109 protein-coding genes, 1 tRNA gene, 1 other RNA gene and 1 pseudogene (2 of these 112 running past the window's edge) are annotated in these 113,169 nt (G+C 59.3%); 47 read left to right on the top strand and 65 right to left on the bottom strand.

Translation table 11 applies throughout. The features are described from left to right. Positions 1 to 226, top strand: the 3' portion of a protein-coding gene (locus tag FH061_RS17130) for an efflux RND transporter periplasmic adaptor subunit (RefSeq protein WP_151637046.1). 914 nt of this gene lie to the left of the window's left edge; the window shows 226 of its 1,140 coding nt (coding positions 915–1,140); its start codon lies off the left edge, out of view; it ends in the stop codon at positions 224 to 226. 9 nt (positions 227 to 235) lie between these two features. Next, the gene (locus FH061_RS17125) at positions 236 to 3,364 is read left to right on the top strand and encodes an efflux RND transporter permease subunit (RefSeq protein WP_151637045.1); all 3,129 of its coding nucleotides are present in this window, start codon (positions 236 to 238) and stop codon (positions 3,362 to 3,364) included. 45 nt (positions 3,365 to 3,409) lie between these two features. On the opposite strand, the gene FH061_RS30530 is transcribed toward FH061_RS17125, so the two are convergent. Beyond that, positions 3,410 to 3,553 carry a hypothetical protein gene (locus tag FH061_RS30530; protein WP_192805110.1) on the bottom strand — a complete coding sequence of 48 codons (144 nt, stop codon included), beginning with the start codon at positions 3,551 to 3,553 and terminating at the stop codon, positions 3,410 to 3,412. A gap of 393 nt (positions 3,554 to 3,946) precedes the next feature. Between FH061_RS30530 and FH061_RS17120 the strand changes: the two genes are divergently transcribed. Continuing rightward, positions 3,947 to 4,189, top strand: a complete 243-nt coding sequence (locus tag FH061_RS17120) for a DUF3072 domain-containing protein (RefSeq protein ID WP_151637044.1) — start codon at positions 3,947 to 3,949, stop codon at positions 4,187 to 4,189. Between the two features lie 108 nt (positions 4,190 to 4,297). Here FH061_RS17120 and FH061_RS17115 read toward each other — a convergent pair whose 3' ends face one another. Beyond that, the gene (locus FH061_RS17115) at positions 4,298 to 6,253 is read right to left on the bottom strand and encodes an APC family permease (protein WP_151637043.1); all 1,956 of its coding nucleotides are present in this window, start codon (positions 6,251 to 6,253) and stop codon (positions 4,298 to 4,300) included. Positions 6,254 to 6,444: 191 nt separating this feature from the next. On the opposite strand from FH061_RS17115, the gene FH061_RS17110 reads away from it, so the two are divergent. From FH061_RS17110 to FH061_RS17095, 4 genes are all read left to right on the top strand, one after another. Continuing rightward, positions 6,445 to 6,529 (top strand) — tRNA-Leu (locus tag FH061_RS17110). Between the two features lie 144 nt (positions 6,530 to 6,673). Further along, entirely contained in the window at positions 6,674 to 7,603 is a 930-nt protein-coding gene (locus tag FH061_RS17105) for a 5'-nucleotidase (RefSeq protein WP_151637042.1), read from the top strand. A gap of 172 nt (positions 7,604 to 7,775) precedes the next feature. Further along, positions 7,776 to 9,020, top strand: a complete 1,245-nt coding sequence (locus FH061_RS17100) for an adenylate/guanylate cyclase domain-containing protein (RefSeq protein ID WP_192805109.1) — start codon at positions 7,776 to 7,778, stop codon at positions 9,018 to 9,020. A 20-nt stretch (positions 9,021 to 9,040) separates the two neighbouring features. Beyond that, a complete protein-coding gene (locus FH061_RS17095) occupies positions 9,041 to 9,829 on the top strand; it encodes a TssQ family T6SS-associated lipoprotein (protein ID WP_151637040.1) in 789 nt (262 codons plus the stop codon). 132 nt (positions 9,830 to 9,961) lie between these two features. On the opposite strand, the gene FH061_RS17090 is transcribed toward FH061_RS17095, so the two are convergent. Continuing rightward, the gene (locus tag FH061_RS17090) at positions 9,962 to 12,274 is read right to left on the bottom strand and encodes an NADP-dependent malic enzyme (protein WP_151637039.1); all 2,313 of its coding nucleotides are present in this window, start codon (positions 12,272 to 12,274) and stop codon (positions 9,962 to 9,964) included. Between the two features lie 233 nt (positions 12,275 to 12,507). On the opposite strand from FH061_RS17090, the gene FH061_RS17085 reads away from it, so the two are divergent. From FH061_RS17085 to FH061_RS17050, 8 genes and pseudogenes are all read left to right on the top strand, one after another. Beyond that, on the top strand, positions 12,508 to 12,993 hold the full coding sequence (locus FH061_RS17085) for a rubrerythrin family protein (RefSeq protein WP_151637038.1): 486 nt from the start codon (positions 12,508 to 12,510) through the stop codon (positions 12,991 to 12,993). 51 nt (positions 12,994 to 13,044) lie between these two features. After that, positions 13,045 to 13,209: a rubredoxin gene (locus FH061_RS17080; protein WP_151637037.1), complete on the top strand. Its 165-nt coding sequence runs from the start codon at positions 13,045 to 13,047 to the stop codon at positions 13,207 to 13,209. A gap of 27 nt (positions 13,210 to 13,236) precedes the next feature. Continuing rightward, positions 13,237 to 14,409, top strand: coding sequence for an NAD(P)/FAD-dependent oxidoreductase (locus FH061_RS17075; RefSeq protein ID WP_151637036.1), 1,173 nt, complete (start codon positions 13,237 to 13,239; stop codon positions 14,407 to 14,409). 85 nt (positions 14,410 to 14,494) lie between these two features. Then, positions 14,495 to 15,463 (top strand): thiamine-phosphate kinase, encoded by a 969-nt coding sequence (gene thiL / locus FH061_RS17070; protein WP_151637035.1) that lies wholly within the window; start codon positions 14,495 to 14,497, stop codon positions 15,461 to 15,463. Next, the gene (locus FH061_RS17065) at positions 15,460 to 15,984 is read left to right on the top strand and encodes a phosphatidylglycerophosphatase A family protein (protein ID WP_151637034.1); all 525 of its coding nucleotides are present in this window, start codon (positions 15,460 to 15,462) and stop codon (positions 15,982 to 15,984) included. The genes thiL and FH061_RS17065 overlap by 4 nt, the downstream gene beginning before the upstream one ends. Positions 15,985 to 16,214: 230 nt before the next feature. Next, positions 16,215 to 16,787 (top strand): annotated as a pseudogene (locus tag FH061_RS17060) (hydantoinase/oxoprolinase N-terminal domain-containing protein); the annotation flags it as partial. Positions 16,788 to 17,187: 400 nt separating this feature from the next. Further along, positions 17,188 to 17,679, top strand: coding sequence for a CinA family protein (locus FH061_RS17055; RefSeq protein ID WP_151637032.1), 492 nt, complete (start codon positions 17,188 to 17,190; stop codon positions 17,677 to 17,679). Next, positions 17,676 to 18,560 carry an alpha/beta fold hydrolase gene (locus FH061_RS17050; protein ID WP_225984709.1) on the top strand — a complete coding sequence of 295 codons (885 nt, stop codon included), beginning with the start codon at positions 17,676 to 17,678 and terminating at the stop codon, positions 18,558 to 18,560. The genes FH061_RS17055 and FH061_RS17050 overlap by 4 nt, the downstream gene beginning before the upstream one ends. A gap of 32 nt (positions 18,561 to 18,592) precedes the next feature. On the opposite strand, the gene pyrF is transcribed toward FH061_RS17050, so the two are convergent. Next, complete coding sequence (pyrF, locus tag FH061_RS17045; protein ID WP_151637083.1) at positions 18,593 to 19,411, bottom strand: orotidine-5'-phosphate decarboxylase; 819 nt, start codon at positions 19,409 to 19,411, stop codon at positions 18,593 to 18,595. A 59-nt stretch (positions 19,412 to 19,470) separates the two neighbouring features. On the opposite strand from pyrF, the gene FH061_RS17040 reads away from it, so the two are divergent. The 4 genes from FH061_RS17040 to FH061_RS17025 are packed head-to-tail and all read left to right on the top strand — an operon-like array spanning position 19,471 to position 22,341. Further along, positions 19,471 to 20,361: a DMT family transporter gene (locus tag FH061_RS17040; RefSeq protein ID WP_151637031.1), complete on the top strand. Its 891-nt coding sequence runs from the start codon at positions 19,471 to 19,473 to the stop codon at positions 20,359 to 20,361. Positions 20,362 to 20,413: 52 nt separating this feature from the next. Next, positions 20,414 to 21,007 (top strand): LemA family protein, encoded by a 594-nt coding sequence (locus FH061_RS17035; protein WP_151637030.1) that lies wholly within the window; start codon positions 20,414 to 20,416, stop codon positions 21,005 to 21,007. Between the two features lie 8 nt (positions 21,008 to 21,015). Further along, positions 21,016 to 21,840: a TPM domain-containing protein gene (locus FH061_RS17030; protein ID WP_151637029.1), complete on the top strand. Its 825-nt coding sequence runs from the start codon at positions 21,016 to 21,018 to the stop codon at positions 21,838 to 21,840. Beyond that, positions 21,841 to 22,341 carry a TPM domain-containing protein gene (locus FH061_RS17025; protein ID WP_151637028.1) on the top strand — a complete coding sequence of 167 codons (501 nt, stop codon included), beginning with the start codon at positions 21,841 to 21,843 and terminating at the stop codon, positions 22,339 to 22,341. Between the two features lie 206 nt (positions 22,342 to 22,547). On the opposite strand, the gene dacB is transcribed toward FH061_RS17025, so the two are convergent. After that, positions 22,548 to 23,960 (bottom strand): D-alanyl-D-alanine carboxypeptidase/D-alanyl-D-alanine endopeptidase, encoded by a 1,413-nt coding sequence (gene dacB, locus FH061_RS17020; RefSeq protein WP_151637027.1) that lies wholly within the window; start codon positions 23,958 to 23,960, stop codon positions 22,548 to 22,550. Positions 23,961 to 24,018: 58 nt separating this feature from the next. On the opposite strand from dacB, the gene FH061_RS17015 reads away from it, so the two are divergent. From FH061_RS17015 to groL, 4 genes are all read left to right on the top strand, one after another. Continuing rightward, positions 24,019 to 24,495, top strand: a complete 477-nt coding sequence (locus tag FH061_RS17015) for a MarR family winged helix-turn-helix transcriptional regulator (protein ID WP_151637026.1) — start codon at positions 24,019 to 24,021, stop codon at positions 24,493 to 24,495. A gap of 266 nt (positions 24,496 to 24,761) precedes the next feature. Next, positions 24,762 to 25,181, top strand: coding sequence for an organic hydroperoxide resistance protein (locus FH061_RS17010; RefSeq protein ID WP_151637025.1), 420 nt, complete (start codon positions 24,762 to 24,764; stop codon positions 25,179 to 25,181). 536 nt (positions 25,182 to 25,717) lie between these two features. Next, positions 25,718 to 26,008: a co-chaperone GroES gene (gene groES / locus FH061_RS17005; RefSeq protein ID WP_151637024.1), complete on the top strand. Its 291-nt coding sequence runs from the start codon at positions 25,718 to 25,720 to the stop codon at positions 26,006 to 26,008. A 52-nt stretch (positions 26,009 to 26,060) separates the two neighbouring features. Beyond that, positions 26,061 to 27,716 carry a chaperonin GroEL gene (gene groL / locus FH061_RS17000; RefSeq protein WP_151637023.1) on the top strand — a complete coding sequence of 552 codons (1,656 nt, stop codon included), beginning with the start codon at positions 26,061 to 26,063 and terminating at the stop codon, positions 27,714 to 27,716. A 136-nt stretch (positions 27,717 to 27,852) separates the two neighbouring features. Here the strand turns inward: groL and FH061_RS16995 are convergent, their stop codons facing one another. The 3 genes from FH061_RS16995 to FH061_RS16985 all read right to left on the bottom strand — a co-directional run bounded on the left by FH061_RS16995 (position 27,853) and on the right by FH061_RS16985 (position 30,583). After that, entirely contained in the window at positions 27,853 to 28,644 is a 792-nt protein-coding gene (locus FH061_RS16995; RefSeq protein WP_264158745.1) for an enoyl-CoA hydratase, read from the bottom strand. After that, positions 28,637 to 29,554 carry a ribosome biogenesis GTPase YlqF gene (ylqF, locus tag FH061_RS16990; protein WP_151637022.1) on the bottom strand — a complete coding sequence of 306 codons (918 nt, stop codon included), beginning with the start codon at positions 29,552 to 29,554 and terminating at the stop codon, positions 28,637 to 28,639. Before ylqF ends, FH061_RS16995 begins: the two co-directional genes overlap by 8 nt. Positions 29,555 to 29,641: 87 nt before the next feature. Then, on the bottom strand, positions 29,642 to 30,583 hold the full coding sequence (locus tag FH061_RS16985; protein WP_151637021.1) for a histone deacetylase family protein: 942 nt from the start codon (positions 30,581 to 30,583) through the stop codon (positions 29,642 to 29,644). A gap of 252 nt (positions 30,584 to 30,835) precedes the next feature. Between FH061_RS16985 and FH061_RS16980 the strand changes: the two genes are divergently transcribed. From FH061_RS16980 to mltB, 4 genes are read left to right on the top strand one after another with little or no spacing between them, the layout of a single operon-like run. Further along, entirely contained in the window at positions 30,836 to 31,756 is a 921-nt protein-coding gene (locus tag FH061_RS16980) for an AAA family ATPase (RefSeq protein ID WP_151637020.1), read from the top strand. A gap of 4 nt (positions 31,757 to 31,760) precedes the next feature. After that, positions 31,761 to 32,774: a DUF58 domain-containing protein gene (locus FH061_RS16975; protein ID WP_151637019.1), complete on the top strand. Its 1,014-nt coding sequence runs from the start codon at positions 31,761 to 31,763 to the stop codon at positions 32,772 to 32,774. Further along, on the top strand, positions 32,771 to 34,828 hold the full coding sequence (locus tag FH061_RS16970; protein WP_151637018.1) for a transglutaminase TgpA family protein: 2,058 nt from the start codon (positions 32,771 to 32,773) through the stop codon (positions 34,826 to 34,828). Before FH061_RS16975 ends, FH061_RS16970 begins: the two co-directional genes overlap by 4 nt. After that, positions 34,819 to 35,958, top strand: coding sequence for a lytic murein transglycosylase B (gene mltB, locus FH061_RS16965; protein ID WP_151637017.1), 1,140 nt, complete (start codon positions 34,819 to 34,821; stop codon positions 35,956 to 35,958). Before FH061_RS16970 ends, mltB begins: the two co-directional genes overlap by 10 nt. Positions 35,959 to 36,118: 160 nt before the next feature. On the opposite strand, the gene FH061_RS16960 is transcribed toward mltB, so the two are convergent. Continuing rightward, positions 36,119 to 36,655 (bottom strand): YaeQ family protein, encoded by a 537-nt coding sequence (locus tag FH061_RS16960; RefSeq protein WP_151637081.1) that lies wholly within the window; start codon positions 36,653 to 36,655, stop codon positions 36,119 to 36,121. A 110-nt stretch (positions 36,656 to 36,765) separates the two neighbouring features. Here FH061_RS16960 and FH061_RS16955 point away from each other — a divergent pair, with 110 nt between their 5' ends. Both FH061_RS16955 and FH061_RS16950 read left to right on the top strand, forming a co-directional pair. Then, entirely contained in the window at positions 36,766 to 37,368 is a 603-nt protein-coding gene (locus tag FH061_RS16955; protein ID WP_151637016.1) for a DUF1415 domain-containing protein, read from the top strand. Positions 37,369 to 37,978: 610 nt separating this feature from the next. Then, complete coding sequence (locus FH061_RS16950; RefSeq protein WP_151637015.1) at positions 37,979 to 38,311, top strand: hypothetical protein; 333 nt, start codon at positions 37,979 to 37,981, stop codon at positions 38,309 to 38,311. 48 nt (positions 38,312 to 38,359) lie between these two features. Here FH061_RS16950 and cysM read toward each other — a convergent pair whose 3' ends face one another. Next, positions 38,360 to 39,202 carry a cysteine synthase CysM gene (cysM, locus tag FH061_RS16945; protein ID WP_225984711.1) on the bottom strand — a complete coding sequence of 281 codons (843 nt, stop codon included), beginning with the start codon at positions 39,200 to 39,202 and terminating at the stop codon, positions 38,360 to 38,362. On the opposite strand from cysM, the gene FH061_RS31025 reads away from it, so the two are divergent. After that, positions 39,092 to 39,430, top strand: coding sequence for a hypothetical protein (locus FH061_RS31025; protein WP_225984712.1), 339 nt, complete (start codon positions 39,092 to 39,094; stop codon positions 39,428 to 39,430). The genes cysM and FH061_RS31025 overlap by 111 nt on opposite strands. Before the next feature lie 172 nt (positions 39,431 to 39,602). Here the strand turns inward: FH061_RS31025 and FH061_RS16940 are convergent, their stop codons facing one another. The 14 genes from FH061_RS16940 to gyrA all read right to left on the bottom strand — a co-directional run bounded on the left by FH061_RS16940 (position 39,603) and on the right by gyrA (position 55,374). Next, positions 39,603 to 40,082: a ComEA family DNA-binding protein gene (locus FH061_RS16940; protein WP_225984708.1), complete on the bottom strand. Its 480-nt coding sequence runs from the start codon at positions 40,080 to 40,082 to the stop codon at positions 39,603 to 39,605. Positions 40,083 to 40,097: 15 nt separating this feature from the next. Further along, positions 40,098 to 41,030, bottom strand: coding sequence for a D-glycero-beta-D-manno-heptose-7-phosphate kinase (gene rfaE1, locus FH061_RS16935; RefSeq protein ID WP_151637013.1), 933 nt, complete (start codon positions 41,028 to 41,030; stop codon positions 40,098 to 40,100). Beyond that, positions 41,027 to 42,400, bottom strand: a complete 1,374-nt coding sequence (locus FH061_RS16930; protein WP_151637012.1) for a UDP-glucose dehydrogenase family protein — start codon at positions 42,398 to 42,400, stop codon at positions 41,027 to 41,029. The genes rfaE1 and FH061_RS16930 overlap by 4 nt, the downstream gene beginning before the upstream one ends. A 29-nt stretch (positions 42,401 to 42,429) precedes the next feature. Further along, the gene (lapB, locus tag FH061_RS16925) at positions 42,430 to 43,605 is read right to left on the bottom strand and encodes a lipopolysaccharide assembly protein LapB (protein WP_151637011.1); all 1,176 of its coding nucleotides are present in this window, start codon (positions 43,603 to 43,605) and stop codon (positions 42,430 to 42,432) included. 21 nt (positions 43,606 to 43,626) lie between these two features. Beyond that, entirely contained in the window at positions 43,627 to 43,941 is a 315-nt protein-coding gene (locus tag FH061_RS16920) for a LapA family protein (protein ID WP_151637010.1), read from the bottom strand. A 232-nt stretch (positions 43,942 to 44,173) separates the two neighbouring features. After that, a complete protein-coding gene (locus FH061_RS16915; RefSeq protein WP_057289648.1) occupies positions 44,174 to 44,479 on the bottom strand; it encodes an integration host factor subunit beta in 306 nt (101 codons plus the stop codon). 16 nt (positions 44,480 to 44,495) lie between these two features. Beyond that, positions 44,496 to 46,202, bottom strand: coding sequence for a 30S ribosomal protein S1 (rpsA, locus tag FH061_RS16910; protein ID WP_151637009.1), 1,707 nt, complete (start codon positions 46,200 to 46,202; stop codon positions 44,496 to 44,498). A gap of 132 nt (positions 46,203 to 46,334) precedes the next feature. After that, a complete protein-coding gene (gene cmk / locus FH061_RS16905) occupies positions 46,335 to 47,012 on the bottom strand; it encodes a (d)CMP kinase (RefSeq protein WP_151637008.1) in 678 nt (225 codons plus the stop codon). A 13-nt stretch (positions 47,013 to 47,025) separates the two neighbouring features. After that, positions 47,026 to 48,351 carry a 3-phosphoshikimate 1-carboxyvinyltransferase gene (gene aroA, locus FH061_RS16900; protein ID WP_151637007.1) on the bottom strand — a complete coding sequence of 442 codons (1,326 nt, stop codon included), beginning with the start codon at positions 48,349 to 48,351 and terminating at the stop codon, positions 47,026 to 47,028. Then, complete coding sequence (locus tag FH061_RS16895) at positions 48,351 to 49,250, bottom strand: prephenate dehydrogenase (protein WP_151637006.1); 900 nt, start codon at positions 49,248 to 49,250, stop codon at positions 48,351 to 48,353. The genes aroA and FH061_RS16895 overlap by 1 nt, the downstream gene beginning before the upstream one ends. A gap of 21 nt (positions 49,251 to 49,271) precedes the next feature. Continuing rightward, entirely contained in the window at positions 49,272 to 50,378 is a 1,107-nt protein-coding gene (gene hisC, locus FH061_RS16890; protein WP_151637005.1) for a histidinol-phosphate transaminase, read from the bottom strand. A 113-nt stretch (positions 50,379 to 50,491) separates the two neighbouring features. After that, positions 50,492 to 51,568, bottom strand: coding sequence for a prephenate dehydratase (gene pheA / locus FH061_RS16885; protein ID WP_151637079.1), 1,077 nt, complete (start codon positions 51,566 to 51,568; stop codon positions 50,492 to 50,494). An 87-nt stretch (positions 51,569 to 51,655) separates the two neighbouring features. Further along, entirely contained in the window at positions 51,656 to 52,759 is a 1,104-nt protein-coding gene (serC, locus tag FH061_RS16880) for a 3-phosphoserine/phosphohydroxythreonine transaminase (RefSeq protein ID WP_151637004.1), read from the bottom strand. Further along, the gene (gene gyrA, locus FH061_RS16875) at positions 52,756 to 55,374 is read right to left on the bottom strand and encodes a DNA gyrase subunit A (protein WP_151637003.1); all 2,619 of its coding nucleotides are present in this window, start codon (positions 55,372 to 55,374) and stop codon (positions 52,756 to 52,758) included. Before gyrA ends, serC begins: the two co-directional genes overlap by 4 nt. Positions 55,375 to 55,616: 242 nt before the next feature. Here gyrA and FH061_RS16870 point away from each other — a divergent pair, with 242 nt between their 5' ends. The 5 genes from FH061_RS16870 (at position 55,617) to ssrA (ending at position 59,390) form a co-directional block, all read left to right on the top strand. Beyond that, entirely contained in the window at positions 55,617 to 56,315 is a 699-nt protein-coding gene (locus FH061_RS16870) for an OmpA family protein (RefSeq protein ID WP_151637002.1), read from the top strand. A 285-nt stretch (positions 56,316 to 56,600) separates the two neighbouring features. Then, complete coding sequence (gene ompA, locus FH061_RS16865) at positions 56,601 to 57,239, top strand: outer membrane protein OmpA (RefSeq protein ID WP_151637001.1); 639 nt, start codon at positions 56,601 to 56,603, stop codon at positions 57,237 to 57,239. A 134-nt stretch (positions 57,240 to 57,373) separates the two neighbouring features. After that, positions 57,374 to 58,069: a bifunctional 2-polyprenyl-6-hydroxyphenol methylase/3-demethylubiquinol 3-O-methyltransferase UbiG gene (gene ubiG / locus FH061_RS16860; RefSeq protein ID WP_151637000.1), complete on the top strand. Its 696-nt coding sequence runs from the start codon at positions 57,374 to 57,376 to the stop codon at positions 58,067 to 58,069. A gap of 228 nt (positions 58,070 to 58,297) precedes the next feature. Further along, positions 58,298 to 58,963 (top strand): HAD family hydrolase, encoded by a 666-nt coding sequence (locus FH061_RS16855; RefSeq protein WP_151636999.1) that lies wholly within the window; start codon positions 58,298 to 58,300, stop codon positions 58,961 to 58,963. Positions 58,964 to 59,013: 50 nt separating this feature from the next. Continuing rightward, positions 59,014 to 59,390: a transfer-messenger RNA gene (gene ssrA / locus FH061_RS16850) on the top strand. An 835-nt stretch (positions 59,391 to 60,225) separates the two neighbouring features. Here ssrA and FH061_RS16845 read toward each other — a convergent pair. The 8 genes from FH061_RS16845 to FH061_RS16810 form a co-directional block, all read right to left on the bottom strand. Next, on the bottom strand, positions 60,226 to 60,543 hold the full coding sequence (locus tag FH061_RS16845; RefSeq protein WP_192805108.1) for a DUF3135 domain-containing protein: 318 nt from the start codon (positions 60,541 to 60,543) through the stop codon (positions 60,226 to 60,228). 1,082 nt (positions 60,544 to 61,625) lie between these two features. Then, positions 61,626 to 62,321 (bottom strand): fumarylacetoacetate hydrolase family protein, encoded by a 696-nt coding sequence (locus FH061_RS16840; RefSeq protein WP_151636997.1) that lies wholly within the window; start codon positions 62,319 to 62,321, stop codon positions 61,626 to 61,628. Positions 62,322 to 62,587: 266 nt separating this feature from the next. After that, complete coding sequence (locus FH061_RS16835) at positions 62,588 to 63,313, bottom strand: ABC transporter ATP-binding protein (protein ID WP_151636996.1); 726 nt, start codon at positions 63,311 to 63,313, stop codon at positions 62,588 to 62,590. Next, a complete protein-coding gene (locus FH061_RS16830; RefSeq protein ID WP_151636995.1) occupies positions 63,313 to 64,083 on the bottom strand; it encodes an ABC transporter ATP-binding protein in 771 nt (256 codons plus the stop codon). The genes FH061_RS16835 and FH061_RS16830 overlap by 1 nt, the downstream gene beginning before the upstream one ends. Positions 64,084 to 64,092: 9 nt before the next feature. Next, complete coding sequence (locus tag FH061_RS16825) at positions 64,093 to 65,313, bottom strand: branched-chain amino acid ABC transporter permease (protein ID WP_151636994.1); 1,221 nt, start codon at positions 65,311 to 65,313, stop codon at positions 64,093 to 64,095. A gap of 17 nt (positions 65,314 to 65,330) precedes the next feature. After that, entirely contained in the window at positions 65,331 to 66,260 is a 930-nt protein-coding gene (locus FH061_RS16820) for a branched-chain amino acid ABC transporter permease (RefSeq protein WP_151636993.1), read from the bottom strand. 695 nt (positions 66,261 to 66,955) lie between these two features. After that, positions 66,956 to 67,894, bottom strand: coding sequence for a 4-hydroxy-3-methylbut-2-enyl diphosphate reductase (gene ispH, locus FH061_RS16815; protein ID WP_151636992.1), 939 nt, complete (start codon positions 67,892 to 67,894; stop codon positions 66,956 to 66,958). A 65-nt stretch (positions 67,895 to 67,959) separates the two neighbouring features. After that, positions 67,960 to 68,415: an FKBP-type peptidyl-prolyl cis-trans isomerase gene (locus tag FH061_RS16810; RefSeq protein WP_151636991.1), complete on the bottom strand. Its 456-nt coding sequence runs from the start codon at positions 68,413 to 68,415 to the stop codon at positions 67,960 to 67,962. Positions 68,416 to 68,593: 178 nt separating this feature from the next. Between FH061_RS16810 and radC the strand changes: the two genes are divergently transcribed. From radC to rpmG, 3 genes are all read left to right on the top strand, one after another. After that, entirely contained in the window at positions 68,594 to 69,268 is a 675-nt protein-coding gene (radC, locus tag FH061_RS16805) for a RadC family protein (RefSeq protein WP_151636990.1), read from the top strand. A 147-nt stretch (positions 69,269 to 69,415) separates the two neighbouring features. Continuing rightward, entirely contained in the window at positions 69,416 to 69,652 is a 237-nt protein-coding gene (gene rpmB, locus FH061_RS16800; protein WP_151636989.1) for a 50S ribosomal protein L28, read from the top strand. A 23-nt stretch (positions 69,653 to 69,675) separates the two neighbouring features. Next, entirely contained in the window at positions 69,676 to 69,843 is a 168-nt protein-coding gene (gene rpmG / locus FH061_RS16795) for a 50S ribosomal protein L33 (RefSeq protein ID WP_088708878.1), read from the top strand. Between the two features lie 463 nt (positions 69,844 to 70,306). Here the strand turns inward: rpmG and FH061_RS16790 are convergent, their stop codons facing one another. The 7 genes from FH061_RS16790 to FH061_RS16760 all read right to left on the bottom strand — a co-directional run bounded on the left by FH061_RS16790 (position 70,307) and on the right by FH061_RS16760 (position 76,345). After that, entirely contained in the window at positions 70,307 to 71,500 is a 1,194-nt protein-coding gene (locus FH061_RS16790) for a DesA family fatty acid desaturase (RefSeq protein ID WP_151636988.1), read from the bottom strand. 109 nt (positions 71,501 to 71,609) lie between these two features. Further along, the gene (locus tag FH061_RS16785; protein ID WP_151636987.1) at positions 71,610 to 72,947 is read right to left on the bottom strand and encodes a mechanosensitive ion channel family protein; all 1,338 of its coding nucleotides are present in this window, start codon (positions 72,945 to 72,947) and stop codon (positions 71,610 to 71,612) included. A gap of 10 nt (positions 72,948 to 72,957) precedes the next feature. Continuing rightward, positions 72,958 to 73,524 (bottom strand): phospholipase D family nuclease, encoded by a 567-nt coding sequence (locus tag FH061_RS16780; RefSeq protein WP_151636986.1) that lies wholly within the window; start codon positions 73,522 to 73,524, stop codon positions 72,958 to 72,960. Beyond that, positions 73,521 to 74,777 carry an RsmB/NOP family class I SAM-dependent RNA methyltransferase gene (locus FH061_RS16775; protein ID WP_151636985.1) on the bottom strand — a complete coding sequence of 419 codons (1,257 nt, stop codon included), beginning with the start codon at positions 74,775 to 74,777 and terminating at the stop codon, positions 73,521 to 73,523. The genes FH061_RS16780 and FH061_RS16775 overlap by 4 nt, the downstream gene beginning before the upstream one ends. Positions 74,778 to 74,791: 14 nt before the next feature. Then, on the bottom strand, positions 74,792 to 75,412 hold the full coding sequence (gene purN / locus FH061_RS16770) for a phosphoribosylglycinamide formyltransferase (protein ID WP_151636984.1): 621 nt from the start codon (positions 75,410 to 75,412) through the stop codon (positions 74,792 to 74,794). A gap of 95 nt (positions 75,413 to 75,507) precedes the next feature. Beyond that, a complete protein-coding gene (locus FH061_RS16765; protein WP_225984710.1) occupies positions 75,508 to 75,966 on the bottom strand; it encodes a barstar family protein in 459 nt (152 codons plus the stop codon). Positions 75,967 to 75,970: 4 nt separating this feature from the next. Next, a complete protein-coding gene (locus tag FH061_RS16760) occupies positions 75,971 to 76,345 on the bottom strand; it encodes a ribonuclease domain-containing protein (RefSeq protein ID WP_151637078.1) in 375 nt (124 codons plus the stop codon). 247 nt (positions 76,346 to 76,592) lie between these two features. On the opposite strand from FH061_RS16760, the gene FH061_RS16755 reads away from it, so the two are divergent. Beyond that, positions 76,593 to 76,913 (top strand): hypothetical protein, encoded by a 321-nt coding sequence (locus tag FH061_RS16755; protein WP_225984707.1) that lies wholly within the window; start codon positions 76,593 to 76,595, stop codon positions 76,911 to 76,913. Between the two features lie 77 nt (positions 76,914 to 76,990). On the opposite strand, the gene FH061_RS16750 is transcribed toward FH061_RS16755, so the two are convergent. The 10 genes from FH061_RS16750 to FH061_RS16705 form a co-directional block, all read right to left on the bottom strand. Beyond that, on the bottom strand, positions 76,991 to 78,217 hold the full coding sequence (locus tag FH061_RS16750; protein ID WP_151636982.1) for a patatin-like phospholipase family protein: 1,227 nt from the start codon (positions 78,215 to 78,217) through the stop codon (positions 76,991 to 76,993). Positions 78,218 to 78,604: 387 nt separating this feature from the next. Next, positions 78,605 to 80,407 (bottom strand): gamma-glutamyltransferase, encoded by a 1,803-nt coding sequence (ggt, locus tag FH061_RS16745; protein WP_151637076.1) that lies wholly within the window; start codon positions 80,405 to 80,407, stop codon positions 78,605 to 78,607. Between the two features lie 96 nt (positions 80,408 to 80,503). Continuing rightward, positions 80,504 to 81,262 carry a 3-hydroxyacyl-CoA dehydrogenase gene (locus FH061_RS16740; protein ID WP_151636981.1) on the bottom strand — a complete coding sequence of 253 codons (759 nt, stop codon included), beginning with the start codon at positions 81,260 to 81,262 and terminating at the stop codon, positions 80,504 to 80,506. Between the two features lie 169 nt (positions 81,263 to 81,431). Continuing rightward, on the bottom strand, positions 81,432 to 83,597 hold the full coding sequence (locus FH061_RS16735) for a sodium-translocating pyrophosphatase (protein ID WP_151636980.1): 2,166 nt from the start codon (positions 83,595 to 83,597) through the stop codon (positions 81,432 to 81,434). Positions 83,598 to 83,968: 371 nt separating this feature from the next. Beyond that, positions 83,969 to 84,625 (bottom strand): adenylate kinase, encoded by a 657-nt coding sequence (adk, locus tag FH061_RS16730; RefSeq protein WP_151636979.1) that lies wholly within the window; start codon positions 84,623 to 84,625, stop codon positions 83,969 to 83,971. Positions 84,626 to 84,762: 137 nt separating this feature from the next. Next, a complete protein-coding gene (kdsB, locus tag FH061_RS16725) occupies positions 84,763 to 85,521 on the bottom strand; it encodes a 3-deoxy-manno-octulosonate cytidylyltransferase (protein WP_151636978.1) in 759 nt (252 codons plus the stop codon). A gap of 74 nt (positions 85,522 to 85,595) precedes the next feature. Next, positions 85,596 to 85,784, bottom strand: coding sequence for a Trm112 family protein (locus tag FH061_RS16720; protein WP_151636977.1), 189 nt, complete (start codon positions 85,782 to 85,784; stop codon positions 85,596 to 85,598). Further along, on the bottom strand, positions 85,765 to 86,778 hold the full coding sequence (gene lpxK, locus FH061_RS16715; RefSeq protein WP_151636976.1) for a tetraacyldisaccharide 4'-kinase: 1,014 nt from the start codon (positions 86,776 to 86,778) through the stop codon (positions 85,765 to 85,767). Before lpxK ends, FH061_RS16720 begins: the two co-directional genes overlap by 20 nt. After that, entirely contained in the window at positions 86,775 to 87,209 is a 435-nt protein-coding gene (locus FH061_RS16710; RefSeq protein ID WP_151636975.1) for an ExbD/TolR family protein, read from the bottom strand. Before FH061_RS16710 ends, lpxK begins: the two co-directional genes overlap by 4 nt. Positions 87,210 to 87,218: 9 nt before the next feature. After that, positions 87,219 to 87,824: a MotA/TolQ/ExbB proton channel family protein gene (locus FH061_RS16705; RefSeq protein WP_151636974.1), complete on the bottom strand. Its 606-nt coding sequence runs from the start codon at positions 87,822 to 87,824 to the stop codon at positions 87,219 to 87,221. 312 nt (positions 87,825 to 88,136) lie between these two features. Here FH061_RS16705 and xseA point away from each other — a divergent pair, with 312 nt between their 5' ends. From xseA to hpaI, 4 genes are all read left to right on the top strand, one after another. Then, positions 88,137 to 89,510 carry an exodeoxyribonuclease VII large subunit gene (gene xseA / locus FH061_RS16700; RefSeq protein ID WP_151636973.1) on the top strand — a complete coding sequence of 458 codons (1,374 nt, stop codon included), beginning with the start codon at positions 88,137 to 88,139 and terminating at the stop codon, positions 89,508 to 89,510. 174 nt (positions 89,511 to 89,684) lie between these two features. Further along, positions 89,685 to 90,263 carry a superoxide dismutase gene (locus FH061_RS16695; protein WP_151636972.1) on the top strand — a complete coding sequence of 193 codons (579 nt, stop codon included), beginning with the start codon at positions 89,685 to 89,687 and terminating at the stop codon, positions 90,261 to 90,263. Between the two features lie 391 nt (positions 90,264 to 90,654). Then, the gene (locus tag FH061_RS16690; protein WP_151636971.1) at positions 90,655 to 90,873 is read left to right on the top strand and encodes a hypothetical protein; all 219 of its coding nucleotides are present in this window, start codon (positions 90,655 to 90,657) and stop codon (positions 90,871 to 90,873) included. 104 nt (positions 90,874 to 90,977) lie between these two features. Then, positions 90,978 to 91,784 carry a 4-hydroxy-2-oxoheptanedioate aldolase gene (hpaI, locus tag FH061_RS16685; RefSeq protein ID WP_151636970.1) on the top strand — a complete coding sequence of 269 codons (807 nt, stop codon included), beginning with the start codon at positions 90,978 to 90,980 and terminating at the stop codon, positions 91,782 to 91,784. Between the two features lie 7 nt (positions 91,785 to 91,791). Here the strand turns inward: hpaI and FH061_RS16680 are convergent, their stop codons facing one another. Then, positions 91,792 to 92,754, bottom strand: coding sequence for a LysR family transcriptional regulator (locus tag FH061_RS16680; protein WP_151636969.1), 963 nt, complete (start codon positions 92,752 to 92,754; stop codon positions 91,792 to 91,794). A gap of 139 nt (positions 92,755 to 92,893) precedes the next feature. Here FH061_RS16680 and FH061_RS16675 point away from each other — a divergent pair, with 139 nt between their 5' ends. After that, positions 92,894 to 93,673, top strand: coding sequence for an HAD family hydrolase (locus tag FH061_RS16675; protein ID WP_151636968.1), 780 nt, complete (start codon positions 92,894 to 92,896; stop codon positions 93,671 to 93,673). A 71-nt stretch (positions 93,674 to 93,744) separates the two neighbouring features. Then, on the top strand, positions 93,745 to 95,028 hold the full coding sequence (locus tag FH061_RS16670) for an NAD(P)/FAD-dependent oxidoreductase (protein ID WP_151636967.1): 1,284 nt from the start codon (positions 93,745 to 93,747) through the stop codon (positions 95,026 to 95,028). Between the two features lie 124 nt (positions 95,029 to 95,152). Here the strand turns inward: FH061_RS16670 and folE are convergent, their stop codons facing one another. Further along, positions 95,153 to 95,722, bottom strand: coding sequence for a GTP cyclohydrolase I FolE (folE, locus tag FH061_RS16665; protein ID WP_151636966.1), 570 nt, complete (start codon positions 95,720 to 95,722; stop codon positions 95,153 to 95,155). A 75-nt stretch (positions 95,723 to 95,797) separates the two neighbouring features. Next, on the bottom strand, positions 95,798 to 96,730 hold the full coding sequence (locus FH061_RS16660) for a helix-turn-helix domain-containing protein (RefSeq protein WP_151636965.1): 933 nt from the start codon (positions 96,728 to 96,730) through the stop codon (positions 95,798 to 95,800). 159 nt (positions 96,731 to 96,889) lie between these two features. On the opposite strand from FH061_RS16660, the gene pobA reads away from it, so the two are divergent. Together pobA and FH061_RS16650 are read left to right on the top strand one after the other, a co-directional pair. Next, positions 96,890 to 98,071 carry a 4-hydroxybenzoate 3-monooxygenase gene (gene pobA, locus FH061_RS16655; protein WP_151636964.1) on the top strand — a complete coding sequence of 394 codons (1,182 nt, stop codon included), beginning with the start codon at positions 96,890 to 96,892 and terminating at the stop codon, positions 98,069 to 98,071. Positions 98,072 to 98,229: 158 nt separating this feature from the next. Then, the gene (locus FH061_RS16650) at positions 98,230 to 99,405 is read left to right on the top strand and encodes an ABC transporter substrate-binding protein (RefSeq protein ID WP_151636963.1); all 1,176 of its coding nucleotides are present in this window, start codon (positions 98,230 to 98,232) and stop codon (positions 99,403 to 99,405) included. 82 nt (positions 99,406 to 99,487) lie between these two features. Here the strand turns inward: FH061_RS16650 and FH061_RS30525 are convergent, their stop codons facing one another. The 13 genes from FH061_RS30525 to pcaF all read right to left on the bottom strand — a co-directional run. Continuing rightward, positions 99,488 to 99,631 carry a hypothetical protein gene (locus tag FH061_RS30525; RefSeq protein ID WP_192805107.1) on the bottom strand — a complete coding sequence of 48 codons (144 nt, stop codon included), beginning with the start codon at positions 99,629 to 99,631 and terminating at the stop codon, positions 99,488 to 99,490. Between the two features lie 601 nt (positions 99,632 to 100,232). Beyond that, on the bottom strand, positions 100,233 to 100,763 hold the full coding sequence (locus tag FH061_RS16645) for a hypothetical protein (RefSeq protein WP_151636962.1): 531 nt from the start codon (positions 100,761 to 100,763) through the stop codon (positions 100,233 to 100,235). Beyond that, positions 100,735 to 103,701, bottom strand: a complete 2,967-nt coding sequence (locus FH061_RS16640; protein WP_151636961.1) for a type VI secretion system Vgr family protein — start codon at positions 103,699 to 103,701, stop codon at positions 100,735 to 100,737. The genes FH061_RS16645 and FH061_RS16640 overlap by 29 nt, the downstream gene beginning before the upstream one ends. Positions 103,702 to 103,968: 267 nt before the next feature. After that, complete coding sequence (locus FH061_RS31775) at positions 103,969 to 104,646, bottom strand: helix-turn-helix domain-containing protein (protein WP_151636960.1); 678 nt, start codon at positions 104,644 to 104,646, stop codon at positions 103,969 to 103,971. Between the two features lie 64 nt (positions 104,647 to 104,710). Next, positions 104,711 to 105,928, bottom strand: a complete 1,218-nt coding sequence (locus FH061_RS16630) for a CynX/NimT family MFS transporter (RefSeq protein ID WP_151636959.1) — start codon at positions 105,926 to 105,928, stop codon at positions 104,711 to 104,713. A 76-nt stretch (positions 105,929 to 106,004) separates the two neighbouring features. Continuing rightward, the gene (locus FH061_RS16625) at positions 106,005 to 106,706 is read right to left on the bottom strand and encodes an ABC transporter ATP-binding protein (protein ID WP_151636958.1); all 702 of its coding nucleotides are present in this window, start codon (positions 106,704 to 106,706) and stop codon (positions 106,005 to 106,007) included. Further along, positions 106,699 to 107,451: an ABC transporter ATP-binding protein gene (locus tag FH061_RS16620; RefSeq protein ID WP_151636957.1), complete on the bottom strand. Its 753-nt coding sequence runs from the start codon at positions 107,449 to 107,451 to the stop codon at positions 106,699 to 106,701. The genes FH061_RS16625 and FH061_RS16620 overlap by 8 nt, the downstream gene beginning before the upstream one ends. After that, entirely contained in the window at positions 107,448 to 108,482 is a 1,035-nt protein-coding gene (locus tag FH061_RS16615; RefSeq protein WP_151636956.1) for a branched-chain amino acid ABC transporter permease, read from the bottom strand. Before FH061_RS16615 ends, FH061_RS16620 begins: the two co-directional genes overlap by 4 nt. Then, on the bottom strand, positions 108,479 to 109,345 hold the full coding sequence (locus FH061_RS16610; RefSeq protein ID WP_151637075.1) for a branched-chain amino acid ABC transporter permease: 867 nt from the start codon (positions 109,343 to 109,345) through the stop codon (positions 108,479 to 108,481). Before FH061_RS16610 ends, FH061_RS16615 begins: the two co-directional genes overlap by 4 nt. Before the next feature lie 170 nt (positions 109,346 to 109,515). Beyond that, positions 109,516 to 109,914, bottom strand: a complete 399-nt coding sequence (gene pcaC, locus FH061_RS16605; RefSeq protein ID WP_151636955.1) for a 4-carboxymuconolactone decarboxylase — start codon at positions 109,912 to 109,914, stop codon at positions 109,516 to 109,518. 1 nt (position 109,915) lies between these two features. Next, complete coding sequence (gene pcaD / locus FH061_RS16600; RefSeq protein WP_151636954.1) at positions 109,916 to 110,713, bottom strand: 3-oxoadipate enol-lactonase; 798 nt, start codon at positions 110,711 to 110,713, stop codon at positions 109,916 to 109,918. A gap of 64 nt (positions 110,714 to 110,777) precedes the next feature. Then, positions 110,778 to 112,151 (bottom strand): 3-carboxy-cis,cis-muconate cycloisomerase, encoded by a 1,374-nt coding sequence (locus FH061_RS16595; protein ID WP_151636953.1) that lies wholly within the window; start codon positions 112,149 to 112,151, stop codon positions 110,778 to 110,780. A 58-nt stretch (positions 112,152 to 112,209) separates the two neighbouring features. Further along, positions 112,210 to 113,169, bottom strand: the 3' portion of a protein-coding gene (gene pcaF, locus FH061_RS16590; protein WP_151636952.1) for a 3-oxoadipyl-CoA thiolase. The gene runs 243 nt beyond the window's last position; the window shows 960 of its 1,203 coding nt (coding positions 244–1,203); the start codon falls outside the window, past its right edge — the gene reads right to left on this strand; its stop codon occupies positions 112,210 to 112,212.

The raw sequence follows: 113,169 nt of genomic DNA, 5'->3' as shown, positions 1-113,169 counted from the left end.
GACCGTGCCGCAGCAGTCGGTGGTGGTGCGTGACGGCTTCAGCTATGTATTCCGCGTCAACCCCGACAATCGCGTGAGCCAGGTCAAGGTGCAGACCGGACGGCGCCTTTCCGGCCGTATCGAGATCCTGGACGGCATGGCCGATGACGCCGTGCTGGTGGGCAATGGCGCCGGCTTCCTGAATGACGGCGATCTGGTGAAGGTCGTCAGTCCGGCCTCGAAATAAGGATTGCCCGTGAACTTTTCCGCCTTCTCCATCAGGAATCCGATCCCGGCGATCATGCTGTTCACCCTGCTGACGCTGGCCGGCCTGCTGGCCTACCGCGCCAATGCCGTGCAGGATTTCCCCGATATCGAACTGCCCATCGTCATCGTCAACGCGGCGCTGCCCGGCGCGGCTCCCGCCCAGCTCGAGACCGAGGTGGCGCGCAAGATCGAGGATTCGGTGGCGTCGGTTCAAGGCATCAAGAACATCTATACCAAGGTGCTCGACGGCGAAGTGCAGCTGACTGTCGAATTCATCCTGGAAAAGCAGATCTCGGATGCGGTCAATGACGTGCGCGATGCGGTGGCGCGCGTGCGGGCAGACCTGCCGAGCGAACTGCGTGATCCGACCATCGCCAAGAATCCAACCTCCGGCCGGGCGATATCGACCTTTGTCGTCAATGCCACACCCGGCTCCAGCAGCCAGCTCGACATGCAGGAGCTGAGCTGGTTCGTCGACAATGCCGTGACAAAGCGCGTGCTCTCGGTGCCGGGCGTCGGCGCGGTCAAGCGCATCGGCGGCGTCACCCGGGAAATCCGCATCGAACTCGATCCGGGCCGCATGAGCGCGCTCGGCGTTTCGGCGGTGGATGTCTCGCGCCAGATCCGGCTGGTGCAGCAGGAAGCGCCGGGCGGACGCGGCGATGTCGGCGGTGCCGAACAGGCGGTGCGCACCATTGCCACCGTCAAGACCGCGCAGGAACTGGGGGCGATGGAAATTCCGCTGGCCGATGGCCGTCATGTGCGGCTGAGCGAAGTCGGCACGGTCACCGACACCGTCGCCGAACAGCGTTCCGAAGCCACGCAGGACGGGCGCAAGGTGGTGGCCTTCGAGATATTCCGCACCAAGGGCGCCAGCGAACTGACGGTGGCCCGCAATGCGCAGGCCGCCATCGCCGAGCTGCAGCAGGCTCATCCCAACATGTCGATCAAGCAGGTCATCGACAATGCCCGCCCGGTGGAGGAAAACTTCGAAGGCTCGATGCACCTGCTCTATGAAGGCGCGCTGCTGGCGATCCTGGTGGTGTGGTGGTTTCTGCGCGACTGGCGCGCGACGCTGGTGGCCGCTGCCGCCCTGCCCCTCTCCGTCATCCCCACCTTCCTCGGCCTGTCCTACTTCGGCTACACGCTCAATACCGTGACACTGCTGGCGCTGGCGCTGGTGGTCGGCGTGCTGGTCGACGACGCCATCGTGGAAATCGAAAACATCGCCCGCCATCTGCACATGGGCAAGACGCCGATGCAGGCGGCCATGGAAGCCGCCGACGAGATCGGCATGGCGGTGATTGCCACCACCTTCGCGCTGGTCGCGGTGTTCCTGCCGACGGCGTTCATGGGCGGCATCCCGGGATTGTTCTTCAAGCAGTTCGGCTGGACGGCGGTGATCGCCATTCTTGCCTCGCTGGTCGTCGCCCGATTGCTCACGCCCATGATGGCGGCCTACCTGCTCAAGCCGGCCAAACAGGTTGAACAGAAGGACGGCTGGATCATGCGCAAGTATCTCGCCGTCATGCAATGGTGTCTGCGCCACAGGCTGTTCACGTCCATCGCCTCCGGCGTGTTCTTCTTTGCATCGCTGGCGCTGGTGCCGCTGCTGCCGACCGGCTTCGTGCCGCCGGCGGACCGCAGCCAGACGCAGATCAACATCGAACTGCCGCCCGGCAGCGCGCTTGCCGAGACGCGTCTGGTCGCCGAGCAGGCCAGACTGGCGGCAATGCAGGTCGGCGGCATAGAAAGCGTATTCAGTTCGATCGGCGGCGGTTCCAGCGGCGATGCCTTCGCGCCCGGCGCCACCGCCGAAGCGCGCCGCGCGGTGCTGACGCTGACCACCACTCATCGAACCGAGCGCGACGAATCGCTGCAAGAGATCGAAAGACAGCTGCGGCAACGTCTTGCCGACATCCCCGGCGCGCGCTTCAACGTGGGTCCGCCCGACACCGGCGTGAAGATGCAGCTGGTGCTGCGCAGCGAAGATCCGTTGGCGCTCGTGCAGTCGGCGCAGAAGGTGGAACGTGAACTGCGCACCTTGAAGGGCATCGGCAACGTCAGTTCAAGCGCTTCGCTGGTGAGGCCGGAAATCATCGTGCGGCCGGATTTCGCTAGGGCGGCCGACATGGGCGTGACCGCGGCAAGCATCGGTGAAACCGTGCGGGTGGCTACGGCCGGCGACTATGACATCGCGCTGCCCAAGCTCAACCTGTCCGAGCGCCAGGTGCCGATCCGGGTGAAGCTGCCGGACACGGTGCGCGCGGATCTTTCCGCCATCGAACGGCTGACCGTTCCCGGCCGGCAGGGGCCGGTCATGCTCGACAATGTCGCCGATGTCGGCATCGACAGCGGCCCGGCGCAGATCGACCGCCTCAACCGCAGCCGCAACGTGATCCTGGAAGTGGAGCTCGGCGGCCGCGCGCTCGGCGAACTCAATGCGGAAGCGCGCGCCCTGCCGTCGATGAAAAACCTGCCGCCCTCGGTGAAGATCGCCGAACTCGGCGATGCCCAGGAAATGCAAGCCTTGTTCGCCAGCTTCGGCATTGCCATGCTGATCGGCGTGCTGTGCATCTACGGCGTGCTGGTGCTGCTGTTCAAGGATTTCATGCAGCCCGTCACCATCCTGGCGGCCCTGCCGCTGTCGATCGGCGGCGCCTTCTTCGCGCTTCTGCTGACCGGCAAGGCGCTCTCCATGCCGTCGATGATCGGCCTCATCATGCTGATGGGCATCGTCACAAAAAACTCGATCCTGCTGGTGGACTATGCGATTCTGGCGCGCCAGGCCGGCATGAGCCGTTTCGACGCGCTGGTTGATGCCTGCCACAAGCGCAGCCGGCCCATCGTGATGACCACCATCGCCATGGGGGCGGGCATGCTGCCGCTGGCCATGGGATGGGGCGCCGATCCCAGCTTCCGCTCACCGATGGCCACTGCGGTGATCGGAGGCTTGATTACCTCCACTCTGCTGAGCTTGCTGGTGGTGCCGGCGGTTTACACCTACATCGACGATCTTGAGCATCTGCTCAAGCGCCTTTTCGGCAGGGAGAAGAAGCATGCCGACGGTAGCAGTCGTCCCGTGACCGTCCGCCAGGAAGTGACGCAGGAAGAATGAAGCGGGTATGCGGTTGACGGCGTGCGGTTTCCGCCTGCACGCCGTTCAGCGCCGTCCGCTGCAGACGGAGCGCGAGGGGTCCGCTTCGCATCGCTTGTCGATCAGATAGCTGACCGCATAGGCGCCGGCCAAGCCTGCGATCAGCAGGACGATCATTGTCTGGATGATGGTCCAGCCTTGCTGTTTCATGATGCTTTCCTTATTGGTGTTTCAAACGGGCAAACCTGCATTTCGGGCCACATTATAGGGTGTTGAACTCGCATGCGGCCCCGGCGATTGTTTTTTCGCACCGCGCGAGGCGCGTCGGTGTGGCTCGGCGTGAATTGGCGACGTGCCTGATTTCGATGAACGGCTTTTTCCCGGCGCGCCGTGCAGGTTTGTTCTTCACCAGCGTGCGAATATCAAATCGCTTTCGTATTTGCTTTATCTATAGAAATAAACTATTTCGAAATCGCTCCACGCCGTGAACTACTGTATTTTTATACAGTCTTTACAAGACAGATCTTCGTTGGCCGTTTGGCATGTCATCCTGACGCAACGAGGTCGCATCCTTCCGGATGATGTCTTTAACAGGAGAAAGCAATGGACAAGCAGACCCAGGACAACGCTCAAGGCAGCAACATGGTCAAGGATCCCAAGGATTGGACCACGGGAGACGAACCAATGACAGGTGCGCAGAAATCCTATCTGAAGACCCTGGCGGAACAAGCCAAGGAACCCGTCGATGAAGACCTTACCAAGGCCGAAGCGTCTGAGCGCATCGATGAGTTGCAGCACAGGACAGGCCGCGGACTGGAAGACCAGCACGGTAGCCAGCGCAAATAATCGCTGGCTGAAAATGAAAACGCCATGTCTCAAGCATTTTCGGGACATGGCGTTTTGCTTGCATGCTGCATGATCCTTGCAGCTGCAGTGCATGAAAAGAATGTTCGGTCAGACCTTCATCGGCAGAATCACCATCTGCAGACTCTCGAAATGCAGCCTGCGCTGGATGGCCAGTGCCGCCTGATTGTGCAGCAGGCGGGTGAACCAGTTGTCATGCTCGAAGATGAGTTTGCTGGTGAAGAAGATCGAATTGGGATAATCGGTGCTGATGGTTTCGCACAGCTTGGTCACCTCATCGACCACGTCGGTGCCGAAGCCGAGATAAGCGGCGGAAGCCATGCCGTGGCTGTGGCAGAAGTCGACGAAGAATTTCAGCGTCGCATTGGCTTCGGCACGCATCTGCTCCACCGCACCTTCGCCGCCGTAGGCATGCGCATCGACGGTACGGGCATTGACGAAAATGAAGTTTTTGAAATGGCCGGGGAACATGCGCTGCACCCACAGCAAGGCATGCAGGCCGCCGCCGCGCGACGAACCGACGATGAAGACGGCGGTCTGGTTGTCGGGATCGGGGTCGATGACACCGGCATGCGAGCCGAAGGGCTGGTTGGCAAAGACCTGGTCCACCGAATGGATCGCGTTCTTGGTGTCGCGGTAATGATTGCGGATATAAATGCACAGCGCCGCAATGGCGGCGATGATGAGCACGGCGGCCCAGGCGCCTTCGGTGAATCTCTCGATCAGCAGCACGCCCAGGATGCTGGCGCAGATAATGAAGCCGAGCAGCGACAGGAACAGGCGCCGCATCCAGGCCTTCTCGTTGCGGTGGCGCCACCAGTAAAGGCAAAGACCGAACAGCGAGACGGCAAAGGTCAGGAATACCGAGACCGAATACAGGACCACCAGCAGGGTCACGCTGCCGCCGGTCCAGAGCAGGATGGCAAGCGCTGCGATGCCCATCACGAGAATGCCGTTCTGCGTGACCAGGCGCGTGGAAAGATAGCGGAATTTATGCGGCACCCAGGAATCGGCGGCCATGTTGGACAGCACCGACGGACCGCCGAGGAAACCGGTATTGGCGGCAACGAAAAGCAGGCCGGCTTCAAAGGCCAGCACGATCGTCAGCATGATCTGGTTGGCCCATGCGCCCATGCCGAAGCTTTCAATGATGGCGCGGAAGGTGGATGCATTGAGGGTCTGTCCGGCGACCGGTTTTGCATCCCATAGCAGGTACAGCAGGATGATGCCGCTGGCGGTGAACGCCAGGGACAGTGCCATGTAGATCATGGTCATCTTGCCGGTGTGGACGCGGGGCTCGGCAAGAATGTTTACGTTGTTGGACACCGCTTCCAGTCCGGTGTAGGTGCCTCCGCCATGGGAATAGGCAAGCAGCAGCATGCCCGCAACGCCGATCCAGCCGATATCGCTCGCCAGCGAAGTGGTTTCCGAGAGAGTGCTGGGAATGAGATCGGGCAGGTAGGAGGCATGAGCAAAGATGCCGTACACGATCAGCGCAAAATGCGTGACGACGAAACCGAGAAAGATCGGCAGCAAAATGCGGATGGCTTCCTTCATGCCGCGCAGGTTGAGAATGATCAGCAGGCCGATGAAGAAGGCTTCGGCCGGCAGCTTGTAGGCATGAAAACCAAGAGGAAGCAGCGATGCCAAAGCTTCCACGCCCGCCGCCACGGAGATGGCGATCGTCAGGACGTAATCGAGTATCAGCGCACATCCCGCAATCAGGCCCATGTAGGGACCGACGAGAATGGATGCGACACGATATCCGCCACCGCCGGTGGGAAAGAGTTCGATCACCTGGTTATAGGCGAGCGCGATGATGAAGACGGTGATCGCTGTAGCGATGGCCATGTACAGGCCGAGATGGCTGTGCTCGCCCAGCGCCCGGAAAGTTTCCTCCGGGCCATACGCCGACGACGACAAGCCGTCGGCGCCGAGTCCGACCCAAGCCAGAAATGCGACAAGCGCAAGGGAATGCCGCGTCTCGGACTTCATCGGATCAAGCGCTTTGCCGAGAACGATCTCGCGGATTTTGGCGGACTTCATTATTGTTGTAGCGAATTGGATTGCAGGAAGTAGGCGATGATACGCCTTTCAATTCCGGTATGACAATGCAGACGATCCCCGCATGTGTTGCTCGATTGCTGCAAATCGGAGATAATACCCGGCGCGTTGCACTTCGCAAGATGCATCGCTGGATTCATGCGGACAGCAATAGGATTGTCCGTTCAGGTATTGCCCGGGTGGTGAAATTGGTAGACGCGCCGGACTCAAAATCCGGTTCCGCAAGGAGTGTCGGTTCGATTCCGACCCCGGGCACCAAAAACAAAGAGCAGAAGTTAATTGACAACGCACCCTACGAGGTGCGTTTTTCATTTATGCGACGTCTTCCTCCGGTATGCGGAACGCGACACCGGACAGTCTCTGCGGCTCATTGCCTGCCCATTCACACCGACCGGGATCGCCATGCCTTTTTCGCTTGATAACCTGCTCGTCGTCGGCATTTCCTCCCGCGCCCTGTTTGACCTGGAAGCCGAGGAAGCGATCTTTCGCACGCAAGGGCTTGATGCCTACCGCAGGCATCAGATTGAACATGAGAACGAGATCCTGAAGCTTGGTGCGGGCTTTGCGCTGGTACGCGCGCTGCTGCGGTTGAATGTGCTGGTTCATAACCAGCGCTTCGTCGAGGTCGTCATCATGTCGCGCAATTCCTCGGAGACCTCCATGCGGATCTTCAATTCGATCCGCCATTACGATCTCGACATCACGCGCGCGGTCCTGTCCGGCGGCGCCTCGCTCGCGCCATACCTGCGCGCCTTCAATGTCAGCCTGTTCCTGTCCCTGCATGAAGACGATGTGCAGGCCGCGATCAACTCCGGCGTGGCATCCGCCCTGCTCTACCAGAAACCGGAGGGCAGCTTCGAGGAAGTCGACCAGATCCGCATTGCCTTCGACGGCGATGCGGTAATCTTTTCCGACGAATCGGAAAGGATCTATCAGGAGCAAGGCATTGAAGCGTTCGAAAGCCATGAACGGGAAAACGCGCTCAAGCCCTTGCCGGAAGGCCCGTTCGCACGGCTGCTGAAGGCGCTGTCCTACATACAGAACAATTTCAAATCGACCGACGGCCGTTCCGGGCCGATCCGCACGGCGCTCGTCACCGCACGATCCTCGCCTGCGCATGAAAGGGTCATCCGCACATTGCGCGCCTGGGATGTCGCCATTGATGAAACGTTTTTCATGGGTGGCGTTGCCAAGTCGGAAGTGCTTGCCGCGTTCAAGCCGCACATCTTTTTCGACGATCAGCTTGCACACTGCGACCGTGCCGCACCTCTCGTGCAGACCGGGCGTGTTCCGCTGAAATCGCTTCTCGATTCCGGCTTGCCTGTCAAATAACAAAGGGGACGATCCCGCTTGGATGTGGTGGTCTCAGCGCTTGATGCAAAAACGCCGCTTTCATTACAGCGAGTCCATGTTGCCGTTTGTAAACGCCGGTAAAAGGGTAGAATTGCGTCCATATACGTTTCTTTAAGGCAATTCCGAGGCAGGTATGAATGACGCAGGCTCCATGTTGAAGCAACTCAACCGCACCTTTATCGGCAGCGTGTTATTCATCGATATCGTCGGCTATTCGACGCGGACCGTTCCCGACCAGCTGGAGATGAAGGAAATCTTCAACGCGATGCTCGCCGATGCGGTGCAAAATGTTGCGCCGAATGAGCGCATCATGGTCGATACCGGTGATGGCGCAGGCATTGCCTTCCTTGGCGATCCCGAAGATGCACTCTTTGCGGCGCTGTCCTTGCGCGATGCGATCGAGACCATGAACGTGGGTGTCGGCGAACCGGGTTTTGTACGGATGGGCATTAACCTCGGACCGCTGAAAATCGTGCGCGACATCAATGGCCATACCAATATGATCGGCGATGGCGTCAACGATGCGCAGCGGGTGATGAGTTTTTCCGAACCCGGGCAGGTAATGGTGTCGCACTCGTATTACGACATCATTTCACGGTTTTCCCGGGACTATACCCAGCTGTTCGTCTATGAAGGCACGCGCCAGGACAAGCATGTGCGCGAGCACGAGGTGTATCGATTCGGACCGGTCAAGGATAATGAAAACCTTGCGGAAAAGCTGCGCGACCGTTCCCGGGCGCGCAATACCGGCCATCAGGAATTCGTGGCCGATACCGTTGTCATGAAAACTGCGCCCGCGCCCGGGAAGCAGGCCGCTGCCAAGTCCGCATCCGAACAGCAGCCGGCGGCAGGCGGGCAATTGTCGCGCACCGGCCTGATTGCCGCCGGCGTCGGCGCCCTGACCCTGGTTGGCGCTGTGTGGTCGTGGACCAGCGCACCGAAAGAGCCGAAAGAGCTGAAGGAGTCGGACGGCATTGCAGCAATAGCGGCAGCCGCGGCAACAGCCGACGCCGCACCGGTAGCGGCGAGCACGGAGGCGGACAAGGCGCAAGGTAATCGCGCCGCGACGGCGGCAGCCGCATCGATACCGGCGTCGGCATCTTCACCGGCGCCGGCGACCTCCGCAGCCGCCGCAAGCACTCCCGAGCCGGAGAAGGCACCCCGTCCCGCCGAAGCGGCCCCGCCGCCGAAACCGGGCACGATCAATCTCGCGATCCAGCCCTGGGGCGAAATCTATGTCGACGGCGCCAAGCGCGGCATCAGCCCTCCGATCAAATCCATCAGCCTCACGCCGGGCAAGCATCGCATCGAGGTGCGCAACGGCGATTTCGCGCCGTACAAGGAAACCATCGAAGTGAAGTCCGGCGCGGAAACCACCGTACAGTTCGTGTTTTGAAAAGAAATAGGAGCAAGAAGATGTCTCGCATGAAGTTTGCCGTCGCTTTGCTGGCCGCCGCGGTGGCAGGTTGCGCCCAGCTTTCTCAACAGGCCGGCGGCAACAACGCTGTCGTACTGTCTTCGACTGAAGCGCAGTCGCGTTATCAGCAAGGCTTGAGCGACTATCGCGAAAATCGCCATGACGCGGCGCTGATTGAACTGAACGCCGCACTGGCAAGCAACCAGCTGACGGCGCAGGATACGGCCAACGCCTACAAGCACATGGCCTTCATCCATTGCATGAATGGCCGGGAGCTTCAATGCCGCGAACAATTCCAGGCGTTGCTGAAGACCGATCCTAAATTCGACCTGTCCGTAGCCGAAGCCAACCATCCGCAGTGGGGGCCGGTGTGGCGCTCCACCAAGGGCGCCATGGAAGAGCGGCTCGCATTGAGCCGCGGCACCAGCGCCAATGCCACGCCGGGGCAGCAGAAGCTGGCGGAGGGCATCAAGGAATACGACGCCGGACGCTACAGGGAATCGCTCGCCGCACTGCAGGCAGCGTTGAAGGCAGGCCTTCCGGCACGGAATGACGAACTGCGCGCGCACAAGTATTCAGCCTTCATTTATTGCATTACCCAACGCAACAGGCAATGCCAGAATGAATTCAAGCAGATCTTCGCCAAGGATCCCGAATTCGAACTGCTGCCTTCCGAAGCCGGCCATCCGACATGGGCGGGCATCTATCGCAGCGAAAAGGCAGCCGCGGCGAAGAAAGCCGCGCCAGCCCCGGCGCCTGCGAAGAAGGCTTCCAAGAAGGCTTCCTGATCTGCGCATCCCGAGCGACCCGGGCCTTGACCCGGGGCATCGCAAGCCGATCACCACCCGCACCAGCAACAATAAAAAACCGTTCCCCTTGCGGGGGAACGGCTTTTTTCTTATTGAGAGACTTCGGCTGGATCAGCGTTCCGCCACCGCATCCATCACGCACAGCGCCGTCATGTTGACGATGCGGCGTACCGTCGCCGACGGCGTCAGCACATGGACCGGCCTGGAGCAGCCGAGCAGTACCGGGCCGATCGCGATGCCGTTGCCGGCAGCGGTCTTGAGCAGGTTGTAGGCGATATTGGCCGCATCGATATTGGGCAACACCAGCAGGTTCGCATCACGCGTGAGCGGCGAATCCGGCATCATCTTTTTCAGCAGGACCGGATCGAGCGCCACGTCGCCGTGCATTTCCCCATCGACTTCAAGGTCGGGGGCGCGCTCGCGGATGATATCCCTTGCCGCGCGCATCTTCCTGGCCGATTCGCTGTTGGAGGTGCCAAAGTTGGAATGCGACAGCAGCGCCGCGCGCGGCAGCAAACCGAAGCGGCGCATCTCTTCCGCCGCAAGGATGGTGATCTCGGCGATTTGCTCTGCGGTCGGATTTTCATTCACATGCGTATCGACCAGCACGATCTGGCGGTCCGGCAGGACCAGCGCATTCATCGCCGCATAGACGTTGACGCCCTCGCGCTTGCCAAGCACCTGGTCAATGTATTGCAAGTGCATCGCCGTGGTTCCGTAAGTGCCGCAGATCATGCCGTCGGCGGCGCCCTTGTGGATCATCATGGAGCCGATCAGCGTATGGCGGCGGCGCATTTCCAGCTTGGCGTACTGCTCGGTAACACCCTTGCGGCGGGTCATCGACAGGAATTCCTGCCAGAATTCGCGGTAGCGTTCGTCGTATTCGGGATTGATGATTTCAAAGTCGACTTCAGGACGCATGCGCAGGCCGAACTTTTCGATGCGCTGTGCCAGCACCGCGGGGCGGCCGACCAGGATGGGCTTGGCCAGCTTTTCGTCGATGACCACCTGCACCGCGCGCAGGACGCGCTCTTCCTCGCCTTCGGCGAATACGATGCGCTTCTTCGCCGCCGGCGCCTTCTTGGCGATCTGGAAGATCGGCTTCATGAAGGTGCCGCTGCGATAGACGAACTGCTCCAGCTTGCCGATGTAGGCCTGCATGTCCTGGATCGGACGCAGCGCCACGCCGGAGTCTTCTGCTGCCTTCGCAACCGCCGGCGCGATCTTGATCATCAGGCGCGGATCGAAGGGCTTCGGGATCAGGTATTCCGCGCCGAACGACAAGTTGCTGATGCCGTAGGCGGTCGCCACGATATCGGACTGCTCGGCCTGGGCCAGTTCCGCGATCGCGTGCACGACGGCGATTTCCATGTCGCGCGTGATCGTGGTGGCGCCGCAGTCGAGCGCGCCGCGGAAGATGTACGGGAAGCAGAGGACGTTGTTGACCTGGTTCGGATAGTCGGAACGGCCGGTCGCGATGACCGCGTCGTTGCGCACCGCCTTGACTTCCTCGGGCAGGATTTCCGGCGTCGGGTTGGCCAGCGCCAGGATCAGGGGACGGGGCTTCATCTTGGCGACCATGTCGGCCTTGAGTACGCCGCCGGCCGACAGGCCGAGGAAAATGTCGGCATCCGGGATGACTTCAGCCAGTGTGCGCGCGCTGGTTTCCTGCGCGAAGCGCTCCTTGTCCGGGTCCATCAGTTCGACGCGGCCCTTGTAGACCACGCCGGCCAGGTCGGTGACGAAGATATTTTCAATCGGGAAGCCGAGGTCGACGATCAGGTCAAGGCAGGCCAGCGCCGCGGCGCCCGCGCCGGAAACCACCAGCTTGCAATCCTTGATGTTCTTGCCGACCACTTTCAGTCCGTTGAGGATGGCCGCGCCGACGATGATCGCGGTGCCGTGCTGGTCGTCATGGAAGACCGGAATATTCATCCGGTCGCGCAGTTTGCGCTCGATGTAGAAGCATTCCGGCGCCTTGATGTCTTCCAGGTTGACGCCGCCGAATGTCGGCTCCAGCGCGGCGATGATGTCGCACAACTTGTCCGGATCGGTCTCGTTGATCTCGATATCGAAGACATCGATGCCGGCGAATTTCTTGAACAGCACGCCCTTCCCTTCCATCACCGGCTTCGAAGCGAGCGGACCGATATTGCCGAGGCCGAGCACGGCGGTGCCGTTGGTGATGACGGCAACGAGATTGCCGCGGGCGGTATAGCGGAAGGCATTGGCGGGATCAACCACGATTTCTTCGCAAGCCGAGGCGACACCGGGGGAATAGGCCAGCGCAAGATCGCGCTGGTTGGTCAATGTTTTGGTGGGGGTAACGCTGATTTTTCCGGGGGTAGGAAACTCATGGTATTCGAGCGCCGCCTGGCGAAGCTGCTGACGGAGTTCTTCTTTTTGATCGGACGACGATTCCATGATGTGGCCTTCCTTTTTAGCTTACGAAAAGCTCACGATTTTATCAGACGACATTAACGTAAATCATACGTATTTGTCCTAGTTGGATTGACCTTTACTATCGGAATTCCGCACCTCCACATAAAAATCTATCGATTTGATATTCACAATCAATTTTTCTTATTTATCAACATTCTCTATTATCCTCTCCATACCGATTGGTTAAACAAATACATCAACTGTGGGAGCAGATCATGGCCGTGCAAAACGATTCCATCACCATCCAGAACCTTGAAGCCGCCTTCGCCGGCGAAGCCATGGCGCATATCAAGTACCGCTACTTTGCCAAGCTGGCACGCGAAGCCGGCGCCGACGATGTGGCAAAAATCTTCGAAGACACCGCCGACCAGGAAGTCATGCATGCATTCGGCCATCTCGACCTGCTGTATCCGAAAGCCAGGCTGACTCCGGCAAAGGCGCTGGAAATCGCGATCGAAGGCGAAACCTACGAGTACACCGAGATGTATCCGAAATTCCGCCATCTCGCGGTGGAAGAAGGCAATGCCGCCGCAGTCGCCGAGTTCGACGAGCAGATTGCCGAATCAAAGGAACATGCCGAGGCCTTCCGCCGCACGCTGGAAATGGCCGCCAAGCGCTTCGCCGCACTGGCCAAGGTCGAAGAGCGGCATGCCAACAACTACCGCAGGGTTCTGGCCGCCGCGACTGAGCAGCCTGCCTGATCACTACATCGTAAGCCAACCATCAACAATACAAGACAGGGAAGCATCGCCATGAAAACTTATCAATGCATCGTTTGCGGTTTCATCTACGACGAAGCGGCAGGCTTGCCGGAAGACGGCATCGCCCCCGGCACCCGGTGGGAAGACATCCCGGCCGACTGGGAATGCCCCGACTGCGGCGTCGCCAAAGCCGATTTCGAAATGGTCGCCCTCTGACCCGCCGGCTTGCCTGACAAGGAAAACATGAAACCGATCATCATCGTCGGCACCGGGCTTGCCGGTTATACCGTGGCCCGCGAATTCAGAAAGCTGGACAAGACCACCCCGCTATTCATCCTGACCGCCGACGACGGCGGCTTCTATTCGAAGCCCATGCTGTCGAACGCCGTTGCGCAGGGCAAGCAGGCGGCGCAGCTGACATCGTTTACTGCGGCGCAGATGGCCGGCCAGCTTGGCGCGACCATCATCACCGGAACACGCGTCATTGCAATCGATTCCCTGGCCAAGACCGTGGAAGCGGGCGCCGGCAAGTTCGGCTACGACAAGCTGATCCTTGCCGTCGGAGCACGCGCCGTTCGGCCGCCTCTCGAGGGCAATGCCGCCGACGATGTCATCTCGGTCAATCACATCGACGACTATGCAGCGTTCCGCAGGACTATCGGGGAGCCCGGTTCGCGCATTGCCATCATCGGCGCCGGCCTCATCGGCTGCGAATTCGCGGACGACCTGGCCGCCAGCCACAGGATCACCCTGATCGATCCCAATGCCCTGCCGCTCGCATCGCTGGCGCCGCCGGCATTGTCGCGCGGCCTGCAGGCAGCGCTGGCCCATCGCGGCGTCGATCTACGGCTCGGCACCACGGTGCGCCGCGTCGACCGCGACGCAAAAACCTATACCCTCACCTTGGCCGACGGCCGGCGCCTGCAGGCCGAGGCCGTTCTTTCCGCTGTGGGAGTGCGGCCTGACTTGAGGCTGGCGCAAGGCGCCGCCCTGCAAACCGGCCGCGGCATTCTGGTCGATGCGTATGGAATGACGAGCGCGCCGGATGTCTTTGCGCTCGGCGACTGCGCCGAATATACCGGCTCCCCGGACAGCGGTGGAGTGATGCCCTACATCGCGCCATTGATGTCGGCCGCACGGGCCATCGCCAGAACCCTGGCCGACATACCGACGGCGATGGACCTGAAACCTGCACCGGTGATCGTCAAGACGCCTTCCTACCCGATGGCTCTGCTTCCTTTGCGGGCAAACGCAGGACATGGCACATGGCAGGAATCCCGGCTTGAGGAACGCACCATCTGCCGCCACTACGATGCCGATGGCGTCATGACCGCCTTCGGCGTGGCGCCGCAGGAAGCCGGTATCCGGCAGGCCTTGCTGGCGGAGCTCGGCAGCAGGATCGGGCAGGCCGCATAGTTATGCCGGTGTAACGCCGCCGATCCGCACTCGCCGGCCGCAGGCTGCCGGCAGCCTGCGTTGCTTAATTCGGTACAATCCAGGGATGCTGTCCGAATTCGACCTCATTGCCCGCTATTTCACACGCCCGTCCCGGCGCTTCAGTCCTGTCACACTCGGCATAGGCGACGATTGCGCCCTGCTTTCGCCGCCGCATGGCAGCCAGCTCGCGATCTCCTCCGACATGCTGGTTGAAGGACGGCATTTCTTTCCCGGAGCAGATCCATTTCAGCTCGGGCATAAATGCCTGGCCGTCAATCTGTCGGACCTGGCGGCAATGGGTGCGGCGCCGGTCGCCTTCACCCTTGCACTGGCCTTGCCAGAGGCCAACGCGGAATGGCTTGAGCCATTCTCGAAGGGCTTGCTGGCGCTTGCCGACCGGCATGACTGCGAATTGATGGGCGGCGACACGACCAAGGGGCCCTTGAACATCTGCATCACCATCTTCGGCCAGGTGCCGCCGGACCAATCCCTGCGGCGCGATGCCGCGCGGCCGGGCGATGACATCTGGATTTCAGGAACGCTCGGCGACGCCCGGCTGGCCTTGGCGGGATACCGCAATGAATTGCCGCTCGATAAGGACATGCTGAACGCCGCCGCGCCGCGCATGCACGCGCCGACGCCGCGTGTCGGACTTGGCGTCGCCCTGCGCGGCATCGCGCGCGCCGCCATCGACATTTCCGACGGTCTCGTCGGCGATCTCGGCCATATTCTTCATCGCTCCGGCGTCGGCGCCAGCCTCGATGCCGACCTGCTGCCGGCCGGCGCCATGCTGTCCGCGCAGTCCGCCGAGCTGCGGCGGCGCTTTACCCTGGCCGGCGGCGATGATTATGAATTGTGCTTCACCGCGCCCGCAAACCGCCGCGACGATGTGCTGGCCGCGGGCAGCCTCAGCTCGACGCCGGTCACGCGGGTCGGAAGCATCGAAGCCGCGCCGGGACTGCGCCTGCGCGATGCGGACGGCAAACCGCTGGACCTGCAGCTCACTTCCTTTGATCACTTCGCCTCCCCATGACCACCCTTGAATCCGGGCAGAACGCCTACGTCCCCAAGCCGAACGCCCGCTTCATGCTGTCGCATCCCGCGCATCTGGTGGCCCAGGGTTTCGGCAGCGGCCTGTCGCCCATCATGCCGGGTACCGTCGGCACCCTGCTGTCCTGGCTCACCTTTAATGTGCTGACATCCCGCTGGCCGGGCGTGTTCACGCCGATGGCGTGGGGTTTCATCATCATTGCCGGCTTCGTGGCCGGCATCTGGGCATGCCGCAAGACCTCGGTCGATCTCGGCATCGAAGACCATGGCAGCCTGGTGTGGGATGAGATCATTGCCTTCTGGCTGGTGCTGGTGTTTGTCATGCCGGCCGACTTCAAGACACAGCTGTGGGCATTCTTCTGGTTCCGGGCGATCGACATGATCAAGCCGTTACCCATCCGCCAGGTGGAGAAGCGTCTCAAGGGTGGTTTTGGCGTGATGGCCGACGATATTCTCGCGGCCTTCTACACCCTTCTGCTGTTTGCGATCTGGGAAAACCTGTAAGAAGCAGCATGCGCTCCGCCGACACCAGTGCCAACGCCAACGCCACTTTCGGTTTAGGCCGCGCAAAAAAAATCGCGGCCCGAAGGCCGCGAAAGCTCGAATCTGCACACCGCTGCTCAAACACACGCTGCCTTGATCGCTCAATCAACGCAACGCCTGTTCACTGCTATTCTGCGTTAACTGCCCGATCGGACTGTTGAGAAAAATCACATCAAGTTAGGTAAGCGCACATGGAGCAAGGACAAGCTCGGAAAGCTCGGCAAGTCCAGGCCGGCGACGGATGGCAATTCTGGATCGACCGGGGCGGCACCTTCACCGATATCGTGGCGCGCCGTCCCGACGGCGCATTGCTCACCCATAAGCTGTTGTCGGAAAACCCGGATCATTACCAGGACGCCGCGATCGCCGACATCCGCGCATTGCTGGAGTTGGAGCCGGACGCGGAAATTTCCCCGCACTGCGTTGCCGCGGTCAAGATGGGCACCACCGTCGCCACCAATGCGCTGCGTATCGCCTACCAGAACCGCCCCAGGCTGTTCGACCGGCATATCGTGCTGCCTGAACTGCTGTATGCAAGCGCAACCGAGGTAGACGAGCGCGTCGGCGCCCATGGCGAAGTCCTTGTCCCCCTAGACGAGCCGCAGGTGAGGAGCGAGCTGCAAGCCCGGCATGCGCGCGGCCTGCGTTCGCTTGCCGTGGTGCTGATGCATGCCTACCGTTATCCGGCGCATGAAAAGGCGATAGGCCGCATTGCGCGCGACATCGGTTTCGCGCAGGTTTCGCTGTCGCTTGAAGTCAGACCCGATGATGAAACTGGTGTCCGGCACGGGCGGCGCAGCACGTGCGATTCTTCTCCAACAGCGAATGGCATGACAGCGGCCTCTATCGCCGCGAAGACCTGTGGCCCGGCGATGTGTTCGTGATCGAGACGCCGGGAGGCGGCGGTTTCGGCGCGCCGCCGGAGTCCGGGAAGCCGTAGCGGCGCAAGCCTGCTTTCCAGCGGAGTGGTAAAGTAAATTGGCGCATTTTCCACCAGGCTGTGTTTGATATGCGTCGCGAGCGGTTCGGAGTTGCGTTGCGTTCAGGAGTGGGAGCGTGCGCGTACGAATGTACGCCGAGCACCGCAGGCGCGGATTCGGACCCGGACCACACAGCAGCTTATCAAACACAGCCTAGTTAAAACTCGGCAAAAAGGGATAGTACATGAGCGACATCATCGATCTGGCGGCGCGCGTGGGCGACGTGCTGCAGCGGAAGGGCCTGATGCTGGCCACGGCGGAATCCTGTACCGGCGGCGGCGTTGCCCAGGCCGTCACCGAGATAGCCGGTTCATCGGCATGGTTCGAGCGTGGCTTCGTCACTTATTCCAATGCATCGAAAACCGAATTGCTGAAGGTGCCGGCGTCGCGCATCGACCAGTTCGGTGCCGTCAGCGAGGAAGTCGCTGCTGCCATGGCCGAAGGCGCGCTATCCGGCAGCGTTGCCCACGTCGCTCTCTCGACGACCGGCATCGCCGGCCCCGGCGGCGCGGTGCCCGGCAAGCCGGTTGGCACGATCTGCTTTGGCTGGGCGCGCAAGGGCCATACCTTCACCGAGCGCCTGGTCTTCCCAGGCGACAGGCGGGCGGTGCGGGAACAAACCATCGTACATGCGCTGCAAGGCTTGCTGCGCTTTCTGGATCTGGAGGACGCATGATGCTGGACCAATTCCCAAGCGAGCGACGCGACGTCAACGGCGTCAGCATCCATTTCCGCCACGGCGGCAGCGGTCCGCCGCTGCTGCTCTTGCACGGCTTTCCGCAGACGCATGTCATCTGGCACCGCGTGGCCGATGCGCTCGCCGAACGCTTCACGCTCGTGATGCCGGACCTGCGGGGTTACGGCGATTCTTCCAAGCCGCCGGGCGACAAGGACCACGCCAATTATTCGAAACGGACCATGGCCCGGGACATGGTGGAACTGATGACGGCGCTCGGACATGATCGCTTCGATCTGTGCGGACATGACCGCGGCGGAAGGGTGGCCCATCGGCTCGCGCTGGACCATCCGGATGCGGTGAAGAAGCTGATGGTGATCGACATTTCGCCGACCCGCACCATGTATGAAGCGACCGACATGCGCTTCGCGACCCTGTACTACCACTGGTTCATGCTGATCCAGCCTTACCCCTTGCCGGAAACGCTGATCGGCAGCAACGCCTCGTTCTTCCTCAATTACACGCTGGGCGGCTGGGGTTCCGGCGGCGCAAGCTTCATCGATGCGGCGGCGAAGGCGGAGTATGAACGCTGCTTCTGCACGCCCGAGGCCATCCATGCCTCCTGCGAAGACTACCGGGCGGCGGCCACCATCGATCTCGAACACGACCGCGACCACGATGCAGGAAAGCTGGCCTGTCCAACCCATGTGGTGTGGGGCGAGCACGGCGTGGTCGGCAAGCTGTTCAAGCCGATGGAAGACTGGCAGGCGAAATGCGCGCTGCCCGTCACCGGCAAGGCCTTGCCGGCTGGCCACTTCATTCCGGACCAGGTGCCGGACCTGCTGCTGCAGGAAATGAAGTCGTTTTTCGCAGGCGCCTGAATCCGGTTCAACGGCGCCCGACGGCCGGAAATCTACCGGTACCGGTTGATCGCATCCCGGGTTTCAAGCGCAACCCGCCGCGCGGCGCCGGCAAAATCCTCGCCGCCTTGCGGCTTCGCATACAGGATGGCGCGCGAGGAATTGATCATCATGCCGCTGCCGGCGGCGGTGCGGCCGGCCTTGACGGTGGCCTGGATGTCTCCGCCCTGTGCGCCGATGCCCGGCACCAGCAGCGGCATGTCGCCAACGATATTGCGCACCTGGGCCAGCTCTTCCGGGAAAGTGGCCCCGACCACCAGGCCGCACTGTCCGCTGGTATTCCATTTTTCCGCCACCAGGCGCGCCACATGCTGGTAGACGGGCATGCCGTCGGCATTCAGGAACTGCAGGTCGGAGCCGCCGGGATTGGAGGTGCGGCACAGGATGATCACGCCGCGGTCCTTCCATTCCAGGTAGGGCGCCACGGAATCGAAACCCATGTAGGGATTGACGGTGACCGCATCCGCGCCGTAGCGCTCGAAGGCTTCCCTTGCATACTGCTCGGCGGTGGCGCCGATGTCGCCGCGCTTGGCGTCGAGCACGACCGGTATATGCGGGTAGGTCTCGCGGATGTACCGGCAGAGCGCTTCCAGCTGGTCTTCGGCGCGCAGCGCGGCGAAATAGGCAATCTGCGGCTTGAAGGAACAGGCCAGATCGGCGGTCGCATCGACGATCGCCTTGCAGAAGGCATAGATGGCGTCGGGCTGCGGGCGGACGGCATCGGGAAGCTTGCCGGTGTCGGGATCGAGGCCTACGCACAGCAGGGAATTGTTCGCCGTCCATGCGGCGGAGAGTTTTTCAAGGAAAGTCACGGCGATGAAGGATGAATTCAGACAAAACGCATTGTAACTTGCCATGCTATCGTTTCGGCATGACATCGCTTTCGCGCAAGGACTGGATCCTTCTCATTCTGCTGACCCTGTGCTGGGGCATCAACTGGCCGATCATGAAGATCGGCGTGCGCGATTTCCCTCCCTTGAGCTTCCGCGTGCTGAGCATGATCGGGGCATTGCCCATCATCTGGCTGGCCGCCCGCGCCCAGGGAGTGTCGCTGGCGATCCCGCGCGGCCGCGCCGGCGAGATTGTCCGGCTTGCGGTGCCCAACATGCTGATCTGGCATGTGTTCATGATTCTTGGCGTCAAGATGCTGGCTTCCGGCCGCGCCGCGATCCTCGGCTACACGATGCCGGTGTGGGCGGTCCTGTGCGGACTGCTGTTCTTTGGCGAGCATCCGGACCGCCGGGCCTGGATCGGCATCGCCTGCGCATTGACCGGCGCCCTGCTCCTGCTCTCCAGTGAATTTGCCGCTCTCTCGGGCAATCCGCTGGGCAGCGTCTTTGCCCTGATTGCCGCCGCGGGATGGGGCTACGGCACGGTGACGATGAAGCGCTCGCGCATCGACATGCCGACCATCGCACTCACCTTCTGGATGCTGGCGCTGACCACCTCGGCGATGTTGCTAGCCTGCACGGTGCTGGAGAGCAACGCCTGGCATGTACCGGGACCGGCATCCTGGGCAGCGATCGCCTATAACGCCGCGATCATTTTCGGCTTTGCCCATGTGGTCTGGTTCGGGCTGGCGCGCAAGCTGCCGCCGGTGGCATCCAGCCTGTCCGTCATGATGATTCCGGTGCTCGGTGTGTTTTCAGGCGCATGGTGGCTGGATGAGCAGCCGCACTGGCAGGACTATGCGGCCATGGGCTTGATTCTTGCAGCAATGAGCACCGTACTGTTGAAACCACGCCCGGCCGCCCATAATTAAATGGCAACCCGGGTTTGGACGCTTCCCCACACGAACAAGATAAGGAAAAACGATGAAGACTTGGATGAGATTGGCTGTCACGATCTGGCTGGCGTCGCTCCTGAGCGCCTGCGGCTACAACCAGTTCCAGGACAAGGACGAACAGGTCAAGGCCGCCTGGGGCGAGGTGGTCAACCAGTATCAGCGGCGCGCTGACCTGATTCCCAATCTGGTCAACACCGTCAAGGGCTATGCATCCCATGAGCGCGAAACCCTGGAAGCCGTGACCCGCGCCCGCGCGGCGGCGACCAGCTTCCAGATCACGCCCGAGGTGCTGAACAATCCGGAAGCCTTCAGCAAGTTCCAGCAGGTCCAGGGCGAACTCTCCTCTGCCCTGTCGCGCCTCATGGCCGTCTCCGAGAATTATCCGCAGCTCAAGGCCGACACCAGTTTCCGCGACCTGCAGTCGCAGCTGGAAGGCACCGAGAACCGGATCACCGTCGCCCGCCAGCGCTACATACAGGCAGTCCGCGATTACAACGTATTGGCCCGCAGCTTCCCGACCAATCTGACGGCCATGGTCTTCAACTATGAAGTGAAGCCCTCGTTCACGGTTGAAAACGAGAAGGCGATCTCGAACGCGCCGACAGTCAACTTCGGCAAGTAAGCCCCGCCATGACTCTCCTCCGATCGCTTGCCGGCATGCTGCTGATGTTCGCACTGCTGCAGCTCCAGATTCCCGTGCGGGCGCAGGAATTCGTTCCCGTGCCGCCGCTGCAGACCCGGGTCACCGACCAGGCCGGCATGCTGACCGCCGCCCAGCGGGCGACGCTAGAAAACGTGCTGAAGGATTACGAGAGCCGCACCGGCAGCCAGATCGCTGTCCTGCTCGTCAACAAGACCGAGCCGGAAGCGATCGAGCAGTACGGCATCCGCGTATTCGATGCATGGCAGCTCGGCCGCAAGGGGGTCGACGACGGCGTGCTGCTGCTGGTGGCGAAGGACAATCCGCCGGCGCTGCGCCGCCTGCGCATCGAAGCCGGCCGCGGCGTCCAGGGTTCGCTGACCGATGCCCAGTCCAAGCGCATTCTCCAGGATGTGATTGCGCCGCATTTCCGGCAAAACGATTTCTACGGCGGACTGGCCGCAGGCATATCGGCCATTACCAGCCTGCTCGACAAGGAAAGCTTTCCGGGTCCGGCCAGCAGAGACGACATCGAAGAACAGGCCAGCGACGGCATTTCGCTGGGCATGTTCATCTTTTTCGTCGTCCTTTTCCTGCTCCTTTCCCGCATGTCGTCGTCACGTCGTCATGTGCGCTACCGGGATGGATGGGGACGCTCTTCGCCGGGCATCATTCTTGGCGGCGGTTTGGGGGGCTTTGGCGGAGGCTACGGCGGTGGAAGCGGGGGCGGCTTCGGCGGCGGATTCGGAGGCTCCGGCGGGTTTTCCGGCGGGGGCGGCACGGCAGATGGCGGCGGCGCCTCGGGGAACTGGTAAATGAGTACTTTCTCTCGCATTTTTCGTCATTTGTGCACGACTTCGGCAGCCGGCCGGCGGTCATTCCCGCCGGACGCCCTGCAGGCGATCGAGGAAGCCATCGCCGAAGGCGAAAAACGGCACCGCGCCGAAGTGCGCGTCGTGATCGAACCGGCGCTGGACTTGCAGGCAGTGCTCAATGGCGTCGCACCCCGCGAACGCGCACGCGAACTGTTTGCGCGCTACGGCGTCTGGGATACGGAAGAAAACTGCGGTGTCCTCGTCTACATCAATCTTGCCGATCACCAGGTCGAGATCGTGGCCGACCGCGGTGTGGGAAGACTGGTGTCGGCGGAAGACTGGAATGCGGTCTGCAAGACAATCACCCAGGGCTTCGCACGCGGCGAATATCATCGCAGCGTCATTGCCGCCATCGACGAATTGAACCACATGCTGTGCCGGTTGTATCCGGATGACGGGTCCACCCGCAACCAGCTGCCGGATCGTCCGGTCATGCTTTGATGCGGAATCGGCCGGCGCGGCGGAATGACTGGATGACCGAATAACCGCAGGGAGCGGATAGTCCAAATTCAACTGCCCGGGAAGCGGCTTCCCTTGCCCGCGAGCGAAGCGGGGTCGGGGGCAAGCGTGGCGACACCTGCCTTGTTTTCCCGTCAAGAGTGATCGCCAGATCTCCGGTCCACCATTCCGGTCGGACCGGCAATGCGTCAGCCATTCTCGTACACCCATTGCAGCAGCGCGTCCTGCGCCTCGTAGGCACGATCGGCATTGAGATGATTGACAAGGCAGACCACCACATAGCGCCTGCCCGAAGCGGCAAGCACATACCCCGCCACATTGCGCACTTCATTGAGCGTGCCCGTCTTGATATGCGCCTTGCCTGCCACCGTTTGATTGACGAGACGCGAGCGCATGGTGCCGTCGTAGGCCACCAGCGGCAGCGAAGCCATGAACTCCGGCATGGTCGGCGCCGCATAGGCAGCAGCCAGCATCCGTCCCAGACTGGCGGCGGACAGGCGCTCCGTGCGCGACAGGCCCGAACCGTTATCGATGCTCATCTCCGGAGCATCGATGCCCTTGCCCGACAGCCAGGTGCGCACTACCGCTGCTCCATGAACCGTATTGGCCGGCAGCTTGGTGACCGCTCCCGCCAGCGTCAGCAGCAGTTGCCGCGCCATCACGTTGTTGCTGTATTTGTTGATGTCGCGGATGATCTCCGCCAGCGGCGCGGATTCCCATTCCGAGACGGGAGCGGCATTCGCAGGCACCACGCCGTCGCGTACATCCCCCGTGAAAGACCCGCCTGTCTCGGCCCACAGGCGGCGGAATACCAGGCCGAAATATTGCGTATGCGTCATCTGGTAGGGATGCACATACCATGTCCTCTCGCCGCAAGCCACAGGATAACCGCCGCCAAAGCGCGCACCTGCCGCATCGATGACCGGCTGCAGACGAGCACGCCAGTCGGTGCATTCTCCGCCGCTCAGCCGTGGCGGCGTGATGGGGAAGGAAGCCATCGGCGGATCGCTCGCCACCTGCACCGCATGACCCGCCGTATCAGGCGTGAATCGGAATCCCAGCGCCTTGTAGTTGAGCAGCAGTGCGTCGGGTCCGACATTGTAGGTCTTGGAAGGATCGCCATCGAACTGTGCCGGATCGTGGGGCATGTGTTCAAATGCGCTGCGGTCCAGGATCAGATTGCCGCGGATTTCCCGTATGCCCTTCGCACGGATGCGCCGCAGGAACAGCCAGAAATTTTCCAGGATGAGCTTCGGATCCCCGCCGCCCTTGATATACAGGTCGCCATGCAGCACGGCGCCGCGCATCCTGCCGAGGGCATATGCCCTTGTCTTCCAGGTAAATGTCGGACCGAGTATTTCCAGCGCCGCATTGCTGGTCACAAGCTTCATGGTGGAAGCGGGATTGAATGGCTGCATCGCATTTGCCGACAACATGGGCGGATGGTTGCCAACTTCCTGCACATAGATTCCTGCCGCTTCGACCGGAATCCCGGCACGCTGGAGCGCATCGCCGACGGTGAGCGGAAGTTGTTGCGCGCAGGCAGTCGCAGCAAAGCTAAATAACAGCCATGCGGCTTGGAGACTTCGTTGAATTCGCATAGGATGACAAGGAATAGATCATACGCAATCGATTATCCCACGCCGTCCTTCTCAAATCATGTCCAAATCCGCCAACTCGCCGCGTCATTCGCCTCCCGATCCACTGGCGCTGGATAACCAGTTCTGCTTTGCCCTTTACTCCACGTCATTAGCAATGACCAAGACCTACAAGCCGTTTCTCGACAAGCTGGGTCTGACCTATCCTCAATACCTGGTGATGCTGGTTCTCTGGCAACAGGATGATGTCCTGGTGAAAAGCATCGGTGAAAAACTGTTTCTCGATTCCGGCACGCTCACGCCGTTGTTGAAACGTCTAGAGGCATCGGCACTGATCCAGCGCACACGCGACGAAGCCGATGAGCGGCAGGTGCGCATTACCCTTACCAGGGAAGGACGGGCGCTGAAAAAGAAAGCCCAGTCGGTTCCGCACCAGATCCTGTGCGCCAGCGGGCAAACGCTGGATACGCTTGAGGCGCTGCGAAGCCAGCTGTCATCCATCCGCGAGGAACTTGCCAAACCCGACGACGATCAGTAACGAACCTCATGGCAACCCCGGCAGGCATTCATGCTTGAGGACCGCCGCGCCACTGCCTGGAACAGCGCAAAAGACATGTTCCAGCACTCATTCGGCAAATGACAAATGACAAATGAGAAATGAGAAATGAGAAATGAGAAATGAGAAATAATCAGAATCTATCAATTAGATTGCACGCAATTTAATTGGATGCTATATTTATCTCACTAACACCTGAGAACCGAAACCACTTTTCGCTTTTTCCATTTCTTACCGAGGAGAATTTCATGCAGATCCTGTACACCGCACAAGCCACAGCCACCGGCGGCCGCGACGGCCGCGCCGTCACCAATGACAACAAACTCGAAGCCAAGCTGAGCACGCCCAAGGAACTGGGCGGTGCGGGCGGAGACGGCACCAATCCGGAACAACTGTTTGCTGCGGGCTATTCCGCCTGCTTCCTGTCGGCGCTCAAGTTCGTTTCCATGGCGACCAAGACCACATTGCCTGCCGATGCCTCCGTCACCGCCGATGTCGGCATTGGCCCGAACGATCGCGGCGGTTTCGGACTGGATGTCTCCCTGCGCGTTTCCCTGCCCGGCATGGAACAGTCCGCTGCCGAAGCCCTGATCAACAAGGCGCATGAAGTCTGCCCGTATTCCAACGCGACCCGCGGCAATGTCGATGTCAAGGTCGGGCTGGCCTGATCGCCTATCTGAAATCTGAAGTTTTGCTTGCCCCATGCCCCTGTTGAAATCGACAGGGGCTTTTTGTTTCAGCCCTCCGCCACAACATTCTTCACATCTCTATATAGCTGCTTTCAGTGGCGATGGCCTCCTTGCTCGGCAGGCTATAGATCCATATCAAAGGAAGCCGGTTCTTTGCGGCGGCAGATCGGCGTGCGTCTAGAATGTCAGCCCAATCGGTTCGGCAAGCCGCGGACCGGATAAGCGCGGTCTCCAGGCTTTGTGGCAAATCCCAAAAAATCAGACTAGAAGCCTGGAAAATCCATCCCTTTTCCAAGATATCGGGCGTTGCTCCACCCTGCCAATCATGCAATGAGCAAACAAGCACTCTTGAAAAATCAAAATGTCGCCCATATACTTAGCACTCGTTAGGGGAGAGTGCTAACAACTCCCCCTGGCCATCGAATTTTTCCATGTGGCGGCGCTGCACGGTCAAATATGATTTGCAGCATTTCTGCCGCAAAAAACTATAACTTATTGATTTTTAAGGAGTTTGTATGAACCTTCGTCCATTGCACGATCGCGTCATCGTCAAGCGCCTCGACCAGGAAACAAAAACTGCGTCCGGCATCGTTCTCCCGGATGCAGCCGCAGAGAAGCCGGATCAGGGCAAGATCCTGGCAGTCGGCAACGGCAAGATCCTCGAAGATGGCAAAGTTCGCGCGCTGGAAGTGAAAGTCGGCGACATCGTGCTGTTCGGCAAGTACTCCGGCCAGACCGTCAAGGTCGAAGGCGAGGAACTGCTGGTCATGCGCGAAGAAGACATCATGGCAGTTGTTCAGAAGTAATTGCCGAGTCTTTTCAAGTACCTACAAACGAATAAATTAAGGAGTATCGAACATGGCAGCTAAAGACGTAGTTTTCGGCGATGCCGCCCGTGCCAAGATGGTCGAAGGCGTCAACATTCTCGCCAACGCCGTTAAAGTTACCCTCGGCCCGAAAGGCCGCAATGTTGTTCTGGAGCGCTCCTTCGGCGCCCCGACCGTCACCAAGGACGGCGTCTCGGTCGCGAAAGAGATCGAACTCAAAGACAAGCTCATGAACATGGGCGCACAGATGGTCAAGGAAGTCGCTTCCAAGACATCCGACAACGCTGGTGACGGTACTACAACCGCAACCGTTCTGGCCCAGGCCATCGTCCGCGAAGGCATGAAGTATGTCGCCGCCGGCATGAACCCGATGGACCTGAAGCGCGGCATCGACAAGGCAGTGGCTGCCACCGTCGAGCAGCTCAAGACTGTCGCTCGTCCCTGCACCACTTCCAAGGAAATCGCCCAGGTCGGCGCCATCTCCGCCAACTCCGACGCTTCCATCGGCGACCGCATCGCTGAAGCAATGGAAAAAGTCGGCAAGGAAGGCGTGATCACCGTTGAAGACGGCAAATCCCTGAACGACGAACTCGACATCGTCGAAGGCATGCAGTTCGACCGTGGCTACCTGTCCCCGTACTTCATCAACAATCCGGAAAAGCAAGTTGCCGTTCTGGAGAACCCTTTCGTCCTGCTGTTCGACAAGAAGATTTCGAACATCCGCGACCTGCTGCCGGTTCTGGAACAAGTGGCAAAGGCTGGCCGTCCGCTGCTGATCATCGCTGAAGACATCGAAGGCGAAGCACTGGCAACCCTGGTGGTCAACAACATCCGCGGCATCCTGAAGACTTGCGCAGTCAAGGCTCCTGGCTTCGGCGACCGCCGCAAGGCCATGCTGGAAGACATCGCCATCCTGACAGGCGGTCAGGTCATCGCTGAAGAAGTTGGCCTGACCCTGGAAAAGGCGACCCTGAACGATCTCGGCCAGGCAAAGCGTGTCGAAATCGGCAAGGAAAACACCACTCTCATCGACGGCGCCGGCCAGGCAGCTTCGATCGAAGCACGCGTCAAGCAGATCCGCGTCCAGATCGAAGAAGCGACTTCGGACTACGACCGCGAGAAGCTCCAGGAGCGCGTTGCCAAGCTGGCAGGCGGCGTTGCAGTGATCAAGGTTGGTGCTGCAACCGAAGTCGAGATGAAAGAGAAGAAGGCACGTGTCGAAGACGCGCTGCACGCAACCCGTGCCGCCGTTGAAGAAGGCATCGTTCCCGGCGGCGGCGTTGCCCTGCTGCGCGCTCGCGCCAACATCAAGGACCTGAAAGGCGACAACGCTGACCAGGATGCAGGTATCAAGATCGTTCTGCGCGCCATGGAAGAGCCGCTGCGCATGATCGTGACCAATGCCGGCGAAGAAGCATCCGTCGTCGTCAACAAGGTCATGGAAGGCCAGGGCAACTTCGGCTACAACGCAGCCAACGGCACCTACGGCGACATGGTTGAAATGGGCGTGCTGGATCCGGCCAAGGTGACTCGCTCTGCGCTGCAGAACGCGGCATCGATCGCCAGCCTGATGCTGACCACCGATTGCACAGTTTCCGAGCTGGTCGAAGACAAGCCGGCTGCTGGTGGCGGCATGGGCGGTATGGGTGGCATGGGCGGTATGGGCGGCATGGACGGCATGATGTAATTGCCGGTCCGAAGCGCTCTATAGCTTCGCTGCAAAAAAGCCCGCAGGATTTCGGTCCTGCGGGCTTTTTATTTGCTGCCTCGGCTTTGTGAAGCATGGGCCCATGCCATGAGGCCAGGCCATGGAGAGGCTGCCGTTAAGACTGTTGCGGCGTTTTCCAGCTGGGTGCGCGCTTTTCAATGAAGGCCTGCACGCCCTCGAGCGCCGAGTCATCCATCATGTTGCAGGCCATCGTCTGTCCCGCAAGCTGGTAGGCTGCGCCGGTGCCCATCTCGAGCTGCTTGTAGAACAACTGCTTGCCCATCGCGATGGCGATCGCCGGCTTGGCAAGAATGCTTGCCGCCAGCTTTCCGATTTCTCCATCGAGTTGTTCCGGTGCGGCGACCCGATTCACCAGGCCGCGTTCGCGCGCCGTCTCGGCGTCGATGAATTCGCCGGTCAGCAGCATTTCCATCGCCTGTTTTCTAGGGACATTGCGGCTCAGTCCGACGGCCGGTGTGGAACAGAACAGCCCATAGTTCACTCCCGATACCGCGAACATGGCGTCGGTCGATGCCACGGCCAGATCGCACATCGAAACAAGCTGGCAGCCGGCTGCCGTCGCAATGCCCTGAACGCGTGCAATGACCGGCTGCGGCATTTGCTGAATTGACAGCATCAGCCTGGAACATTGATTGAACAGCTTCCGGTAATAATCTTCCGACGGCGATGCGCGCATCTGCTTGAGATCATGTCCCGCGCAGAACGCCCTGCCCGCCGCAGCAAGCACGACGATGCGAACGGCTTCGTCCGCTTTTGCGTCATCCAGTGCCGCCTGCAATGCGGTCAGCATGTCTTCCGACAGGGGATTGAATTTCTCCGGGCGGTTGAGCGTCAGGGTCAGCACCCCGCCGTCGAGCTGCCGCAGCACATGAGGCGCGTCAGTCATCGTCGTCTTCCACATCCGGCGCTTGCCGTTCACCCAGCGAAGGCGGCGGGTCATAGGTTGCCAGCAGGTGTTCGCGGCTTTGCGGTGTCTCCAGGCTGATGCGGCCCAGCGCGCCGCTGCGGTAATCCAGAAGCAGCGTATGCGCCGCCTTTTCAAAGTCGAGGTCGCCGCCTTTCAGGCGGTATGCCCGTCGCTTGGCGATGCCTTCGATGACGCTGACGCCGTCGATGCCTTCCGTGGTGAAACCGTAGCGCGCCGTCAGCAGCTGCGGATAATGGACGAGCAGCTGATCGGCAAGGAAGGTGGCCACTTCTTCTTCAATGACGGCATTGGTACCCACCGCGTGGCTGGCGGCCAGCATGAGACCGTCGGTGGGATGCATGATCTTCGGCCAGAGCATGCCGGGGGTGTCGATCAGCACCATGTTGTTGCCGAGGTAAAGCCTTTGCTGCGCCTTGGTGACCGCCGGCTCATCGCCCACGGCGGCGACGCGTTTCTTCAGCAAGGCATTCATCAGCGTCGACTTGCCGACATTGGGAATCCCCATGATCATCATGCGCAGCGGCTTGAGCGCCGTACCGCGATGCGGGGCGATCTTGAGCGCGATGCCGGGCACCTTGGCAACATCGGCCGGCTTCTTGCAGCTGAGCGCCACGGCGTGCACGTCTTTCTGTGCGCTGTAGAAGTCGATCCAGGCCTTGGTCGCCGCGGGATCGGCGAGGTCGCTTTTATTGAGCAGCTTGAGGCAGGGGCGCTGCCGCTGCTTGCGGAGTTCCTCGATCATCGGATTGGAGCTGGCTTGCGGCAGGCGCGCATCCAGCACCTCGATGACGAGGTCGGTCTTTTCCATGGATTCCGCCGCTTTCTTGCGGGCGGCATTCATGTGACCGGGAAACCATTGTATGGACATGCGGGAATCGGATTTGAAGGGAAGCCGCTATTTTACCCGCTGCATGCGGCATTCCCCCGGAATGCTTCAATCCAATGCTTCAATCCTTCAGTCGATCGATGCCAGCGCCTTGACATGGGCAACAACGCTGCGGCCAAGCGCGGACAAGTTGTACCCTCCCTCAAGACAGCTAACGATCCGTCCCTGGGCGTGCTCGCGGGCGACTTCCATAATGCGCTGGGTCATCCAGGCATAGTCCGCCTCAACCAGTCCCATTTGCCCAAGATCGTCTTCACGGTGAGCATCGAAACCGGCTGAGATGAAGATCATTTCCGGACGATGCGCGTGAAGTGCCGGCAGCCATTTTTCTTCCACCAGCTGGCGTATTTCATTGCCCCTGGTATAGGCCGGCACCGGCAGGTTGATCATGTTGGGCACGTCTTCCAAAACTGCGCTGTAGGGATAGAAGGGATGCTGGAAAAAGCTGACCATCAATACCCTTGGATCATTCATCAAGGCTTCTTCGGTGCCGTTGCCGTGATGCACGTCGAAATCGATGATCGCTACCCGTTGCAAGCCCCGCACTTCAAGCGCGTGTTTGGCCGCGATGGCAACATTGCCGAACAGGCAGAATCCCATCGCTTCGGAAGGACGCGCATGATGGCCGGGAGGGCGGATGGCGCAAAAGGCATTGTCCACCTCGCCGTCGATCACGGCATCGGTCGCGGCAACTGCGGCGCCCGCCGCCCGCAATGCCGCATTCCAGCTATGCCTGTTCAGCATGGTGTCGGCATCGAGCGGGTAATATTCGCCACCGGCGATCAAAAGCGACTGTACATTGTTGCGGATCCGGTCCACCGCAGCCTGGGTATGCACGCGACGGATATCGGCAACGTCGGCTTCGGGTGCTTCCCGGTATTCCAGCAGGCAGTCGATGCGGCTGGCGATCAATTGATCTTCGATGGCCTGCAGGCGGGCCGGCGATTCAGGATGCCAATGCCCCATTTCATGGCGTTTGCAGTCAGGATGGGAAAAGATGGCGGTAGTCATTGTTATCAGCCCACGGATGAAGGCGGTTCGGAAATGACATCCGGAATCTCGTCAAGCATCACGCGCGCATTGCTCCTCATCAACATAGTAGGTAAGGTCATGCTACTTCTGCTAGTGTAGCGAAGAAAACAGTGCGCTACAGTCATTTTGTTGACAAAGATTTCAATGATGTCCTGAGCGTCGGAGGACTTTGTCGACTTGGCAGGTATCTTCAATCCAGAGCATTCTCACGTTATCGACTTATTCGAATTCATGTTTGCAAAAATTCATGCCGTCGCCCGGCAGGTAGGTGAAGTTGTAGTAGGCAAGGATCAACAGATACGCCAGGCCCTGGTCTGCCTGCTGGCCGGCGGTCATTTGCTGATCGAAGATGTGCCGGGTGTCGGCAAGACTACCCTGTCGCATGCACTGGCGATTTCGCTCGGCCTCAAGTTCAACCGCCTGCAGTTCACCAGCGACCTGCTGCCGGCCGATGTCGTCGGCATTTCCATCTTCAATCGCGAAAAGAACGGTTTCGTTTTCCATCCAGGACCGGTATTCACCCAAGTGTTGCTGGCCGATGAAATCAACCGGGCCACACCCAAGACCCAGTCCTCGCTGCTGGAAGCGATGGAGGAACGGCAGGTCACGGCCGACGGTGTTACTCGCGAGCTGCCACAGCCCTATTTCGTCATTGCCACGCAAAATCCGACGCACCAGATCGGCACCTTCCAATTGCCCGAATCGCAGCTGGACCGTTTCCTGATGTGCCTGTCCCTCGGCTATCCCGATGCCGCCGCGGAACGCGCGCTGCTGATGGGCGAGGACCGCCGCGCCATGCTCAAGAGCCTGCCCACGGCCATGCAGCCGGAAGATCTGGTTGCGGCGCAGGCGGCGCTCAGGAACATCCATGTATCGGGAGCGCTGGTCGATTATGTGCAGGCGCTGGCGCAGGCTTCGCGCCAGAACGGCATGTTCGCGGAAGGCCTCAGTCCGCGCGCGTCCATCGCGCTGCTGCAGGCGGCGCGCGGCTGGGCGGCACTGGAGGGACGTAACCATGTCATTCCGGAAGACGTGCAGGCGGTGCTGGTGCCTGTTGCCGCGCACCGCCTGCGCCCGCTCAAGTCGACCGGCAGCTCGGCACTGGGCAGCCGTGATCTGGTGCTGCAACTGATGAAGTCAGTCGCGGTATAAACGCGTGAACAAGCGCCTTTCCCCGTATAGCCGCCTGGAGCACGCAATACGCGGCCAGCTCAGCAAGCTCCTGCTGCGCAGCCGCAATGCGGAGAAAGGCGAAGTCTTCCTGAACCAGCGCCGGGTCTTCATCGTACCCACGCATCCCGGCCTGCTGTTCTGCGTCATGCTGATGGCGTTGTTCATTGGCTCCATCAATTACAACCTCAGCCTGGGCTTCGGCTTCACTTTTCTGCTGGGTGGCTGTGCGCTGATCGACATGCATCTCACCTTCCGCAACCTGGCGCACCTGCACCTCGTCGCCGGCCGCGCCGCACCGGTATTCGCCGGCGAAGAGGCGCAGTTCGAACTCAGCCTGATCAATCGCCGCAAGTACGACCGCTATGCGATCTGGCTGGACTTTGTCGCCGACGACCGCCCGGACCTGGCGCAGGCGGTCGACATCGGCGCCCATTCCACGCGCGGCGTTATCCTGTCGACACCGGCCCCGGAACGCGGCTGGATGCAGGCGCCGCGCGTGCGCCTGCAGACCCGCTTCCCACTCGGCCTGCTGCGCGCATGGAGCTACTGGCAGCCGGATGCCCGGGCGCTCGTCTATCCGCGCCCCGAGGATGACGCACCCGAACTGCCCGCATCGGGCAGCGACAAGGGCGATGGCCAGGGCAGCGACGGCCAGGATGATTTCGCCGGCATCCGCGGCTATCAGGCGGGCGATTCGCTCAAGCGCCTCGCGTGGCGGCAGATGGCAAGACTCGACATGGAACACAGCGGCAACCTCGTCACCAAGCATTTTGAAGGCGGCGCCGCGACCGAGATCATGATCGATTTCCATGCGCTGCCGCTGTCGATGGATACGGAGCTCAAGCTGTCGCGCATGACACGCTGGGTCATGGAAGCCGAAGCCCGCGGCATCGCCTATGGCTTCCGCCTCGGCGATGTCAGCCTGCCGGTTGCGCTGGGCCCGGCGCATCGCGAAGCCTGCCTCACCGCGCTGGCACTGCATCAGAAAACCGCATGAAGATTCTTGTCGACATATTCAAAGCCGTCCCGGGAAGGACTGGCCGCACCGGACGAAGCGCACGCCCGATGTCGCGTGAGAAAGCCGATACCCTGCTGCTGATCGGCACCTGCGTTCTTGTGCTGCTGCCGCACGCCGCCCATCTCCCGGCCTGGATCATGCCAGGCTGCCTGCTGCTGCTGTTCTGGCGCGGCTGGCTCACGTTCCGTGGCAGTCGCATGCCGCCGCGCTGGCTGTTGCTGCCAATCGCCATTGCGGCGATGGCCGGCGTCTATTGGAGTCACGGGACCTTCTTCGGGCGCGATGCCGGCGTGGCGATGCTGTCGCTGCTGCTCACGCTCAAGCTGCTCGAAATGCATGCCAAGCGTGATCTGTTCATCGTGCTGTTCCTGAGCTTCTTTCTTATTCTCGCCAGCTTTTTCTATTCACAGTCAATAGGCACGGCGCTGATGACGATTGCCGCAGTCGTCGCCATTCTTACCACGCAGGTCTCTTTCCAGTACACCGGCATTGTCCCTCCCCTGCGCAAGCGATTGCGGGTGGGCGTCAGCATCCTTGCAATGGCCGCGCCGCTGACGCTGGTGCTGTTCCTGCTCTTTCCTCGGATTCAGGGACCGCTCTGGGGCATGCCCGGCGATGCCCAGGGAAGCGGACGCACCGGTTTATCCGACAGCATGGCACCCGGGAATATTTCCAAGCTCGCGCTTTCCGATGATGTGGCCTTCCGCGTGAAATTCGAAGGCCAGGCGCCGATGAATCCCCTGCTGTACTGGCGCGGGGTCGTGCTCAGCCATTTCGACGGCCGCACCTGGACACCGCTGCAGGCCGGACAGCGAAGCCGGATTCACACGGTTCTCGAAGGCGAACCGCTGCGCTATCAGATCACGCTGGAACCACATGGACGCCGCTGGCTATTCGCGCTCGAGATGCCCCAAGCCCTGCCGCAGCTCGCCGACAACACAGCCGCGCTGACCCAGGAAGTGCAGATGCTCGCATCCCAACCCATCTCCGATCGTCTGCGCTATGACATCGCTTCGCATACCACCTATCGGCTGCAGCCCGATGCCAGGGCCGGCTACCTGCAGCAATGGATCGATCTTCCCGCCGGCTTCAATCCGCGGACACTGGCCTACGCAAGCCAGTTGAGCCAGAGCGCCACGAGTCCGGAGCAGATCATCGACTCGGTGCTCAAGAAATTTCGCGAAGACTCTTATCGATACACGCTTGAACCGCCCGCTCTCGGCAAGCATGTCGTCGATGAATTCCTGTTCGATACCAAGGCCGGATTCTGCGAACATTACTCCGGCGCTTTTGTCGTGCTGATGCGTGCCGTCGGCATTCCCGCGCGGGTGGTTACCGGTTATCAGGGCGGAGAAATCAATCCGGTCGACGGCTACATGACAGTCAGGCAATCCGATGCGCATGCGTGGGCGGAAGTGTGGCTGGCGCAGCGCGGATGGGTGCGTATCGATCCGACCGCTGCGGTAGCGCCGGCGCGGGTGCAGCAGAACCTGCGCAGCATGATGCCGCAGCCGGTGCTTGGCGGCCTGTTCAGCCTGGATGCGTCGCGAAGCACGCTGCTGAGAAACTGGCTGTCGCTGCGTCAGCGGCTTGATGCCGTCAGCAATGGATGGAATCAGTGGGTATTGAATTACACGCCCGGCAAGCAAAAGCGCTTTTTCGAATCGCTTGGTTTCCCGAATGTAGATTGGAAAACCATGACAGCCGTGATGATGATTTGCGGCATCGCCGCCATGGCATTGGTCGTTTTGCCATTGCTAATGCATCAGCGCAAGCGGGACCCTGTCGACATTCTCTACGACGCATTCTGCCGGCGCATGGCGCAGCGCGGCCTGCAGCGCCTGCCGCACGAGGGACCGCGTGCCTTTTCGACACGTCTTGTCGCGCCGGAGTCGCCTTTGCCGCCACAAACCAAGGCAGCGCTTGCGCGCTTCCTCGAAGTCTATGAAACTGTGCGCTACGGCGCGCCCGGTCCGAATGCAAGGGCGCATGAATTGTCCTTACTGAAATCCCTGTTAGCTGAATGTCGATAAAATTTTTCAAGTCTCCCGCCCGCGCCGCCGCGGCGGTTGTTGCTGTTACCAGTCTTGCCCTGCCCTTCATGAGCACTACGGCAGTGGCCTCCAACGCAAAGCCCGCGGCCAAGAAAGTCGCCGGTGAAAACCAGCGCAAGGCAGCCGCCAGCCCTGATGAAGCCGGGGAATTCGCCAACTTCAATCAATGGAAGGAAGTGTCGGACTTCATCGACAAGATGTCCGCAACCCATGGCTTTGACCGTACCGAACTGGAAAACCTGTTCCGGAAGGTCCGGTATGTCGACACGGCGATTCAATTGATCAAGCCGGCCCCCCCAGGCAAGCCGAAAAACTGGCGCGCTTATCGGGCTCGTTTCGTCGAGCCGGTGCGCATCAAGGCAGGCGCCAGCTTCTGGGAAACACATGCCGACGCGCTTGCGCGTGCCGAGGAGCGCTATGGTGTTCCAGCGGAAATCATTGTTGGCATCATCGGGGTTGAAACGGTCTATGGACGCAATACCGGCAACTTCCGGGTCGTCGATGCATTGACGACGCTGGCATTCGATTACCCTCCTACGCCGACGCGTGAAGCGCGCATGAATTTCTTCCGCGGCGAACTGGAAAATACGTTGCTGTTCGCGCGTGAGACGCATATCGATCCGTTCTCGCTGTTCGGTTCCTATGCCGGGGCGGTGGGATGGCCGCAGTTCATGCCGGGCAGCATTCGCAAATTCGCTATCGATTTCGATAACGATGGAAAAATCGATCTTCGCAATTCTCCGGTGGATGCCATTGGCAGCGTGGCCAATTTTCTCGTCGAACATGGATGGAAGCGCGGCGAGCCGACCGTATTTCCCGCCACCGTGTCTGCGGCGGATGTGGGCCGTGGCTGGGACATGTTTATCGGCCAGGGCCTGGAGGCGAAATATAAGCTGGATGAGATAAAGGCAGCAGGAATCATCCCCAGCGTCGAACCACCTGCCGACATGCCGTTCGGCCTGGTGGACCTGCAGAACGGTGGGGAACCGACCGAGTACTGGCTGGGCGCAGGCAACTTTTTCGCTATTACCCAGTACAACCGAAGCTTTTTCTACGCCATGTCGGTCATTGATCTAGGACGGGCCGTACGCAGCGCACGCGGCGGTTGAAGCCGGACCGGAAAGGATGGAAGGCTTGGAGCATGCCGGCCTGTCACAGTGATGACATCCAGGGGGACGAGCCTTGGATGGCACACTGATGACAGGATCGTTCCTGCGATGTAGTTGATCCGCCATTAAACGCCGTCAAGCTGCAGATGCTTCTTCCTGTTCAGGCTTTGAGCATGCCTGGCTCAAGCTGCACGGTTTCATCGCCCGCGCTGAACCATACCTGTCCCTCCTGGATCGTGCATTGAAGCTGCATGTTGCGTTGAGCGAGCTTTGCCAGCGATTGGCTGGCCGATGAGGGGATATTGAACACCCGGAGATTCTTCGCCCGATCCAGCTTCGATCCAATCTGATTCCACCATACGCTGGTGGCGCTGCTATAGCTGTAGACCAATACCTGCTGCGCTCGCCCGCACGCTTTGAGCAGGCGCTTGTCGTCAGGCTGCCCGACTTCGATCCACAGTTCCACCGCGCCGGTCAGATCCTTTTTCCAAAGATCGGGTTCGTCATCCGCACTCAGACCCTTGCCAAAAGCAAGTGCTTCATCGGCGTGCAATGCGAATGCCAGCAGCCTCATCATCATGCGTTCGTCCGTTTCGGACGGATGGCGCGCTATGGTCAATCCATGCGTCGCGTAATGATTGCGGTCCATATCGGAAACTTGGAGATCGGCTTTGAAGATGGTTGCTTTGAGTGCCATGCGCGATGAGGCGAACAATGAGAAGAGGGGCAAATGTACCCCAAAGTCCCCGCCTGCGCCATGGAGATGCGCGATAATCGAGCCCTGAAAAACCAACATCGGCTTACATCATGGCCATACTGTCCCCCGCCGCCCACAGCTCGGTGGCATCCCACCCTCCATTGGCGCAGATTGTCCACGAAACGCAATCATGGCTTGTACGCGCTGTTATCGGCCTGAATCTATGCCCGTTTGCCAAGGCAGTCCATGTCAAGGGACAAATCCGTTACGCCGTCAGCGATGCCATGGATCACGACACCCTGCTCAAGGACCTGGTTGATGAACTGCTTCATGTTCACCATTCCCCGCCGGAAGAATTGGATACCACCTTGCTTATCCACCCCTGGATCTTGTCGGATTTTCTGGACTATAACGACTTCCTTGGTGTTGCAGATGCGGCACTGGAAGAGCTCGGGCTCACTGGTGAAATACAGATTGCCAGTTTTCATCCGGACTATCAGTTCGCGGATGCGAAAAGCACGGCGATCGAAAATTACACCAATCGTTCGCCCTATCCAATCCTGCATCTCTTGCGGGAAACCAGCATAGAACGTGCAGTGGCAGCAGTCCCTGAAGCGAGTGAGATTTATGAACGCAATATGGAAACCATGCAAAAGCTGGGACTGGACGGGTGGCGCAAGTTGTTTGATAAGCATTCTGAAAGTAATACCTAGAGCGGTTTCGCCCTGACCGGTCTGGTCGAGGCCGAGGCAGATTGCCGCTGGAACAAGGCGTGACGACGCGACATGGTCAAGCCATGGCAAGCAGTCACAACGCAGTGCCAATGCCAATACCAATCTGTCCGGGACCGGCAGGCAGGTAAGGCGGAACCGCTCCAAGCTCCCTTGATCATCTTTTTGCGCATATATGGCTGAATACAATTCGCGGAATTGCAAATCCATCTCTTGTATGCAACAAGAACATGCCCATGTACTCTGAGTAACGTTTATTGGAGAAGAATAGATTCCTTGAATCTTTATTTTCTTTTTTGCAATAAAATTAAGGATCGTTACGCGCCAAGTCAGTTGTTACAACACAAATATTTGTTAATACATCAAAAAATTTAAATAAGTACAATCAAATATTGCAAATTTGAAATATCCTTACTATATTGCGGTTATGGAATTGATGTCTTTAGGACATTAACTTTAGCTACACGATTTCGTGGTAAATACAGTTGTGTTTCAAACTTGAAACACTTCAGATCGACATCATGGTTATTGTGTAGAATAAAATTGCAATTTTGGAATTATTGAGATTACGACTATTTAGGTAGGCACTGTTATGGACAACAATGAAAGCGGTAAGCGAGGCACCCGATTGGCCGATCAAGTAGCTTATGATCCCAACAATCTGCTGGATGCATTGATTGAAAAACTGAATTTGAAAAATGATGCAGCGTTGTCCCGCGCTCTGGAAGTGGCTCCGCCGGTGATCAGCAAGATCCGCCATCGCCGCTTGCCGGTTGGTGCCTCCCTGCTCATTCGCATGCATGAAGTCAGCGACCTCAGCATCAAGGATCTGCGCATCCTGATGGGTGATCGCCGCGACAAATTCCGTATCAGCGACAAACAGTTCAAACCCAAGGACGCGCCGTCTTCCGCCGACGCTGAATAAGCCGTCGTCCTTTGCGCGCTGCTTTGCGAGCTGTGTAATATTCCCCGCTCAGGCGGGGAATACTCCGGTTGAAAGATACCTGTCTCCACGATCGCAGACGATGAAGACAATCGTCGCATTCTCTACAGTCCTTGAGAGACGCAGCGCCACTTCGCATGCACCTGCGGCAGAAATCCCGCAGAAAATTCCCTCTTCGACTGCCATGCGGCGAGCCATCTGCTCCGCTGCAGCCTGACTCACGTTCTCCACCTGGTCAACCAGGGACTTGTCAAAAATCTTGGGCAAATACGCTTCCGGCCATTTGCGGATTCCAGGAATCTGGGAACCTTCTTCCGGCTGAGCACCGATGATCCTGATGGCGGGATTTTTCTCCTTCAGATATCGGGAAACGCCCATGATGGTTCCGGTGGTTCCCATGGCGCTCACGAAGTGGGTGATCCGTTCTTCCGTATCCCGCCATATTTCCGGTCCGGTAGTTTCATAGTGGGAGAGCGGATTATCAGGGTTGGCAAACTGGTCAAGGATGATGCCCTTGCCCTCTTTCTGCATTTGCTCTGCCAGATCACGCGCGTATTCCATTCCGCCAGTCTTGGGAGTGAGTACGATCTTTGCGCCATAGGCGGCCATGCTCTGGCGCCTTTCCTCACTGAGATTTTCCGGCATCAGCAATACCATCTTGTATCCGCGCATTGCCGCGGCCATGGCAAGCGCAATGCCGGTATTGCCGCTTGTTGCCTCAATGAGGGTATCGCCTGGCTTGATCTCACCGCGCGCCTCTGCATGCTTGATCATGGACAATGCCGGCCGGTCCTTCACGGAGCCTGCAGGATTGTTTCCCTCCAACTTGCCGAGGATGATGTTATTGCGGCTGGCGGCTTCGTCGCCAGGCAGTCGCTGCAGCTTCACCAGCGGCGTGTTGCCGATAGTGTCTTCAATAGTCAGGTAAGGCATGGCAAGTTTGAATGCTTTGATAAAAGAGCCATTTTAATCGTAGATGCCATGGCGCGTATTGAAGGTCTTGAAGCCAGCAAATTCATCCGGCATGAAATTAAGCCGGCCCGCACAGAGTTGCAGGGCCGAGGCAAAGCAGGAAACGGTTGCTACTTACTAGTGGTGTGAGTTTGCAATTTGTTGAAAGCCAATGTGGCGAAATCATGTCGAGACAAGGAAAAAAGCACAGCAAGGCCGCGCCTTTGTCATGCGTTGCGCGCATTGTTGACGCCGTATCGGCATGATTCTCGTCCACCAGTTGATCAACAGATTTTTAACGCGCACCACTAGGCGCCAGGTCTTATTGCGCCGGCTCCTTCTTCGCTTCGTTCTTGGCGCTGGACGCCTGACCGACAGCCTTGTCTGCCGATGCTTTCTTTTCGCCGGTTTTGCCTTCCTGTCCAGGATTTGCCGCGTGTGCCTGTCCATTTACCGTCAGACCGGCGTTGGAAAGGCGAATCGCGCTCTTGCCGCCGACACCTTTTACACGATGTTCAAGATCATTCCAGTCCTTGAATTCGCCGCCTTTCTTGCGCTCCTCGAGAATGGCGCCGGAAAGTTTCGGCCCGACGCCGCGCACCCCGTTGAGTGCAGCCTGATCCGCCTTGTTGACGTCAATCTGAGCGAAGGCCAGACTGAAGTGAGTGAACAGAAGTGCGGCAAGCGCCAATTTTTTGAACATATCGTTCTCCCTTAAATTTAGGCCGACGGCCTGATTAATCAAGAAAGTTAACGATATATCAACATTTAACGCGCCGTAGAAACAATATGCTTTTTTCAAGAATACTGTTGTCAATTAGCTACCGAATAGCTCTTCGGAGGTTACCGTTGCAGTGCCAAGCTTGCCCACAACAATGCCGCCTGCGCGGTTGGCGATGGAAACAGCGTCCGAAATCGACTTGCCCGCTCCCAGCATGGTAGCGAGCGTTGCAATCACCGTGTCCCCCGCGCCCGAGACGTCGTACACCTCCCGTGCAACGGTGGGAATATGCAAGACCGTGTCATCGGTATACAAGGACATGCCCTCTTCCGAGCGCGTGACCAACAGCGCTTCGAGTTCGAGCGATGCCCGCAGCTGATTTGCCTTGGCCGTCAATTCTTCCTCGCTTTTCCACGAGCCCACAATCTGGCGCAGTTCCGATTTGTTCGGCGTAAGGATTGAGGCCCCCTTGTAGCGGCTGAAATCATCACCCTTGGGATCCACCAATATGCGTTTCCCCAAACGCCGTCCCGCCGCGATCATCTCCCGCACATTGACGAGACTGCCCTTTGCATAATCGGAAAGCACAATGACGTCGTATTCGGGAAGCAAGGCATTGAATTGGGTAAGCTTGTCACGCAATACGCTATCGGTGGGCGGGTGCTCGAAGTCTATCCGCAGCAACTGCTGCTGACGCCCGATCACACGAAGCTTGATGATGGTGGAGATGGCCGGATCGCGGTTCAGATAGCTGCTAACCTTAAGATCCAGGAGAAGCTGCTCGACCACGTCGCCGGCTTCATCCTTTCCCACCACGCCGAGCAAGCCTGCTTTCGCGCCCAGTGCCACGGCGTTCCGGGCGACATTGGCAGCGCCTCCCAATCGCTCATCTCGCCGCTCAACGCGGACGACAGGCACAGGCGCTTCGGGGGAAATACGGCTGACGTCGCCAAACCAGTAGCGGTCGAGCATCACATCGCCGACGACTAGAATTTTTGGAGCTTTCGATGGATTTGTTATTTCATTCATGTGTGGTTGAGTGCGCTTCTCCCGATGCCATGGTACTCGATACCGGCATTCGCCATGGCCCAGGGTTCAAACAAATTGCGCCCGTCGAAAATGACAGGCTGTTTCAGTAAATTCTTGATCTGGTTAAGATCGGGACTGCGAAATGCCTTCCATTCCGTAAGGATGGCCAGCGCATCTGCATCCTGCAGCGCCTGTGCGGCACTGTCACAAAACCGGATTTGATCTAGCAGGCGGGGCATCCCGGCGAAATCTTCCTCAAAGACCCGGCGCGCCTCCGTCATTGCAACCGGATCGTACACCGCCACGCTGGCGCCATGCTTGAGAAGCTGCCGGAGCAGCGCACGTGATGGTGCCTGGCGCATGTCATCCGTATTCGGTTTGAATGCCAATCCCCAGATGGCGAAATGACGTCTTCCGAGATCGTCTCCAAAACGCTGGATGATCTTGCGACCGAGCACATGCTTTTGCCGCTCGTTGACCTCTGCGACCGCTTGCAGGATCTGCATCCTGTGGTCGTACTGTGCGGCGGTATGCCGCAAAGCTTGAACATCCTTCGGAAAACAGGAGCCGCCATATCCGCAGCCGGCATACAGGAAGCTGTATCCGATGCGAGGATCCGAACCGATGCCATGGCGCACGGATTCGATATCGACCCCGACTTTGTCCGCCAGGTTGGCAAGCTCATTCATGAAGGATATTCGGGTCGCCAGCATGGCGTTGGCAGCATACTTGGTGAATTCCGCAGAGCGGGCATCCATCCAGAAGGTACGTTCACGATTGCGGTTGAATGGCAGATACAGCTGCTTCATCATCGACCTGGCTCGCTGCCCCTCAAGCGTCTCGTCGCAGCCGATGACGATCCGGTCGGGCCGCATGAAGTCTTCGATGGCGGCCCCCTCCTTCAAGAACTCAGGGTTCGATACCACTGCGAAATCGGTATCGCCGCCTCGCCCGGCAAGTTCTTCCAGAATCACTTCACGTACGCGGTTGGCGGTGCCCACCGGCACGGTCGACTTGTTGACCACCACCTTGAAACCATCCATGTACTGACCAATGTGGCGGGCGGCAGCAAAGACATATCGCAAATCAGCCGAGCCATCTTCATCAGGCGGGGTGCCGACCGCAATGAACTGGATGTCGCCATGCTCAACACTGGCTGCAATGTCGGACGAGAAAATCAGGCGGCCGGATGCTCGGTTGCGGACTACGAGTTCTTCGAGCCCGACCTCGTGAATTGGGATGACGCCATTGTTAAGTAGGTCAACTTTCTTTTGATCGAGGTCGAGACAGAATACTTCATTGCCGACCTCGGCAAGGCACGCTCCGGTAACAAGACCGACGTAACCCGTGCCGATGATGGTAACTTTCATATTGTCCGATCATTGCGGGTTTATTGGACTCAATTCATGACGTTCAACTCTTCCGTACGACGAGGTGGATAGGATTCCCAGTGGCTGCAGCCGGGGCATTGCCAATAGTACTGGCGCGCCTTGAATCCGCAGTGGCTGCACTGGTAGCGTGCCAGTTTCTGCGTGTAGCTATGTACAAGATTTTTTACCAGCGACAATTCAGGACGCACTTCCGGAGGCGCATCCATCAGGCGAGCCTCAAGGAATTTGTCCAGCCCCAGCAAGGTTGGCGTACGGCGCAATTCATCACTGACAATGTGATTGGCCGCATCAACCCCATCCAACTCGAGTACTGCTTTAAAAACAACCTCAAGCAAATCAATGGATGGTGCTTGTGCAAGATAGTTCTTCAATAAATTGAGCCCCTCTTGCGGTCGACCAACTGTCCTGTAACCATCCATCAGCCTTTGGGCCACCAAGGCGACATGGGGAACGCTTTGCTGCTCGACCTTGCGCCACGCCAGCAAGGCGGCTTCCGTATCGCCCTTGGCAAGGTGAGCGTCGCCGATCAGCATGGCGGCACGCACATTGCTGCGGTCGGTGGAAAGCGCCTTTTCAAGCAATGCGAGCGCGGCATCGGGATGGGTATGCACCAGTTCATCTTGCGCCAGCTCGCAATAAAACTGCGCAATTTCCTTTTGGCGTGCACCGGCGCCGGAATCCTGAAGTGCCTTGGCTGCATCAATGGCTCGCGTCCATTCTTTCTCACGCTGGTAAATTTCCAGCAGCGCGCGACGTGCCTGTGCCCCGTACTGCGTATCTACAAGACTGTTGAAAGTTTCTTCGGCGCGGTCGAGCAAGCCGGCCTTCAGATAATCCTGGCCGAGTTCGTATTGGGAATGCACCTGGTACTCCTGTGGCAGGTCCGGCCTCGCGAGCAGATTTTGATGTACCCGAATGGCGCGTTCGATTTCACCGCGACGGCGAAACAGGTTACCAAGTGCAAAGTGCAGTTCTATCGTTTCCGGGTCAAGTTTCACGATCTCGATGAATGCATCGATAGCCTTGTCCGGTTGCTCGTTAAGAAGAAAATTCAGCCCCTTGAAGTAGCCCTTGGGCAAGCTGCGCGACTCGGAGACCAGATGCTTGATGTCGACGCGTGCGGCGATCCAACCCAAGCCGAAGAATACGGGAATAGCCAGTAGCCACCAGGTTTCAAATTCCATGCTTTTTCTTGTTGTGGGTAATCATCGATTGACGACGCTGTCCGGCTGAGGGGGAAGCGTACGCGCTTTGAGTTGCTGGGCTCTTTCCTGCTCCATCCCCACCAAAGTTTTCTTGTGACGGCCAAGTTCGCGCCGGTAACGAAATAGTGTGGGCAGCATTGCGAAAATTCCCATTACCGCACCGCCAACAAAGAATGCCAGCAGCAACATGACGAGAGGTCCCCGCATCTCATAATCGAAGAAGAAGCGCAACGCGGCTTCTTGGGTATTCTTCAATGCAAAGCCGAAGAACAAAATGAACAGGATGGCAGCAAGGATGCGAAAAAGAATTTTCATGCTGCGGCGACTCCATCATCGAAGTGATCTGGTTGTTTAACCATAGGGAAAATGTCGCGGTATGGTGTGGAAGAAAGTGAAATTGTACGTGAAAACATTAGGGTAAAAAAAACGGCATCCCAGGATGCCGTTTCTAGTATTTCCATACCGCTAATCACGCACGATCACAACATCGAGGCAAGGGAAACAAGCTTGCGCTTCAGCCCTTGCCTCTTTTGCATAAGCCAGGGACTCAGTCTTCCTTGATTGGCTGACCAACCATCGCATCGACACGTTCGCGCAACTCCTTGCCAGGCTTGAAGTGGGGAACCCGCTTTTCCGGGACCATCACTTTGTCTCCCGACTTGGGATTGCGTCCGATGCGCGGCGGCCGGCTATTCAATGCAAAACTGCCGAAGCCACGAATCTCGATGCGCTGACCATTTGACAATGCATCGGCCATCGCATCGAGGATGGTCTTCACCGCGTAATCCGCATCTTTTGCAACCAGCTGCGGATAACGCTCGGCGAGACGGGCAATCAGCTCCGACTTAGTCATCTAATGTTCTCGATGCTTACTGCTTGTTGTCGAGTTTTGCCTTCAGCAGCGCGCCCAGGCTGGTGGTGCCCGAAGCAGCATTGGAGTCAGCAGACATCTTCTGCATGGCTTCCTGTGTCTCGGCATTGTCTTTTGCCTTGATCGACAGCTGAATGCTGCGCGCCTTGCGATCGATGTTGATCACCAGAGCTTCGACCTTGTCGCCGACTTTCAGGTGCGTACCGGCATCTTCCACACGATCGCGGGAGATTTCGGAAGCGCGCAGATAGCCTTCAACTTCTTCGGACAGCTGAATCACGGCGCCCTTCGGCTCAACGGACTTGACGGTACCGGTCACAACTGCACCTTTATCGTTCAGAGCGGCAAAGTTGTTGAACGGATCACCTTCGAGCTGCTTGACACCCAAGGAAACGCGCTCGCGCTCGACGTCGATCGCCAGCACGACTGCTTCCAGCTCATCGCCCTTCTTGAACTTGCGAACGGCTTCTTCGCCAGCTTCGGTCCAGGACAGGTCGGACAGATGGACGAGGCCGTCGATGTTGCCCGGCAGGCCGATGAACACGCCAAAGTCGGTGATCGACTTGATTGCGCCCCGGACCTTGTCGCCCTTCTTGTGCGACATCGCGAAGTCATCCCAAGGATTCGGCTTGCACTGCTTCATGCCGAGGGAGATACGGCGACGCTCTTCGTCGATCTCGAGAACCATGACTTCGACTTCGTCGCCCAGCTGGACAACCTTGTTCGGAGCCACGTTCTTGTTTGTCCAGTCCATTTCCGAGACGTGGACCAAGCCTTCGATGCCCTGCTCGACTTCAACGAACGCACCGTAGTCGGTCAGGTTGGTGACCTTGCCGAACAGGCGTGTGCCTTGCGGATAACGACGGGACAGACCAGTCCACGGATCGTCGCCCAGCTGCTTGACGCCTAGGGAAACGCGGTTCTTTTCCTGATCGTACTTGAGGACCTTGGCAGTGATTTCCTGGCCGACGGAGAGCACTTCGGACGGATGACGCACACGACGCCATGCGAGGTCGGTGATGTGCAGCAGGCCGTCGATGCCGCCGAGGTCAACGAACGCACCGTAGTCGGTGATGTTCTTGACGATACCGGTAACGACAGTACCTTCCTTCAGGGTTTCCATCAGCTTCGCGCGCTCTTCGCCCATCGATGCCTCGATGACGGCACGGCGGGACAGCACGACGTTGTTGCGCTTGCGATCCAGCTTGATGACCTTGAACTCCATGGTCTTGCCTTCGTACGGCGTGGTGTCCTTGACCGGACGGGTATCAACCAGCGAACCCGGGAGGAATGCACGAATGCCGTTGGTCAGGACTGTCAGACCGCCCTTGACCTTGCCGTTGACAGTGCCTGTAACGATCTCGCCAGACTCCATCGCCTTTTCCAGCGAGAGCCACGATGCCAGACGCTTGGCCTTGTCGCGCGACAGAATGGTGTCGCCAAAACCGTTTTCCAGCGATTCGATCGCAACAGTGATGAAGTCGCCAACCTGGACTTCGAGCTCACCGTTGTCGTTCTTGAATTCTTCGATAGGAATGAAAGCTTCAGATTTCAGGCCGGCGTTAACGATCACGAAGTTATGATCGAGACGAACGACTTCAGCCGAAATGACTTCACCGGAACGCATGTCCTGACGGGAAAGGGATTCCTCGAACAGGGCTGCAAAGCTTTCCATACCGGTTGATTCTTGTTGCGCAGTAGACATAAATAGAAATGGGTTAGCCAGCAATCGCCGACATGACGATCATCTGGGTTAAGTTAATCAACACCCGCCAAGGCCTTGCGCCAAGCCGGGCACCAATCGGACAACGACAACTACGATACAAGCGTATGACTTCTACGCGTGTTTCCTTACAGCTGCGTACCACTGGAGCACCTGATCGACCGCCTGGTCGGCTGTCATGTCCGAAGTGTCCAATATATGCGCCCCTTCCGCCGGTTTCAATGGCGCGACTGCGCGGCTTGAATCACGCGCATCCCGCTCCCTCAAATCTTTCAGAAGGTCGTCCATATTAGCAGGAAATCCTTTGTCAATCAATTGCTTATATCGCCTCCCGGCACGCGCCTCAACGCTTGCAGTGAGGAAAACCTTGAGGTTTGCATTCGGGAAAATAACGGTGCCCATGTCCCGGCCGTCCGCCACTAGTCCAGGCGCGGTACGGAAACCATGCTGCAAGCCGACGAGCGCGCGGCGCAGCATTGGCAATACTGCAATTCGGGAGGCGGCATTGCCGACTTCTTCGGCCCGGATTGCGGCAGTGACGTTTTCCTGGGAGAGCCAGATCTGGTCACCCTCGAAACGGCATTGCAGCCTTTCCGCCACCTTGGCCAGAGCATGCTCATCGGTCAGGGGAAGCTTGTGACGCAGCGCAGACAGTGCAGTCAGTCGATACAATGCGCCGGAGTCGAGGTAATGAAACCGCAATTGCAGCGCCACACGATGGGCGACGGTACCTTTGCCGGAGGCGGTCGGACCGTCGATGGTAATGACTGGGATCGTTTGAGAATGCTGCATCGTAGGGTATCGCTCAGATCAGGTCGCCACGCGTCACCGTGGCAAAGGCTTCAAAATAATCGGGGAAAGTCTTGGCGACGCATTTCGGATCCATGATCCGGATCCGGGTGCCGCGCCGCGCCGCCCCGTCCAGGGATGCCAGGGAAAAGCACATCGCCATCCTGTGGTCATCGTAGGTGTCGATAGCAGCAGGAGTGATCTGTCCAGGTGGCGTGATGCGCAAATAGTCGCTTCCTTCCTCGACCGCCGCGCCGAGCTTTCGCAACTCGGTCGCCATGGCACTCAGGCGGTCGGTCTCCTTGACGCGCCAGCTACCGATATTGCGCAGCGTGCTGATGCCGTCCGCATACAAGGCGGCGACGGCAATCGTCATCGCGGCATCCGGAATATGATTGAAGTCGGCATCGATCGCCTTGAGTACCCCGGTCGAGCGGGCTTCGATCCAGTTATCGCCCATCGTGACCGCCGCGCCCATCTGCTCCAGGGCCTGGACGAAACGCACGTCGCCCTGAATGCTGTCGCGGCCAACCCCCTCCACCCGAACCGGCCCGCCTGCAATTGCTCCGGCAGCGAGGAAATAGGAAGCAGATGAGGCATCGCCTTCCACGTGAATGCTGCCCGGGCTGGTGTAGCGCTGCCCGGAGGCAATGGTGAAAGACTGCCAGCCGTTACGCTCGACGATAACGCCAAAGCGCTTCATCAGGTTCAAGGTGATTTCGATGTAAGGCTTTGAAATCAGTTCGCCGACAACTTCAATGACGACCGCTTCCTCGTGTGCCATGAGCGGTGCCGCCATCAATAGCGCGGTCAGAAACTGGCTTGATACGTTGCCTTTGACCGACATGCGACGCGTGTGAATCTGGCCTCGCCGGATATGCAGCGGCGGATAACCGGGCTGACCGGTGTATTCGATGCGCATGCCGGAGGCGTTCAGCGCATCGACCAGATCACCGATCGGTCTTTCATGCATGCGCGACACCCCGTGCAGGGTATAGTCGCCGCCGATTGCCGCGAGTGCCGCAGTCAGTGGACGAATCGCGGTGCCTGCATTACCCATGAACAAGTCGGCCTGATGTACCGGAAGTACGCCATCCACGCCGTGCACGACATATTCCTGTGATTCCCCAATCTGCTCCCAGCGCACGCCCAACTTTTGCAGTGCCATCAGCATGACATGCGTATCATCGGACGCCAGCAGATCATGAATGCGGGTAACGCCGCCGGCCAGCGCCGCCAGCAGCAAGGTACGGTTGGATATGCTCTTGGAACCCGGCAGTCGGACGGTCCCCTGTGCACGCAGCGCGGGATTCAGGTCGAGATGATGAGGATAGTGTTTCATTAGTCGCCGCCTTGTTTATCTTGCTTCTCAGCCGCCTCGATCGTGCTGATCCAGTTATGACGGGCACGTTGCGCATTGGCATACACACTCTCGATGGCGCTGCCGTTTTGCTCGGCAAGTAGAGCCCGCAGTGCCGTCAGTTGTTCCAGGTAAGAGTCCAGCTCGGAAAGCAGCGCCGGCTGGTTGGCCAGCGTAATGTCCCGCCACATCTCCGGAGATGAACCGGCGATGCGGGTGAAATCGCGGAATCCGCTGGCGGCATACTGGAACAGCAGGTCGGCATGCGGCTTGCGCGCGATGTCATCGACCAGCGCATAAGCCAGCAGATGCGGCAGGTGACTGACTGCTGCGAACACCTTATCGTGTTCTTCGGCGGTCAGCCGGTGAATGATCGCGCCGCAATGTTTCCAGGCGCTGGCGACACGCTCGATATCCTCGGCACTGTTTTCTGGCAGCGGCGCCAGAACCGCTTTCTTGCCCACATACAGGTCGACGATCGCCGCCTCCGGCCCGTTCTGCTCGCGGCCGGCAATCGGATGTCCGGGCACGAACTGCGAGACCTTCGCGCCAAGCGCCTTGCGTGCGGCCTCCACCACGTCGCTCTTGGTGCTGCCGGCATCGGTGACCACCGTTCCGGGCTGCAGATGCGGCGCGATGGAAGCAAGAATGGCTTCCGTCTGGGCCACCGGCGCGGCAATCAGAATCAGATCGGCTCCGCTGACGGCATCGCCGACGGAAACACAGGCCTTGTCGATGATGCCGAGCTGTTTCGCGCGCTCCAGGGTTTCCATCCGCCGCCCTACACCCAGCACTTCGCCGACGGCGCCGGCACGTTTGAGCGCCAGCGCAAACGAACCGCCGATCAGGCCAACACCAAAAATAGAAATTTTCTTGAACACGAAAGTCGCTCGAAGATTGGATCAGGACAGGATTTCTTTGAGCGCCGCGATGAATGCGGCATTCTCTTCCGGAAGCCCGATTGACACGCGCAGCCATTGCGGCATGCCATAGTTGCCAACCGGACGAACGATGATGCCTCGCTTGAGGAGCGCGAGATTGACTCTGGCGCCGGCTCCATCATCGCTGCCGGCGCGGAAAAGAACGAAGTTTCCGTATGATGGCACATACTCGATATCCATCTCCGCGAACGCTTGCGTCAGCTGCTTGTAGCCATCCGCATTGAGCAGTGCGCTTTTCCGGAGGAAGGCAGTGTCATTGAGCGCGGCAACAGCCGCTGCCTGCGCCATGGAATTCACATTGAACGGCTGCCGGATGCGGTTGAGCAGATCGGTGATGCCGGGCTGCGCTATGCCGAAGCCGATGCGCAGCCCGGCCAGGCCATATGCCTTGGACAAGGTGCGCGACACCAGCAGGTTCGGATATTGACGGACCCAGGCAATCGAATCGTATTGAAGCTCCGGCGCAAGGTACTCGTTGTACGCTTCGTCGAGCACCACCACCACATTCGTCGGAACCTTGGCCAGAAAGGCTTCGATCTCACCGGCGGCAATGAATGTGCCGGTGGGGTTGTTGGGATTGGCAATGAAAACGAGGCGGGTGTCCGCGGTGATTGCCTGCAGCATCGCAGACAAGTCATGCCCGTAGCTTGCTGCGGGCACCACGACCGCACGGCCGCCGACCGCCTGGGTGGCAAGCGCATAAACAGCGAATGAATACTGAGCATAGATGACCGACTCGCCGGGCTGAACACAAGCATGGGCCGCGAGTTCGAGGATGTCATTGCTGCCATTGCCGAGAGTGATCCATTCGGCCGGCACGCCATACTTCGTGGTGATGGTCTGCTTCAATTCGAAGCCGTTCGAATCCGGGTATCGTCCGAGATCCGCCATGGCGGCGAGCATGGCCTGCTTCGCCGATTCGGGCATGCCGAGCGGATTCTCATTGGAAGCAAGCTTGACGATCTTCGCTTCGTCGAGGCCGAACTCCCTTGCCACCTCCGCAATGGGCTTGCCTCCTTGGTAAGGAGCGATGGCACGGACATAATCGGGACCGAATTGAATGGACATGAACGATTTCCAAAAATTTGCAGGAATGCTATGGCTAGGACGGCAATCGAGGACCAACCGCCAACTTGCTGCACCATCAGGCCGCTGAACCGCCGGACCTGCCGGCGGAAAAATCAGGCGAGAGTAAAAGGATAGGATCCAAGAACCTTGAAAAAGGCGGCATTCTGACGAAGCTCCGCCATCGCGGCGGATACCTTCGAATCCTCGACATGCCCTTCCACATCGACATAGAAGTAGTACTCCCACGTGCCGATGCGTGCCGGCCGGGACTCGAATCGAGTCATCGATACGCCATGCTTTGCCAGCGGCGCAAGCAGGTTATAAACAGCGCCGGCCTTGTTGGGAACGGCAAGCACCAGTGAAGTCTGGTCCTTCCCGCTCGGCGCGGGCTGCAGCCTGCCGACCACTGCAAAACGTGTGCGGTTGTGTGGATCGTCTTGTACGTGCGCCTTGACGATACCGAGGTTGTAGCGCTGTCCGGCAATCTCGCCCGCGATGGCCGCCATTGTCGGATCCTCGCTGGCCAGCCTCGCGGCCTCGCCATTGGATGCGACTGCCTGTCGCTCAATGCCCGGATAATGCTGGTTCAGCCATGCCTGGCACTGCGCAAGCGCCTGCGAATGCGCGCAAATGCGGGTCACGCCGTCCATGGACCCGGTTTTGGTCATCAGGCTGTGATGGATCGGAATGGACAGCTCGCCACTGATGCTCAAGGTGGTTTGCAGCAGCAAGTCGAGGGTGCGGTTGATGGCGCCTTCCGACGAATTTTCGACCGGAACCACGCCGAAATCCGCCGTGCCTGCTTCCGCGGCGCGAAAGACTTCATCGATCGTCGCGCAGGGCAAGCCTTCGACCGCGCGGCCGAACTGCCGGTAAACCGCCTGTTCGCTGAAGGTGCCTGCCGGACCGAGATAAGCGACCGTCACACGCCTTTCCAGCGCGCGGCAGGACGACATGATTTCGCGAAAGATGGTCTGCACATCCTGGCTGTCGAGCGGCCCTGGATTGTTATCGGCCGCCTTGCGCAGCACCTGGGCTTCCCTTTCCGGGCGAAATACCGGTGCATTGGTCTCGGCCTTGACATGGCCGACTTCCTGCGCGACGCGTGCGCGGCGATTCAAGAGGTCGAGCAATTGCGCATCGATCGCATCGATTTGCTCGCGAAGAGGTTTGAGTTTATCGTCCGACATAGTCAATGAGGTCATGCCGGCGACGACCGGATCCGGCAAGGCTGCCACAGGCAGGCACTCCGGAAGATCGGTTTCGCCGGGACGGGGTTAGCCGTGCTTCTTTTCGAATTCTTTCAAGTAATCGACAAGCGCCTGCACTCCCTCGACGGGCATCGCATTGTAGATCGATGCCCGCATGCCGCCGACCGACTTGTGGCCCTTCAGCTGCAGCAGGTTGCGTTCCTTTGCACCAGCAAGGAACGCTTCATTCAACGACTCGTCTTTCAGGAAAAACGGTACGTTCATGCGTGACCGGCAGTCTTTTGCAATGTTGTTGCTGTAGAAGCCGGTCGAATCAAGATAGTCGTACAACAGCGCCGCTTTGGCAATGTTGCGCTGCTCCATCGCCTTGACGCCGCCCTGCCGTTTCAACCATTGAAACACCAGGCCGGCAATATAAATGGCATAGGTCGGCGGCGTGTTGTACATGGAATTGTTGTCCGCGACGAGTTTCCAGTCGAAGGCGGAAGGACAGATCGGCAAGGCATTGCCGATCAGGTCGTCGCGCACGATGACCAGAGTCAGGCCTGCGGGCCCGATGTTTTTCTGCGCGCCACCGAAAATCACGCCATATCCGGACACATCGATTTCACGCGACAGGATATGCGACGACATGTCAGCCACCAGAGGCGCGCCGCCGGTATCCGCGGCGACATCGGGTGTGTACTGGAATTCGACACCGTCGATGGTTTCGTTGGTGCAGATATGGACATAGGCGGCGTTTCTGGATAGCTTCCAGGTCTCCCGCGGCGGGATGGCGGTGAATTTTTGTGCTTCCGACGATGCGGCCACATTCACCTGGCAATATTTTTTCGCTTCCTTGATCGACTTGCTCGACCAGGAACCGGTATTGACGAAATCCACCACGGCGGGCTGGGCCTTCCTGCCCACCAGATTCAGCGGCACGATGGCGTTCTCGCCGATGCCTCCGCCTTGCAGAAAGAGAATCTTGTAATTATCGGGAACGCCGAGAAGTTCACGAAGATCACGCTCGGCGGCTTCATAAATTGAAATGAATTCCTTGCCGCGATGGCTCATTTCCATCACCGACATGCCGCTGCCATGCCAGTCGAGCATTTCCTCGGCAGCCAGCTGCAGCACTTCCTGCGGCAGCACCGCAGGACCGGCGGAGAAATTGAAGACGCGCGTCATGCTTCCTCCGTCTCGCCGCTACCGTTGTCATCTTCGACATCCGATTCCAGGATGCGCTGCAGGCCGGACAGCTTGGTGCCGTCTTCCACGGCGATCAGCGTGACGCCTTGCGTCGCCCGTCCCATTTCCCGGATTTCGGCCACACGGGTGCGAATCAGCACGCCGCCCGTGGTGATCAGCATGATTTCATCATTCGGCTCGACCAGGGTGGCGGCCACGACCTTGCCGTTGCGCTCGCTGGTCTGGATGGCGATCATGCCCTTGGTACCCCGTCCATGCCGGGTGTATTCGGTGATTGGCGTCCGCTTGCCAAAACCATTCTCGGTGGCGGTCAACACCGATTGCTGCTCGTTTTCAGCCACCAGCAAGGCAATCACCTGCTGCCCCTCTTCCAGGCTCATGCCGCGCACACCGCGCGCATTGCGACCCATCGGGCGAACATCGTTCTCATCGAAACGCACCGCCTTGCCGGAATCGGAAAACAGCATCACGTCGTGCTTGCCGTCGGTCAGCGCCGCGCCGATCAGGAAATCGCCCTCGTCCAGGTCGACCGCGATAATGCCTGCCTTGCGAGGATTGCTGAATTCGGTGAGAGGCGTCTTCTTCACGGTGCCGAGGCTGGTGGACATGAATACGTAGCGATCCTCCGGGAAGCTCCTGTTGTCGCCCGACAGCGGCAGCACTACGGTGATCTTCTCGCCATCCTGCAGCGGGAACATGTTCACGATCGGCTTGCCGCGCGAATTGCGGGAGCCCTGCGGCACTTCCCATACCTTCAGCCAGTACAGGCGTCCGCGGTTGGAGAAGCAAAGAATGTAGTCATGCGTATTGGCGATGAAGAGCTGGTCGATCCAGTCGTCTTCCTTGGTCGCCATTGCCTGCTTGCCGCGCCCGCCGCGTTTCTGGGCACGGTATTCGGACACCGGCTGGGATTTCATGTAGCCGGAATGGGACAGGGTCACCACCATGTCCTGCGGCGTGATCAAGTCTTCCGTGCCGAGATCGGTGGCATTCAGCTCGATCTGCGAGCGGCGCACATCCTTGTTTCCTTCACCGTACTCGTTGCGGGCAGAGGCGAGTTCATCGACGATGATCGCAGTTACCCGTTCCGGCTTGGCGAGAATATCGAGCAGATCGGCGATCTGCGCCATCACTTCCTTGTATTCATTGACGATCTTGTCCTGCTCCAGGCCGGTGAGGCGCTGCAAGCGCATCTGCAGGATTTCCTGGGCCTGATCATCGGACAGCTTGTACAGGCCGTCAGACTGGATACCGTAATGCTTGGGCAGATTCTCGGGGCGGAATGCCTCGATGCCGCCTGCATTTTCACCGCCTGCGCGAGCGAGCATTTCGCGCACCAGCGACGAATCCCACGCGCGCGCCATCAATTCCGATTTTGCGATCGGAGGCGTCGGCGCAGCCTTGATGATGGCGATGAAATCATCGATATTCGCCAGGGCGACCGCGAGACCTTCCAGCACGTGTCCGCGTTCGCGCGCCTTGCGCAGTTCGTACACGGTGCGGCGCGTCACCACTTCACGCCGGTGCGAAAGGAAGCATTCCAGCATCTGCTTGAGGTTCAGCAGCTTGGGCTGGCCGTCGACAAGCGCGACCATGTTCATGCCGAAAGTATCCTGCAACTGCGTCTGCTTGTAGAGGTTGTTCAGCACCACCTCCGGCACTTCGCCCCGCTTCAGTTCAATGACCACGCGCATGCCGGATTTGTCCGACTCGTCACGGATGTCGGAAATGCCTTCCAGCTTCTTGTCACGAACCAGCTCGGCGATGCGCTCCAGCAATGATTTCTTGTTGACCTGATACGGCAGCTCATCAACGATGATGGCAGTGCGGCTATCTTTGCCGAATTCCTCGAAATGGGTTTTCGCCCGCATGACCACGCGGCCGCGGCCGGTACGATAGCCATCCCGCACTCCAGAGACGCCATAGATGATGCCGGCGGTCGGGAAGTCAGGCGCGGGAATGACTTCGATCAGTTCGTCGACGCTGCACTCCGGATTGCGCAGCACATGCAACGCGCCGTCGATGACTTCGGTAATGTTATGCGGTGGAATATTTGTTGCCATGCCCACCGCGATACCGGACGAGCCGTTGATCAGCAGATTGGGGATGCGGGTTGGAAGGACGGAGGGCTCCTTCTCCTTGCCATCATAGTTGGGAACGAAATCAACCGTTTCCTTTTCGATGTCTGCCAGCAGCTCGCTCGAAATCTTGTCGAGACGGCACTCGGTATATCGCATCGCCGCGGCATTGTCACCGTCCACCGAGCCGAAATTGCCCTGCCCGTCGACCAGCGTGTAGCGCAGGGAAAAATCCTGCGCCATGCGCACCAGCGTGTCATAGATCGCCTGGTCGCCGTGGGGATGGTATTTACCCATCACCTCGCCCACGACGCGGGCGCACTTAACGTAGGGCCGATTCCAGACATTGTTCGTTTCGTGCATGGCAAATAGCACGCGCCGGTGTACGGGCTTCAGGCCATCACGCACGTCGGGAAGCGCACGACCTACGATAACGCTCATGGCGTAATCGAGATAGCTCTTGCGCATCTCTTCTTCGAGGGAAATCGGGATAGTCTCTTTGGCGAATTGATCCATTGGCGGGCAAGCCTGTCTATGCTGTATTGAGCTGTTTATCGTATCTTGGCACCCACGTATCAAACACGATGCCAAACCCCGAATTTTACCATGCTGACAGCTCTATTCCCGAAGCCCACGGTTTGCCGCCCGTTTTTCGGGAGTGACTTTTCTATTGCCATTTGATTCAGGGCAGGACGCAATACAGGAAATGTGTTTAAATTGAATGTTGCAGCTAGTTAATTTATTGTCTGCAAACAAATTTGCCCGCACTCATTCCGTCTATGGTCAAGCATCTCGCTTTTATTGCCGCCCTCAGCATCGCCGCGCCGTCCGTATCCGCGCAGTCGATGGCTGAAGTGCAGGCTCGGCGCGGCAGCGGCACCTATCTGCAAGATGAACGCGGCGTTGTGGTGCGTAGTCCTTTCGGGCTTTGCTGGCGAAGCGGCACATGGAGTCCAGCAGATGCAGTGATTGGTTGTGACGGACAACTGGCGCCGCCGGTAGCCAATCCGACCGCCCCAGAACCTGCCATGCCCGTGGCGCCACCACTAGCGCAGGCTGCCCCTGTCCCTGCCCGCTGTGATTTCACAGTAACGCTGGCCAATGATGACACCTTTGAATTCAACAAGGCGGCGCTTGGAAAATCCGCTCGGAAAAGCATTGATGAACAGATCGTCAGCCGGCTTTCGACGTGCGCGACGATTGCGCGGCTGATCGTCCGGGGCTACGCCGACCGCTTGGGAGCGGAACAATATAACCAGAGGCTTTCCGAACGACGAGCAGACGCAGTTGCCGGTTATTTGAGAGACCGGGCGAAGTTTGAAAAAATTGAAATTTCCGGGCTTGGCGAGACTCAACCGACAACCTCCTGCGGAAACCAGCTGTCGCGTCGTGCCCTGATTCATTGTCTAACACCCGACCGCCGTGTGGTAGTCGAAATTCAAGGCATCGCAAAATAAGGCCCAATTGGCAAAAAAACGTGAATTTTTCGGTGAATCAATGAGAATACACCACCAAATTTTAATAGTCCGTTGCAAAAACCCAACGAGCCGTTAAAATCGCGAAGGCATTGATTTGGCAACAATCGATGTTTAGCGCGCCTATGGCAAAATGTAGTTAACTAAAGATCATTGCAGTTGAACAACCTTATAAAAAAGATGATCTAATAGCGACCGGAAGTTTTGTTTAAAAAGTGGTACTTGTTGCGCAGTTAATCTGCGGATATCTCAACCAAGAGGAAAAATATGAATAAATTAGCACTCGTCTTTGCTGCGTCCGCAGTTGTTTCGTTCTCTGCATCGGCCCAGCAAGATATTCAGGCCCGCACACCGAACAGCGCCTACCTGCAGGACAGCCGCGGCGTCATCGCTCGTGACCCGTTTGGTCTGTGCTGGCGTACTGGCACCTGGACACCGGCTGACGCCGTTCCGGGTTGCGATGGCGAAATTGCAAAACCTGCTGCTGCTCCGGCTCCGGCCCCCGCTCCGGCACCTGCACCCGCACCCGCACCGGCTCCGGCTCCCACTTCCGAAAAAGTCACATTTGCTGCTGACACCTTCTTCGACTTTGACAAGGCTGTTCTGAAGCCGGACGGCAAAGCCAAACTGGACGACCTCGCATCCAAGCTCCAGGGCATGAACCTCGAAGTCGTGATCGCCGTTGGCCACACCGACTCCGTCGGCAGCGACAGCTACAACCAGAAACTGTCGGTCCGCCGTGCCGAAGCTGTGAAGGCATATCTGGTCTCCAAGGGCGTTGAAGCCAACCGTGTCTACACTGAAGGCAAAGGCGAGAAGCAGCCTGTTGCTGACAACAAGACCGCCGCTGGCCGTGCCAAGAACCGCCGCGTAGAAATCGAAGTTGTCGGTACACGCAACCGCTAATCGATTCATTTGCTGCGCAACCCCGCCATTCGGCGGGGTTTTTTTGTTTTTGCATGACTCTATTGGTATCACGCTCCGCACAACAACTGCTTTTGGCGGCAGCGCGATAGCACTATTCCCGCTATCATCTAGCCATGAACGCCGACCCTTTTGAACTGCAGAAATTCAGCGATCTTGCTCATCGCTGGTGGGACCCCACATCTGAATTCCGTCCGTTGCATGAAATCAATCCGCTACGTCTTGAATGGATCAACGCTCGCGCCCCGCTTGCTGGAAAGGCGGTAGTCGATATTGGCTGTGGCGGTGGCATTCTGGCTGAATCGATGGCCCGCAAGGGGGCCATCGTAACTGGCATTGATTTGTCGGAAAAGGCACTCAAGGTTGCGGATCTTCATAGCCTCGAATCCGGCGTTCAGGTGCGCTACGAAATGATTTCGGCCGAAGATCTTGCTGCACGTGAAGCGGGACGATATGACATCGTCACCTGCATGGAAATGCTGGAGCATGTTCCGGACCCCGCAGCCGTGGTGAAAGCCTGTGCGACATTGGTAAAGCCAGGTGGCCATGTATTCTTCTCGACCATCAATCGCAATCCGAAAAGCTATCTCTTTGCCGTGATAGGGGCCGAATACATACTGCGCTTGCTCCCCAAGGGAACGCATGACTATGCCAAGTTCATCACGCCTGCCGAACTTGCTCAGTTTGCGCGCAATGCAGGATTGACCGTCGGGAGACTCAAAGGCATGGGCTACAATCCCCTGACCAAGATCTACTCACTGAACCAGGATACTGATGTGAATTACCTGGTCGCCTGCACTCGACCTGAATAGCCGCGAGCATAAGCACGAGGAAACCAGGTTGAAAACTGTTGTAAGAGTCCAGATTCCAATTCAGGTGCGCATGCGAACCTGAAACGCTTTGCCTCCGGGACAACAGACTCCGAGTCAGAAGGCTGTCCGCGGCAGATAGTGTAATGCCGTGCAAGACATCGTCCACTTCTCCCGTGTGTAACCAAGCCCGTTACGGAAGCTGTCGATCGAATGGAAGAATCCAAGATAATGTCATTACCTTTTCCCCGTGCAGTTCTTTTTGACCTTGACGGCACTCTTGCCGACACCGCGCCGGATCTTGCTGGATCGATGAATCGCGTAAGAACGGCACGAGGCCTGTCCCCTACTCCTTATGAAATCCTGCGCCCAGTCGCTTCTGCCGGAGCACGCGGATTGATCGGCGCATCATTCGGACTCAAGCCGGAAGACGAGGGTTTTGACGAGCTTCGCACAGCCTTCCTCGATGCCTATGCGGCATCGATCGCGGTGGAGTCGCGCTTATTCGACGGCATGGACGTCCTCCTTGCCTCGTTGTCCGAGAAAAGCATCGCCTGGGGAATCGTCACCAACAAGGCTGGCAGGTTTACCCACCTGCTTGTTCCTGAACTCAATCTGCAGCATGCCGGCTGTGTGATTGCTGGCGATACGACACCTTATTCCAAGCCGCATCCCGAACCATTGCTGGAAGCAGCCCGTCGCCTGGGTCTTCCACCCGAGCAATGCTGGTATGTCGGCGACGACCTTCGCGACATACAAGCCGGACGCGCTGCAGGCATGACGACCATTGCGGCGGCGTGGGGCTATTGCGGCCACCAGGAACCGGTCGAATGGCTGGCGGACGCAATTGCAGCCTCCCCGCTGGAACTGCTTGCGCTGCTTCAGACGAACCCTTGAATTCGTCCATGCATACCCCATCTTGTGGAGTACAATAGCAGTTCTGTTTTGGGGACGACCTGGTTTCGACAGGGGTTGCAAAGCAGCGCAGGGCATACCGAGGGCTGGTCACCTCGTAAATCCAACCGGAAATGCTTAAATGCAAACGATGAAACTTACGCTCTCGCAGCGTAATCCCCTAGAAACTTAATAACTTTCTAGCTCTACACCGTCTTGTCCTTGGGGCGGGCTGGCAACAGCAGTAGAGTCATTTACAAGGAATCGCGTTGCGTCGGGTCACTTGGCGTAACGTTAAAAATAGGTGACTCGCCTTGTTGAAGCGCGTGCGTCCGCGTCGGCAGGGTCAGAACCAATAGGCTGCACTAAGTATGTAGAACTGTCTGTAGAGTGCTTCTGGACGCGGGTTCGATTCCCGCCGTCTCCACCAATATTCAAGATGGCCTGAACTTTTTCAGATCAGTCGTAAACAATCGGTCACAACCATTGCTTACTTCACAACCATTGCTTACTTAATGGTTAGTGCTCCATTCCTTGCCTCGCCAATCTTTGGAGAGCATATTGCGTCATCTGTTGGCTCTTGTCGCATTCTGCTCATCTGAACTGGACCCGCAAGCTCCACTTTACCCCTACATTGCAAGCAGCCTGTCCTAGAGCGGATTATAGGTGGGTGTATGGAAGAATCGGTTTGCCCTGGGATGCAGGGCAAGGCGGGCGGAGCACCGTGTGGCGGGCCATACCAGCGACGCACAACGCGGCCATGGGCCCAGAGCAAGCCGAGGCGACCGACCGACCATTCATCTGCAATCCGCTCTAGTCTTCAAGGTGGATAATCACTGGTTTCTGGCGTTTATCCTGCGTGGCTGGTCAATTGGGCAGGCACTACTATCCTCAAATCGCGCGTCTGCAACTCGTGCAGAAGTTAAGAGATGCGCTGGTCTCGAGAAGACTGATACTTTAAATAAAGCTTCTCAATGGACGGCAGATATCATTCCCAAGTCATGAACTAACAAGTTAGCTCCATGGATTTTTCCGTCCGCAAATCACGGAGGAATCCATAACCGAGACTATGTGCAATGGGTGGCGAGTGCAAACCGGCCAGCCGGAAAAGAGGTAGTCTCATGTAACGAAGTGGCTTGGGATCGGGACAAGGTCTGCCGTTTCCAAAACCGCCTTTTCAAGGAATAACAACGGATAAGGCGGTGCAAATTCAACGTGGGTCTGGGCATGCGCCCTATCCATAATTGTCCTATCGGCTGCGGAAGTTACCGACGCAGCCGCTCAATGAGCAAGGAGGTTTGCAGCTGCGCCAGTTCCTGCATGGCATGCTCCCAGCTGGCATGAAGTTCGTTGACCGAGTCGCGCATCATGTGGAAGGCGATGCTCGCCGCATCAATAGGGTTAGCTGCCGAATTGCGCGCCACTTCAATGCGATCCAACAGCTTTTCGAGCGCCGGACGCTGGGCCGCCGGTGCCGAATCAACTGCTTCCCTGAGCAGATGGCGGCGGAATGCCTCAAGTGCCTCGGGATCTTGCTGATGAAGGGCAACCAAGGTATCAAAGTTGGGCATGGCGACGTTCATTTCGGCTCCTGTATGGTCAAACATTGTCTATATGACATGTATAACGCTCTATCACCATCACCCCTTGTGGGCAATCAACCAACAAAACCGATGCTGCTGTGGCGGCTCAAATGTATCTATAAAGTCGAATCATTCTTCGGCTTGGCAGTCTTCAAGTTGCAACAGTGCATTAAGACAAGCGGTGACGACGATAGCGGCACCCAGCATCGCTATCAGGGAGACCAGTGCTGTAAGCATGCTTCCTCCTGTGATCTTGTTGTTTGAATCATTCAAGCACTAAGGATGCCTGGTGTCATTGCGCTTTCACATGCCACTGCTCAGCTTCGTTACGGAGCCGGACGCGAATGAGCAATCTCAATATTAATGAGTGAGTACAGCGCTACGATGGTTCCATTACACCTACCCACCAGAGATGCCCATGTCTAGTCTCAATAACGATGTATTGCCTACCAACGGCGATGAAGATAAGATGCCCGGCCAGGATCCGCTTGGCGATTCGGACAGCAGCGATGAATCGGTACAGGCAATGTCGGAAATGGCGATACGCAGAAGTCTGCTTGGGAAATTGATTATTCCGCGGTCCTTGCCTTAAGGCTGGCTTTGCCCAGCCGCTGCTGCGACTGGTTTCGCGGCTTCATAGGGAAAGAAGCTCCTCAGCCCGTGTGCTTACCCACATTCCTTGTGGCCAATTCTGTGGATAACCATGGAATGCGTGAGCTATGTCCATGATCTGCAAGTCATTTTTTCTTGTGATTAAATTTCGTGCAGTTACGGCATGCTCACCCGAAAAACTTTCGCGGCGTGGCGTACCCTGAGCCACTCACTCGTGCAATGCACTACGCCATCCATTCAAATTTCATGAATGGATGGCGTAGCAGATTCGACTAACAATATTTAGCATGCTCGAGGGTGACGCCAGGAAGACAAGATGCACTCACCGCAATGGGCGCAGATATAGAGCGCATACAGTCCGTAGAGCGCTCGGGCAGTGTACTGACGATGCCGGAACATTTGCCCATCGCGCTGGGCCATTGATGCGCACACAATGTTGCAAGCAATGCGTGCGTTAACCAGACGTGTAGTTAAACGATCCTGACCTTCAACTCCCCGATGCCATCGATTGCACCTTCGAGAAGATCTCCCTGCTTCACGGCAGCGACCCCTTCCGGCGTGCCGGTAAAGATAAGGTCACCGGGCTGCAATTCAAAATACTGGGACAGATGCTCGATCGTTTCACCGATGTTCCAGATGAGCTTTTCAATACTGCTCTGCTGACGCTTGGCGCCATTGACTTGGAGGCTGATTTGCGCGTTTTCGACATTCCCGGCCTGTGCAACGGGAACGATGGAGCCAATCGGCGCCGAATGATCGAAGCCCTTGCCGGTCGACCATGGGCGGCCGGTCTTCTTGGCTTCCCCTTGCAGATCGCGACGGGTCATGTCCAGACCAACGGCATAGCCCCAGATGTGCTGCAGCGCGTCGGCAGCGGGAATATTCTTGCCCCCCTTGCCGATCGCAACAACTAGTTCAATCTCGTGGTGCAGATCACTGGTCATGCTTGGGTAAGGCATTTCCCCTGTCGTGCCCGGCGTCACGGGCAATACCGCATCGGCGGGCTTCATGAAGAAAAATGGCGCTTCCCTGCCCGTGCCGCCCATCTCCTTCGCATGCTCAACGTAATTGCGGCCTACGCAATAGATGCGGTGTATCGGGAAAGCGGCATCGCTGCCTGCCACGGGAACGGCGGCAACGGCGGGTTGAGGAATCACGAACTGCATGTCAGTCTCCTAAGGGGTGTACAGTATTTGCATCCTGCATTCGGTCTTCATCGGACACGGGAGATTGCACGATACTTGCAAGCGTTCCTGCTTCTGCAAAACATCGCTGCGCCGGACCAATTTGAATCACGATTGGTGCAAATTATGCCATTGCTCGAGCGGCCCCGTGTTTCAGGCCGCCCGAAAGCACAGTCACAAATGAAAACCGCCTTGCCGTCGGTGCCGGCAAGGCGGTGTTGGAAAGCTTCTGCAGGGTTTGGATGCGATCAGCCTTCGCCGAGATAAGCAGCCTTGACCTTCGGGTCATCCAGCATGTCATTGGCCTTGCCGCTCATGGTGATCAGGCCCGATTCCATCACATAACCGCGATGCGCAGCCTGCAACGCGAGTTTGGCATTCTGTTCGACGAGCAGAATGGTCACACCCTGCGCAGACACATTGCGCACGACTTCGAAAATCTTTTCGACCATGATCGGGGACAGACCCATCGACGGTTCGTCCAGCAGCAGCAGCTTGGGATGACTCATCAACGCGCGGGCCATCGCCAGCATCTGCTGCTCGCCGCCGGACAGTGTACCCGCCAGCTGATTGGCACGTTCTTTCAAGCGCGGGAACACCCCGAACCACTTGTCGATGTCAGCCTGGATAGCGGCCTTGTCGTTGCGGATATAGGCGCCCATGAGAAGGTTTTCGAGGATGGTCATGCGTGTGAACACGCCGCGCCCCTCGGGCACCATCGCCAGATTTTTCTTCACCAGCGAGAACGATGTCGTGCCCTGGATCGGCTGGCCGGTATAGTGGATCTGGCCTTCAACCTTGCAGCCCGGGAGCGTGTTGGTGATGGCCTTGAGCGTGGTGGTCTTGCCTGCACCATTGGCGCCGATCAGCGTGACCAGTTCACCCTTGTTGACCTCGAGGTCAATCCCCTTGACTGCCTGGATACCGCCATAAGCGATCTTCAGGCCGCTGACCTTCAGAATGTTTTCGTTCATTAGTGCCCCCCTCCCAAATACGCCTCGATAACAGCCGGGTTGCTTTGCACCTCGGCCGGCACGCCTTCCGCAATCGGCTTGCCGTAATCGAGCACCGTCAGGCGGTCGCAGAGACCCATCATCAGTTTTACATCATGCTCGATGAGCAGAATGGTCCTGCCTTCCGCCTTGATCTTCACCAGGAGTTCACGCAGGGCGAGCTTTTCAGTGGCATTCATGCCGGCTGCCGGCTCGTCGAGCGCCAGCAATTGCGGATCGGTTGCCAGCGCACGGGCAATCTCGAGACGGCGCTGATCGCCGTAGGACAGATGCCGCGCAGTGCGGTGGGCAAACTTGGCAATACCGACAAAGTCCAGCAACTCCATGGCGCGCTGGCGAATCGCCGCTTCCTCTTCGCGTGCGGCCTTATGATGGAAGACGGCGCCGAACACGCCCTGCTTGGTCCGGACATGGCGCCCCACCATCACGTTCTCGACTGCCGACATCTCGCCGAACAGACGGATGTTCTGGAAAGTCCGCGCAATGCCGGCCTTCGCCACTTCGTGCGGTGCGGACGGCGAATAAGGCTTGCCGTCCAGCTCGAATGTGCCGGTATCGGCCTGGTACAGACCTGTGATCACGTTGAAGAACGTGGTCTTGCCGGCGCCGTTGGGACCGATCAGGCCATAGATCTGGCCCTTCAGAATCTTGATGCTGACGTCCGACAGTGCCTGTAGGCCGCCAAAGCGCTTGTTGACGCCCGCAATCTTCAGAATGACTTGTTCGCTCATTATTTTTCCTTATGCAGCCAGCGCAGTAGGTTCTTTTTCATCCAGACGTTTTTTCGCATTGGCATCCATTCGGTCCTCATGCTTCGGCGACGGCCACAGGCCTTCCGGACGGTAGAGCATGATGACGACCATGGCCAGGCCGTAGAGCAGCTGGCGCAGCACTTCAGCGTCGATCAGCACGGCGCCGAACAACTGGCGCTGTACCGGCTCCACCACGTGGCGCAGCACTTCCGGCAAGGCCGCCAGGATGACGCCTCCCAGCACGACGCCGGGAATATGGCCGATACCGCCAAGCACCACCATCGCCAGTACGGCAATCGATTCGGTCAGCGAGAACGACTCGGGCGAGACGAAGCCTTGGAAGGATGCAAACATGGCCCCGGCAACGCCGCCGAAAGAGGCGCCCATGCCGAATGCCAGGAGTTTGACGTTGCGAGTATTGATGCCCATCGCCTTGGCGGCGATCTCGTCTTCGCGGATGGCCACGAAGGCACGGCCGAGGCGCGAATGCTGCAGGCGTATCGAAATGAAGATGATGACCGCGCAAAGGAACAGGAACAGGAAATAGTAGGCATTGACCGACGGCATGCCCCATTCGCCGAAATACACGGTAGCGCGTGAACCCGGTTCGCCCGCCAGCGACACGCCGAAGATGCGGATCGGATCGATCATGTTGATGCCTTGCGGACCATTGGTGATGTTCACCGGGGCATTCAGGTTGTTCATGAAAATGCGGATGATCTCGCCGAAGCCCAGTGTCACGATGGCCAGGTAATCGCCGCGCAGCTTCAGCGTCGGCGCGCCCAGCAATGCACCGAACACGGCCGCCAGTGCCGCACCCATTGGCACGATCAGCCATACCGACAGGTGAATGCCGTTTTGCGCCGCTTCCTCGCCGACTATCCATCGAAGCGCCTCCCCAACCGCCGGATAGTTGTTGACGAAGGACTCCAGCACGCTTGCAAACTGGGGCGATGCCAGCAGACCTGTCATGTAGGCGCCCAGCGCGTAGAACGCGATATAGCCGAGATCGAGCAGGCCGGCCATGCCGACCACGATATTCAGGCCGAGCGCCAGCATGATATAGAGCAGCGCCAGGTCCATGATGCGGACCCAGGAGTTGCCGAAGTTCGATGCAATGAACGGGAAGGCGAGCAGTACGATGCCGAGGATGGCAAAGCTGGTGTACGCCTTGCGGGGATTGTGTTTAACGTCAAATAGTGTCGACATGAATCTCTCCTTTACGCTTAGGCACGATCCGCAACGCGTTCACCCATGATGCCGGACGGACGCAGTGTAAGTACGATGATAAGCACGACGAATGCAAAGATGTCCTGGTAGTGGCTGCCGAGGAAACCGCCGGTCAGGTCACCGATATAACCGGCGCCGAGACTTTCGATGATGCCAAGCAGGATGCCGCCCACCATCGCGCCATAGATATTGCCGATACCGCCCAGAACCGCAGCCGAGAATGCCTTCAAACCGGGAACGAAACCCATCGCGAACTGCGCCGAGGCGTAATTGGCACCCCACATCACGCCAGCCACTGCGGCCAGCGCAGCACCGATGGCAAACGTCATGACGATGACCTTGTTGGAGTCCACTCCCATCAGGCCGGCGACACGCGGATTTTCCGCGGTAGCCCGCATCGCGCGGCCCATCCGGGTACGTTCGACCAGAAGCACCAGGGCAAGCATGGCGACTGTTGCCAGCACCAGCAGCATGACCTGCGTCGGAGAAATCAGTGCGCCGCCGAGATTGAACGGATCAGCCGGCATGACCTGCGGGAACGGGATCGGATTGCGGCCCCAGATCATCATTGCAAAGGTTTGCAGCAGGATGGACACCCCGATGGCGGTGATCAGCGGAGCCAGGCGCGGAGCATTACGCAGGCGCCGGTAAGCTACCCGCTCAATGATCACGTTTACGAGTATGCAAACGGGAATCGCGCCGATGATCGCAATGCCCAGTTTGACGATGCCCGGCAGATCGGGTGCGACCGACTGCACGATTTTGAGAATCGTTATGCCGACCATCGCCCCGATCATCAGCACGTCGCCATGGGCGAAGTTGATCAGGTTGAGAACGCCGTACACCATCGTGTATCCAAGCGCGACCAGCGCATACATACTGCCCAGCACCAGTCCATTGATGATTTGTTGGATAAAGGTATCCATAGTTTGCCTACTCTCTATAAGGAACGTTCAAATCGTTTTACAACATCACTGCCATATTTCTGTGCGATACGGCATAGCCTTGCAGATAACAAAAACGGCACCCGGATGAGATCCTCTAGGGTGCCGCTCGATATCCTCGATGCTTATCGAATAAGGCATGCCGCGTTCTTGCGAGTGGCCGGGGCGTAAGTCTTTTGCATGGTCGCGTCTCCTGTTCCTGTCTCTGGTAATAACTTTTTTAGTTGTATGCAGCTTAGTGAGTCCACCCGAATCGGGCGGCATTATACCCAACATGTTCCAGAAAGAAATGTTCTCATCATGCCTGAATGTTTATATTTAGCGACATCAGGTCGAGAAATAGACTCTTTCTTCTACTAACTTCCAAAGCCTTGCCGCCGTCATCGGTAACACGGCACTGCCTCAATGCCAGAGTACCGCTTGGAACGTACAAGAATGTTTACGTTATATCCAAAAACACGGAGAGTTTTTGGATATTTTCAAGAACACGAAGGCTAGAAGAGTGCCGGAAAAACGGCAGGCGTGTCGCTTTTGGCAAGTTGCATCTTGCTATCCTCGCAGGCTGCAATAATAACGAGGAAAGTAGAAAACAATCGATGGAAAAAAAGTGGGTCGTCTGAATTAAATTCCGGACGCTTTTGGAGAAAAGCCACTGGCATGGCTTTTCTTTTTGTATCTTACGGCCGTACCGCCGCCAAGCCTTTGGGCAATGGGAAAGTAACGTTTTCCTCTACTCCCGGCAGCGCCCTCACGCTCCGGGCACCAAGCGCCTTGAGACGATCGATGACGGCGTCTACGAGCACCTCCGGGGCGGAAGCGCCAGCGGTGACACCGATACGGCTTGCGCCCTCGAGCCATGCGGGATCGATCTGCCCGGCATTGTCCACCATGTAGGCAACTGCGCCCTTTTTCTGCGCCACTTCGCGCAGGCGGTTTGAGTTCGAACTGTTTGGACTGCCTACCACGATAACGACATCGACCTGGGGAGCCATGAACTTGACCGCTTCCTGGCGATTGGTCGTCGCATAGCAGATGTCGCCTTTCTTGGGCTCCGCAATCAGGGGGAACTTGCGTTTTATGGCTGCAATGATATCCGCCGTATCATCGACCGACAGCGTCGTCTGCGAGACATAAGCCAGCATGTCGGGATTGCGCACCTGCAGCGCCTCGACATCGGCAACGGTTTCCACCAGATGCATGCCTTCGTCCGCCTGTCCCATCGTGCCTTCGACTTCGGGGTGGCCGTCATGACCGATCATGATGATTTCCCGCCCTTCCCTGCGCATTTTGGCGACTTCGACATGGACTTTGGTAACGAGCGGACAGGTGGCGTCAAATATGCGCAGTCCGCGCTCCGCTGCCTCGGCCTGCACGGCCTTGGATACGCCGTGCGCGGAAAAGATGACGGTATTGCCTGCGGGGACTGAGGCAAGCTCCTCAATGAAAATCGCACCCTTGCGGCGCAGATCATCCACCACATACGCGTTGTGCACGATCTCATGCCGAACATAAATTGGCGCTCCGAACTCCTCCAGCGCGCGTTCAACGATGTCGATCGCACGATCGACGCCTGCGCAGAATCCGCGCGGCTGTGCAAGCAAGATTTCCTTATCCATTTTCCTAACTTTGCATGCTCCAGGACCAAAGGTCCGAGTTATCTGTATCCGGGGCGGTTTGAGGCTTAAAGAATGCCAATGATCTTGACTTCGAATTTTACCGACTGACCGGCGAGCGGATGGTTGAAATCGAACAAGGCGCTTTCATCATCGATTGATCGCAAGACACCCGCGAAGCGTCCTCCGCTGGGAGCGGAAAATTCCACCAGGTCTCCAACGGCATACTCTTCACCGAAGTTGGAATTCTCGGTCAGCGTGGCTCGAGACACGTGCTGGACCAGGTCGGGATTGCGTGGACCAAAAGCCTTTTCCGGCGTCAGTTCGAACGTATGATGCGTGCCTTCGGGAAGGCCGATCAGGCAGGCTTCAAGAAATGGCGCGAGCTGACCAGTACCAAGTTGCAGGGTTGCTGGCTTCTCTTCGAAAGTACTAACGATGTTAGTACCATCCATTGCTGCCAGACGGTAGTGCAGGGTCAGATAGGCAGATTCGGTAACGACTGGCGTGACAGGGCTTTGCATGTGAACTCGGAATCAGGTGACAAGACATTATTGTAAGCGACGATGCTCTTTAACTCCGTAGACTCCTGCGGCCTAAACGGTTCTAGTCACGCAACAGCCTTGAAAATAGTTGCAATTTAATAAACCTTAATCCCTATAATTGCCGCTTCGCGATAACAAGAGCATCGAATACGAAACCATGGCAATCAATCACTGGCCCGAAGAACAGCGTCCGCGTGAACGGCTGATTCGGCATGGGCCGCAGCAGTTATCGGATGCAGAATTGCTTGCGGTCTTTCTGCGTGTAGGCGTCAGCGGCAAAAGCGCGGTCGACCTGGGGCGCGAAATGCTCACCCATTTTGGCTCCCTGCATGCGATGTTTACTGCTTCGTTGAATGAATTCTCGATTGTCAATGGACTTGGCCCTGCCAAATATGCGCAATTGCAGGCTGTCATGGAACTGGCACGCCGAGCCATTGGCGAACAATTGAAGGAGGGAGAAGCTTTCGCATCACCGCAGGCCGTAAAGCAGTACTTGCAGTTGACGCTGTCAAAGAAGCCTTATGAATCCTTTGCTGTTTTATACCTCGATGTGAAGAATCGCCTGATCCACGCCGAGGAACTGTTCAGAGGCAGCTTGACGCAAGCCAGTGTCTATCCGCGTGAGGTCGTCAAGGCTGCCCTTGCCCATAACGCCGCTGCGATCATCGTTTCGCACAACCACCCATCCGGCACACCGGAACCAAGCCATGCGGACCGCGCGCTGACGCAAACCCTGAAGCAGGCACTGGGACTGGTGGATGTCCGTCTGCTTGACCATTTCGTTGTCGCGGGGAGCCAGGTGTACTCCTTTGCGGAGCATGGGGAAATCTGACAAGTGAAATAACAAGATTGAAACACGGAAAATGTTAAATAAACTTAAAATACGAAGACACAGTTAATTTTCGCAAGTCATTGAAAAAGAAGATATTTTTGGATATACTCTCGTTTTTCCAAATTTGGATCTTTTAAGGAGTAAGCCATGGCACGTGTTTGCCAAGTCACCGGGAAAGGGCCGATGGTCGGCAACAACGTTTCCCATGCTAACAACAAAACCAAGCGTCGCTTCCTGCCGAACCTGCAGCGCCGCCGCTTCTTTGTTGAATCCGAAAACCGCTGGGTTTCGCTTCGCCTCTCCAATGCAGGTCTGCGCATCATCGACAAGATCGGCATCGATGCCGTGCTGACCGATCTGCGCGCACGCGGCGAAAAAGTCTAAGCGGACATTACTAGGAAACTATCATGGCAAAATCTAACCGTGACAAAATCAAGCTGGAATCCACTGCTGGAACCGGCCACTTCTACACCACCACAAAAAACAAGCGCACCATGCCGGAAAAAATGTCGATCATGAAATTCGACCCCAAGGCACGCAAGCATGTGGAATACAAAGAAACCAAGATCAAGTAATCTGGTTTTCAGCGTATGAATCAAAAAGCCGTTCATCGAACGGCTTTTTTCATTTCTGATCTGCTCCTGCTCCTGCCTCTCCTGTTACTTCCGCCCTACTGCACCACTGTCCTTCGACTATTGTTATTTCCACCATGCTTGCGCGGGCAGGTGCGGACGCTTGGGGCGGCTTGCAAGGATGCATGGGGAGATTAGATTGCGCCGGGACTCTGCGCGAGACAATAGGCGACTGGTGTTTACCGGCCACGCAGGCGACAAACAACACTGCAGTGAAGGACCGCCCATCCCGTTCGCAATGCCGTTTAATACACCATTTCCCAGCCTTCCCGCTCACGCAAACGTCTATAAACATCTGCGCATCAACGATGCAGGGGCAAAAAAACGCGGCCATTGTGGCCGCGTTTTTTATTGTCCCAACTCTCAGGCTCGTAACATGCCGATGCCTGAGCAGCCGGTATTCACCTTATACATAGCTGCGAAGACGCATCGAGAAATCCTGCAGCGCCCGAATGCCGGACGCTTCCGCCCTGGCACACCAATCCTGCAGTTGATGGAGCAACTGTTCGCGGCTTGAATTGGAACGCTCCCAGATGGCAGCAAGCTCTACGCGCATTTCATGCATCGTTTGCAACGCCTTGCTATGCGCAAATAGCTCACTCAACTGCTGCTGCTGAGGCGCTTCCAGCTTCGCCGGCTCGCGCTGGAGCAGTTTCTTGGATGACTTCAGAAACTTGGACTCAAGCTTTGCCTTGCCTGCCAGATGCTCCATTTCATCACGCCATGCGCGCTTGACCGATTTTGCGTACTTGGCCATCACGTCGTAGCGGTTGGAGATCACGGATTGCAGCGTGTCAAAGTCGGCCACTCTCTTCTCGGGATTGAACTTGGGTGCGGGAGCAACCTTCTTCACCTTTGCCAGGCCGAGAGTTTCCAGTATGCGAATGTACATCCAGCCGATATCGAACTCGTACCATTTGGACGACAGCTTGGCGGACGTGCCAAACGTATGGTGGTTGTTGTGCAGCTCTTCGCCGCCAATCAGAATGCCAAGCGGGAAGATGTTGGTAGCCGCGTCCGAACATTCATAATTGCGGTAGCCCCAGTAGTGACCAATGCCATTGATGATGCCGGCCGCTGTAATGGGGATCCACAGCATCTGTACCGCCCAGACACTCAGGCCGACGACACCGAACAGAACAACGTCAATGACGAGCATCAGGCCTACACCCTGCCAGGAGTATTTGCTGTAAAGATTGCGTTCGATCCAGTCATCCGGGGTGCCATGACCATACTTGTCCATGGTCTCGCGGTTCTTGGACTCGGCGCGGTAAAGCTCGGCGCCTTCCAGCAGTACTTTCTTGATACCGCGTGTGACCGGGCTGTGCGGATCTTCCTCGGTTTCGCATTTTGCATGATGCTTGCGATGAATAGCTGCCCATTCCTTGGTCACCATACCTGTGGTCAACCATAGCCAGAAGCGGAAAAAGTGGCTCGGAATCGCATGCAGCTCCAGCGCGCGATGTGCCTGGCAACGATGAAGATAGATAGTGACAGCCGCAATCGTGATATGCGTCAGGATCAGCGTGATTCCCACGATCTCCCAGCCGCTCGCAGAAGCGAGACCGTTTGACAAGAAATGAAGAACTGCGTCAAGCATGGTGGTTTCGATGATAAATACTCCTGGTTGAAGACGGATGCCGGTACGCCGCTTTGTTTTCCTTGCAAAAACAAGAGCCTATCTGCAATCTGGGGCAGATTGTACGCGTTTATGGCGTTTCGGTAACCGGCATTTTCATTGAAATCCTGCTTTCATTTCCAGGTACTACATCAAGGATTCGGATTTCACGTTGCGGATAGGGAATTTCAATTTGATGTTTTTGCAACATCTTCCAGATGGCCCGGTTCAATTGAGACAGTACATTGCCCCGCCCGTTCTCCGGATCTGCGATCCAGAACCCAACCTCCAGTTCAAAGCCGTCCGGATCGAAGCGGACAAGCAAGGCTTGAGGGGCAGGATTTTTCAAAATGCGGGGGATGTCCGTTGCCACTTCTTCCAAGAGTCCTAGCACCTGCTCCACATCGGTCCGGTAACTTACGCCGACGCGTGTCGCCAACCGCAGGGAACGATCCGTCAGCGAATAGTTCTGGACCGGCGTCGACAACAGCATGTCGTTCGGCACCACGGTTTCCACCCCGTCAAAGCCGCGCACAATTGTATAACGGGTATTGATTCGAGTTACCTGACCGAAATATTTGTCGACATTCACTACGTCACCAATGGCAAGGCTGCGCTCGATGAGAATGACGAAGCCAGACACATAGCTGCTGACAATCTTCTGCAAGCCAAGACCCAGACCGACACCAAGCGCACCACCAAATACGGAAAGCACCGTCAGGTCGATGCCCACCAGGGAAAGACTGATCAAGACGGCGAGCAGGATAAGAACCGCCTTCCCCATGCGGGCCGCGACGGCGCGCAGGGAAGAATGGACGCTATCCATCCGCATCAGGCGCTCTTCCAGTGCGGCTCCGGCCCACAGGGCAAACATCAGGGTAATGACCACCGACGCAGCCGCCTGGAAAACCACCAGGAGCGAAGCCTTGTGCCGTCCGACCGGTATGGTGGTGTTTTCGAGATAGGCAACCAGTTCCGGCCATAGCCCCGTGATATACAAGGCAACGCCCAGCCAGACCACGGATGCAAAGATTTTTTCCGCAAGCAGTACGACTGCTCCTGGCTCGCCACCACGCGCAAAGACGCGGCGCAACATGTAAAAAGCCAGGCGGATCAATGCAAACGAACCTATCAGCGGGATCGCCAGGCGCAGCAGGTTTACATGCATCCATTGCTGCAGCACAAATTTGGAGAGGGCGATCAATCCCAGTGCCAGCAATGGCCAGAGAACCGGGGCGAAACTCTCAACGCCCAAGCGCATGACCCGAAGCTGCCCGTCATGTGCGGTCAGACGCTGCCGGAATGTTTTAGCGAGCAGCCAGCCTATGCCCAGGCTGCCGGTCAAGGCAAGGATTTGCCAGAGCAGGTTTGGATCATGAAGGTCTGTCCATAGATCGGACAGCAGGCTAGAAAGCAGGTTTTGTCTCATTGCTTATTTCTTATTTCTTGTAGCGGCTTGCCTCGTTGCGGTGCCGCTCCCAATTTCGCGCATAGCGTGCAGCCAGCTTTGGATTGTTTCTCGCCACCAGCAGATTTTCAGCATTCTTGTGCTGTGCGGTCCAGGTGAAATTGAAGCTGCCGGTCATCACGGTCGCATGTGAGGTTTCGGCATCAACCACGATTACCTTGTTATGCGCATTCTGGTATTTTGTCTCGATCCATACCGGTATCCCGGCCGACGCAAGGCGCGGCGCCGTCGATGAATCGACTCGTTCGAGCTGATCGCCATCGACCAGGACCTTCACATCGACACCGCGGCGGTGAGCCGCAATCAGCGCCGCCGATATTTTCTTATTGGTTAGCAGATAAGCCTGTACCAGTATCTGCCGCCGCGCTCCGTCAAGCATTCCGATGATGGATTTCTCGATATCGTCCCAGGGCGCAAACAAGGGCTGCAGCGTACCTTCCGCGACCATCGGCGCATCTGCGTCGACGCCCTTTGCTCCCGTGACGACCGGCGCCGCGGCCAGCGTCAGCAGCAAGACGGCAAAAGCCCTGACGCTCATTTGTTCCTGACGAATACCGCGGCGAAGAAACCGTCCGTCCGATGAATCTGAGGCGCGAGCTTTAGATAGTCCTGCATATCCAGCGGAATTTTCTGTTCCGCGAGGACATCACGCATTGGCAACAGCGAAAAGCCTGCATTAGCGGCCAGGAACTGCTGCGCAATCGCCTCGTTTTCCTCGTCCAGGAGGCTGCAGGTTGCGTAGACCAGCCTGCCGCCGGGTTTCACAAGGCGTGCCGCGCTGGCCAGAATGGCTGCCTGCTTGACCGTGAGTTCGGCGACAGTTTCCGGGGTCTGCCGCCATTTCATGTCGGGATTGCGGCGCAAGGTACCAAGACCGCTGCATGGCGCGTCAACCAGCACGCGGTCGATCTTTGCCACCAGGCGCTTCACCTTGGCATCGTTTTCATGGGCGATGACAACCGGATGTACGTTGGACAAACCGCTGCGTGCCAGACGCGGCTTGAGCTTCGCCAGCCTTTTCTCGGATACGTCGAATGCGTACAGGCGCCCGGTATTGCGCATTGCCGCGCCCAAGGCGAGCGTCTTGCCGCCCGCGCCGGCGCAGAAATCGGCAACCATTTCGCCGCGCTTGGCGCCCAGGATCAGCGCCAGCAACTGGCTTCCCTCATCCTGCACTTCAATCGCTCCCTCCTTGAACAGGGGAAGATTCTGCAGCGCCGGCTTTTTCGGCACGCGAATGCCGAGCGGAGAAAACGGCGTCGGCTCGCACACGATGGGGGCCTTGGCCAGCTCGGCGATCACATCTTCGCGCTTCCAGTTCAGGGAATTGACGCGCAGATCCAGCGGTGCCGGCCGATTGAGCGCATCGACCAGTTCCAGCGCCGCGGCTTCGCCATCGCGGGCTATCAGCTTGTCGAGCAGCCATTGCGGCAGATTGGCGCGCAGGTTGATTGGCAGGCTATTGCGGTCAATCTGGGAAATCCGGTGCAGCCATGCCGCTTCGTCCTCAGACAAGCCGGCAAGCGCATCCACTCCGACGGTCTCGCCCAACCCCAGCAGGGCAAGGCGACGCATCGCAGATCCCTGGCCGGATTCGGAAAAGCTGGCATAGGCCAGCTTGTTGCGCAGAACCGCGTAAACGCCTTCCGCCACGGCATTGCGCTCGCGCGATCCCAATTTGGGATGCTCGCGGAAGTAACGGGATAAAGTGACATCGGCAGGTCCTGTAAAGCGCAGGACTTCGCGCAGGACTTCTTCAGCAGCACCGATGACTGCAGGATGCAATCTCATGGAATTCTTTCAGTTCAGACGAGTTGGGGCTCGTCGGCAATACGTACGATACCGTTATCGATTGACAGCCGGCCTTCAACAAACCAGCGTACGGCTTGAGGATAAATTTTGTGTTCTTCGACGAGGATACGTTCAGCGAGCGTGTGTTCGTTATCGGTCGCAAGGACCGGCACAACCGCCTGCGCCACAATCGGACCATGGTCCAGTTCCGCAGTCACAAAGTGCACCGTCGCTCCATGCACTTTCACGCCCGCCGCCAGCGCCTGGCGGTGTGTCGCCAGGCCGGGAAAGCTCGGCAGCAGCGACGGATGAATATTGAGCATGCGCCCGGCGTAATGTTCCACGAACTTCGGCGTCAGGATGCGCATGAAGCCCGCAAGCACAACCAGGTCCGGCGCGAAGCGGTCGATGGCCGTCTGCAGCGCAGCGTCGAATGCTTCGCGTGTCGGAAAGTCCTTGCTTATTACCGCTTCTGCAGGAATGCCCTGCTCGGCGGCGAACTGCAGCCCCTCTGCATCAGCGCGATTGCTGATGACGGCCGCGACCCGGCAGGGCCATTGTTCGTTCCGGGCGGCACGGATGATAGCCTGCATATTGCTGCCGCGTCCGGATATCAGGATGACGATATTTTTCATGGCGCGCATTTTACCGTACCCGCTTTGGCCTACCGAAATACTGGAAATAAAAAAGCCGGCATCGCAGCCGGCCTTGTTTGCAAATCAACATCCAATCACTGGAACGAGTAAAAGACCCGAAAGGCGACTTTCTTATCTGCCCAGAAATCTGCGGCATCACGAAATACATCAAGCAACGTTTCCCTTGCTTCCCTGTCGAATTTGGGCGTATTCGGCAATTGCTCGATCACGACCAGAAAACCGGGCTGCGGGCCGGCCTTGAAGGCGAGATCGGTCAGGCAATCACTGAGGGCATCGAAGTTCTTGCCAAAATGTCGCGGGAAATGGAAGGCGGTGGCAATGCACGACAGCACCTGCTGCTTGGTCGACGCATCCGCACAATACGCATAGAGAAAGTGCTGCCCGAGGCGGGCCGCTTCCTCCTGCAACTCGGTCACCCTGAAAGCACGAATGGACTGCACCACATTCGGCGGGACGCTTCTGAACAGGTCCATGTCATCCTCAACCGGCGCAATGAGATCGAGGGATTCGCTGTGCGGAGAATCGATTCGCATATGATTACTCTCTGATGCGTCGGAAAGTCGCATAATGATCATCTGTGTAATAGTATTCGCCAGAAGATGTCGGATCTCCGCCTGAAACGATGCGGCGCGCCCCGCGATTGCGGACTCCCGGGGTTTTTACCGTGAATTCCTGATAATAGCCGCGCTTTTGCTTGGGCAAAATCTTCTCATAGTTGCCAAACACCCGTCCATCCTTAGGATACGGAAACGGGCCGCCCTGCTTGATGAGCGCCAGGGTATGCTGCGCCTCCTTGGGAAGCTCGGTGAGTCTTACCTCCCCCAGTGGTGCCGGTCCCTTCGCGAACAGATTGAACGAGAGTAGCAGCGTGGCGAGAAAGAATAACCACTTGCCAATAAAGTTCAATCTCATTGCTTGGTTGCCCATATCGTTAAAAAATCGACAAATACGCGAATACCGTAGGGTAACTGCTTGCGAAATGCGAATCAACCCTGTTTCAAAAAATATGGTATGTCGAAATGCCTGCGCGGCGAAACTGTGGGCTGAAGTGATCTGCTAACATTTTGTTGCAGGACTTACTTGCACTTGGACAATATGTGCTGGTTAGGCAACAGGTTTTATCGTTAAATAATCAGCAACGCATTTCAAGGAGAAAGTCATGAAAACAAACCGCATTTCTGCATTGCAGAGTATCGCCGGAATCCTGCTGATGACCGCCGCTCCGCTTTCACTAGCTGGCAACCCCAATGTGAACTGGTCGGTCACCGTGAATTCGGGTTATCCGGCAGTTGGCGTCTACACCCCGCCCCCAGCGGTCTACTACCAGCCCCAGCCCGTCTATGTGCGCCCACAACCTGTCTACGTTCAACCGGCCACGGTCGTCACATATGGCGCACCGTATTATGTGGAAAGACGCCACCCTAAAAAGATGCACAAGCATCACTGGAAGCATCATCATCATCGCGGTTACGGTTATTAACCGGCGCTGATCCGGCTGCGGCGCAACCGATCCTGGCTCGGCAGGAGACGCACCCTTCTTGTCAGGCGTCCCTCTTGTCAGGCTCGCTGCCGTGCAACTTCTGCATTAGTTTCTCCAGGCGCCGCGATGCTTTCGCGGGCATCGAAAAACGCAAGAATATCCTCCCTCCGGGCGAGCGCATCTCGCCTTCCAAGCGCAATCAACTCCTTCGTATAGCTTGCCTCGAACAGCAGGTACGACGCCAGCGCCGACCCACCGGCTTCGGTGGCACCGATTCCTCCCAATAGCATCCGGATCGGGCGAGGCAGGCTTTTCACATGCCGGCTGGCGATATCGTCCAGTCGTTCCGACGGCGCGATGACAAGCATTTTAATAGGGCGCAATGGAGTGTGCGCCAATTGCTCCTTGCTCAACATGGACAAGGTCAGGTTAATCCGGGTCATGCGCTCGATGTCGACCGCCAGGCTGTCAAGAAAGATGCTGGACAAAGCATGGCCTGCGATTTGCGCCAGGCTGGGGTACTGAACCTGTGTTGAACTGCCATGGGATTGATCATTCAGGCGGCCCGCGCCCACGACCAGCACCCTGTCGGCGCCGAGATGAATGGCAGGAGAAATCGGTGCCAGCTGGCGCATTGAACCGTCACCGAAATACTCCCTGCGTCCTTCGCAATACAAGGGCATGGCTGGAAACAGCAGGGGTATCGCGGCGGAGGCCAGCAAGTGTTCCACGCCGATCTGGGTGCGCAGCGCCAGTCGCTGCGAGCGGACCCAGGGCGCAATATCAGCGTCGCTTTGAAAGAAGGTGATGTGCCTGCCTGCGGTGTAGGAAGACGCTGTGACCGCCAGCGCATGCAGCTTGCCTTCCATGAGTGCCGCATCGAGTCGCGGGAAATCCAGCATCCGGTGCAACAATGTCACGAGCGGCGTATTGTCCAGCAGGGAGTTGGGCGGATTCGCCCGCCATTGGCGCAGCAGCCAGCCGAATGAAAGCAGCGACAGCCACTTGGCCCCGGAACGAAGCACGCCAATAGAATCCGTGCGGTAGACCTGCTCCGCGGTGAACTGCTCCCAGACGCGGAGAACCTGACGTAGCCCCTCACCGAAATTACCGGCATGACATGCCAGGGCCGTGGCATTGATGGCGCCTGCCGAGGTGCCGCAAATGATGTCGTAGGGATTATGTTCCGGCTGGCGGCCTTCATCCTTGAGTATGGAAGCGACACCGTCAAGCACGCCGACCTGGTAGGCGGCGCGGGCGCCACCGCCAGTCAGTACCAGTGCGGTTTTCTTGCTCTCGTTCATGACTGAGAGATTAGCAGGCGATTGCAGCTTTGAGGATACCGCCTGCGTTCAGCTGGCAAGGAAACAACGCAACGGCATTGCGGAATGCCTGCCTGTCCCCGGTTGACCTGAGAGCGTTTTCACCCTGACCAGCCGAGACAGATTGCCGCTGGAACAAGGCGTGCCGACGCGACATGGCCAAGCCATGGCAAGGAGTCACAACGCAGTGCTGGCGGCAATCTGTCCGGGATCGGCAGGCAAGTCAGAGGGAAAACGCTCCAGCCTGTGTTTGATAAGCTGCTGCGCGATCCGGATTGGCGCCTGCGGTGCTCGGCGTACCCTGCGTACGCGTGCGCTCCTCGGCGCCAATCCGAACCGCTCGCAACGCTTATCAAACACAGCCTAGCCTCAATCGCCCTTGACAATCCCCTCGCGGCGCGGATCCGCGCCACCAAACCACATTTCCTCGCCGTGGATGTTCATCCGCATGATTCCCTGCAAGCCCGAGGTCTGCTCGATCATGCGCACATTGTGCCCCTTGGCTTTCAGCTGGTCAGCGAGCGCGGCATCAACGCGGCCTTGCTCCAGTTCGGTCGGTCCATTGCGGCTGCCGAAATTCGGCAGACTGATTGCCTGCTGCACGTTGAGCCCCCAATCCAGCGTTCCGATCAGCACCTTGCCGACGTAATTGATGATGGCAGAGCCGCCGGGAGAGCCAGTCGACATTACCAGCCTGTTGCTGCCCTTCTCGAATACCAGAGTAGGCGCCATGGAGCTGCGCGGGCGCTTGCCAGGCTGGATCCGGTTCGCAATCGGTCCGTTCGCATCGGCAGCGTCGAAGGAGAAATCGGTCAGATGGTTATTGAGCAGGAAGCCCCGGACCATCTGTCGCGAACCGAATGCGTCTTCAATGGACGTTGTCATCGAGACAGCGTTGCCTCTGGCATCGACAATCGAAATATGCGAGGTGGACGGCAGCTCGGGTGACGTATCGAGCCCTGATGTCAATGCAGCCGCAAAGGGCATGCCGGACTTGGCGACACCCATCGACTTGTCGCTGATCAGCGCCGCGCGCCCGGCAAGGTATTGCTTGTCGAGCAAGGCTTTTGCGCCACTGCCCGGCAGGGCAATGAAATCGGTATCGGCGACATAGCGGCTGCGGTCGGCGTAAGCCAGCCGCCCAGCTTCGGAAAACAGATGGATGGCTTCCGCGTTCAGCGCACCGTTTTGCGGGGCAAGCGCACGCATGTCGCGGGTTTCAAGAATCCCCAGCATTTGCGCGACGGCGATGCCGCCCGATGACGGCGGCGGCATGCCGCATACCGTCCACGCCCGGTAGTCCGAGCAGACCGGTTCACGCACCTTTGCCTGGTAAGCCGCGATATCGGTTGCAGTGAGCAATCCCGGGTTGGCCGGATGGCCTTTCACCTTCGCCTCGATATCTTCCGCAAGCCGGCCTTTGTAGAACGCATCGGCGCCGTTGATGGCAATATCGCGCAACACATCGGCCAGCTCCGGATTTTTCAGCAGATGTCCGATCGGCCATGGATTGCCGCCGCGGTCATAAAAGTAAGACGCAGCGACAGGATCTTTCCTCAAATGCTGCTCGGAGTTGAGCATGGCATGGAGCCGCGGACTGACGGCAAAACCTTCCTGTGCCAGCGCGATGGCGGGAGCAAACAGCGAAGCCCATGGCAACCGGCCGTATTCCCGGTGGGCCAGTTCCAGCATGCGCAATACGCCGGGCACGCCAACCGCGCGGCCGCCGACAACGGCATTGTAGAAATTGACCGGCTTGCCGTCGGCGCCGAAAAACAGCCTGTCGGTGGCAGCCATGGGCGCGGTTTCGCGGCCGTCGAAGGCCTTCACCGTCTTGCCGTCGGAATGCAGCAGAAAGGCGCCGCCGCCAATTCCTGATGACTGGGGTTCCACCAGGGTCAATACCATCTGCACCGCAATCGCCGCATCGACGGCGGTGCCACCAGCGCGCAGCACCTGATAGCCGGCGCCGGTGGCCAGCGGATTGGCTGCGGCCACCATGTATTTCCTTGCCGCCCAGCCGGGCTTGTCGGCATACCCGGTGGAGCGCTCGGGAGCCTGCATGCCGGCTTGCTGCGGCAATGATGCCTCCGGTGCCGGCCCGCGTACTTGTACCGGCGCGGTTCCGGCGCAACCACCGGCCAATACCGCCACGGCGGCAAGCAAGGGCATTCTTGTTTTATTCAATACAAACTCCCGGCAACAGAAAAGCGCCAGCCGGACAGGTGGCCGGACCAATCCGGCTGCGCCATTCTTCCCGCTCTTTCCTTACTTGGGCTGCATGCGGATCGCGCCGTCGAGACGGATCGTTTCGCCATTGAGCATCGTATTTTCGATGATGGTCTTGGCGAGATGCGCATATTCCTGCGGCTTGCCCAGACGCGGGGGAAACGGCACCATGCGGCCCAGCGCATCCTGAACTTCCTGGGGCATGCCCAGCAGCATCGGCGTTTCGAAGATACCCGGAGCGATGGTCATGACACGGATGCCATTGCGAGACAGATCGCGTGCCATCGGCAGAGTGAGTCCGACCACGCCGGCCTTCGACGAGCCATAGGCAGCCTGGCCAATCTGGCCGTCATAGGCGGCAACCGATGCGGTATTGATGATGACGCCGCGCTCGCCCTGCTCATTGCCTTCGGTCTTGGACATGGCATCGGCTGCCAGGCGCGCCATGTTGAATGTGCCCACGAGATTGATGTTGATGACCCGCTGGAAGACTTCCAGAGGATGCGGCCCGTCCTTGCCGACCGTTTTGACCGCAGGCGCCACGCCGGCGCAATTGACCAGTCCGCGCAGGGTGCCGAGCCCAGTTGCCGCATCCACCACTGCCTTGCCGTCGGCCTCGGACGTTACGTCGCACTTCAGAAAAAGTCCATTCAGCTCCGCGGCAAGCTTCTCGCCGGCCTCTACCTGAACATCCGCCAGCACCACCTTGCCGCCATTCTCCACGATCATTCGCGCAGTGGCCGCACCCAGTCCGGAAGCCCCGCCGGTGATGATGAATACACTATTCTGAATCTGCATCTTCGTCCCTTTTTCAAATTGGAAATTTCAATGACGCCCAACGACATCTGATGACGCGACAAGGCGGCGAGCCGATGACGTTTACGTAAACGTAAGCCAAGGGCATTGTAGCCAATTTTTTGCCTGAAAAGCAAAAGGCGGCCGCAGCCGCCTTTTCAAGCAGACCAGCTCAGGGTTTCTGGCCCGAAGTGCGTTGCGCCGGGATTCCAGGCGCAGGCGCTGCTGCGGGAGAACCCGCGGCCGGCGCTGACTTCATCGACACAGCGTCGGGAAAGGTGAATTCCCTGCCCGCTGTTTGCGGTCCGACGGCCGGCAGCAGCGGCACCATCAGCAGGGCAACGATATTGATGATCTTGATCAGCGGATTGACGGCCGGACCGGCGGTGTCCTTGTAGGGATCGCCGACGGTGTCTCCGGTGACGGCTGCCTTGTGGGAGTCGGACCCCTTGCCGCCGTGATGACCATCCTCGATGTATTTCTTGGCATTGTCCCAGGCGCCGCCGCCGGTGGTCATCGAGATGGCAACGAACAGTCCGGTGATGATCGTACCCATCAACAAGCCGCCCAGCGCGGCCGGGCCGAGAAGCAGCCCCACTGCGATCGGGACCACCACGGGCAGCAGCGACGGCAGGATCATTTCCTTGATCGCCGAGGCGGTGAGCATATCGACCGCCTTGTCGTACTCGGGCTTGCCGCTGCCATCCATGATGCCCTTGATGTCGCGGAACTGGCGTCGCACTTCGACGACCACCGCGCCGGCGGCCCGCCCTACCGCCTCCATCGCCATGGCGCCGAACAGGTAGGGAATGAGGCCGCCGATGAAGAGACCGACGATCACCATCGGATTCGACAGATCGAAGGATGTGCTCTTGCCGACCGAGTCGAGCGCATGGGTGTAATCGGCGAACAGGACCAGCGCAGCCAGGCCGGCCGACCCGATCGCATATCCCTTGGTAACCGCCTTGGTGGTATTGCCGACCGCATCCAGCGGATCGGTAATGGCGCGCACCGATTCGGGCATGTCGGCCATTTCCGCGATCCCGCCCGCATTGTCGGTGATGGGACCGTAGGCATCCAGGGCAACGATGATGCCGGCCATCGACAGCATGGCGGTCGCGGCAATGGCGACGCCGTACAGGCCGGCGAGCCAGTAAGTCGCGAGGATGGCGGCGCAGACGGCCAGCACCGGATAGGCGGTGGCTTTCATGGAGACGCCCAAGCCGGCGATGATGTTGGTGCCATGTCCGGTGGTCGAAGCTTCGGCGATATGGCGAACCGGCTTGTAGTCGGTACCGGTGTAGTACTCGGTGATATAGACCATCAGCGCCGTGAGGACGATGCCGACCACGGCGGACCCCATCATCGGCACCCGCATCGGTTCGGGCATCAGCCACCAGGTCACCAGGGCGAAGCCGATCAGCGACAGGCCGGCGGCCCACCACAGCCCGGTATAAAGCGCCGACATGATCTTCTTGCCGGGCTTGGCCTTGACCATCGAGCAGCCCACGATGGATGCCGGGATGGACACCGCCGCCAGCAGCAGCGGATACAGCACCGCCTGGCTTTCCGCGCCCTTGATCATCAATGCACCCAGCAGCATTGTCGCAATCAGCGTGACCACATAGGTCTCGAACAGATCGGCGGCCATGCCGGCGCAGTCGCCGACATTGTCGCCGACGTTGTCGGCAATGACCGCGGGATTGCGGGGATCGTCTTCGGGAATGCCGGCTTCGACCTTGCCGACCAGGTCCGCTCCGACATCCGCGCCCTTGGTGAAGATCCCGCCGCCAAGGCGCGCGAAGATGGAAATCAGGGACGCGCCGAATCCGAGGCCGATCAGCGGCTTGATGACATCATGCGCGTTGGTCACGTCGCCTCCCGCGCTCGCCAGGTACCAGTAAAACAGCGCGACGCCAAGCAGGCCAAGTCCGGCCACCAGCATGCCGGTAATCGCCCCGCCGCGGAATGCCACATTGAGCGCTTCGTTCATGCCGGTAACAGCCGCCTGGGCCGTTCGCACGTTGGCCCGCACGGAGACATTCATGCCAATAAAGCCGCAGGCGCCGGACAATACCGCGCCGACGAGGAAGCCGATGGCGGTTTTCATGCCCAGGCCGGGAAGGATGGCAATCAGGATGAAGAGAATGACGCCGACAACGGCGATGGTCCGGTATTGTCGGCCGAGATATGCCGCTGCTCCTTGCTGGACGGCGAGCGAGATTTCCTGCATTCGAGCATTGCCGGCATTCTGCTTAAGAATCCAACTGCGCGACACCAGACCGTAGACGACGGCGAGCACGCCGCACACTACGGCAAACCATAAACCTGTTGCCATAACGACTCCTCCATGTTGTTGTCGACAAAGTTAAAACAACGACGATGTTCCGGAGGACTGGACGACACTCATGCTGCCGTATCGGTATCTGCTGGCATCCGCTGCCTATGTGCCTGGGTCCTTCGGCTACTACGCACTGCAAAACTTTTTACACAACTGGTTGAAGCTCATCGCATCGGCAATCGCTGTGTTGCAAGCTCTTGCCTCTCAGATTTGTTCCGGTGTAGTTGGATCTGTTTTCCATGTCTCGACACCCATGCGCTCACGCTCACCAACATGGTCATCGAAATGCACTTTCCAGTTTTGGTTCGCGGGTTTGAATTAGGTTCATCCCGCAAAAACAAAAAAGCGGACACATGGTCCGCTTTTCCTTATTCAGCCAAGGCTGCGAAAGCCCTGTCCCGTATCGTTTCCACCGGTCCGACACCTTCGATCTTCCGATACCTCGGCGCTCCCGGCTGGCCGGAAGCAGCCCACTTGTTGTAGTAGTCGACCAGCACCTCAGTCTGTTCGTGATAAACAGCGAGACGCTTGCGTACCGTGTCTTCCTTGTCGTCATCGCGCTGGATCAGTTCTTCGCCGGTGACGTCATCCTTGCCTTCCACCTTGGGCGGATTGAAAGCCACATGATAGGTGCGGCCGGAAGACTGATGTACGCGGCGTCCGCTCATGCGCTCGATGATTGCCGAATCCGGCACGTCGATCTCGAGCACATAGTCGATGGCGACGCCAGCCTCTTTCATCGCATCTGCCTGAGGAATGGTGCGCGGGAAGCCGTCGAACAGATAGCCGTTGGCACAATCCGGCTGCTTCAGGCGATCCTTGACCAGACCGATGATGATGTCGTCGGAAACCAGTCCGCCGGCATCCATGACCTTCTTGGCTTCAATCCCCAGCGGCGTTCCCGCCTTCACCGCAGCGCGCAGCATGTCGCCGGTTGAAATTTGCGGAATATTGAATTTTTCCTTGATGAAATTCGCTTGAGTGCCTTTACCGGCACCAGGCGCTCCGAGAAGGATAAGACGCATGACATTTTCCTAGACTGGTTTTAAATTTTTTGCAATGCGGGATAAATTTCCCGTATGGGCGTGTTTGTATCACGCCAACTTTTCATGAAACTTACCACAGAATCTTGCCTGAACGGCAGGCGCCATTGGGATTTCTTCTATTTTTCTTGACCAAAATGCGTTCTGACGCGCGCCAGGTCTTCCGGCGTATCTACTCCGGCAGCGGGAGCCCTGTCGGTAACATGGACCGCAATCGGAAAACCGTGCCAGAGCACCCTGAGTTGTTCGAGTGCTTCGATCTGTTCGAGCGGTGAAATCTCGAGGCGCGGGTAAGCCTGCAGGAAGGCATTGCTGTAGGCATACAGCCCGATATGGCGCAGCGGCTGGTAGCCGTTCGGCAGCAGATCCGTGGATTGTGCAAAGCCGTCGCGGTGCCAGGGAATCGTGGCGCGCGAAAAATACAGCGCCCTGCCCGCCTTGTCGAGCACGACCTTGACGATGTTGGGATTGAACGCATCAGCCGCCGAATGAATGGCGTGAGCCGCCGTTGCCATTGGCGTATCCGAACGGATCAGGGCGGCGGTCGCCGCCACCAGTCCGGGATCGATCAGCGGTTCGTCACCCTGCACGTTGACGATCACAGCCTCGTCCGGCAATGCCAGCGCGGCAGCGACTTCGGCGATGCGGTCCGTTCCGGACGGATGATCGGCACGCGTCATATGGACATCGATGCCATGCTCGCGGCAGGCAGCCGCGATGTCTGGATGGTCGGTCGCCACCGCCACCTGCGTTGCGCCGGACAGGGCAGCCCGCTCGGCAACCCGCACCACCATGGGTTTGCCTCCGAGATCGGCAAGCGGTTTATTGGGCAGGCGCGTCGACGCCAGTCGCGCAGGGATGATGACGGTAAACGACATGATGCGATTCCAGTGACGGGACGGAGCGATGACGAATAACGCCGATGGCGCTCCGCCGGTGAATTGGGCTGCTGTCAGGCGGTGGGAGACGAGGCCGGCGCATTGAGATCGCGCGCTTCGTCCGCCCACATGATAGGAATGCCGTCACGGATCGGATAAGCAAGCTTGTCCGGGTTGCAGATCAGTTCCTGCGCGGTCTTGTCGTATTCAAGAGGCCCCTTGCACAGCGGGCAAACCAGGATTTCAAGCAGTCGGGCGTCCACGACATTTCTCCACTATTCGTTCGGCCAGCACGCGGTCGATGCGTGCCGTCACGGGTACGACCCACAGGCGCGGGTCATTCTTCAGCATATCAATTTGCGTACATTTTACTGCATCCTTCTCCGTGATCAGGATGATATCGGCTTCGATGCCTGCGAAGGGGTTGCCGGCGAAGTCGTAATGATCCGGCAAGGCAAGGGTCTTCGCCCGTACGCCGGCTTTTTCCAGCATGGCGAAAAATCTTGCCGGGTTGCCAATCCCCGCTGCCGCCCAGATGCGGGATGCAGGCAAGGAGGACAGCGCCATGGTCTGCGTGCGATCGCACAAGCGCTCGGCGAGATCACCGGCGAGCAGCATGCGATATGCAGGTTGGGCTATCGCCCCGGGAAGTGCCGGCGCATTGACGACCGTAAAATCACGGCGGCGCGAGGCGGGTTCACGCAAGGGTCCGGCGGGAAGCGTCCAGCCATTGCCATCGCCGCGTTCGTCGCACAGCACGATCTCAACATCCCTCTGCAGGGCGTAATGCTGAAGACCGTCATCGGAGATGATGATATCGACTTCGGGATTGCTGGCCAGCAGCGCCGCTGCCGCCTCCACGCGGTTGCGCCCGACCATGACCGGGCATTGCGTCCGGGCGGCGATGAGTACCGGTTCGTCGCCGACTTCCGCGGGAGCCGAAGCGCCGGTCACCGCGGTGGGCCGTTCATGCCGGCTGCCGTAGCCGCGCGAAATGACGCCCGGCATCAAACCGGCACGCCTGAACTCCTGCACAAGCCAGATCGTCAGGGGCGTTTTTCCAGTGCCGCCGATGAAGATGTTGCCGACGATGACCACGGGCACCCGCAGCCGGGTGCTCTTCAGTATGCCCAAACGGAAAAGCAGGCGGCGGGTTCCAACCAGCACGCGAAACAGCAGCGATAGCGGCAGCAGCGCGCAGGCCAGAAGCCCGCGCCGCTGCCATGCCTGCAGCAATACTGCCTCGGCACGCCTCATTTCTTGCCGCTGGACTGCGCGGCAAACGTGACTTTGGCAAAGCCGGCCATACGCGCGGCTTCCAGCACATTGATCACGAGCTGGTGGGCCGCAGTGGCGTCGGCATTGATGATGATGACCGGATCTTGCTTCGCCTGTCCGCCGGCTCCGGCCGCCGCCTTGAGCTCTTCGGCCAGTCCGCCGGCATCGCGTACCGCGATCTGCCTGTTGTCGATGGCATAACGCCCCTGGGCGTCGATGCCCACATTGATTTCCTGCGGCTGTTCCAGCGCTTTTTCGGCATCGGCCGTTGGCAGCGTGATCTGCAGCGCGGTAAATTTGCTGTAGGTGGTGGTCACCATCAGAAAGATGAGAATGACGAGCAGAACGTCAATGAAGGGAATCAGGTTGATGTCCGGATCTTCCCTGCCCTTGCCCTTGCGAAAGTTCATGATGACGACCTATTTCCGGTTGCTGTGGACGCTGTCGACGAATTTCACGGCCTGCTGCTCCATGTCGACGATGAAACTGTCAACCAGTGCACGAAAATGGCGATAGAACACCAGAGTAGGCATGGCGATCGCGAGGCCGAACCCGGTGTTGTACAGGGCTATGGAAATACCATGCGCGAGCTGTGCCGGATTGGTGCCGGTAGCATTCTGCGATCCGAAGATTTCGATCATGCCGACGACCGTGCCGAACAGGCCCATCAGCGGCGCCAGGGTTGCGATCGTGCCAAGCGTGGTCAGGAAGCGCTCGAGCTCATGAGCGGTGCCGCGCCCTGCTTCCTCGATCGACTCCTTCATGACTTCGCGCGGCGCATCGACGTTGCGCAGCCCGGCCGCCAGTACGCGCCCGAGCGGAGAGTTCTGTTCCAGATTGGTGACTACGTCGGACCCGACCTTGCCGTTCTGGTACACCCGGATCACTTCATTGAGCAGGTTCGGCGGAAGGATGCGATTGCGTCGCAGGTACAATAAGCGCTCGATGATCAGGGCCAGCCCGATGACGGATGCGATCAGCAGCGGCCAGATGGGCCAGCCGGCGGCTTGGATAATGGCGAGCAAAACAGGCTCCTTGGTTCATTTCAGACGGATGCAGAATGTATCGTGTTGGGACGCTGCGATCAAGCAGGCATGTCGCCCGAAAGTGCTCGCTAGCCCCGCCCGCATCCTGTGGATAACTTTGTGGGAAAGTCTGTGGGAATCGGCGAAAGCGCTTGATTCATAAGGCTTTTCTTTTGCTCCAGAGTAACAAGCGAAAAAACGACTCACTTTTTAAATCAATGACTTATATCAAGCCAAAGTTGATTGTAACCAACTGTGACAGTGAGCGGACACTATCGCCCGTCTGTGGACAGCTCCTTGGCAGGAGGTCGAATGTCGATCGAAAATCTTAATGAAAATGCACTGACGTCTGCCCCTGCCCAGCCTGCGGTAATGACGGTGTCCGCCTTGAACCAGTCGGTAGCCCGCATGCTGGAACGAAATTTTCCGCTGGCCTGGGTTTCCGGCGAGATATCCAATTTCACCCGCGCCGCGTCAGGCCACTGGTATTTCACGCTCAAGGATGATGCCGCCCAGGTGCGTGCGGTCATGTTCCGCGGCCGCGCGCAATATGCCGGATTCACGCCGCGCGAAGGCGACAAGGTCGAGGTGCGCGCACTGGTGACGCTGTACGCTCCGCGCGGCGATTACCAGTTGAACGTGGAGGCGATTCGACGCGCCGGGATCGGCAACCTCTACGAGGCCTTCTTGCGCTTGAAGGAACAGCTGACCGCCGAAGGACTGTTCGACCCGGCGCGCAAGCGGCCGCTTGCCTTGTTTGCCCGCACCGTCGGCATCGTGACCAGTCCGCAGGCGGCGGCGCTGCGCGACATCCTCACCACCCTGCGCCGCCGGGCACCGCATGTGCGGGTGATCCTCTATCCCACGCCGGTGCAGGGCGAAGGCGCGGGCGCAAAGATCGCCCAGGCGATCGCCACCGCATCCGCCCGCGCCGAGGTCGATACCCTGCTGGTCTGCCGCGGCGGAGGCAGCATCGAGGATCTGTGGTCATTCAATGAGGAAGCGGTGGCGCGGGCAATTGCCGCCTGCTCCATGCCGGTCATTTCCGGCGTCGGCCATGAAACCGACTTCACCATCGCCGACTTCGCGGCCGATCTGCGTGCGCCCACGCCGACCGCGGCGGCGGAAATGGCGGCAGCGCCCCGCGCTGACTGGCTGGGCATGCTCGAATCCCATGCCGACGACCTGACGCGGGCATTGCGCCGGCAACTGGCCGACACGCACCAGACGCTGGACTGGCTGGCGCGGCGGCTGGTCAGCCCCTCCTCCTACATTGCCCATGAACGCCTGAAACTGCAGTCCCTGCAGACCCGGCTTGCGCATGCCACGCGCACGCCCCTGAACCAGGCGCGGTTTGCAGTGAACCAGTTGCACCTGCGGCTTCACGCGCGGCTGCCGCAGACCGCTGCCGCCCGGGCAAGGCTGGCGGACAATGCCCGCCGGCTTTCGACGACAATGTCAACGGCCGCCGCGCAGCGCCGCCAGGCGCTCGCCGCGCTTTCCGCACAACTCGAACTGCTCAATCCGCAACGGACGCTGGAACGCGGCTATGCCATGGTCACTGACGCCAAGGGCAGGCTGATCCGGTCGCCCAGGGATATACGGCCGCGCGAAGTCGTCACCGTGCGTCTCGCCGACGGTGCGGCGGAAGTCGGCATTGCCAGCGTGCAGCCGACGCTGGACTGAATGACGATATTGCTTCCCGCATAGTCGATATTCGCCGGCAATGACAGCATGCCGGTTCCCCGTGTTTATTGGCGTTGGATCAAAACGCGCCTTCATGCAGGCTTGCCGCATCCGACATACAATTGAGCTCTTTCAAAAACAACATCAACCGCCCGAAAACAGAAAGGAAGCCACATGGAACATACCCTGCCACCTTTGCCTTACGCGATGGACGCACTGCAGCCGCACATCTCCAAGGAAACGCTGGAGTACCACTATGGCAAGCATCACCAGACTTACGTGACCAACCTGAACAACCTGATCAAGGGCACCGAGTACGAGAACGCATCGCTGGAAGACATCATCAAGAAGTCGTCGGGCGGCGTATTCAACAACTCCGCGCAGGTCTGGAACCACACCTTCTTCTGGAACTGCATGAAGCCGAACGGCGGCGGCGCACCGACCGGCGCGCTGGCGGACGCCATCAATGCCAAGTACGGCTCCTTCGACAAGTTCAAGGAAGAATTCACCAAGTCCTGCGTGACCAACTTCGGTTCCGGCTGGACCTGGCTGGTCAAGAAGGCTGACGGCTCCGTCGACATCGCCAACACGTCCAACGCCGGCACGCCGCTGACCAGCGCTGACAAGCCGCTGCTGACCTGCGACGTCTGGGAGCACGCTTACTACATCGACTACCGCAATGCCCGTCCGAAATTCGTCGAGGCATTCTGGAACGTGGTGAACTGGGATTTTGTTGCGAAGAACTTCGCCTGATCCATCAAGCAGCCGCATTCACGCAAAGCCCGCGCAAGCGGGCTTTGTTTTTGACGGCGCGGGAATAGGCTCCGGCTTCCGCGCAAAGCTGAAGGCAGTGATGACGAGCAGCGGCAATATCGCCTTGTCCGCTTTCAGCGAGGCAAGTATGTGCGGGGCCGCACTCCCTGTCCGCAGTCGCATCAAAGTTATCGGTCTCTTCAATCCGACATATCACCTGACTGCCGTCTCCATATCGAGCCCATGATGGAACAGATGTTGCAATGCTTTTATCGCAACATGAATGCGACAGCTGAGCCTCGACATGACCACCGCACTTTGTACATGTCCCGGTAAAAATTGCACATCGATAATGCTGTCATGAATAGGCATTTAAATGAGGAGCACTGCCATGACACACGACCAGACAAACCATACTCCGGATCCGACGCCGCCAGAGATACCGGTCACCCCGAATCCCTCTCCGGAAATAGCACCCTCGCAGCAGCCGGAGCCGGAAATCTCTCCGCCACTGGACCCGATCGCGCCATCCGGTCCGCAGGGACCGGAAATCCTGCCGGATGCGACGCCGCCGGAATTCCCGGGCACTATCGGGCCGGTAACGACCTGACTGGCTGAATCAGCAGCTCGCCTCAAGGAGCAGTCGACGACACGTTTTCCTGACTGCCATTACCATAGGGTTCTCCTTCGTCGTCAACCACTCCTTGAGGTCTCATGCAAACGCCGATCAATTCCTTCAAGCGCGCACTCGCCGGCCGGCAAGCCCAGATTGGCCTGTGGGTCGGCCTCGCTCATCCCTACTCCGCCGAAATCTGTGCCGGCGCCGGTTTCGACTGGCTGCTTATCGATGGAGAGCATGCGCCCAATGATGTACGCAGCCTGCTCTCCCAGCTGCAGGCAGTGGCGCCTTATGCATCGCATGCGGTCGCCCGCCCGCCGATAGGCGATACGGTATTGATCAAGCAGTACCTCGACCTCGGCGTGCAGAGCCTCCTGGTGCCGATGGTGGAGACGGCGGAACAGGCAGCGGAACTGGTACGCGCCACGCGTTACCCTCCGGAAGGCATACGCGGCGTTGGCAGCGCACTGGCGCGGGCATCCCGCTGGAACCGCATTCCGGGCTACCTCGATGAAAGCAACAACGAAATCTGCCTGCTGGTGCAGGCGGAGTCGCAGGCTGCCCTGCGCAATCTCGCCGCGATTGCCGCCGTGGATGGCGTCGATGGCGTGTTCATCGGTCCCGCCGATCTTTCCGCATCCATGGGCCATCGGGGAAATCCCTCGCATCCCGATGTCATGAAGGCGATCGACGAAGCCATCGGCACCGTGATCGCGGCCGGCAAGGCGGCGGGCATCCTCGCCACCGACCGCAGCCTTGCGCGGCGCTATCTGGATCTCGGATGCAGCTTTGTCGCCGTCGGCGTGGACGCCATCATGCTGGCGCAGGCGACCAGCGCGCTGGCTGCGCATTTCAAGGGCGGCGAACAGACCATGCCTTCGGCGCCGCGGCCGGGTTATTAGCTCAGGCTCAGCGAGGCTTTCTTGCGCGCTGCAGCCTGGCTGCATCGCGGTGAAATGCGCCAAGCTGCTTGTGCACCACCTGCTGGCCGTTTTCGATCACGAAATCCTGGAAGGCGGCGGCGACCGTCGGGATCGGCTTGTCGGTCAGATGCATCACATACCAGTCCGCCTCCACCGGGTTCTCCGCCATCGGCAGCAGGCCCACGAGGCCAGCCTCGAACTCCAGCGTGCAGGCATGCACCGACAGGAAGGCCACGCCCAGTCCCGCCACCGCCATCCGCTTGATCGCCTCGTTGCTTGACAATTCCGAGCCGATCCGCAGCGGCATGCCTGATTCCTTGAACAGCCTTTCCACCGTGGTGCGCGTTCCCGAGCCGCGTTCGCGAACCAGTAGATTCGCGTCCATGATGTCGCCGAGCGTCACGCGTCTTTTCTTCATCAAGGGATGAGCGGGGCTGGCGATAAAGGCCATCGGGTGCCGCGCGAAGCGCGACGCATTGGTCCTGAGTTCGCGCGGCGGCGTCCCCATGATGGCAAGGTCGATTTCATGCTTGGTCAGCATGCTGACGATCTCGTTGCGATTGCCTGCCTGAAGCTTGATGCGCACACCCGGCCGCTCGGTCGTGAATTGCACCAGCATCGGCGGCAGCAGGTACTCGGCCGTCGTAATGGCGCCGATGCGCAGGGTGCCGCTGATTGCGCCCTTCAATGCGGCGACTTCGTCGGTCGCCTCTTCCCATAAGCGCAGGATGCGATCGGCGAAATCGACCATGACTTCGCCGGCGGCGGTCAGCTGGATGCCGCGCCCCACCTTGCGCGTCAGCGGCGTTCCGGCGGCTTCCTCCAGCATGCGCAGCTGCAGCGACACGGCGGGCTGGGTAACGTGCAGCGCCTCCGCGGCGCGCGAAACGCTTTCGTGCCGTGCGACAAGAAGCAAGGCTTCGAGCTGCTTGAAGCTCGCTGGATTCATAAGGTATTCCTTATCAAATAGGCAGAAAAATTAATTTTTCTTTTCAATTGCTTGCCCTTATATTAACAGCCAACAGCAGAGAAAACAGGAAACGGCATGGCATTGCCGCGATGGCGGCCATCAATCAGGGACACTAAGAATGGGAATTGAATTGCTTATCCTCACGCTTGACGGCGTGATGTTTGACACCGAAGACGCGCATCGGCGCGCATGCAATATCGCTTTCAAGGCTTGCGGCACCGACCTGCGATGGAACATCGCCGACTTCCGCGCTGCTGCGGCCTCAAGCAGCGCAGCCGCGGCAATCGCAGGCGCGAACGGCGTTTCTCCGCGAGCCATGAAGTCGCTGCTTCAGGAAAAGCACAACGCCTTTCATACCCTGGTGCTCGACGGCGCGGTGAGCGCGATCGGCGAATGCATGTCCTTGGTCAAAGACGCGCTTGCCGCCGGATGCAAGCTCGCGGTCGTCACCGACCTTCCGGCACGCACGACCAACGCCTTGCTGGAACAGGCCTATGGCGATGCAGTGAATGACATGTTTTCCGTCGTCGCGAGCGGTGCTGATCTCCGGCATGCGAGCGGCAACGGCCCTTATCACCTTGCAATGCGTACCGTCGGCGTTGAGGCCGCACACACCGCCGCCATTGAAACCTCGATGTCGGGGCTCAACGCGGCGCGGGCCGCAGGGATCTGGACTTTCGCCGCGGCGATGCAGGGCGCGCAGGCCGAGCCGGTCAACCCCGGCAGCCGCAGCCGTCCTTATCTGAGGGATTGCCGGGACCTGTCCGGCGCCAAAACCACAGGGCAGCCGGACAAGGCCCGAATGCTCGGCTTCGACATGCTGTGCATGCTCAAGCAGCAGCAGCCGGAAGGCATGCCGCCATCCGGGCTCGCCATGCCGACGCGGCTTTCGGCATAACGCGTTCCGGGAATTCAGGGCGATGCACACCCCTTGTCAATTCAAGATTTCAATCAGTCTGGAGGCTAGTCATGCAAACCATTGTCATTGCAGGAGGAGGCGCCGGCGGGCTTGAGCTCGCAACGCGGTTGGGCGACAGCCTGGGCAGGCACGGCCGCGCCCGCATCATCCTCGTCGACCGTTCACCCACCCACTTCTGGAAGCCGCTGCTGCACACAGTCGCATCCGGCAAGCGCGATCCCCAGGCACATGAAGTGCAATATGCGGCGCAGGCCGCCGAACATGGCTTCGAGTTCGTCTGCGGCGAAGTGCTCGGCATGGACCGCCATCGCAAGACCATTTCGCTGGCTGCCTATCGCGGCGACAACGGCATCGAAATGCTGCCGGCTCGAACGCTCTCCTACGACAGGCTGGTCCTTGCCTTTGGCGCGGTGACCAACTTCTTCAATATTGCCGGGGCCGCCGAGCACTCGCTGACGCTGGACAGCGTCTGGGATGCGGAGCATTTCCACAAGCGTTTCCTGGCCAGCTGCATGCAGGCGGGCAGCCGGGGCGCCGCGGTCAACATCGTCATCGTCGGCGGCGGAGCCACCGGCGTCGAGCTCGCGGCCGAGCTGATCCATGCGGTGCGGGCGCTGGCCCGGTACAACGTGCATGCGCTTGATCCGGAACGGGATGTCCACATCAGCATCGTCGAACGCGGCGACCTGCTGCTGCCCCATCTCAATCCGCGCCTGTCGCGCCGGGCTGCCCGCCACCTTGCATCGCAAGGCATCACGGTGCGCACCTCCACCACCGTGGCGCGTGTCGAGCCCGACGCCGTGGTGGACGCCGAGGGAACCCGCCATCCATCCGACATGACCCTGTGGGCGGCAGGAGTCGAAGGTCCGGAAGTATGCGCCGCGATGGGGCTGGCATTGAACCGGATCAGGCAGATCATCGTGACGCCCGGCCTTCAAACGCTGGACGATCCGGATATCTTCGCCATCGGCGACTGTTCCAGTTATGTCTGTCCTTCCAAGGGCGCAGCCGTGCCGCCGCGCGCGCAGGTGGCGCACCAGCAGGCGATGTACCTGGCCGAAGTCTTGTCGGCGAAAGCGGGAAGCGAGCCGCCGCCGTTCCGGTATCGGGATTATGGCTCCCTGGTTTCCCTCGGTCCCTTCGCCGCCGTCGGCAGTCTTTTGTGCAGCAATCCGACCAGGGAAATGCTCCTTGGCGGCGTCGCGGCTCGCGTGCTGTATGGCCTGATGTACCAGAAGCATGTGATGGCCCTGCACGGCTTCCTGCGCATGGCCGCGCAGAGCCTTGCGCACTGGCTGCGCGACAAGGTGACGCCTCCGGTCAAGCTGCATTGAGCGGCGTTGCAGGGTATTGCGAGCACACGCAAACCTGAGCCGCATAAAAAAACACCGGCGTTGAATGCCGGTGTTTTTTCACTTGCTGCAAGCCGCAGCATTCCTGCACGCCCTCCCCTGCGACTCAGCTCTTCTCGCGCGCCAGCGACAGGAATTCGGTGCGCAGGCCGAGGTTGGTGCGCATTTCACCCAGCAGGGCCGAGGTCACCGTTTCTTCGCCGGGTGTCTGGATGCCCCGGCTTTCCATGCACATGTGGCGGCAGCGGATCACGACGCCCACGGACAACGGCTCGACGTGAGTCATGAGCGCTTCCGCGACCTGGATGGTCAGGCGCTCCTGCACCTGCAGGCGCTTGGCGAAACATTCGACCAGGCGGGTCAGTTTCGACAGGCCCACGATCTTTCCATTCGGGGTATAGCCGACGGTGGCGGTGCCGAAGAAAGGCGCCAGGTGATGCTCGCAATGGCTGTACACCGGGATGCCGCGCACGACGATGAGCTCATTGTATTTTTCGGCGCCATCCTCGAAGACCTTCAGGATCTCCGCCGGGTCCTGCTTGTATCCGGATGTCCAGTGCTGCCACGCCTTGTCAACGCGCTTCGGTGTTTCCAGCAAGCCCTGCCGGCTGGGATCCTCGCCGATATGGCGCAACAGTCGCTGCCAGTCTTTTTCGGAAAAGTCATGGTCATCCATTTGCGGACTCCTTATTGCTTGAAGCAGGCATTGTATCCAAGGCGGGCCGCCGGTGCTTGCCGGGATTCATCAAAATCATTCCGGATGCGGTCCGAAGGATGGCTCAGCCTGCGATTCCGTTGAATATCCGTTAACGGCACGCTGCCGGAAGTCCTTCGGAGAGCATCCGGCGCCTCGCTTGAAGAACCGGGTGAAATAGGCCGGATCGGAAAAACCGATCGCATACGACACCTCGCTGATGGTCATCGAGGTATAGACGAGGCTGCGCCTTGCCTCCAGCAGCATGCGCTCGTGGATGAGTTCCAGCGCGGACCTGTTGACCGTCTGGCGGCACAGCAGGTTGAGATGGGATGCGGTGATGCCAAGCTGTTTCGCATAGTAGCCGACCGGCCGGTGCTGCAGATAGTTGTCTTCGAGCAGCTCGCAGAAACGGGCGAAGTGCCTGGCGCTCCGGCTGGTTTCATGTTGCATGCCGGCATCCATCTGCATCGCATGGCGGGTCAGCCATACCAGGATGGCGCCCAGCAGGGATTCGATCAGCGCTTCGCGGTGTGGCGCACTTCCCCGGTATTCCGCATCAAGCGCGCCGAAGGCCATTCTGATGCAGGCGCTTTCCTGGTCGTCGCCGAGCGCATGGAGGCTGGGACTGGTCAGGGCGACCAGCCCGTCGCGCATCTGGCGGGTGAGCTTGTTGAGCAATGGATAAGCCAGCGTGACCACATGGCCCACCGTGTCCTGGGCGAATTCGAAGCCGTGAATGCAGATCTGCGGCACCATCAGCACATGGTCGCCATGCATCATCCGCTGGCGGTCATCCAGCTGGATGCGGGCGCTGCCGCGCTCAAGGTACAGGATCTGGAACAGACCGGTATGCTGATGCGGCTTGATATGCCAATTGTGCAAACGGCTGCGCGCCGCGATCGACTCGCAGTGCGCCATTTCCGGCGTCGGCCAATTGTCATGCTCGCCGTACAGCTTATACATGGGGACAGCGGCGACGGTGCTCATCCGGTTTCCTTTCAGACCGTGATCACGGCATCCGCAAGTTCTCCGCCGAATGGCCGCAAATATGCGAAAAGTACAATTTATTTCCGAAAAAGTCCATTCCCACGCAGCGCTTCCGGAACGAAGATACAACGATAGACAACAATACTTCCGGAGACTGCCATGAAGACCCAAGTCGCCATCATCGGCGCCGGCCCGTCGGGACTGCTGCTGGGACAGCTGCTGCAGCGCCAGGGCATCGATACCGTCATTCTCGAAGCGAAGTCACCCGAATACGTGCTCGGCCGCATCCGCGCCGGCGTGCTGGAACAGGGCACCGTCGAACTGATCCGGGAAGCCGGCGCCGGCGAACGCATGGACCGTGAAGGCCATGTCCACGAGGGATTCAGCCTGTCGTTCTCCGGCCGGCGCGAGCGTATCAACCTGAAGGAACTGAGCGGCGGCAAGACGGTGATGGTCTACGGCCAGACGGAAGTCACGCGCGACCTGATGGAAGCGAGGAAGGCGGCCGGCGGGGTCAGCATCTATGAAGCGCAGGACGTACAGCTGCATGACTTCGAGACCGACAAGCCGCGTGTCAGCTTCCACAAGGATGGCGAAAGGATCGAGCTGGAATGCGACTACATCGCCGGTTGCGACGGTTTCCACGGCGTGTCGCGCAAGTCCGCGCCGAAGGACAGGCTCAAGATCTTCGAGCGGGTGTATCCCTTCGGCTGGCTCGGCATCCTGTCGCGCACGCCGCCGGTGTCGCATGAACTCATTTATGCCAACCATGAGCGCGGCTTTGCGCTGTGCAGCATGCGCTCGGATGTCCTCAGCCGCTACTATGTGCAGTGCCCGCTGGACGACAAGGTCGAAGACTGGTCGGACGATCGTTTCTGGAATGAACTCAAGGCGCGCCTCCCCCAGGACGTGGCAGACACGATGGTGACGGGCCCTTCTATCGAGAAAAGCATCGCGCCGCTGCGCAGTTTCGTGGCGGAGCCGATGAAGTTCGGCCGCATGTTCCTGGTCGGCGACGCGGCGCACATCGTGCCGCCGACCGGCGCCAAAGGCCTGAACCTGGCCGCCAGCGACGTCTATACCCTGTATCACGTGCTGCGCAGGACCTATCAGGAAAACCGCACCGACCTGCTCGACAAGTATTCCGGACTCTGCCTGCGCCGCATCTGGAAAGCCGAGCGCTTCTCCTGGTGGATGACTTCGGTGCTGCACAAGCTGGGCGATGATCCTTTTGGCCAGCGCATCCAGCTGGCGGAGCTGGAGTACTACACCGGCTCGCTCGCGGGACGTACGACCATCGCCGAAAACTACGTCGGCCTGCCTTATGAGAAGGTGGAATGAGATTGCCCGCATGCCAGCCAAAACCGTGCGTTCAGCGAACAAGAAGCTGCTAAGCGAACAGTGATTCAGTTATGATCAGACCAGCAATGTCAGGCGCTGCCGCACGCGAGCCCTAATTGCAAGAACCAATAGCCTTAGGCCATAGACAGGAGACAAGCATGAAGATCAGCAAGATACTGGCATCAATTGCCGCCATCGGCACACTGGGACTGACCAGCGCCGCCGCTTATGCGCAGGAAACCATCAAGGTCGGCCTGGTGGCGCCCTTCTCCGGACCCTTCGCCGATTACGGCAAGCAGATGGAAAGCGGCATCAAGGCGTACATGAAGCAGCATGGCGACAAGGTCGCGGGCAAGAAGGTGGAAATCATCATCAAGGACACCACCGGCCCGGTACCCGAAGTGGCGAAACGCCTGGCACAGGAACTCGTGGTGCGCGACAAGGTGGACTTCCTGGCCGGCTTCGGCCTGACGCCTGAAGCGCTCGCCGTCGCCCCGATCGCCGAACAGGCCAAGAAGCCGATGATCATCATGAATGCGGCGACCTCGATCATCACGACCAAGTCCAACTATATCGCCCGCGTCTCGATGACGCTGCCGCAGGTCTCCGGACCGATGGCGACCTGGGCCGTCAAGAACAATGTCAAGCGCGTGGTCACGCTGGTCGCCGATTACGGCCCCGGCATCGATGCGGAAACCGCCTTCAAGACCAACTTCATCGGCGGCGGCGGACAGGTCGTCGAATCAATCCGCGTGCCGCTGCGCAATCCGGAGTTCGCGCCCTATATCCAGCGCATCAAGGATGCCAAGCCTGAGGCGGTGTTCATCTTCGTGCCGGCCGGCGAACAAGGCATTGCGTTCATGAAAGGCTATCGCGAACGCGGACTGGCGGAAGCCGGCATCAAGGTCATCGCCACCGGCGACCTGACCGACGACCATGTGCTGCCGGCGATGGGCGACGCGGTGCTGGGCGTGATCACCAGCTTCCATTACTCCGCGGCGCATGATTCGCCCGAGAACAAGACTTTCCGCAAGAATTTCGCCGATGCCAATCCGGGCGGCGGCCGTCCGAACTTCATGGCGGTAGCGGCTTACGACGGCATCCATGCCATCTATGAAGTGTCGAAGAAGCTCAACGGCAAGATCGACGGCGACAAGGCCATGGCGGCGCTGAAGGGCATGAAGATCAACAGCCCGCGCGGCCCGATCACCATCGACCCTGAAACCCGCGACGTGGTGCAGACGGTGTACATCCGCAAGGTGGAGAAGGTGAACGGCGAAGTCTACAACGTGGAGTTCGACAAGTATGCGGATATGAAGGATACGGGGAAATAAGATGTCGCTCTGACAGATCGACGGCGGTGGGAGCCTCCCGGCATATTGCCGCCGTCCTGCAGAAGATGCATGAAGATGAATATCAAGGGCTGGCCGATTGGTCGGCCCTTTGCTTTTGGCTTGTCGCCAGCAATTGCTTCAACATGCGGATCGGGAAAATTCCGCTATGGATCTTTGGATCCGTAGCGCCCGTCTCACGTCGCTGGCGCTCCTGAATGTCGACCATGTTGAAGTTCCATCTGCATCTCTGCATTCTCTTGGCTGCATCGCAAAAATTTCCTCAGCAGCTGCGCTCGTTATAGAAAAATAGAGGAGCGGCGAGGGAATGTTTCCCATGGTTTTGTATGCATGTTTAAAAATTTAAAAGACTCTTGCTGCGTGAGTTGCGATAGCGGCCTCCATGAACCGCCCCATCACTGCGAGTCTCACTCAACACCATCATTTTCCTTTCCTATCCCCTCTAGACTTTGCACGGCCACGACGGCGAGGCAATATTGCAGCCGGTCTCATTAATGAATTTCAGTCGATGCGGGTATAACGCGCCATCTTCCTACAGTAAGGCGGCGAGATGCAGGGCGCCGGGACAATTGCAGGCGGTCTTGTCGTATCGCATGCCAATGCCTCGATATTGGTCATGCATGTTATAGATTCGATCTCTCCGAAATAATCTATGGCTTTCGCTTTCCAGCTCTATGAACAGCCATCCATATGATGGCGTGCTCAATAACCTTGAGCGCTTGACTGAAAGTGAAAGCAGAGAGCCGTTTGCGTTAAAAACTTAAGAAAACTTTTCCAGCCCTGCAGGAAAGATAACGCTTCTAGGCACGCTACTTGCGAAAGGAGACGCGGAACAAACAGTCTGGCCGCTCTTCTTTAAAGGCAAAGGAAAGGTTTCCCCAAGGCCGTTTAGTGGACCACACCGTCGTTTCCTGGAGCGAGTGTCCACGTGGGTGCTGTGTAAGCTCCAGACTGGTGAAGCGCTGCTGTACATCCTTCAGCGACAGACACGTGCCTTCCATTTCCATTGCAAACGCACCTTTATCACCAAACTTCATCGACGCTTCAAGCATCAGATGGAGCTTTGAAATAACGACGCCATCCTTCAAAGTCGGACCAGCCCCCGACAATTGGATAAAGTTTTCATTTCTCTTGATTTCAAGAAGTTCAGTTCCCAACGACTTCTCAATGCCTGCCTTGGACAGTGGCATTTGCGCCTCCAGTACGGAGATCATTTCCCATAGAGTTTTCTGCGACATAGTAGGTATTTTTCCATTTGAACATGCATTTGCGAACATCATCATGATGGCTATAGCCAACCACTGCAGGTTCCTATTTTTTCTTCGGATAAGTTTTGTCATACCATTCCCCATAATAATCTGCATAAGGTTGCCCAGTGGTAGATGTATGTTCACCCTTGCCAAACTGCTTTCCTATCGCATTTCTTGCAGAGTCAGAGTCACCACTTTTTTGGTAATTGTCATAGGCCTTGTTATAAATTCCATGGTTGGCCGGGTGTCCGGCAATGCCAATGTCCGGCCCTCCATTTTTGATAATTTCCCTTTGCACCTTGATATTGTTGAGCGTTGCCGCACCTTCATCGGCCAATGCTGAATTCACGTATCCAGCTTTCGATGATATATCCGCCTTATACGGATAAAGGGCATGTCCCGCTTCATGCGCAAGCGTCTGCGTTGCACTTAGCGTTTTTCCTTTCAGGCTGCCGTCAATCACAATTTTTGGCGGAACTGAATGTCGATCAGCGTATGAGCCGGCACCATTAGAACCATATTGAATTTCCCATCCATCCGCCTTCAATTTATTCAAATCGTTTTGCAGTTTCGGCGACTTGCTTGCGAGTTTGTCGACCTCTTCACCCAGATTGGTTTTTACATATGGCTGCTTGGGATTCAATCCGGGTTGTTGTGTAACCACTGGCTTGTTCTTAACATTTGATTCGGGCGCAGACGCAACATCATTCTCGACATAAATTTTGTGTTCAATAGCTGACAGGGATGAGTCTATGGCTGCTTTATTATTCGTATTCAAATCAATCCGCTGCGACCCGATCACATCCACATGCAGCCCCTGTATCGTGATCTTCCCGTTCGCCTCCATCTCGATCCGGCTCGCCCCCACCTCCAGCACAATCTTCGTCGCCGCCTTCAGATGAATACACTCCGTCTGCGACTCCAGCTCCACCCGCTTCTTCACCTTCGTCACCTGGAAGCCGTTCGTCACCGTATTCGTCTGGTGCGGACCGTTCACCACCGTGGCTTGCGTATGCTGCACCGTGGTCACCATGTCCTTCTGCGAATGGATGTTGATCAGCTCCCGGCCCTTCCTGTCATGGATCACCATCTCGCAGAAGCCGCCTCCGCCAGGCGTCGAACGGCTCTTGAAGCCCATCACGTGCGCCGCGCCCGGCAATGCGTATGGCAGCGGCTGCGCGCTGTTGTACAGCCTGCCGGTGCACAGCGGCCGGTCAGGGTCGCCTTCGAGATAGTCGATGACGACTTCCTGGCCGATGCGCGGGATCGCCACCGTCCCCCAGCCTGCGCCGGCCCAGGGCTGCGACACCCGGATCCAGCACGAGCTGCGTTCATCGTGCCGGCCGTACCGGTCCCACGGAAACTGCACCTTGATGCGCCCGTGCGGGTCGGTGTGGATTTCCTGCCCCTTGGGGCCGACTACCGTGGCCGTCTGCGGGCCCGGCATGCGCGGCTTCTTGTGCTGGCGCCTGGGGCGGTACGGAATCTTGCGGCGGATGCAGCTGAAGCTGTTGGCATACACCGGCGCATTGCCGCGGTCGGCATGGTTGTTCCGGGCGTCGATGCTCACCGATACCACCAGGAAGTCGGCGTCGCTGTCATCGTGGCCGTCGAACCAGTGGTGCTCGGTGAGCTGGAAGGTCCGGCCCGGACTCAGGCTGCGGCAGTCCGAGGCGCCGCCGAACAGCTTGGCCTGCCATTCCAGCACTTCCATGCGCTGCTTCGCTTCGCGCGCGCCTTCGCCGACGTTGCGGTACATGAAGGCGGGGTTGCCGTCGAACACTTCCAGTTGCGGCACGTCGCCCTGCCTGGCCAGCGTGGGCTGCTCGACATATTGCGGCGCCGACGGCGCCTTGAAGTCGAAGGTGTTGAGCGCCACGCGCGAGGATTGCAGGCTGCGCTGGGCGCTGAGCTGGGTGATGCCGCCGGTCCGGTGGGTGCGGTGGCCGCCGTTGAACTCGACCTTCGCATGATGCTGGTGCGGCGGGCAGAAGGCGGCGTTGCAGGAGTCGTCGCTGATGACCAGGGTATGGCCGTCGGCGCGGTGCTCATAGTAGGTGAACAGGCCGTAGCGCTCCATCAGGCGGTGGAGGAAATGGGCGTCGGATTCATGGTACTGGACCAGGTAGTTCTCGGGCTCGTACTTGCCGCCGAGGCGGAACTGGTAGTCGGCGATGCCCTGGTAGTCTTCGCGCAGGATGCGGTCGATGACTTGCTGCACGGTCTGGTCCTGGAAGATGCGGCAGTTGACGCGGTGGGTGAGAAACGACATCCAGGGCAGCACTTCGGCCTGATAGAAGGCGAAGCCGCCGTCGGCATGGGTGAAGGCGAAGTGATGGATGTAGCCGTTGAGGTAGTGCTCGCTGCCGTCGTCCTGCTCGATGCCGACGGTGACGTTCCTGCCCATGAGTTCCTTGAGTTCGATGCCGGCATGGGTGGAGAGCAGCTGCAGGTGCAGGTGGAAGCCTTCGGAGAGGCCGGCCTGGGCGTGGAGGGTGTCGATGAGCAGGGTCTTGTCGGAGGACAGCGGGGAATAGAAGCGCAGCAGGCGGTTGCTGTCGTTGAACTGGGGGATGGCGGCTGCGGCGAGGGCGGCCAGGGTATCTTGGGTGTCGTCAGCGGTGTCGGCTTGCTCGGTGGAAGCGAAGGTGGGGAAGAAAGGGGCGATGGGGCTGGCGAAGTCGCGGATGGCCATGCCATGCAGCGGGTGGCCGGCGATGTGGAGCGCTTCGGCGGCTTGCTGCGCGAGGCTGGCGGCCTGGGCGGCCCTGGCGATGTTGGGGTTGAGGCGGGAGGCGGCTTGCAGGCCGTGCTGCAGGGCGCTGCCGGGGGTATCGGCTTGCAGGGCGTCGATGGCATGCAGCGCTGAAGAGGCGAGATGCAGTTCCTTGGGCACTGTGCCGGTCAGGGCGGCGGCGTTTGCGGCGAGTGAGGTCAGCGAAGACAGGGGCGATGCTGATGATGGCGATGAAGGAACAAGACCCTTGAGCGGGTCCTGTTCGGGGTCATCGAAAGGCTTGAAGGACATGTATTTCTCCGACGGTATTGCGTTCCTGCGACGGCATCCAGAGTGGGAAAGCGCAAGGAAGTTGAATGAAATGCAACACAAAAGTTGTCGGGATGGTAACACGCTGAATTGCAATGACTGCAACTCATCTTAAGGTGTTGTTGTAATCAGGTATCGATTAGTACTGTTCAGGTCGGCCAGGAAAGCGGCCCGTACGGGTATTGATGCCAGCAGCGGCGCCCGCGAGGAAAACAAGCCGAGGCCGAGGCAGGTCGGGACAAAACCGCTCTATATCTGCAGCAGGTCGCCGCGTACCCCTAGCACGGTGGCAATCTGCTCGCGATGCACGGCATTGAGATGCAGCACCGTCTCGCGCGCGGCGTATTCGAGCTGGGATATGCCGAGGCGGGCAGCCATCTGCGCCTGCGAAATCCCGAGGTGCTCGCGCCATGCCCGCACCGGCGTCCAGTGATGGCTCAGCACCAGAGAAATCACTTGCGCCGGCGTACCGTCGCGCCGGTTCTGTTCGACCCAGGCCGCCATCAGGGCTTCGCGCTGATCCGATTCGTCAAGCCATTCGAAAGCTTCGCTCGTTTCGTAAAACACCTTGACGCTGGCGCCCGGGTCGAGCAGGGACAAGGTGGTATCGGTGGAGATCTGGGAAAACCGGCTTGCGCTGTAGATCCAGGCGAAGCGCAGCATGCCGGCGGCGCGCATGCGCGGGAACCAGTCGGTCGCCACCCAGGAGGCCGCGCCTGACCAGATGCCGACCACGCGGGTATTGTCATTGAGGACTTTGAAGGCCTGATGCCTGACCATCAGTTCGAGAATGCGGTGGCATCCTTCCTGCACCGAGCCGACTGTCTGATAGCCCATCCAGTCGCTGTACAGCCAGCCCCGCTCGGGATCATGCGAGATGTGCAGATGGCTCTGACGATCGAGCGGGATCAGGCTGGATAGGGGCATGGCGGCAGGCGGCTTGGCATGGTGCGGATTCTAGCATTCCGCCTGCGGATCAGCCGCGAGCTTTTCATGCCGCTTCCTGCACCGTCGCGTTCACATACAGCTTCTGTCCGGCGCCGATGCCTGCAAAGGTGGCGGCGATGCCGACGATCACGAAGAAGCCGGCGGCGACGTTCCATCCGTCGGTTGCATCCCTGAGCAAGCCGGCGATGAACGGACCGGTGGCCGCCAGCAGGTATCCGACCAGCTGCGACATGCCCGACAGCGCCGCCACGACATGCGCATTGGGCGATCGCAGCACCACCAGCATGGTGGCGACGCTGAAGCTGCCGCCCTGCCCCAGCCCGAGCATCACCGCCCACAGCCAGACCTGGCCGGGCGGCGCATACATGCAGGCCATCAAGCCGATCAGCGACATGACCATCATGATCACGACGATCAGGCGCTGATCGCGGCCGCGGGTGGCAAGCCAGGGTCCTGCCAGCGCCGTGACGAGCTGCGCCGCAATCGACGTGGACAGCACCGCGCCGGCACTCAGCGGAGTGAAGCCGCGATCGATCAGGATGGTGGGCAGCCAGCCGAATACGCAATAGGCGAGCACCGACTGCAGTCCCATGAAAGTGGCGACATACCAGGCCACCCTGCTCTTGCGCAGGCCGCTGACGCGGTAACGGTTCTGCTGCGGGCCGGACGCGCCGTGCATGCCCTGGGCGCGCCAGGCGAACGCTCCCAGCAGGGCAGGCACGGACCAGAAGGCGAGCGATATGCGCCAGTCGCCGCCGGCGAACTGCTGCAGGGGAACGGCGGCACCCGCCGCCATCGCCGCGCCGAGGCACAGCGCCATCGTATAGAGGCCGGTAATGAAGCTGATGTTGTGGGCAAAATCGCGCTTGATGATGCTGGGCAGGAGCACCATCGCCACGCCGATGCTGGCGCCGGCGATGAAGGTGCCGGCAAACAACCCCGGCAGGCCGAAGAATGCGCGCAGCACGATGCCCGCGGCCAGCAGCAGCAAGGCAAACAGGATGGTGCGTTCCGCCGAGTAGCGGCGCGCCAGCAGCGGACCGAGCGGCGCGATGATGCCGAAGCACAGCACCGGCAGGGTCGTCAGGCCGCCGGCGCCGGCGGCCGACAATCCGGTCGAGGCGCGGATCGCCGCCAGCAGCGGCGCGACGCCGGAGAGCGCGGGACGGAGATTGATGGCGACCAGGAAGATGGTCAATGCAAGCAGCGGCAGGGATGCCGCCCTGTCGCGGCCGGAAGCGGATTCATGGGAAATCGTCATGCGCGTATTGTCCACCACATCCTGTTTGCTTGCAGACGGCAGGCGCAAGCCGGCCCCGCCTTCTTCGCTGGTTGCGCTATGCCACCGCGACCAGACGATTGAGCGTCTCCGGATCCTGCATCAGGCAGTTGCTGTCGGATTCATGCACCACGCGCCCGCGGTCGAGCACGATGGCTTTCTTCGTCAGCGACAGCGCCAGCCGCGCATGCTGCTCCACCACGATCACCGACATGCCGCGCTCCACCACCAGGCTGCGGATCACCCGCGTCAGTTCCTGCACGATGATCGGCGCCAGGCCCTCCATCGGTTCGTCCAGCAGCAGCAGCTTCGGATTGACCATCAGTGCGCGGGCGATGGCCAGCATCTGCTGTTCGCCGCCCGACAACTGGTTGCCCATGTTGCCGCGGCGCTCCTGCAGGCGCGGAAAGATCTCGTACACCTTCTTCACATCCCATTCGCCCGGACGCGCCACCACCGTCAGGTGCTCTTCCACCGTCAGCGAGGGAAACATGTAGCGCTCCTGCGGCACCCAGCCCAGGCCGGCATGCGCCCGCTCATGGGTGGACATGCGCATGATTTCCTTCCCCTGCCAGCGGATGCTGCCGCCATGCAGGCGGGTAAGGCCCATCAGCGTCACCAGCAGGCTGGTCTTGCCGACGCCGTTGCGGCCCAGCAGCGCCAGGCTGTCGCCTTCCCGCATGGACAGCGAAATGCCTTCGAGCACCACCGATTCGCCGTAGCCTGCGGTCACGTTCTCGATCGCGAGCAGTTCACGCATGTTCCGCCTCCCCCAGATACACTTCCTTGACGCGCGGATCGGCCGCAATCTCTTCCGGCGTGCCTTCGGTAAGCACCTTGCCGCCGACCAGCACGGTGATGCGCTCGGCGAAACGGAACACCAGTCCCATGTCATGTTCGATGAACAGGATGGTCACCTCGCGCGGCAGCCTGGCGATCACGTCGAACAATTCCTTGCTTTCCGCCTGCGGGATGCCGGCGGCCGGCTCGTCGAGCAGCAGCACCGTCGGCTTCGTCGCCAGCGCCAGCGCGATCTCCACCAGCCGCTGCTTGCCGTAGGGCAGGCTGCGCGTCACGGTCGAGGCATCGCGCTCGAGCTTGAGCATGGCCAGCAGCGCCATCGCCTCTTCGATCTCGGCATGCTGCTGCGCGACTGTCCTGGTCCAGACGAAATGCTTGCCTTCGCGCTCGCAGATCGCCAGCATCACCGATTCCAGCACCGTCAGGCCGGCGAACAGCGTGTTGATCTGGAAGGTTCGGGTCATGCCGCGCTTGACGCGCTGATGCTGCGGCAAGGAGGTGATATCGTCATCGCCGAAGAACACGCGGCCGGAGGTCGGCGCGAGGCTGCCGGTGAGCAGGTTGATGAAGGTGGTCTTGCCGGCGCCGTTCGGCCCGATCAGCGCATGGCGCGCGCCCGGCGCGAAGCTCAGGCTGATATCGCTGTTGGCCTTGAAGGCGCCCCATTGCTTGGACAGGCCCTCGGTACGCAGGGTGGTATTCATTTCGCATCTCCCTTGCCGCGCCTGATCATGCCGAGCAGCCGTTCGCCCCCGCCAAGGATGCCGCCGCGCGCGAACAGCACGATGACGATCAGCAGCAGGCCGATCCAGAACTGCCAGTAGGCAGGATTGAGTCCGGCGATATAGTCCTGCGCCAGCATGAACACCAGCGCGCCGACCAGTGCGCCGTAAAGGCGGCCGGTGCCGCCCAGCACCAGCATGATCATCAGTTCCGCCGAGCGGGCGAAGCTCAGCGAGTCCAGGCCGACGAACTGCGTGGTCTGCGCCAGCAGCGCACCCGCGATGCCTGCGACCACCGCGCCGATGGTGAAGGCGACGGTGAGCCGCTTGTTCACATCGGCGCCGATGGCCGGCATGCGGCGCGCGCCTTCCCGAATGCCTTTCAGCGACAGGCCGAAGGGCGAATTGACCAGGCGGCGCAGGATGGCGAAGACGATGAACAGCACCGCGAAGCTGTACCAGAACGCGGTCTTGCCGTACAGGTCGAACTCGAACACGCCGAGCAGCTTGTTCATCGATACGCCGGACAGGCCGTCGACGCCGCCGGTGATGAAGGCTGCCTTGTTGGCCGCTTCGAACAGCATCAGGCCCACGCCGAGAGTCACCATCAGGCGCGTCAGATCCTGGCCGCGCACCACCAGGAAACTGACGAGATAGCCGAGCAGTCCCGCCACCGCCGCGGCGATCAGCAGGCCGCTGATCGGCTCGCTCCAGCCGTGCACCGACAGCAGCCCGGCGATATAGGCGCCAAGTCCGAAGAAGGCGGCATGTCCTAGAGAGACGATGCCGGCATAGCCGAGAATCAGGTCGAGCGATACCGCGAACAGGCCGACGATCATGATCTGGCTGGCCAGCACCAGGTAGTCGGGGAAGAGGAAGTAAGCGGCGATCGGCAGCAGCCAGAACACGATTTCCAGCGGCTTCCAGCGGTCATTGGGCAGGGAATGCCGGAGTGGATGCACGGGTGCGGCCGGCGCACCTTGCGCCGGCGTGGACACGCTTGCGGATTTCATGAACGCCTCCCGAGCAGGCCGGTGGGAAACAGGAGCAGCAGGATCACCATCAATGCATAGATCACGAAGGCGCCGACCGCCGGCACATAGTATTTTCCGGCCACATCGAACACGCCCAGGATTAGCGCGGCCAGCAGCGGCCCCTTGATGGTGCCGGCGCCGCCGACGGCGACCACCAGCAGGAAGTACACCATGTACTTGATCGGGAAAGTCGGATCGAGCCCGAGCACATCGATGCCGAGTCCGCCGCCCAGTCCTGCCAGGCCGGAACCGAGCGCGAACGTCAGGCTGAACACCCGGTTGACGTTGATGCCCAGGCCGGCGGAAGCGACCTGGTTGTCGACCGAGGCGCGGATCTGCGCGCCGAAGCGGGTGCGCTCGATCAGGTAGCCCAGCGCCAGCGTGATGGCGATGACCACCGCGATCATGAACAGCCGGTAGGCGCCGAGGTCGAGACCGAGCACCGACACCTGTCCGCGCAGCCAGTCCGGCAATGCCACCGGCTGCTGCTGCGGTCCGAACACATAGGTCGCTCCGGCGACCGCCATGAAGGTCAGGCCGATGGAAAACAGCACCTGGTCGAGATGGCTGGCCTTGTAGAGCCGGCGATAGAGGGTGCGTTCGAGCACGAAGCCGACGGCGGCGCTGGCGAGGAAGGCCACCGGCAGCGACAGCAGGAAGGGAAAGCCCATGCGCATCATCAGCGTGACGCTGACATAGCCGCCGAGCATGGCGAAGGCGCCGTGAGCAAGATTGACGAAGTTCATCAGGCCCATCGTGACCGACAGGCCGACGCTGATGAGGAACAGGAGGCTGCCGTAGGCAATGCCATCGAAGAGCACGCCGATGAAATTGCCTATCATGGCTGCCACCCTGGATGTCCGGTGTGCTGCATGCTTGTCTCCGTTTTGTTTATTTGAAATGTAAGCTGTACAGGCTTGTTCTCCCTTCCCTTGAAGGGGAAACGATGTCATTACCGGCGCAAAACCTTATAGATGCTTAGCTGACTTCTTACCAACCGTCTACTTGAAACTCAGCTCCCGTCCACTTTCGCCTCATCCATCTGCCGGAACACTTCCTGCGCCATATGGAATGCGGAATTGGCCGCCGGCACGCCGCAGTAGATCGCCGCCTGCAGCAGCACTTCCTTGATCTCGTCGCGCGTGACGCCGTTGTTGGCGGCGGCGCGCAGGTGCAGCTTCAGTTCTTCCTCGCGGTTCAGCGCCACCATGGCCATGATGGTCAGCAGGCTGCGCGTATGGCGCGGCAGACCGGGGCGGGTCCATATCTCGCCCCAGGCATAGCGGGTGATCAGGTCCTGGAATTCGCCGTTCAATGCATTGATGTTGGCCTGGGCGCGGTCGACATGGGCGCTGCCCAATACCGCCCGGCGCACTTCCATGCCCTTGGCGTGGCGTTCGCGATCATCCATGTCAGGCTCCCTTTCCTTTTTCCTGCAGCAGAAAATCGACCAGCGTGCGGGTGAAGCTTTCCGCCTGTTCCCAGTTGGAGAGATGCGCCGCATCCAGTTCCACGTAGCGTGCGCCGGCAATGCTGTCGGCGACGGCTTTGCCATCCCTGGCGGGCGTGGCCAGGTCGTGGGTGCCGGCGATCACCAGCGTCGGCGCCTGGATGCCGGCGACGTCGGCGCGCTGGTCCATGTCGCGCACGGCCGCGCAATTGGCGGTATAGCCGGCGGAAGGCGTGTACAGCAGCATGTCGCGCACCACGGCCACTTCCTGCGGCGCGCGCTGCTGGTAAGCGGAAGTGAACCAGCGGTCGATCACCGCCGGCACGATGGAAGCCATGCCCTCGGCATCAACCTTGGCGATGCGTGCATTCCACACCTCCGCCGGGCCGATCAGGGCCGAGGTATTGCACAGGACAAGGCGGTCGATGCGCTGCGGCGCATGGACGCCCAGCCACATGCCGGTCATGCCGCCCATCGACAGCCCGCAGAAATGGGCGCGCTCGATCTTGAGCGCATCCAGCAGCGCGACCACGTCTTCGCCGAGCTGGGCGACGGTGTAGGGGCCGGCCGGCACGCCCGACCCGCCGTGTCCGCGGGTGTCATAGCGCAGCACGCGGAAGTGTTTCGCCAGCTCTTCCATCTGCGGCCGCCACATGTCCAGCGTGGTGCCGAGAGAGTTCGACAGCACCAGCCATGGCGCTCCTTCCTTGCCTTCCACCTGGTAATGGAGGCGGTTTCCGTTGCAATCGATATGCGGCATGTGTGTTGGTCTCCTTAACTGCTTGAATGTCTATGGATGTGGCCCGAAAACATGTCGGGCCGGATCAATGGCTACGGTCGCGCCGGCCACGCCATGTTTGCAATACCCGCTCGCCGAAGACCCGGGCCTGGCCAAGGTAATTCGCGGGATCGAGCAGCCTGTCGATGTGTTCGGCGCCCAGTTCGGCGCTTACGGCGGCATCCTGCGCCAGCACCTCGCGCAGATGCATGCCCGATGCCACGGCGCGCCGGCAGGCATCCTCCACCAGATGATGCGCCTGCAGGCGACCCATTTTCGCGCCGAGCGCCAGCATCACCGCTTCGGCCATGATCAGGCCCTGCGTGGTGTCGACGTTGGCGCGCATGCGCGCGGCGTCGACATGCAACCCGGCAAGGACCTGCTGCATCTGCCGCAGCGCCCCTGCGGCGAGCTGCGTGATCTCGGGCAGCGTATCCCATTCGGCCTGCCAGCCGCCAAGCGCGCGCTCGTGTTCCTGCACCATGCCCGAAAGCATGGTGGCAACCAGCGCCGGCACCCGCGCGGCGCAGGCCAGCACCGCGGCGCAGCCGACCGGATTGCGCTTGTGCGGCATGGTGGAAGAACCTCCCCTCCCCGGTCCTGCCGGTTCGCCGAGCTCGGCGGCTTCCGTCTGCATCTGCAGCGACAGATCGCGCGCGATCTTGCCGAGCGTACCGGTCAGCATGCCGAGCGCCGCGGCGACTTCCGCCATGCGGTCGCGCCCGGTATGCCAGGGCGTATCCGGCAGCTGCAGCTGCAATTCATCGGCCAGCGCCTGTGCCGCCTGCAGGCCCTTGTCGCCGAGGCTGGCCAGCGTTCCGGCGGCGCCGCCGAACTGCAGCGCCAGCACGCGGGGACGCAAGGCCTGCAGGCGCTCCTGATGGCGCAGCACCGCATCCAGCCAGCCGGCCGCCTTCAGGCCGAAGGTGACCGGCAGCGCATGCTGCATCCAGGTGCGGCCTATCATTACCGTATCCGCGTGGCGCTCGACCAGTTGCGCCAGCACTGCCGCCAGCGCCACCAGGTCGGCGTCGATCAGGTCCAGCGCGCGGCGCAGCTGCAGCACCATGCCGGTATCGATCGCGTCCTGGCTGGTTGCGCCCCAGTGCACGTATTTCGCTGCTTCCTTGTCTTCTTTCGCCACCGCCGCGGTCAGCTGCTTGACCAGCGGAATGGCAAGATTGCCGGCGGCGGCGGCCGCATCGGCCAGCGCCGGCAGATCGAGCCTGCCGCTGATGCAAGCCTGCCGGATCGGCTCGACAGCCGAGGCGGGTATCACGCCGATATGGGCTTCGGCGCGCGCCAGCGCCGCCTCGAAATCCAGCATGCCCTGGACGCAGGCCTGCGCGCTGAACACCTGCTGCATTTCAGCGGTGGAAAACATGGAGCCGGTGAGACTCGCGAGTGGAGAGAACGTCATGATGGCCGATGGCGTGTTGTCAATGAACGCAGCATACTCCCGGAACTCCGGGAAGGACTTATACGCGCTCGATCACCATCGCAATCCCCTGGCCCACCCCGATGCACATGGTGCACAGCGCATAGCGGCCGCCGGTGCGATGCAGCTGGTACATCGCGGTCGTCACCAGGCGCGCGCCGCTCATGCCGAGCGGGTGGCCGAGCGCGATGGCGCCGCCGTTGGGATTGACGCGCGGATCGTTGTCCGCCACGCCGAGCTGGCGCAGCACCGCCAGGCCCTGCGAAGCAAAGGCTTCATTGAGTTCGATCACATCCATCTGGTCGATCGTCATGCCGAGCTGCCCGAGCAGCTTCTGCGACGCCGGTGCCGGGCCGATGCCCATGATGCGCGGCGGCACGCCCGCAGTGGCCATGCCGACGATGCGGGCGCGCGGGGTCAGGCCGAAGCGCCTGGCCGCGTCTTCATTGGCCAGCAGCAGCGCGCAGGCGCCGTCATTGACGCCGGACGCATTGCCGGCGGTGACGCTGCCGTCGGGCCGCACCACGCCCTTGAGCTTGGCCAGCGCTTCCATGCTGGTCGCGCGCGGATGCTCGTCATGCTCGACCACGATGGCGTCGCCTTTCTTCTGGGCGATGGTCACCGGCGTGATTTCCTGCGCGAGGATGCCGTTCTTCTGCGCGGCCGCCGCCTTGTTCTGGCTGGCCACGGCGAACGCATCCTGATCTTCGCGGCTGATCTTGTAGTCGACCGCGACGTTCTCCGCGGTCTCGGGCATGGCGTCGACACCGTACATTTCCTTCATCAGCTTGTTGACGAAGCGCCAGCCGATGGTGGTGTCGTAGATCGCGGCATTGCGCGAGAAAGCGCTGTCGCCCTTGCCCATCACGAACGGCGCGCGCGTCATCGACTCCACACCGCCGGCGATCATGAGGCCCGTCTCGCCGGCCTTGATGGAGCGCGCCGCGGTGCCCAGCGCATCCATGCCGGAGCCGCACAGGCGGTTGATGGTGGCGCCGGG

It is taken from the genome of Noviherbaspirillum aerium (assembly GCF_008929045.1).
In the GTDB taxonomy this organism is placed as follows: Bacteria; Pseudomonadota; Gammaproteobacteria; order Burkholderiales; family Burkholderiaceae_D; genus Noviherbaspirillum; species Noviherbaspirillum aerium.
This window is presented reverse-complemented; position numbering and strand designations above follow the sequence as displayed.

Excerpts from the sequence above, each read along its gene's own strand:
- FH061_RS16660 (WP_151636965.1), bottom strand. The coding sequence starts at position 96,730 with ATGAGCACCGTCGCCGCTGTCCCCATGTATAAGCTGTACGGCGAGCAT.
- purN (WP_151636984.1), bottom strand. The coding sequence starts at position 75,412 with ATGAAAAATATCGTCATCCTGATATCCGGACGCGGCAGCAATATGCAG.
- FH061_RS17055 (WP_151637032.1), top strand. The coding sequence starts at position 17,188 with ATGAGCGACATCATCGATCTGGCGGCGCGCGTGGGCGACGTGCTGCAG.
- FH061_RS17015 (WP_151637026.1), top strand. The coding sequence starts at position 24,019 with ATGTCCAAATCCGCCAACTCGCCGCGTCATTCGCCTCCCGATCCACTG.
- groL (WP_151637023.1), top strand. The coding sequence starts at position 26,061 with ATGGCAGCTAAAGACGTAGTTTTCGGCGATGCCGCCCGTGCCAAGATG.
- FH061_RS16695 (WP_151636972.1), top strand. The coding sequence starts at position 89,685 with ATGGAACATACCCTGCCACCTTTGCCTTACGCGATGGACGCACTGCAG.
- FH061_RS16920 (WP_151637010.1), bottom strand. The coding sequence starts at position 43,941 with ATGAAAATTCTTTTTCGCATCCTTGCTGCCATCCTGTTCATTTTGTTC.
- FH061_RS16930 (WP_151637012.1), bottom strand. The coding sequence starts at position 42,400 with ATGAAAGTTACCATCATCGGCACGGGTTACGTCGGTCTTGTTACCGGA.
- hpaI (WP_151636970.1), top strand. The coding sequence starts at position 90,978 with ATGCAAACGCCGATCAATTCCTTCAAGCGCGCACTCGCCGGCCGGCAA.
- FH061_RS17040 (WP_151637031.1), top strand. The coding sequence starts at position 19,471 with ATGACATCGCTTTCGCGCAAGGACTGGATCCTTCTCATTCTGCTGACC.
- FH061_RS16950 (WP_151637015.1), top strand. The coding sequence starts at position 37,979 with ATGGACAACAATGAAAGCGGTAAGCGAGGCACCCGATTGGCCGATCAA.
- FH061_RS16690 (WP_151636971.1), top strand. The coding sequence starts at position 90,655 with ATGACACACGACCAGACAAACCATACTCCGGATCCGACGCCGCCAGAG.
- FH061_RS16785 (WP_151636987.1), bottom strand. The coding sequence starts at position 72,947 with ATGAGACAAAACCTGCTTTCTAGCCTGCTGTCCGATCTATGGACAGAC.
- FH061_RS16960 (WP_151637081.1), bottom strand. The coding sequence starts at position 36,655 with ATGGCACTCAAAGCAACCATCTTCAAAGCCGATCTCCAAGTTTCCGAT.
- rpsA (WP_151637009.1), bottom strand. The coding sequence starts at position 46,202 with ATGTCTACTGCGCAACAAGAATCAACCGGTATGGAAAGCTTTGCAGCC.
- FH061_RS16645 (WP_151636962.1), bottom strand. The coding sequence starts at position 100,763 with ATGACAAAACTTATCCGAAGAAAAAATAGGAACCTGCAGTGGTTGGCT.
- FH061_RS17035 (WP_151637030.1), top strand. The coding sequence starts at position 20,414 with ATGAAGACTTGGATGAGATTGGCTGTCACGATCTGGCTGGCGTCGCTC.
- pcaD (WP_151636954.1), bottom strand. The coding sequence starts at position 110,713 with ATGCCGCATATCGATTGCAACGGAAACCGCCTCCATTACCAGGTGGAA.
- FH061_RS16790 (WP_151636988.1), bottom strand. The coding sequence starts at position 71,500 with ATGCTTGACGCAGTTCTTCATTTCTTGTCAAACGGTCTCGCTTCTGCG.
- FH061_RS16760 (WP_151637078.1), bottom strand. The coding sequence starts at position 76,345 with ATGAGATTGAACTTTATTGGCAAGTGGTTATTCTTTCTCGCCACGCTG.
- FH061_RS16840 (WP_151636997.1), bottom strand. The coding sequence starts at position 62,321 with ATGCAGTTCGTGATTCCTCAACCCGCCGTTGCCGCCGTTCCCGTGGCA.
- FH061_RS16610 (WP_151637075.1), bottom strand. The coding sequence starts at position 109,345 with ATGATAGGCAATTTCATCGGCGTGCTCTTCGATGGCATTGCCTACGGC.
- FH061_RS16810 (WP_151636991.1), bottom strand. The coding sequence starts at position 68,415 with ATGCAAAGCCCTGTCACGCCAGTCGTTACCGAATCTGCCTATCTGACC.
- kdsB (WP_151636978.1), bottom strand. The coding sequence starts at position 85,521 with ATGTCGTTTACCGTCATCATCCCTGCGCGACTGGCGTCGACGCGCCTG.
- FH061_RS16985 (WP_151637021.1), bottom strand. The coding sequence starts at position 30,583 with ATGACTACCGCCATCTTTTCCCATCCTGACTGCAAACGCCATGAAATG.
- pheA (WP_151637079.1), bottom strand. The coding sequence starts at position 51,568 with ATGTCGGACGATAAACTCAAACCTCTTCGCGAGCAAATCGATGCGATC.
- FH061_RS17100 (WP_192805109.1), top strand. The coding sequence starts at position 7,776 with ATGTTGAAGCAACTCAACCGCACCTTTATCGGCAGCGTGTTATTCATC.
- FH061_RS16620 (WP_151636957.1), bottom strand. The coding sequence starts at position 107,451 with ATGAATACCACCCTGCGTACCGAGGGCCTGTCCAAGCAATGGGGCGCC.
- FH061_RS16915 (WP_057289648.1), bottom strand. The coding sequence starts at position 44,479 with ATGACTAAGTCGGAGCTGATTGCCCGTCTCGCCGAGCGTTATCCGCAG.
- FH061_RS17030 (WP_151637029.1), top strand. The coding sequence starts at position 21,016 with ATGACTCTCCTCCGATCGCTTGCCGGCATGCTGCTGATGTTCGCACTG.
- FH061_RS16855 (WP_151636999.1), top strand. The coding sequence starts at position 58,298 with ATGTCATTACCTTTTCCCCGTGCAGTTCTTTTTGACCTTGACGGCACT.
- FH061_RS17120 (WP_151637044.1), top strand. The coding sequence starts at position 3,947 with ATGGACAAGCAGACCCAGGACAACGCTCAAGGCAGCAACATGGTCAAG.
- ompA (WP_151637001.1), top strand. The coding sequence starts at position 56,601 with ATGAATAAATTAGCACTCGTCTTTGCTGCGTCCGCAGTTGTTTCGTTC.
- FH061_RS16825 (WP_151636994.1), bottom strand. The coding sequence starts at position 65,313 with ATGTCGACACTATTTGACGTTAAACACAATCCCCGCAAGGCGTACACC.
- FH061_RS16630 (WP_151636959.1), bottom strand. The coding sequence starts at position 105,928 with ATGACGATTTCCCATGAATCCGCTTCCGGCCGCGACAGGGCGGCATCC.
- lapB (WP_151637011.1), bottom strand. The coding sequence starts at position 43,605 with ATGGAATTTGAAACCTGGTGGCTACTGGCTATTCCCGTATTCTTCGGC.
- FH061_RS17050 (WP_225984709.1), top strand. The coding sequence starts at position 17,676 with ATGATGCTGGACCAATTCCCAAGCGAGCGACGCGACGTCAACGGCGTC.
- FH061_RS16780 (WP_151636986.1), bottom strand. The coding sequence starts at position 73,524 with ATGAGCGTCAGGGCTTTTGCCGTCTTGCTGCTGACGCTGGCCGCGGCG.
- cmk (WP_151637008.1), bottom strand. The coding sequence starts at position 47,012 with ATGCAGCATTCTCAAACGATCCCAGTCATTACCATCGACGGTCCGACC.
- rpmB (WP_151636989.1), top strand. The coding sequence starts at position 69,416 with ATGGCACGTGTTTGCCAAGTCACCGGGAAAGGGCCGATGGTCGGCAAC.
- FH061_RS31025 (WP_225984712.1), top strand. The coding sequence starts at position 39,092 with ATGCTTGATCATGGACAATGCCGGCCGGTCCTTCACGGAGCCTGCAGG.
- FH061_RS16775 (WP_151636985.1), bottom strand. The coding sequence starts at position 74,777 with ATGAGATTGCATCCTGCAGTCATCGGTGCTGCTGAAGAAGTCCTGCGC.
- FH061_RS16625 (WP_151636958.1), bottom strand. The coding sequence starts at position 106,706 with ATGCGTGAACTGCTCGCGATCGAGAACGTGACCGCAGGCTACGGCGAA.
- xseA (WP_151636973.1), top strand. The coding sequence starts at position 88,137 with ATGTCGATCGAAAATCTTAATGAAAATGCACTGACGTCTGCCCCTGCC.
- FH061_RS16765 (WP_225984710.1), bottom strand. The coding sequence starts at position 75,966 with ATGCGAATCGATTCTCCGCACAGCGAATCCCTCGATCTCATTGCGCCG.
- adk (WP_151636979.1), bottom strand. The coding sequence starts at position 84,625 with ATGCGTCTTATCCTTCTCGGAGCGCCTGGTGCCGGTAAAGGCACTCAA.
- FH061_RS16835 (WP_151636996.1), bottom strand. The coding sequence starts at position 63,313 with ATGAACGAAAACATTCTGAAGGTCAGCGGCCTGAAGATCGCTTATGGC.
- FH061_RS31775 (WP_151636960.1), bottom strand. The coding sequence starts at position 104,646 with ATGCCCCTATCCAGCCTGATCCCGCTCGATCGTCAGAGCCATCTGCAC.
- FH061_RS16755 (WP_225984707.1), top strand. The coding sequence starts at position 76,593 with ATGAAAACAAACCGCATTTCTGCATTGCAGAGTATCGCCGGAATCCTG.
- FH061_RS16710 (WP_151636975.1), bottom strand. The coding sequence starts at position 87,209 with ATGAACTTTCGCAAGGGCAAGGGCAGGGAAGATCCGGACATCAACCTG.
- FH061_RS17115 (WP_151637043.1), bottom strand. The coding sequence starts at position 6,253 with ATGAAGTCCGCCAAAATCCGCGAGATCGTTCTCGGCAAAGCGCTTGAT.
- FH061_RS16845 (WP_192805108.1), bottom strand. The coding sequence starts at position 60,543 with ATGAACGTCGCCATGCCCAACTTTGATACCTTGGTTGCCCTTCATCAG.
- FH061_RS16970 (WP_151637018.1), top strand. The coding sequence starts at position 32,771 with ATGAAGATTCTTGTCGACATATTCAAAGCCGTCCCGGGAAGGACTGGC.
- gyrA (WP_151637003.1), bottom strand. The coding sequence starts at position 55,374 with ATGGATCAATTCGCCAAAGAGACTATCCCGATTTCCCTCGAAGAAGAG.
- rpmG (WP_088708878.1), top strand. The coding sequence starts at position 69,676 with ATGGCAAAATCTAACCGTGACAAAATCAAGCTGGAATCCACTGCTGGA.
- radC (WP_151636990.1), top strand. The coding sequence starts at position 68,594 with ATGGCAATCAATCACTGGCCCGAAGAACAGCGTCCGCGTGAACGGCTG.
- FH061_RS30530 (WP_192805110.1), bottom strand. The coding sequence starts at position 3,553 with ATGAAACAGCAAGGCTGGACCATCATCCAGACAATGATCGTCCTGCTG.
- FH061_RS17085 (WP_151637038.1), top strand. The coding sequence starts at position 12,508 with ATGGCCGTGCAAAACGATTCCATCACCATCCAGAACCTTGAAGCCGCC.
- aroA (WP_151637007.1), bottom strand. The coding sequence starts at position 48,351 with ATGAAACACTATCCTCATCATCTCGACCTGAATCCCGCGCTGCGTGCA.
- FH061_RS16830 (WP_151636995.1), bottom strand. The coding sequence starts at position 64,083 with ATGAGCGAACAAGTCATTCTGAAGATTGCGGGCGTCAACAAGCGCTTT.
- FH061_RS30525 (WP_192805107.1), bottom strand. The coding sequence starts at position 99,631 with ATGGTCGACATTCAGGAGCGCCAGCGACGTGAGACGGGCGCTACGGAT.
- FH061_RS16735 (WP_151636980.1), bottom strand. The coding sequence starts at position 83,597 with ATGGCAACAGGTTTATGGTTTGCCGTAGTGTGCGGCGTGCTCGCCGTC.
- FH061_RS17065 (WP_151637034.1), top strand. The coding sequence starts at position 15,460 with ATGACCACCCTTGAATCCGGGCAGAACGCCTACGTCCCCAAGCCGAAC.
- FH061_RS17080 (WP_151637037.1), top strand. The coding sequence starts at position 13,045 with ATGAAAACTTATCAATGCATCGTTTGCGGTTTCATCTACGACGAAGCG.
- FH061_RS16820 (WP_151636993.1), bottom strand. The coding sequence starts at position 66,260 with ATGGATACCTTTATCCAACAAATCATCAATGGACTGGTGCTGGGCAGT.
- FH061_RS17025 (WP_151637028.1), top strand. The coding sequence starts at position 21,841 with ATGAGTACTTTCTCTCGCATTTTTCGTCATTTGTGCACGACTTCGGCA.
- ubiG (WP_151637000.1), top strand. The coding sequence starts at position 57,374 with ATGAACGCCGACCCTTTTGAACTGCAGAAATTCAGCGATCTTGCTCAT.
- FH061_RS16980 (WP_151637020.1), top strand. The coding sequence starts at position 30,836 with ATGTTTGCAAAAATTCATGCCGTCGCCCGGCAGGTAGGTGAAGTTGTA.
- FH061_RS17090 (WP_151637039.1), bottom strand. The coding sequence starts at position 12,274 with ATGGAATCGTCGTCCGATCAAAAAGAAGAACTCCGTCAGCAGCTTCGC.
- pobA (WP_151636964.1), top strand. The coding sequence starts at position 96,890 with ATGAAGACCCAAGTCGCCATCATCGGCGCCGGCCCGTCGGGACTGCTG.
- FH061_RS16955 (WP_151637016.1), top strand. The coding sequence starts at position 36,766 with ATGGCCATACTGTCCCCCGCCGCCCACAGCTCGGTGGCATCCCACCCT.
- FH061_RS17010 (WP_151637025.1), top strand. The coding sequence starts at position 24,762 with ATGCAGATCCTGTACACCGCACAAGCCACAGCCACCGGCGGCCGCGAC.
- ylqF (WP_151637022.1), bottom strand. The coding sequence starts at position 29,554 with ATGTCCATACAATGGTTTCCCGGTCACATGAATGCCGCCCGCAAGAAA.
- ispH (WP_151636992.1), bottom strand. The coding sequence starts at position 67,894 with ATGGATAAGGAAATCTTGCTTGCACAGCCGCGCGGATTCTGCGCAGGC.
- mltB (WP_151637017.1), top strand. The coding sequence starts at position 34,819 with ATGTCGATAAAATTTTTCAAGTCTCCCGCCCGCGCCGCCGCGGCGGTT.
- FH061_RS17095 (WP_151637040.1), top strand. The coding sequence starts at position 9,041 with ATGTCTCGCATGAAGTTTGCCGTCGCTTTGCTGGCCGCCGCGGTGGCA.
- FH061_RS16750 (WP_151636982.1), bottom strand. The coding sequence starts at position 78,217 with ATGAACGAGAGCAAGAAAACCGCACTGGTACTGACTGGCGGTGGCGCC.
- FH061_RS17105 (WP_151637042.1), top strand. The coding sequence starts at position 6,674 with ATGCCTTTTTCGCTTGATAACCTGCTCGTCGTCGGCATTTCCTCCCGC.
- dacB (WP_151637027.1), bottom strand. The coding sequence starts at position 23,960 with ATGCGAATTCAACGAAGTCTCCAAGCCGCATGGCTGTTATTTAGCTTT.
- pcaC (WP_151636955.1), bottom strand. The coding sequence starts at position 109,914 with ATGGATGATCGCGAACGCCACGCCAAGGGCATGGAAGTGCGCCGGGCG.
- serC (WP_151637004.1), bottom strand. The coding sequence starts at position 52,759 with ATGACGCGCGTCTTCAATTTCTCCGCCGGTCCTGCGGTGCTGCCGCAG.
- folE (WP_151636966.1), bottom strand. The coding sequence starts at position 95,722 with ATGGATGACCATGACTTTTCCGAAAAAGACTGGCAGCGACTGTTGCGC.
- groES (WP_151637024.1), top strand. The coding sequence starts at position 25,718 with ATGAACCTTCGTCCATTGCACGATCGCGTCATCGTCAAGCGCCTCGAC.
- FH061_RS16595 (WP_151636953.1), bottom strand. The coding sequence starts at position 112,151 with ATGACGTTCTCTCCACTCGCGAGTCTCACCGGCTCCATGTTTTCCACC.
- FH061_RS16675 (WP_151636968.1), top strand. The coding sequence starts at position 92,894 with ATGGGAATTGAATTGCTTATCCTCACGCTTGACGGCGTGATGTTTGAC.
- hisC (WP_151637005.1), bottom strand. The coding sequence starts at position 50,378 with ATGTCCATTCAATTCGGTCCCGATTATGTCCGTGCCATCGCTCCTTAC.
- FH061_RS16650 (WP_151636963.1), top strand. The coding sequence starts at position 98,230 with ATGAAGATCAGCAAGATACTGGCATCAATTGCCGCCATCGGCACACTG.
- FH061_RS16670 (WP_151636967.1), top strand. The coding sequence starts at position 93,745 with ATGCAAACCATTGTCATTGCAGGAGGAGGCGCCGGCGGGCTTGAGCTC.
- FH061_RS17075 (WP_151637036.1), top strand. The coding sequence starts at position 13,237 with ATGAAACCGATCATCATCGTCGGCACCGGGCTTGCCGGTTATACCGTG.
- ggt (WP_151637076.1), bottom strand. The coding sequence starts at position 80,407 with ATGCCCTTGCTTGCCGCCGTGGCGGTATTGGCCGGTGGTTGCGCCGGA.
- lpxK (WP_151636976.1), bottom strand. The coding sequence starts at position 86,778 with ATGAGGCGTGCCGAGGCAGTATTGCTGCAGGCATGGCAGCGGCGCGGG.
- FH061_RS16740 (WP_151636981.1), bottom strand. The coding sequence starts at position 81,262 with ATGCAGATTCAGAATAGTGTATTCATCATCACCGGCGGGGCTTCCGGA.
- thiL (WP_151637035.1), top strand. The coding sequence starts at position 14,495 with ATGCTGTCCGAATTCGACCTCATTGCCCGCTATTTCACACGCCCGTCC.
- FH061_RS16640 (WP_151636961.1), bottom strand. The coding sequence starts at position 103,701 with ATGTCCTTCAAGCCTTTCGATGACCCCGAACAGGACCCGCTCAAGGGT.
- FH061_RS16615 (WP_151636956.1), bottom strand. The coding sequence starts at position 108,482 with ATGAAATCCGCAAGCGTGTCCACGCCGGCGCAAGGTGCGCCGGCCGCA.
- FH061_RS16995 (WP_264158745.1), bottom strand. The coding sequence starts at position 28,644 with ATGACTGACGCGCCTCATGTGCTGCGGCAGCTCGACGGCGGGGTGCTG.
- FH061_RS16680 (WP_151636969.1), bottom strand. The coding sequence starts at position 92,754 with ATGAATCCAGCGAGCTTCAAGCAGCTCGAAGCCTTGCTTCTTGTCGCA.
- rfaE1 (WP_151637013.1), bottom strand. The coding sequence starts at position 41,030 with ATGAATGAAATAACAAATCCATCGAAAGCTCCAAAAATTCTAGTCGTC.